The 115,343-nt window shown below is 63.8% G+C and carries 94 protein-coding genes and 2 pseudogenes (1 of these 96 only partly in view); 50 read left to right on the top strand and 46 right to left on the bottom strand.

Translation table 11 applies throughout. The features are described from left to right. The 5 genes from C566_RS23130 to C566_RS0108350 all read right to left on the bottom strand — a co-directional run. On the bottom strand, positions 1-692 hold a 692-nt coding region (locus tag C566_RS23130), incomplete at its 3' end, for a DUF222 domain-containing protein (protein ID WP_231386288.1). A 108-nt stretch (positions 693-800) separates the two neighbouring features. Continuing rightward, the gene (locus tag C566_RS0108335; protein WP_081627290.1) at positions 801-1,490 is read right to left on the bottom strand and encodes a YqjF family protein; all 690 of its coding nucleotides are present in this window, start codon (positions 1,488-1,490) and stop codon (positions 801-803) included. Positions 1,491-1,666: 176 nt separating this feature from the next. Further along, positions 1,667-2,455: an isocitrate lyase/PEP mutase family protein gene (locus C566_RS0108340; protein ID WP_018773871.1), complete on the bottom strand. Its 789-nt coding sequence runs from the start codon at positions 2,453-2,455 to the stop codon at positions 1,667-1,669. A 39-nt stretch (positions 2,456-2,494) separates the two neighbouring features. Further along, positions 2,495-2,884: a DUF1622 domain-containing protein gene (locus tag C566_RS0108345; protein WP_018773872.1), complete on the bottom strand. Its 390-nt coding sequence runs from the start codon at positions 2,882-2,884 to the stop codon at positions 2,495-2,497. Positions 2,885-2,927: 43 nt separating this feature from the next. Further along, a complete protein-coding gene (locus tag C566_RS0108350) occupies positions 2,928-3,911 on the bottom strand; it encodes an SDR family oxidoreductase (RefSeq protein WP_018773873.1) in 984 nt (327 codons plus the stop codon). 188 nt (positions 3,912-4,099) lie between these two features. Here C566_RS0108350 and C566_RS0108355 point away from each other — a divergent pair, with 188 nt between their 5' ends. Both C566_RS0108355 and C566_RS22920 read left to right on the top strand, forming a co-directional pair. Next, positions 4,100-4,711 carry a TasA family protein gene (locus C566_RS0108355; RefSeq protein WP_018773874.1) on the top strand — a complete coding sequence of 204 codons (612 nt, stop codon included), beginning with the start codon at positions 4,100-4,102 and terminating at the stop codon, positions 4,709-4,711. 274 nt (positions 4,712-4,985) lie between these two features. Then, the gene (locus tag C566_RS22920) at positions 4,986-5,465 is read left to right on the top strand and encodes a signal peptidase I (protein WP_018773875.1); all 480 of its coding nucleotides are present in this window, start codon (positions 4,986-4,988) and stop codon (positions 5,463-5,465) included. On the opposite strand, the gene C566_RS21080 is transcribed toward C566_RS22920, so the two are convergent. Beyond that, positions 5,462-6,466, bottom strand: a complete 1,005-nt coding sequence (locus tag C566_RS21080; protein WP_231386289.1) for a response regulator transcription factor — start codon at positions 6,464-6,466, stop codon at positions 5,462-5,464. The genes C566_RS22920 and C566_RS21080 overlap by 4 nt on opposite strands. A gap of 204 nt (positions 6,467-6,670) precedes the next feature. Here C566_RS21080 and C566_RS0108370 point away from each other — a divergent pair, with 204 nt between their 5' ends. Beyond that, a complete protein-coding gene (locus C566_RS0108370) occupies positions 6,671-7,141 on the top strand; it encodes a hypothetical protein (RefSeq protein ID WP_018773878.1) in 471 nt (156 codons plus the stop codon). 47 nt (positions 7,142-7,188) lie between these two features. On the opposite strand, the gene C566_RS0108375 is transcribed toward C566_RS0108370, so the two are convergent. Continuing rightward, a complete protein-coding gene (locus C566_RS0108375; protein ID WP_018773879.1) occupies positions 7,189-8,085 on the bottom strand; it encodes an MSMEG_6728 family protein in 897 nt (298 codons plus the stop codon). Between the two features lie 146 nt (positions 8,086-8,231). On the opposite strand from C566_RS0108375, the gene C566_RS0108380 reads away from it, so the two are divergent. Beyond that, positions 8,232-8,828, top strand: a complete 597-nt coding sequence (locus tag C566_RS0108380) for a hypothetical protein (RefSeq protein ID WP_051082272.1) — start codon at positions 8,232-8,234, stop codon at positions 8,826-8,828. 116 nt (positions 8,829-8,944) lie between these two features. On the opposite strand, the gene C566_RS0108385 is transcribed toward C566_RS0108380, so the two are convergent. Both C566_RS0108385 and C566_RS0108390 read right to left on the bottom strand, forming a co-directional pair. Then, on the bottom strand, positions 8,945-9,595 hold the full coding sequence (locus tag C566_RS0108385; RefSeq protein ID WP_018773881.1) for a LysM peptidoglycan-binding domain-containing protein: 651 nt from the start codon (positions 9,593-9,595) through the stop codon (positions 8,945-8,947). A gap of 270 nt (positions 9,596-9,865) precedes the next feature. Continuing rightward, a complete protein-coding gene (locus C566_RS0108390; RefSeq protein ID WP_043466398.1) occupies positions 9,866-12,475 on the bottom strand; it encodes an excinuclease ABC subunit UvrA in 2,610 nt (869 codons plus the stop codon). A gap of 48 nt (positions 12,476-12,523) precedes the next feature. On the opposite strand from C566_RS0108390, the gene C566_RS0108395 reads away from it, so the two are divergent. Beyond that, positions 12,524-13,576 carry an adenosine deaminase gene (locus tag C566_RS0108395; RefSeq protein ID WP_018773883.1) on the top strand — a complete coding sequence of 351 codons (1,053 nt, stop codon included), beginning with the start codon at positions 12,524-12,526 and terminating at the stop codon, positions 13,574-13,576. Between the two features lie 94 nt (positions 13,577-13,670). On the opposite strand, the gene C566_RS0108400 is transcribed toward C566_RS0108395, so the two are convergent. Continuing rightward, positions 13,671-14,645, bottom strand: a complete 975-nt coding sequence (locus tag C566_RS0108400) for an aldo/keto reductase (RefSeq protein ID WP_018773884.1) — start codon at positions 14,643-14,645, stop codon at positions 13,671-13,673. 306 nt (positions 14,646-14,951) lie between these two features. Between C566_RS0108400 and C566_RS0108405 the strand changes: the two genes are divergently transcribed. From C566_RS0108405 to C566_RS0108415, 3 genes are all read left to right on the top strand, one after another. After that, positions 14,952-16,685, top strand: coding sequence for a SulP family inorganic anion transporter (locus C566_RS0108405; RefSeq protein WP_018773885.1), 1,734 nt, complete (start codon positions 14,952-14,954; stop codon positions 16,683-16,685). Between the two features lie 228 nt (positions 16,686-16,913). Then, positions 16,914-17,828 (top strand): pullulanase X25 domain-containing protein, encoded by a 915-nt coding sequence (locus tag C566_RS0108410; protein ID WP_018773886.1) that lies wholly within the window; start codon positions 16,914-16,916, stop codon positions 17,826-17,828. Positions 17,829-17,985: 157 nt separating this feature from the next. Then, entirely contained in the window at positions 17,986-18,783 is a 798-nt protein-coding gene (locus tag C566_RS0108415) for an alpha/beta fold hydrolase (RefSeq protein ID WP_018773887.1), read from the top strand. 304 nt (positions 18,784-19,087) lie between these two features. Here C566_RS0108415 and C566_RS0108420 read toward each other — a convergent pair whose 3' ends face one another. Next, the gene (locus C566_RS0108420; RefSeq protein ID WP_018773888.1) at positions 19,088-20,971 is read right to left on the bottom strand and encodes an alpha-glucosidase; all 1,884 of its coding nucleotides are present in this window, start codon (positions 20,969-20,971) and stop codon (positions 19,088-19,090) included. A gap of 121 nt (positions 20,972-21,092) precedes the next feature. After that, positions 21,093-22,340, bottom strand: a complete 1,248-nt coding sequence (locus C566_RS0108425) for a mechanosensitive ion channel family protein (protein ID WP_018773889.1) — start codon at positions 22,338-22,340, stop codon at positions 21,093-21,095. Positions 22,341-22,604: 264 nt separating this feature from the next. Here C566_RS0108425 and C566_RS0108430 point away from each other — a divergent pair, with 264 nt between their 5' ends. Beyond that, positions 22,605-23,360: a hypothetical protein gene (locus C566_RS0108430; protein ID WP_026266516.1), complete on the top strand. Its 756-nt coding sequence runs from the start codon at positions 22,605-22,607 to the stop codon at positions 23,358-23,360. A gap of 15 nt (positions 23,361-23,375) precedes the next feature. After that, positions 23,376-24,299: a hypothetical protein gene (locus C566_RS21085; RefSeq protein WP_231386290.1), complete on the top strand. Its 924-nt coding sequence runs from the start codon at positions 23,376-23,378 to the stop codon at positions 24,297-24,299. A gap of 35 nt (positions 24,300-24,334) precedes the next feature. Here C566_RS21085 and C566_RS21090 read toward each other — a convergent pair whose 3' ends face one another. After that, the gene (locus C566_RS21090; protein WP_018773892.1) at positions 24,335-24,610 is read right to left on the bottom strand and encodes a YegP family protein; all 276 of its coding nucleotides are present in this window, start codon (positions 24,608-24,610) and stop codon (positions 24,335-24,337) included. Positions 24,611-24,855: 245 nt separating this feature from the next. Between C566_RS21090 and C566_RS0108445 the strand changes: the two genes are divergently transcribed. The 3 genes from C566_RS0108445 to C566_RS21095 all read left to right on the top strand — a co-directional run bounded on the left by C566_RS0108445 (position 24,856) and on the right by C566_RS21095 (position 27,100). Beyond that, positions 24,856-25,173, top strand: a complete 318-nt coding sequence (locus tag C566_RS0108445) for an acylphosphatase (protein WP_043436330.1) — start codon at positions 24,856-24,858, stop codon at positions 25,171-25,173. Between the two features lie 127 nt (positions 25,174-25,300). Further along, positions 25,301-25,636, top strand: a complete 336-nt coding sequence (locus C566_RS0108450; RefSeq protein ID WP_026266518.1) for a cupin domain-containing protein — start codon at positions 25,301-25,303, stop codon at positions 25,634-25,636. 69 nt (positions 25,637-25,705) lie between these two features. After that, complete coding sequence (locus C566_RS21095; protein WP_018773895.1) at positions 25,706-27,100, top strand: diacylglycerol/lipid kinase family protein; 1,395 nt, start codon at positions 25,706-25,708, stop codon at positions 27,098-27,100. Between the two features lie 102 nt (positions 27,101-27,202). Here C566_RS21095 and C566_RS0108460 read toward each other — a convergent pair whose 3' ends face one another. Continuing rightward, positions 27,203-28,858: a PucR family transcriptional regulator gene (locus tag C566_RS0108460; protein ID WP_018773896.1), complete on the bottom strand. Its 1,656-nt coding sequence runs from the start codon at positions 28,856-28,858 to the stop codon at positions 27,203-27,205. A gap of 107 nt (positions 28,859-28,965) precedes the next feature. Between C566_RS0108460 and C566_RS0108465 the strand changes: the two genes are divergently transcribed. From C566_RS0108465 to C566_RS0108500, 8 genes are all read left to right on the top strand, one after another. After that, positions 28,966-30,240: an alpha-hydroxy acid oxidase gene (locus C566_RS0108465; RefSeq protein WP_018773897.1), complete on the top strand. Its 1,275-nt coding sequence runs from the start codon at positions 28,966-28,968 to the stop codon at positions 30,238-30,240. Between the two features lie 78 nt (positions 30,241-30,318). Further along, complete coding sequence (locus tag C566_RS0108470; protein WP_018773898.1) at positions 30,319-31,221, top strand: ABC transporter substrate-binding protein; 903 nt, start codon at positions 30,319-30,321, stop codon at positions 31,219-31,221. Positions 31,222-31,227: 6 nt separating this feature from the next. Beyond that, positions 31,228-32,247: an amino acid ABC transporter permease gene (locus tag C566_RS21100; protein ID WP_018773899.1), complete on the top strand. Its 1,020-nt coding sequence runs from the start codon at positions 31,228-31,230 to the stop codon at positions 32,245-32,247. Continuing rightward, a complete protein-coding gene (locus tag C566_RS0108480; protein ID WP_018773900.1) occupies positions 32,244-33,011 on the top strand; it encodes an amino acid ABC transporter ATP-binding protein in 768 nt (255 codons plus the stop codon). The genes C566_RS21100 and C566_RS0108480 overlap by 4 nt, the downstream gene beginning before the upstream one ends. A gap of 84 nt (positions 33,012-33,095) precedes the next feature. Then, complete coding sequence (locus tag C566_RS0108485) at positions 33,096-33,698, top strand: class I SAM-dependent methyltransferase (RefSeq protein WP_018773901.1); 603 nt, start codon at positions 33,096-33,098, stop codon at positions 33,696-33,698. 111 nt (positions 33,699-33,809) lie between these two features. Next, positions 33,810-34,466 carry a hypothetical protein gene (locus tag C566_RS0108490; protein WP_018773902.1) on the top strand — a complete coding sequence of 219 codons (657 nt, stop codon included), beginning with the start codon at positions 33,810-33,812 and terminating at the stop codon, positions 34,464-34,466. A gap of 35 nt (positions 34,467-34,501) precedes the next feature. Then, positions 34,502-35,311 (top strand): alpha/beta fold hydrolase, encoded by an 810-nt coding sequence (locus tag C566_RS0108495; protein ID WP_018773903.1) that lies wholly within the window; start codon positions 34,502-34,504, stop codon positions 35,309-35,311. Positions 35,312-35,396: 85 nt separating this feature from the next. Further along, positions 35,397-36,758 (top strand): MFS transporter, encoded by a 1,362-nt coding sequence (locus C566_RS0108500; protein WP_018773904.1) that lies wholly within the window; start codon positions 35,397-35,399, stop codon positions 36,756-36,758. Here the strand turns inward: C566_RS0108500 and C566_RS21105 are convergent. Then, positions 36,661-37,848 carry a sigma-70 family RNA polymerase sigma factor gene (locus C566_RS21105; RefSeq protein ID WP_018773905.1) on the bottom strand — a complete coding sequence of 396 codons (1,188 nt, stop codon included), beginning with the start codon at positions 37,846-37,848 and terminating at the stop codon, positions 36,661-36,663. The genes C566_RS0108500 and C566_RS21105 overlap by 98 nt on opposite strands. Positions 37,849-38,111: 263 nt before the next feature. On the opposite strand from C566_RS21105, the gene C566_RS0108510 reads away from it, so the two are divergent. Then, on the top strand, positions 38,112-38,522 hold the full coding sequence (locus tag C566_RS0108510) for an ester cyclase (protein ID WP_018773906.1): 411 nt from the start codon (positions 38,112-38,114) through the stop codon (positions 38,520-38,522). Positions 38,523-38,756: 234 nt separating this feature from the next. Here the strand turns inward: C566_RS0108510 and C566_RS0108515 are convergent, their stop codons facing one another. The 6 genes from C566_RS0108515 to C566_RS0108535 all read right to left on the bottom strand — a co-directional run bounded on the left by C566_RS0108515 (position 38,757) and on the right by C566_RS0108535 (position 44,106). Beyond that, positions 38,757-39,485 (bottom strand): YoaK family protein, encoded by a 729-nt coding sequence (locus tag C566_RS0108515; protein ID WP_018773907.1) that lies wholly within the window; start codon positions 39,483-39,485, stop codon positions 38,757-38,759. After that, on the bottom strand, positions 39,478-39,867 hold the full coding sequence (locus C566_RS22925) for an amidase family protein (RefSeq protein WP_018773908.1): 390 nt from the start codon (positions 39,865-39,867) through the stop codon (positions 39,478-39,480). The genes C566_RS0108515 and C566_RS22925 overlap by 8 nt, the downstream gene beginning before the upstream one ends. 57 nt (positions 39,868-39,924) lie before the next feature. Continuing rightward, entirely contained in the window at positions 39,925-40,662 is a 738-nt protein-coding gene (locus C566_RS22930) for an amidase family protein (RefSeq protein ID WP_196802347.1), read from the bottom strand. A gap of 59 nt (positions 40,663-40,721) precedes the next feature. After that, positions 40,722-41,846 carry an acetamidase/formamidase family protein gene (locus C566_RS0108525; RefSeq protein ID WP_051082282.1) on the bottom strand — a complete coding sequence of 375 codons (1,125 nt, stop codon included), beginning with the start codon at positions 41,844-41,846 and terminating at the stop codon, positions 40,722-40,724. A gap of 64 nt (positions 41,847-41,910) precedes the next feature. Further along, on the bottom strand, positions 41,911-42,615 hold the full coding sequence (locus C566_RS0108530; RefSeq protein ID WP_155846807.1) for a FadR/GntR family transcriptional regulator: 705 nt from the start codon (positions 42,613-42,615) through the stop codon (positions 41,911-41,913). Positions 42,616-42,696: 81 nt separating this feature from the next. Then, positions 42,697-44,106 (bottom strand): MFS transporter, encoded by a 1,410-nt coding sequence (locus tag C566_RS0108535; RefSeq protein WP_196802348.1) that lies wholly within the window; start codon positions 44,104-44,106, stop codon positions 42,697-42,699. A gap of 459 nt (positions 44,107-44,565) precedes the next feature. On the opposite strand from C566_RS0108535, the gene C566_RS0108540 reads away from it, so the two are divergent. Further along, on the top strand, positions 44,566-44,985 hold the full coding sequence (locus tag C566_RS0108540) for an ester cyclase (protein ID WP_018773913.1): 420 nt from the start codon (positions 44,566-44,568) through the stop codon (positions 44,983-44,985). 142 nt (positions 44,986-45,127) lie between these two features. Here the strand turns inward: C566_RS0108540 and C566_RS0108545 are convergent, their stop codons facing one another. Further along, complete coding sequence (locus tag C566_RS0108545; RefSeq protein ID WP_018773914.1) at positions 45,128-46,372, bottom strand: flavin-containing monooxygenase; 1,245 nt, start codon at positions 46,370-46,372, stop codon at positions 45,128-45,130. Positions 46,373-46,685: 313 nt separating this feature from the next. Next, entirely contained in the window at positions 46,686-47,771 is a 1,086-nt protein-coding gene (locus tag C566_RS0108550) for a glycerophosphodiester phosphodiesterase family protein (protein ID WP_018773915.1), read from the bottom strand. A 256-nt stretch (positions 47,772-48,027) separates the two neighbouring features. Between C566_RS0108550 and C566_RS0108555 the strand changes: the two genes are divergently transcribed. Then, the gene (locus C566_RS0108555; protein WP_018773916.1) at positions 48,028-49,524 is read left to right on the top strand and encodes an APC family permease; all 1,497 of its coding nucleotides are present in this window, start codon (positions 48,028-48,030) and stop codon (positions 49,522-49,524) included. 155 nt (positions 49,525-49,679) lie between these two features. Continuing rightward, positions 49,680-50,198, top strand: a complete 519-nt coding sequence (locus C566_RS21115) for a cupin domain-containing protein (protein WP_051082283.1) — start codon at positions 49,680-49,682, stop codon at positions 50,196-50,198. A 92-nt stretch (positions 50,199-50,290) separates the two neighbouring features. On the opposite strand, the gene C566_RS0108565 is transcribed toward C566_RS21115, so the two are convergent. The 3 genes from C566_RS0108565 to C566_RS23135 form a co-directional block, all read right to left on the bottom strand. Further along, the gene (locus tag C566_RS0108565; RefSeq protein WP_018773918.1) at positions 50,291-51,466 is read right to left on the bottom strand and encodes a flavin-containing monooxygenase; all 1,176 of its coding nucleotides are present in this window, start codon (positions 51,464-51,466) and stop codon (positions 50,291-50,293) included. Positions 51,467-51,503: 37 nt separating this feature from the next. After that, positions 51,504-51,803, bottom strand: coding sequence for a hypothetical protein (locus C566_RS0108570; RefSeq protein WP_018773919.1), 300 nt, complete (start codon positions 51,801-51,803; stop codon positions 51,504-51,506). Positions 51,804-51,909: 106 nt separating this feature from the next. After that, the gene (locus tag C566_RS23135; protein WP_018773920.1) at positions 51,910-53,580 is read right to left on the bottom strand and encodes a helix-turn-helix transcriptional regulator; all 1,671 of its coding nucleotides are present in this window, start codon (positions 53,578-53,580) and stop codon (positions 51,910-51,912) included. A gap of 462 nt (positions 53,581-54,042) precedes the next feature. Between C566_RS23135 and C566_RS0108580 the strand changes: the two genes are divergently transcribed. Continuing rightward, the gene (locus C566_RS0108580) at positions 54,043-54,423 is read left to right on the top strand and encodes a VOC family protein (protein WP_018773921.1); all 381 of its coding nucleotides are present in this window, start codon (positions 54,043-54,045) and stop codon (positions 54,421-54,423) included. A gap of 162 nt (positions 54,424-54,585) precedes the next feature. On the opposite strand, the gene C566_RS0108585 is transcribed toward C566_RS0108580, so the two are convergent. Further along, entirely contained in the window at positions 54,586-55,479 is an 894-nt protein-coding gene (locus C566_RS0108585) for a potassium channel family protein (RefSeq protein WP_018773922.1), read from the bottom strand. Between the two features lie 428 nt (positions 55,480-55,907). Here C566_RS0108585 and C566_RS0108595 point away from each other — a divergent pair, with 428 nt between their 5' ends. Continuing rightward, positions 55,908-56,726, top strand: coding sequence for a hypothetical protein (locus C566_RS0108595; RefSeq protein WP_018773924.1), 819 nt, complete (start codon positions 55,908-55,910; stop codon positions 56,724-56,726). Positions 56,727-57,153: 427 nt separating this feature from the next. Here the strand turns inward: C566_RS0108595 and C566_RS21120 are convergent, their stop codons facing one another. Together C566_RS21120 and C566_RS0108610 are read right to left on the bottom strand one after the other, a co-directional pair. Continuing rightward, positions 57,154-57,570 (bottom strand): hypothetical protein, encoded by a 417-nt coding sequence (locus tag C566_RS21120; RefSeq protein ID WP_231386292.1) that lies wholly within the window; start codon positions 57,568-57,570, stop codon positions 57,154-57,156. Between the two features lie 64 nt (positions 57,571-57,634). After that, entirely contained in the window at positions 57,635-58,561 is a 927-nt protein-coding gene (locus C566_RS0108610) for an Ltp family lipoprotein (protein WP_018773927.1), read from the bottom strand. Positions 58,562-59,039: 478 nt separating this feature from the next. Here C566_RS0108610 and C566_RS0108615 point away from each other — a divergent pair, with 478 nt between their 5' ends. Continuing rightward, entirely contained in the window at positions 59,040-59,492 is a 453-nt protein-coding gene (locus tag C566_RS0108615; protein ID WP_018773928.1) for a hypothetical protein, read from the top strand. Positions 59,493-59,613: 121 nt separating this feature from the next. On the opposite strand, the gene C566_RS23140 is transcribed toward C566_RS0108615, so the two are convergent. Continuing rightward, positions 59,614-59,943, bottom strand: coding sequence for a hypothetical protein (locus C566_RS23140; protein WP_018773929.1), 330 nt, complete (start codon positions 59,941-59,943; stop codon positions 59,614-59,616). A 589-nt stretch (positions 59,944-60,532) separates the two neighbouring features. Between C566_RS23140 and C566_RS23150 the strand changes: the two genes are divergently transcribed. From C566_RS23150 to C566_RS0108675, 10 genes are all read left to right on the top strand, one after another. Next, entirely contained in the window at positions 60,533-60,715 is a 183-nt protein-coding gene (locus tag C566_RS23150) for a 4-hydroxythreonine-4-phosphate dehydrogenase PdxA (protein ID WP_018773930.1), read from the top strand. A 391-nt stretch (positions 60,716-61,106) separates the two neighbouring features. Beyond that, positions 61,107-63,896 (top strand): hypothetical protein, encoded by a 2,790-nt coding sequence (locus tag C566_RS22085; RefSeq protein ID WP_442852620.1) that lies wholly within the window; start codon positions 61,107-61,109, stop codon positions 63,894-63,896. Between the two features lie 914 nt (positions 63,897-64,810). Then, a complete protein-coding gene (locus C566_RS22345; protein WP_018773931.1) occupies positions 64,811-65,140 on the top strand; it encodes a DUF4234 domain-containing protein in 330 nt (109 codons plus the stop codon). Positions 65,141-65,468: 328 nt separating this feature from the next. Next, positions 65,469-67,100, top strand: coding sequence for an AAA family ATPase (locus C566_RS0108640; RefSeq protein ID WP_026266520.1), 1,632 nt, complete (start codon positions 65,469-65,471; stop codon positions 67,098-67,100). A 9-nt stretch (positions 67,101-67,109) separates the two neighbouring features. Beyond that, positions 67,110-67,535 carry a hypothetical protein gene (locus C566_RS0108645; RefSeq protein WP_018773933.1) on the top strand — a complete coding sequence of 142 codons (426 nt, stop codon included), beginning with the start codon at positions 67,110-67,112 and terminating at the stop codon, positions 67,533-67,535. A gap of 2 nt (positions 67,536-67,537) precedes the next feature. After that, positions 67,538-67,756, top strand: coding sequence for a DUF2997 domain-containing protein (locus C566_RS22350; protein ID WP_081627282.1), 219 nt, complete (start codon positions 67,538-67,540; stop codon positions 67,754-67,756). Continuing rightward, entirely contained in the window at positions 67,753-68,544 is a 792-nt protein-coding gene (locus C566_RS0108655; RefSeq protein ID WP_026266521.1) for a ComEA family DNA-binding protein, read from the top strand. The genes C566_RS22350 and C566_RS0108655 overlap by 4 nt, the downstream gene beginning before the upstream one ends. Next, positions 68,541-69,188 carry a 4Fe-4S cluster-binding domain-containing protein gene (locus C566_RS21145; protein ID WP_018773936.1) on the top strand — a complete coding sequence of 216 codons (648 nt, stop codon included), beginning with the start codon at positions 68,541-68,543 and terminating at the stop codon, positions 69,186-69,188. Before C566_RS0108655 ends, C566_RS21145 begins: the two co-directional genes overlap by 4 nt. Positions 69,189-69,418: 230 nt before the next feature. Beyond that, the gene (locus C566_RS22940) at positions 69,419-69,700 is read left to right on the top strand and encodes a DUF6308 family protein (protein WP_018773938.1); all 282 of its coding nucleotides are present in this window, start codon (positions 69,419-69,421) and stop codon (positions 69,698-69,700) included. A gap of 3 nt (positions 69,701-69,703) precedes the next feature. Next, on the top strand, positions 69,704-70,288 hold the full coding sequence (locus tag C566_RS0108675) for a hypothetical protein (protein WP_018773939.1): 585 nt from the start codon (positions 69,704-69,706) through the stop codon (positions 70,286-70,288). Positions 70,289-70,434: 146 nt separating this feature from the next. Here the strand turns inward: C566_RS0108675 and C566_RS22675 are convergent, their stop codons facing one another. The 3 genes from C566_RS22675 to C566_RS21150 form a co-directional block, all read right to left on the bottom strand. Continuing rightward, positions 70,435-70,629 (bottom strand): hypothetical protein, encoded by a 195-nt coding sequence (locus C566_RS22675; protein ID WP_155846809.1) that lies wholly within the window; start codon positions 70,627-70,629, stop codon positions 70,435-70,437. 1,519 nt (positions 70,630-72,148) lie between these two features. After that, positions 72,149-75,340, bottom strand: coding sequence for a sacsin N-terminal ATP-binding-like domain-containing protein (locus C566_RS0108685; RefSeq protein WP_018773941.1), 3,192 nt, complete (start codon positions 75,338-75,340; stop codon positions 72,149-72,151). After that, positions 75,337-78,372 carry a DEAD/DEAH box helicase gene (locus C566_RS21150; protein ID WP_081627283.1) on the bottom strand — a complete coding sequence of 1,012 codons (3,036 nt, stop codon included), beginning with the start codon at positions 78,370-78,372 and terminating at the stop codon, positions 75,337-75,339. The genes C566_RS0108685 and C566_RS21150 overlap by 4 nt, the downstream gene beginning before the upstream one ends. Before the next feature lie 220 nt (positions 78,373-78,592). Here C566_RS21150 and C566_RS22680 point away from each other — a divergent pair, with 220 nt between their 5' ends. Further along, positions 78,593-79,720, top strand: a complete 1,128-nt coding sequence (locus C566_RS22680; protein WP_231386293.1) for an HNH endonuclease — start codon at positions 78,593-78,595, stop codon at positions 79,718-79,720. 585 nt (positions 79,721-80,305) lie between these two features. Here the strand turns inward: C566_RS22680 and C566_RS22685 are convergent. Further along, positions 80,306-82,048: a hypothetical protein gene (locus tag C566_RS22685; protein WP_155846810.1), complete on the bottom strand. Its 1,743-nt coding sequence runs from the start codon at positions 82,046-82,048 to the stop codon at positions 80,306-80,308. Positions 82,049-82,544: 496 nt separating this feature from the next. Between C566_RS22685 and C566_RS22090 the strand changes: the two genes are divergently transcribed. Together C566_RS22090 and C566_RS0108710 are read left to right on the top strand one after the other, a co-directional pair. After that, a complete protein-coding gene (locus C566_RS22090; RefSeq protein WP_018773945.1) occupies positions 82,545-83,141 on the top strand; it encodes an NYN domain-containing protein in 597 nt (198 codons plus the stop codon). A 24-nt stretch (positions 83,142-83,165) separates the two neighbouring features. Next, positions 83,166-83,543: a hypothetical protein gene (locus C566_RS0108710; RefSeq protein WP_018773946.1), complete on the top strand. Its 378-nt coding sequence runs from the start codon at positions 83,166-83,168 to the stop codon at positions 83,541-83,543. 94 nt (positions 83,544-83,637) lie between these two features. Here C566_RS0108710 and C566_RS21165 read toward each other — a convergent pair whose 3' ends face one another. From C566_RS21165 to C566_RS0108755, 9 genes are all read right to left on the bottom strand, one after another. Next, entirely contained in the window at positions 83,638-86,790 is a 3,153-nt protein-coding gene (locus tag C566_RS21165; RefSeq protein WP_018773947.1) for a DEAD/DEAH box helicase, read from the bottom strand. Next, positions 86,780-88,660 (bottom strand): phospholipase D family protein, encoded by a 1,881-nt coding sequence (locus C566_RS0108720; RefSeq protein WP_018773948.1) that lies wholly within the window; start codon positions 88,658-88,660, stop codon positions 86,780-86,782. The genes C566_RS21165 and C566_RS0108720 overlap by 11 nt, the downstream gene beginning before the upstream one ends. After that, positions 88,653-89,861: a DUF6361 family protein gene (locus C566_RS0108725; protein ID WP_018773949.1), complete on the bottom strand. Its 1,209-nt coding sequence runs from the start codon at positions 89,859-89,861 to the stop codon at positions 88,653-88,655. Before C566_RS0108725 ends, C566_RS0108720 begins: the two co-directional genes overlap by 8 nt. Before the next feature lie 81 nt (positions 89,862-89,942). Further along, a complete protein-coding gene (locus tag C566_RS0108730) occupies positions 89,943-90,476 on the bottom strand; it encodes a hypothetical protein (protein ID WP_018773950.1) in 534 nt (177 codons plus the stop codon). Further along, a complete protein-coding gene (locus C566_RS0108735; RefSeq protein ID WP_018773951.1) occupies positions 90,473-93,550 on the bottom strand; it encodes a type I restriction endonuclease subunit R in 3,078 nt (1,025 codons plus the stop codon). Before C566_RS0108735 ends, C566_RS0108730 begins: the two co-directional genes overlap by 4 nt. Further along, positions 93,534-94,436: a GIY-YIG nuclease family protein gene (locus tag C566_RS0108740; RefSeq protein WP_018773952.1), complete on the bottom strand. Its 903-nt coding sequence runs from the start codon at positions 94,434-94,436 to the stop codon at positions 93,534-93,536. The genes C566_RS0108735 and C566_RS0108740 overlap by 17 nt, the downstream gene beginning before the upstream one ends. A 13-nt stretch (positions 94,437-94,449) precedes the next feature. Beyond that, positions 94,450-95,046: a hypothetical protein gene (locus tag C566_RS0108745; RefSeq protein WP_018773953.1), complete on the bottom strand. Its 597-nt coding sequence runs from the start codon at positions 95,044-95,046 to the stop codon at positions 94,450-94,452. Between the two features lie 10 nt (positions 95,047-95,056). Continuing rightward, positions 95,057-96,361: a restriction endonuclease subunit S gene (locus C566_RS22945; RefSeq protein ID WP_018773954.1), complete on the bottom strand. Its 1,305-nt coding sequence runs from the start codon at positions 96,359-96,361 to the stop codon at positions 95,057-95,059. Then, a complete protein-coding gene (locus C566_RS0108755; protein WP_018773955.1) occupies positions 96,358-98,328 on the bottom strand; it encodes a type I restriction-modification system subunit M in 1,971 nt (656 codons plus the stop codon). Before C566_RS0108755 ends, C566_RS22945 begins: the two co-directional genes overlap by 4 nt. A gap of 649 nt (positions 98,329-98,977) precedes the next feature. Here C566_RS0108755 and C566_RS0108760 point away from each other — a divergent pair. The 8 genes and pseudogenes from C566_RS0108760 (at position 98,978) to C566_RS21185 (ending at position 111,990) form a co-directional block, all read left to right on the top strand. Beyond that, entirely contained in the window at positions 98,978-100,264 is a 1,287-nt protein-coding gene (locus C566_RS0108760; protein ID WP_018773956.1) for a hypothetical protein, read from the top strand. 386 nt (positions 100,265-100,650) lie between these two features. Next, positions 100,651-101,928, top strand: a complete 1,278-nt coding sequence (locus tag C566_RS21170) for a helicase-related protein (protein ID WP_231386294.1) — start codon at positions 100,651-100,653, stop codon at positions 101,926-101,928. A gap of 33 nt (positions 101,929-101,961) precedes the next feature. Continuing rightward, positions 101,962-102,294 (top strand): annotated as a pseudogene (locus C566_RS23160) (DUF3427 domain-containing protein); the annotation flags it as partial. A gap of 549 nt (positions 102,295-102,843) precedes the next feature. Beyond that, positions 102,844-104,427 (top strand): type I restriction-modification system subunit M, encoded by a 1,584-nt coding sequence (locus C566_RS0108780; protein WP_018773960.1) that lies wholly within the window; start codon positions 102,844-102,846, stop codon positions 104,425-104,427. Between the two features lie 98 nt (positions 104,428-104,525). Then, positions 104,526-105,566 carry a restriction endonuclease subunit S gene (locus tag C566_RS0108785; protein WP_196802349.1) on the top strand — a complete coding sequence of 347 codons (1,041 nt, stop codon included), beginning with the start codon at positions 104,526-104,528 and terminating at the stop codon, positions 105,564-105,566. A 185-nt stretch (positions 105,567-105,751) separates the two neighbouring features. Beyond that, positions 105,752-107,305: a hypothetical protein gene (locus tag C566_RS22690; protein WP_155846812.1), complete on the top strand. Its 1,554-nt coding sequence runs from the start codon at positions 105,752-105,754 to the stop codon at positions 107,303-107,305. Further along, a pseudogene (locus C566_RS23450) lies at positions 107,302-110,439 on the top strand (type I restriction endonuclease subunit R). The gene C566_RS22690 and the pseudogene C566_RS23450 overlap by 4 nt, the downstream one beginning before the upstream one ends. 783 nt (positions 110,440-111,222) lie before the next feature. Further along, complete coding sequence (locus C566_RS21185; protein WP_018773968.1) at positions 111,223-111,990, top strand: hypothetical protein; 768 nt, start codon at positions 111,223-111,225, stop codon at positions 111,988-111,990. Between the two features lie 21 nt (positions 111,991-112,011). Here the strand turns inward: C566_RS21185 and C566_RS0108815 are convergent, their stop codons facing one another. The 3 genes from C566_RS0108815 to C566_RS0108825 form a co-directional block, all read right to left on the bottom strand. Continuing rightward, positions 112,012-113,298, bottom strand: coding sequence for a flavin-containing monooxygenase (locus C566_RS0108815; protein WP_018773969.1), 1,287 nt, complete (start codon positions 113,296-113,298; stop codon positions 112,012-112,014). Between the two features lie 265 nt (positions 113,299-113,563). After that, the gene (locus tag C566_RS0108820) at positions 113,564-113,938 is read right to left on the bottom strand and encodes a PH domain-containing protein (RefSeq protein ID WP_026266525.1); all 375 of its coding nucleotides are present in this window, start codon (positions 113,936-113,938) and stop codon (positions 113,564-113,566) included. A gap of 213 nt (positions 113,939-114,151) precedes the next feature. Then, complete coding sequence (locus C566_RS0108825) at positions 114,152-114,727, bottom strand: HNH endonuclease (RefSeq protein ID WP_018773971.1); 576 nt, start codon at positions 114,725-114,727, stop codon at positions 114,152-114,154. A 482-nt stretch (positions 114,728-115,209) separates the two neighbouring features. Here C566_RS0108825 and C566_RS0108830 point away from each other — a divergent pair, with 482 nt between their 5' ends. Then, a protein-coding gene (locus C566_RS0108830) for an esterase/lipase family protein (protein WP_018773972.1) crosses the window boundary here: on the top strand, positions 115,210-115,343 show its 5' end (the start). It continues 715 nt past the right edge of the window; only the first 134 of its 849 coding nucleotides appear in the window; it begins with the start codon at positions 115,210-115,212; the stop codon falls past the right edge of the window.

The raw sequence follows: 115,343 nt of genomic DNA on the forward strand, positions 1-115,343 counted from the left end.
TGCTCCATCGCCGCCGCGGCCTCGGGGAGGCAGCTGTGCCGGACCCGGTCCAGGGCGAGCGTGATGACCGTCGCGGCCCGGGACGCGACCTCGCCGGCCGCGACGGCGGCTCCGAGCTCCGGGTGCACGGGCGGGACCGGCCCGCCGGCGAGTCCCTGCCGGGGCAGCAGCGTGTCGGCGAGGCAGAGCCGGCGCTTGGCCTCCGCGGCGCCGATCCGCAGCCGCGCCCGCAGGAACTCCACCGTGTTCCGGTACCCGTCATCCAGCACCGATTCCGGCACCGCCGGCACGGGCACGCCGGCAGGCCCCGCGGCCAAGGAGGTTCCGGCCGTGCCGGTCTGCCGTCCGCCGTCGCTCTCGCGCCAGCCGGTGGTCCACGCCGTGACCGCCCCCGCCGCAACCCCGGAGGCCGCGGCGGCGGACTGCTTCCTGGTCCGGTCCACGGCGGCCGCCGCGACGAGCTGCAGATACTCCACCGTGCGGGAGAGTTCCTCCACGCTGCCGGCGAAGTCCGCCGCGGCCCGGAAGCCCCACGACCCCGCATCCTCCACCGCCGTCGAACTCACCGCCCGCAGCGCGGCCAGGGCGGTGTCCATACCGGATTGCCGGACCGGGGCTGCACCCCGGTCCGTGCCCTGCGCCTCGTCCCCGCAAGCGGTGAAATCCCTGATGAAATCCCTGACGGCTTCCATGGCACGAGTCTATTTGCGACCTCCGACAATTTTAGGAGGGCACTGTGCGTCATCACTTTGGGATCGCGGCGCCACCTACCCACGGATTGACGGGCGATCAGGCAGGTTTCACGTCGTGCTGGGTAGGACCCGTGGCCGGCCAAACTGCGTGTGAACTCCGGGCGAGAAAAGGACGGATTCGGGTTGACCGGCCACTTCGATTCCCGCGGCGCGCACGAGTTGGTCCTCAAGACCGATCAGCTGTGCGCGGTACAGCGGCCATGGACTGTGCGTGTTGGGAACATAGATGGTCCTGCCCCTGAACCGTGAATGCAGACCGAACCGGGCCGTGAGGTGGATCGCCCGCGCGTCGGTGGCTGCGACGTCGGGCTCCGGAACGACGGTGAAATCGCTCCGGGCGCCGCCCCGAAAACGGCGGACGGAATACCCAACGGGCGCCGACCCCGCAAACCCATCGGCGCCCACGTAGCTCGAGCGCGACCACACATAGGGAATCCCGGCCGCCCGCGCGGCCAGGACCACCGCCAAACGTGAAGCATCCAGGCTGCGGAAAACTACACCACGGGTGCCGTCCGGCTCGCGGGAGTAGAGGCGCACATTGATCTCGTTGAAGCTTCCGAAATAGGGGATGCCAGGGCCGCGGCCGACTCCGGCGCCCTGCATGCGGAAGCCGATTAGCCCCACCCAGGCGGAGCCATCGAACACATCGGGCGCGACGCCCGGTGGCATGAACCGCGCCGCCACTGCCTCAGGAATGCGCCAGTGCAGGAAGACGGCATCCAGCCACCGCTGGTCCATGATGATTGGTGCCGGAAGTTCGGGTGCAGCCGGCCAAGGATCAACGCCCAATCGGATCAGCTTCCTTCGGTCGGCAGGGTACGAGTCGGTCGGCAGGGTACGAGTCGGTCTTCATCATGAGAATCGGCCGCACGGTGAGAGTCAGCTGGCATCGGCTGAAGGTTCGCGGACGCAGGTCAGTTCAGTGCCCGGGTGCCTTCCGGAAGGGCTCCGCCGGCCAGCAGCGCCGCCGTCGCATCGGCCAGCGCCGTCAGCGCCACGCGCTGGGTCCACGGGCCGTAGGAAATGCGCGCCACGCCAAGGTCCTGCAATTTGGCCGGGGCCAGGGATCCGGGCACATTGATGACCGAGACCTTGTTCCACCCAATTCCTTCCACCAACGCGGTGACAGTCGGCTCGTCCAGCAGGCCCGGCACGAACACCGTGGTCGCGCCGACGTCGAGGAAGGCACGGCCGCGCTCCATGGCGTCGGCAAGCACCGCAGCAGGGTCCTGGTCCTTGCCCTTCAAGAAGGCGTCGGTGCGGGCGTTGAGGACGAAGTCGATGCCCTCGGCCTCGGCGGCGCGGATTACAGCGCTCATCTGTTCAACGGCATCGGCGAGCGGGCGCATCTGGTCTTCGATGTTTGCCCCGACGGCGCCGGCGCCAATGGCCTTGCGTACCGTTTCGCCGGGATTGCCGTAGCCCGCTTCGAGGTCAGCGCTGACGGGCAGCGACGTGGCGGCGGCAATCACGCCGACGGCGGCGATCATTTCGTCCAGCGGGATGTTCTCGCCGTCTTCGTAGCCGCGGGACGCAGCGATGGAGTGGCTGGCCGTGGCCAACGCCTTGGTCCCCGGAACGTCCGCAACCACTTTCGCGGTGATGGCGTCCCAGACGTTGATGACTTGAAGAATTTCCGGTGCGTGATGGAGACGGAGCAGTTCGGTGGCTTTGGGGGCAAGAGAACGCGCGTTGTCTGTCATGCCCCGAGCCTAACTGGAGCCGCCGACACTCGAAAGGGTTCAGCTGGCCGCCGGCGCGGCAGCGGAACCCTCGCGCTGACTCTGCCAGGGCCAGCGTCCGGAGATTTCCAATTCGAGTGAGAAACTCAGGAACGTCCGAATCAGCACGATGATGGCCAGCACGCCGACGCTCTCGAAGGTTGGTGTGATGGCGACAGACCTGATGATGTCGGCCGCAACCAGCAACTCCAGCCCGAGGAGGATGGAGCGTCCCAGCAGTTGCCGGTACGAGCGGTAGAACGACAGCGGTGCGGAACCCGCCGGCAGGCGCCTGGGCTGGAATCCGCGCAGCGCCATAGGAACGGACACTAGGGCGCCGAGCACCATGACGGCCACCCCGGCGAAGTCCATGAGGCTGCCGGCCGTCTCAATGATGTGCTGAATTTCCATGGTTCTCCTCGGAGAAATAGACGGCGACGTTCACAACAAGACTTTATGGGTGCCGGGCGCCAACCCCGGCGAGAACAGCGCGGTAGCCTTCTCGGAAGCTCGGATACTGAAACTCGAAACCGGTGCTGCGGAGCAGCCCGTTACTGGCCCGCTTATTGCCGCCCCGGGAGGGTTCGCCGCCCGCCGCTTTGCCGCCCGACGCCGAAGCGCCCGACGCCGAAGCACCGGCCGCCGCTTTGCCGCCCGACGCCGAAGCGCCGTCCGCAGCTGCACCGGCTGCACCAGCCGCAACCGCACCAGCGGACTCCGACGGAGGCCGGGGGAGACCCAGCTCCGTGGCCAGGAAATCCAGCACGTCGCCGAGTTCGGCCGGTTCATTGTCCACGCCCAAATAGACCGGCGCCGGAACCGTGTCCATGGTGCACAGGTGGACGATCGCGGCTGCGGCGTCGTCGCGGTGGATCCGGTTGGTGAAACGCGACGCGGCAGGAATGACGGCGGTTCCACTGCGCACCTGGTCGATCAGTCGCGTCCGGCCGGGGCCGTAGATTCCGCCGAGCCGCAGCACTACGGGGGTGATGCCGGTGCCGAGCAGTCGGCTGTGGAGGAGTTCCTCTGCTTCGCGGATGATGCGGCCCGAGACCCCGCCGGGTTCCGGCGTCGTGCGTTCATCAATCCAGCCGCCGCCGGCGTCGCCGTAGACGGCGGTCGAGGACACAAACAGGACCCGGCTGACGCTTGCCCCTGAGGCGAGGACCGCGTCCAGGACGTTCGACAGCCCGTCCACGTAGGCGGCACGGTAAGCCTCCTCGGTCGGGGAATCCGCGGCAATCGCGACGACGACGGCGGTGGTGTCCGCCGGGATGGGCGGCAGCTCGGCGGAGCCCAGGTCAGCGGCGACCCCTTCGATGGCGGCCGGGAGTTTCTCCGGCGAGCGGCGCCACCCCACCACGCGGTGGCCAGCCGCCGCGAAACGCAGCCCGGCCTCGGTGCCTAGATCGCCGCAACCGGCCAGCAGAACAGTCATGAAGCCAGTCTGCCAGCCTTAGGGAAGCGCCACGGACAGGCTTGAGGAAATCTTGAAGTGATCTTGTCGCCCGCTGCAGCCTTGCCTTGAAGGTGTCCGGGCATCGTTGTAAGGGTCAGCCAGGGGGCTGGCGGATGCTATATACGTCGCCCGGCCAGCCACGGCCGGCCCCACGAAACGGAACTCTGATGGGTCTCAACCTCAATTCCACCTCCAGCAAGGTTCTTGCTTCCGCAGCACTCCTCGCCGCAGCCGCCGGCGTGGCCGGGATGGGTACCTACGGTGGCTTCACCGCCAGCACGTCGGCTTCCGCAGCGGTCAATTCCGCCACCGTGAACCTGGCCGGTGGCACCAACGACCGGCTCAACGTGGCGGCCACAGGAACCATTCCGGGCGACTCCATGCAGCGCGCTGTCACCCTGGTCAACAATGGCGACCAGAACCTGACGGGGCTTACCCTCACCACCACCGCCACGACGTCGTCCATCCTGGACACCGACGCCACGAACGGCCTGCAGCTTCTGATTGAGAGCTGTCCGGTGGCGTGGACTGAAGCCGGGGCGTCCCCGTCCTTCACCTACACGTGCTCGGCTGGCGCTCCTACCACTGTCCTGTCCCTTCGCCGGGTGGTCGGGGTCTATGCGCTGCCGAATACGCTGAAGTCCCTGACTGCAGGCAGCACCGACTTCCTTCGCGTCACCATGTCTGTTCCGGCCTCGGCGGACAACACCTTCCAGGGCAAGAACAGCTCCATCAAGTTCAGTTTCGATGCCACCTTCCGCCAGGCGGGCGCCAAGTAGGCCATGCTCGGGGGCTCAGTGCGGCCTGGTCTCGGCCGTACTGAGCCCCCGGTTTTACCCTTACCAGCAACACGGCAGGAGGTACCGTCCCGTGAGCGCAGCAATCACCGCAGATTCGAGGGACTCCGCCGACCTCCCGTCAACAGATGGCACCTTGCAGGACGGTCCAATCCAGGACCAATCCGTATCCAGCCACGGACGACGTCGGGCCCAACCGGTGCCGCCCGCCCGCGGGCGCGTGTTGTCCAAAGCGGTAGGTGCCGCCGGGAGTGTTGTGCTCACAGTCCTCCTCGTCACCGCTGTCTTGGTATTCCTCTTCCTCGCCGTCGGGCCGCGTTTCCTGAACTACCAGACGTCCACCATGCTCACGGGGAGCATGTCGCCGGGGATCAACCCGGGGGACGTCGTCGTCAGCGTGAGGACGCCGGTCTCCGAGCTGAAGGTCGGCGACGTCATCACCTACAGCATCCCCATTGACGATCACCGGATTGAAACCCACCGGGTGGCCAGCATCAAACGCGACGACGCCGGCGCGACGTCCGTGACCACCAAGGGTGACGCCAACCCCGGGCCCGACCCGTGGACTGCGGTGCTGTCTGAGGACTACGTCTACACGCAGGCCGGAGTCGTGCCGTATCTGGGCCACGGCATCCGGGCGCTCCGTGAGCCGCTTGCCCAGGCGGTACTCCTCTATGGCGCCTCTGCCCTGTTCGTCGTCGTCGTACTGACGGCGATCTGGCGGAAGCCGCGCTAACCGGCGGAGGCGTGATCCTGGATTCCGCGCAGGTCGGCGGGATTGCCCGCTGCTTCCACCGGCGCCATGCGGTAGCCAACGCCGCGCACCGTGCGGATGAACCGCGGTTCGCGGCCTTTGTCGCCGAGTTTTTTGCGCAGGTTGCCGACGTGCACCTCCACTAGGTGCTCCTCCCGGGGCCATTCGTTGCCCCAGACCTGGGTCAACAGTGCCTTCCGGGTCCACACCCGACGCGGTGCCCCGGCCAAGGCCTCCAGGAGATCAAATTCGGTGCGCGTCAATTCCAGTTCGACACCATGAAGGGACGCCACCCGTCCTTCTGCCTCGACAACCAGCGGCCCGTGCCGGAGGACGCCGTGGGCATCTGAGTGCCGGAATCCGGAACCTGTGGCTGCGGACGCTGCGGGCGCTGCGGGCGCGGCGGCGCTGGCCGGCAAGGACACCGGGGGCACGGCGCCGACGTCGCTCGCACGACGGCGGGGAGGCGCCCCAGGAGCGCCGGGCGCCCCGGACGTACCGGACGCTGTGTCGCCGTGCGCCGAGTCGCCGGGCGCGGCCGGTGTGAAAGCGGCCGGCATGAAATCCGTTGCGCGGCGCCGCGGCGTGGGGCGTTGCGCGGTTGGCCGGTGGCGCCGCATCACTGCCGTCACACGGGCCTGGACTGAGCGCGGGCTGAACGGCTTGCGAATGAAATCATCCGCTCCGATCTCCAGTCCCATCACCTCGTCGATCTCGTCCGACCGGGCCGTGATCATGACGACGTAGGCCTCGGAGAATTTGCGCAGCCGGCGGCACACCTCCACGCCGTCCAAATCTGGAAGGCCCAGCTCCAGCGTGACAAGGTCCGGGCGGTGTTCCTGGATCTTCAGGAGGCCTTCGGATCCGGAACCGGCCTCAAAAACAGCGAAGCCCTGCAACTGAAGTGTCCGGCAGATGAGGAGTCGAACGTCGTCGTCGCCATCTACAACCACAGCGCGGAGCTGACCCTGTGAATCCAACATAACCCCAGCTTCTAAGACCAAGAGACCCGTGAGTAGCAACACACCCCATGCGTCACGGGGTGTGACACAAGCCACAGGCGTAACACTGGAGTTCAGGCTAACAGGTTTTCTTGAGCAAAAGTTGAAGTTTAACCCGACCCGGTGTTGAAGCTCGGCTGTCAGAGTTGAAGCAACGACCAACTGCCCGGAGAGAAAGTGCCACCAGTGAACCTCGCCAAGCGCTCTGCGGCAGCCCCGCGGGTCTCGCCCGGGTGGTTGGCTCATCGGTCCGGGCTGCTGGCGGCCCCTCTGGCGGTGGCCCTGTTGCTGGGGGCTCCCGGCCTGGCCTACGCGGCGTTCACGGCCCGAACCACCGCCGCCCTGAACGTGGGCACCTACACGGTCCCGGCCCCGGCATCCATCAACGGCACGCTGGAATGCACCACCATCCAGGGGAAGAAGGGGGCAGCCATCAGTTTCACGGGCTTCGCCGCCGTGGCCCGGGCCACGGCGTATACGGCGACGTTGACGTCTCCCACCGGGCCCCAGGCAGTGACCGAGATTGCCCCCGAGGACACCACGCATGAGGTCAAGGTTCTCAGCAAGGGCAACGGCAAGGGAACCTACACGTTCACTTTCTCCGCCCGGGTAGGCCTTTGGACCGGGCCGGAACTGCAACAATCTGTCACCTGCTGAACCGTGTGCCGGCGAACCGCGTGCCGCGCACTCCGCCGGGCTTTTGGCTACCTCGCCGGGATCGGGAAGAAGGCCCGCGGGTCCTGCATCAGTGCAGGGTAATCGAAGGCGGAGCGGTCCACGATCTCGTCGACCTGGAAGTTGCGCGCGAACTGGCCATCAACCGTGATCGGGCGGCCCAGGACCTTGCCGACGGCGAAGGCGGCGCCGTCGTTGACCGGGATGGCAACCACGGAGTTGCCGGGCAGGGTGGTGAATGCCTCTTCCTGCTGCTGGCGCTTGCGGGTGGGCTTCTTGACGAGCTGCTTCGGGGGCAGCTTGCGCACCTTGCTAGGACGGCGGGAGCCCGAGTCGGCGTAGACGAACTGGTAGTCGTCGTCCGCGGGGGCCTTGCTGCGGCCAACCGGCGGCAGGCTGACGGTCTTCAGTTGTGCGGGCTCGGTGTGGCCCAGGGGCAGGCGCAGGACCCACATGCGGTCCCCGGCAGGATCCTCGGGCACCAACTCGTGCTTCGGTTCGGGCCAGATGTACTCCAGGTCCGGGTCCGTTCCCGGAAAGACCTCTGTATAGAACCGCGGGTCCTTCGCGATCAGCCGGGACCGATGGCTGAGGTGGAAATCCTCATTGCCCAGCCATGGCGGCATCGGGATCTTGGCGGCGTAGTCGGGGTGGGCCGCCTGCGGGGCGAACTCCATGATCTTCTCGCGCGTGGTGTCCTCGCCGCCGCGGGCCGTCCATTCATCCACCATGGCCAGGCCGTACATTGTCAGCGCAGGAACGTACCCCATCCACATCCGGATCGCCGGGTGCGACTGCCAGCCGTACTCCGGGATCACCAGCGCACGCAGGATCTGCAGCGCTTCGACGCGCTGCTTGCCGAGCCGCACACGGTCCAAAACCGCGGCGCTCTGCTGGAAATCGGGGAAGGGGAGGAAGGTCTGCATCTTTCCAGTTTGAGGCCACGGGTCAAATGCGCCAATTGCTGGCGCGGGCCGGTGAGCGTGCTCACATGACGGAACAGGGCAGACAGGGGTGCGGGAGAGCCGCTAAAATAACATGAACCACTCCCGCCGCCACGGAAGACACGCCCATGCCTTATTTAGCAGAGCCACCAACAGTAACTGACGCACCGGCGCCGTTCGTGCCCAAGTACGGACAAATGCTCAGCCCCGACGCCCACGGAATAGTGGTGCTGGAGGAATTCACGCTGGATCCGGTTGCCGCCCGCGACGAGCAGCGCGGGTTCCGAGCCGCCATGGCTGCCGTGGCCCTCACCATGCGGCGTCTGGTGGCCCTCCGCCTCTTCATCGCCGCCGTGGCGATCGCTAACCTGCCCCTGTTCCTGCTCTCGAGTGGCTGGGAGATCTACGTCATCTCACTGACCCTGGTGGTAGCCGTCCACGCCGCGGTGTCCTGGCTGAACCGCCACGAGCCAAAGATCAAGCAGCGCAGGATGCTGGAATTGCACCTGCACCGCGAGCGCAGCGCCAACTACCGCAAAGTCCGCGACGCCGTGAAGTACGTCATTGACGCCCCGGCCCGGATGAACGAAAGCCTTTACCTTGAGCTCCTCGCCGCCAAGCGGGTAGCGCTGCACCTGGCCATGGGCACAGTTGCCCTGCTGGACACGAGCGACGACGCCGCCTGGAAGGTGCGGATTATCCGCGAAATCCCACAGGCCGCCTGAGCCCGCACGGCTCAACCCACGGCTCACTGAAGCACCACGACGCCGGAGCGTCCCCTTGCGGGATCGCTCCGGCGTCGTGCTGTGTGGCTTGCTGTACGCCACGTGCCGTAACCGCCTTATGCGGGCAGTTGCAGCACTTGGCCCGGGAACACCAGATGAGGGTTGCTGATGGTCGCCGTGTTGGCGTCGGCCAGCGCGAGCCAGCCCCCGGCGATGTTGAGCTTCGCGGCGATCGTGCTCAGGGTTTCGCCGCTCCGGATGGTGTAGGTCTGGCCACTTACGGATACCGGTGCTACGTGGCGGGGTGTAGGCACGGCTGCCTTGGGGGCGTATCTGGCGGGAGCCTTGGCTGCGACCGGAATCGCGGCGGGCCGCCGTGATGTGGCCGCGCTCTGCGGAGCCGCGGCGCCGCCGCGCAGGCCGAGCTTGGCGGCGCATGCTGGCCACGCGCCCCAGCCCTGGCTGGCCTGCACTCTCTCGGCCACGGCGATCTGCTGCGCACGGCTGGCGTTTGCCGGGGACCCCGTGCCGCCGTGGGCCGCCCAGGTGCTGGCGCTGAATTGCAGCCCGCCCGCGTATCCGTTTCCTGTGTTGGTGGCCCAATTCCCGCCACTTTCGCATTGGGCCAGTGAATCCCACGTGGAGGCAGGGGCTGTGGTTGGTACGGCCGCGTTAGCGGCCGAGGCGGACAGTGCGACGGCTGCAATCGAGACAGCCGCCAGGGAGATGCCGCGGCGCGCGGCAGTGCCATAGGTTGATTTCTTCATGGTTTAGATGCTCCTGAGGCCCACCAGCGCTCGGTCCGTCCCCGGACGTTTTTACGCCACTGCCCGCCCCTGACAATAGAGGTCATAGCGGTGTCTACCGGTCGGGCAGTATCTGGTGGTGGTAGCACCGGGCATGCAATACCCGGTTGCCGGGCATGGACACTAGGCTAAGTCAGCCCCGGGCCGTTATCAAGACGTTACTTTGGCTGCTTCTGCCGTTATCATCTGGTCCCGCGCTGACGCCGACTCCTGCGAACATGCCCGCGTGGATCAGCTTCCGAGCATTGCGGCCAGGTACGGAGCGGTCCGGCTCGCAGTGGAGCGCGCGACGGCGGCGGGAGTCCCGATCGCCACGATCTCGCCGCCCGCGTCCCCGCCGGCCGGGCCGAGATCGATCACCCAGTCCGCCGCGGCCACCACATCCATGTCGTGTTCCACCACAATGACGGTGTTCCCGGCGTCCACGAGCCGGTGCAGTTGGGCCATGAGCAGCTGAACATCGGCCGGGTGCAGGCCGGTGGTGGGCTCGTCCAGCAGGTAGAGGGAGTGGCCGCGCTGGGCACGCTGCAGCTCGGTGGCCAGTTTGATGCGCTGGGCCTCACCGCCGGAGAGCTCAGTGGCCGGCTGGCCGAGGCGGAGATAGCCCAGGCCCACCTCGCGCAGCGTTTGCAGGCTGCGCGCCGCGGCCGGCACCCCGTCGAGGAACTCGGCGGCGGCGTTGACCGTCAGGCCCAGCACCTCCGCCACGTTCTTGCCCTGGTACGTCACCTCAAGGGTTTCCGGGTTGTAGCGCGAGCCATCGCACTCGGGGCAAGGGCCGTAGCTGCCGGGCAGGAACAGCAGTTCGACGGCGACGAAGCCCTCGCCCTGGCAGGTCTCGCAGCGGCCGCCGGCAACGTTGAAGGAGAAGCGGCCTGCGCCGAAGCCCCGCGCCCTGGCCTCGTCCGTGGCCGCGAATTCCTTGCGCACTGCGTCGAAGAGGCCTGTGTAGGTGGCGAGGTTGGAGCGCGGTGTGCGGCCGATCGGTTTCTGGTCCACCTTGACGAGCCGGTCCAGCTGGTCGAGGCCCGAGACCGGTCCGACACTGAGCGGCTCGGTGGACTCACCGGCGTCGGCCTCCAGGTCCTCGGGGGCCTTGGCAGCGTCTGGCTCCGGGTGCAGCCAGGCGCCGACCACCTCGGCCAGAACCTGGCTGACCAGCGTGGATTTGCCGGAACCGGAGACGCCCGTGACCGCGGTCAGCACGCCGAGCGGGAAGTCGGCGTCGAGTTCGCGCAGGTTGTGGCGGCTGATGTCGCGCAGTTCCAGCCAGCCGGCAGCTTCCCGCCGGGTGCCGCTGGCGGCGGAACCGCCGCCGTCGTCCGCAGTGCCGGAACCGTCAGCCGTACCGGCCGAACCGTCCGGGAACAGGAACGGCCGGGTCACGGACGCATCCACCTCGGCGAGGCCGGCCACGGGACCGCTGTAGAGCACCTCGCCGCCGCCTTCACCGGCGCGGGGACCGACGTCCACCAGCCAGTCGGCGCGGCGGACGATGTCCATGTTGTGCTCCACCACGAACACCGAGTTGCCGGAGGACTTGAGCTGGTCCAGGACTGCGAGGAGGGGCTCGGCGTCGGCGGGGTGCAGTCCGGCGGAGGGCTCGTCCAGCACGTAGATCACGCCGAACAGCCCGGAGCGGAGCTGGGTGGCGATCCGGAGCCGTTGCATTTCGCCGGGGGAGAGCGTGGGCGTGGACCGGCCCAACGCCAGGTAGCCCAGGCCGAGGTCCAGCAGCACGGTGACGCGCTGCAGGAGGTCGCGGGTGATGGCGACGGCCACCTCGTTGCCCTCACCGGAGGACTGCTTGCGGGACGCGGTCCCGGCCTCCGTGAGTTCGGTGGTGGGGCGGATGATGTCCGCCAGTTCGGTCATGGGGACGGCGTTGAGTTCGGCGATGGTGTGCCCGGCGAAGGTGACGGCGAGCGCGGCCGGGGTCAGGCCGCTGCCGCCGCAGACCGGGCACGGGCCGGTTTCCATGAAGCGCAGCACCTTCTCGCGCATGGTGGTGCTCTTAGAATCGGCGAGCGTATGCAGCACGTAGCTCTTGGCGCTCCAGAACCGGCCCTTGTACGGCTTGGCGACGCGGTCGCGCTGGGGCGTCACTTCCACCACGGGCTGTTCCTCGGTGAACAGGATCCAGTCGCGGTCTTTTTTGGGCAGCTTCCGCCAGGGGGTGTCGACGTCGTGGCCCAGGTGGGTCAGGATGTCGCGCAGGTTCTTGCCCTGCCAGGCCCCGGGCCAGGCGGCAATGGCGCCGTCGCGGATGCTCAGCGAGGTGTCCGGGACCAGCGATGACTCGGTGACAGTGTGCGCGATCCCCAGGCCGTGGCACTCCGGGCAGGCGCCGGCGGCCGTGTTCGGCGAAAACGCGTCCGAGTCCAGCGGGCTGGCGCCGTCCGGATAGCTGCCGGCGCGGGAGAAGAGCATGCGCAGCGAGTTGGACAGTGTGGTGAGGGTGCCCACCGTGGACCGCGAACTCGGCGTCCCGCGGCGCTGCTGGAGCGCGACGGCGGGCGGAAGCCCCGTGATCATTTCCACTTTGGGGTTGTGCCCCTGCTGGATGAGCCGGCGGGCGTAGGGGGCCACGGATTCGAAGTAGCGGCGCTGCGCCTCGGCATAGATGGTGCCGAAGGCGAGGGAGGACTTGCCGGAGCCGGAGACGCCGGTGAAGGCGACAATCGCGTCGCGGGGCACGTCCACGTCCACGTTGCGCAGGTTGTTCTCCCGGGCACCGCGCACCCGGACAAAACCGTCCGTCGGGTTGCCGGGAGCGAGATCAGGAATGAGGTCCCGGCCGGCCGGGCGCGGCACATGGGAAGCATGCTGTTTACTTTGCATTGGTTCGACTCTATCCGCTCGGGGGAGCGCCGGGCATATCCTTACCGGATGGAAACACACGACGACGGGGCTCAACTTACGGAGAACGAACCGGACGAGCCGGAGACCGGCGAACCCCACGCGCTCCCGGTCGCCGAGCTGCACCTGCATATCGAGGGAACCCTGGAACCGGAGCTGATCTTCGCGCTGGCGGAACGCAACGGGATCGAACTGCCCTATGCGGACCTGGACGAGTTGCGCTCGCGCTACGAATTCACTGACCTGCAATCCTTTTTGGACCTGTACTACGCCAACATGGCCGTGCTGCAGACGGAGCAGGACTTCGCCGACATGACCCGGGCCTATCTGGCCCGGGCGGCGCTCGCCGGGGTCCGGCATGCCGAGATCATGCTGGACCCGCAGGCCCACCTGTCCCGCGGGATATCGCTGGCGACGTGCGTCAACGGCGTGGCCTCGGTGCTGGCCGGATCCCGCGAAGAGTTCGGCATCTCCACCCTCCTGATCGCGGCCTTCCTGCGCGACCTCACCGAGGACTCCGCCCTGGAAGTTCTGGAGCAGCTGCTTGCCATGGACGCCCCGATCGCCGGCATCGGGCTCGATTCCGCCGAGGTGGGCAACCCGCCGGCCAAGTTCGAGCGGCTCTTCGCCCGGGCCAAGGACGCCGGGCTGCACCGGATCGCGCACGCCGGCGAGGAGGGCCCGCCGTCGTACATCATCGACGCGCTGGACATCCTCGAAGTGGAGCGGATCGATCACGGCATCCGCTGCATGGAGGACCCGGAGCTCGTGGAACGGCTCGTGGACGAGCTCGTGCCGCTGACCGTGTGCCCGCTGTCCAACGTCCGGCTCCGCGCGGTGGACACCCTGGCCGAGCACCCGCTGCCGGCGATGCTCGCGGCGGGGCTGAACGTCTGCGTGAACTCGGACGACCCGGCGTACTTCGGCGGCTACGTGGACGACAACTTCGCGCAGCTGAAATCGGTGATCGGCCTGTCCGAGTTCGACTGCGTCCGGATGGCCGCGAACTCGATCCGGTCCTCCTTCGCGAGCGAGGAACGCAAGGCCGAGCTGCTGGCCGAGCTCGCCGCGTCCGGACACTAAAAGCACAGATGCCCTATCACTTATGGTCCCTAAAACGGCCGGTTGGGAACCATAACTGATAGGGCAACAGCAAGCTGGGTGTCGAACGGCGGGCTTAGACGTCGATCGAGTCCATGTGCGGGTACCGCGCCCCGGCGGCCGCCCCGGCCGGAGCCAGTTCGTCCAGGCGGTTCAGGTCCTCGGCGGAGAGTTCGACGTCGGCAGCGCCCAGGTTTTCCCGCAGGCGGTCGACCTTCTTGGTGCCCGGGATGGGAACGATGTGCTCGCCCTGGGCCAGCAGCCATGCCAGTGCCAGTTGCCCCGGGGTGCAGCCCAACGCAACCGCCAACTCCTTGACCCGGTCCACGAGCTGGAGGTTGCGGTCAAAGTTCTCGCCCTGGAAACGCGGGGAGTGCCGGCGGAAATCGTCTGCCGCAAAGTCCTCGGGGCTGCGGAACTGGCCGGTCAGGAAACCGCGGCCCAGCGGGCTGTAGGGCACAAAGCCGATGCCGAGCTCGGCGAGGACCGGGAAGACCTTGGTCTCCGGCTCGCGCTCCCACAGCGAGTATTCAGTCTGCAGGGCGGTGATGGGGTGCACCGCATGGGCCCGGCGCACGGTGTCGGCGCTGGCCTCGGACAGGCCAAGGTGCCGGACCTTGCCGGCCTGCACCAGCTCAGCCATGGCCCCGACGGTGTCCTCGATCGGGACGGTCTTGTCCACCCGGTGCTGGTAGTACAGGTCGATGTGGTCCACGCCAAGCCGCTGCAGGCTGGCATCGCAAGCGGCGCGCACATAGTCGGGCGAGCCGTTGATGCCCACCCAGGATCCGTCGGGCCGCCGTTCGTTGCCGAATTTGGTGGCCAGGACGACGTCGTCGCGCCGGCCTGCGATGGCCCGGCCCACCAGCTCTTCATTGGTGAAGGGGCCGTACATGTCAGCGGTGTCGAGCAGGCTTCCGCCGGCGTCGAGAAAGGCCTGGATAGTGGCGATGGACTCGTTGTCCTTGCCATGGCCGTAGAACTCGCTCATGCCCATGCAGCCCAATCCCAGGGCCGAGACGGTGAGTGAACCGAGCGTGCGGGTTTCCATAGATATCTCCTCAGTGGGAACGATGGGAACAGTGGGATGCCCAGTCCGGCACCCGATCCGGCGCATGGTCAGCGGCGGGACGGCGCGCGGTGGGCAGACCGCAACTCTAGGCCCATCGGGCCGGGGACACAACGGCCCCCTGGGCCAGGCCGGGTTCCGAATTCCAGTTGCCCTGTCACTTCTGGTTGCCAAAACCGGCGGTTGGGCACCATAAGTGATAGGGCATCGGGGACGACGGCGCGCGGCCGGCGCGGTTCACCCTTGCCGGGGGATGTGCCGTGCGGGGACGGGCGGCAGAGTGCAGATATGACGAAGACTCGCGAGCGGCACAAGGGCTGGCTGCGCCGGGCGGCGCCTGGATTCGATGCCGTCGCGACGTACCAGAAGGACTGGTTCGGTAAGGACATCATCGCCGGGGTCGTTCTGACGACGTTGCTCGTCCCGCAAGGCATGGCCTATGCCGAGCTGGCTGGGCTGCCCCCGATCACCGGGCTGTACACCAGCATCCTTTGCTTGCTCGCCTACGCGGTCTTCGGCCCGTCCCGTGTCCTGGTCCTTGGGCCCGACTCTGCACTCGGGCCCATGATCGCCGCGACGGTCCTGCCCCTTGTCGCGTCCGACGGCGACCCGCAGAAGGCGATCGCGCTCGCGTCGATGTTGGCCCTCATGGTCGGCGCCATCATGGTTTTGGCGTCCGTGGCCAAGCTAGGCTTCATCGCCGACCTCATCTCCAAGCCGACGATGATCGGCTACATGAACGGTCTCGCGATCACCATCCTGGTCGGCCAGCTGCCGAAGCTCTTCGGGTTCAAGATCGAAAGCGAAAACTTCATTGGTGACCTGGTCGGATTCGTCGAGGGCGTGGCCAACGGCGAGACCGTGGTCGCCGCGGCGGCGGTCGGCATCGGCGGGATTGTGCTGATACTGGTCCTGCAGCGGTGGCTGCCCAAGGTCCCGGCGGTACTCGTCATGGTGGTCGCCGCGATCGCGGCGACGGCGGTCTTCGACCTGGCCGCCAAGGGCGTCTCGCTGGTCGGGGAACTCCCGCGGGGCTTCCCGCCGTTCACCATCCCCCAGGTAGACTTCGCGGACCTCGGACTGATGTTCGCCGGCGCCTTGGGGATTGCGCTGGTTTCGTTGACGGACACGATCTCGACGTCGACGGCGTTCGCCGCACGCACCGGGCAGGAAATCCGCGGCAACCAGGAGATGATTGGCATCGGAGCCGCGAACCTGGCCGCGGGCCTCTTCCAGGGCTTCCCGGTCAGCACCAGCGGATCCCGGACCGCCGTCGCAGAACGTTCCGGCTCGAAGTCGCAGCTCACGGGCGTGACGGGTGCCGTGCTGATCCTCCTCATGCTGGTGTTCTTGCCCGGGCTGTTCCGGAACCTGCCACAGCCGGCCCTGGCCGCCGTGGTGATGACGGCGTCGATCTCCCTTGCCGACATTCCCGGGACGGTTCGTCTCTTGCGCCAGCGGCGCACCGAGTTCTACCTGTGCATGGCCGCCTTCCTCGGCGTCGCGTTCCTGGGCGTCCTGCCCGGCATCGGCATTGCGGTGGGGCTGTCCATCCTGAACATCTTCCGCCGGGCGTGGTGGCCGTACGAGACCGTGATCGGGCGGGTGCCCGGCTATGACGGCTTTCATGACATCAACGTCCACCCGGACGCCAAACACCTGCCCGGCCTGGTCATCTACCGGTGGGACGCCCCGCTGTTCTTCGCCAACGTCCGGCCCTTCCGCGACAACATCCGGCACCTGGCCCATACCGACCCCAAACCGCGGTGGATCGTCATCGCGGCCGAACCGATCACGGACGTGGACACCACCGCCGCGGACGTCTTGCTCGATCTGGACGTCGAGCTGAACGAGCAGGGCATCTCGCTGGTGTTCGCCGAGCTCAAGCACAGGACCCGGGAGAAGATCGAACGCTACGGACTGACCCGCGAAATCGAGCCGGAGCACTTCTATCCCACCACCGAAGCAGCCGTAGCCGCCTACATGGCCCAGACCGGCGCCAAATGGAGCGCCGAGGAGTAACCCCTGAACAACGCGGGGTCACTTACGGCCGGTCCAAGGCCCTTCCATGGGCGGTAAGTGACCCCGCGTTGGTTTTCTACTCGCGGGTAGGGCCGAGTTGGTCCCTCGCGCCCCCCACCCAGCCCTGTCATAGTGGGTCACGACACACAGAGTTAACCGGATCCGCTCGCAAAAACTAACATTTCCTTGGCAAAATGCAGGTGGATCAATTGCTTCTAAAGGAGACCCATGGGCGCGAACACCGCGGAAAACACCAACCTTCGGCTCAAGGCCGTGCTGGATGTCCTGGCAGAGGAGGTATGGACGGGCGAGAAGTTGAACGCCGGAGCCGTCCTGGGCCAGGCAATCGCACGGGTGCCCCTCAACGACCACGAACGCGAACTGCTCAGCGGCGGCATTCCCCGCGGCCACAAGACGCTGACCACCGCCACGGCCAAGCTGGTCAAGGCAGGCTGGCTGGTTAAGGGCCGCTCCGGCTGGTCCATTACCGACGACGGCCAGCGCGCCACGGTGGCTTTCGCCGAGCCTGCCGTTTTCGCTACAGCGCTCGACGCCGGCACTCCCGTTCCGGCGGGCACGCCGCTGCCGACTGCTCCCGTGGCAAAGCCCGCGAAGCCGGAGAAGGCAGCAAAGACAGCAGCAACGCCGGCCGTCACGGCCGAGGAAGCCCCGTCGAAAACATCTAAGGTTGCCGGCAAGGCCGCCAAGCTCATCGAGGAGGCCGTGGCCCCCGTGGCCAAGGCGGTGCGCAAGCGCAAGCCCGCAGCGAAGGCCGCGCAGCCTGCAGCAGCGCCGGCAGAAGCCCCGGCGGCTGCGGCCTCTGCTGTCAGCGTCGACACGATCGACCAGCCGGACGCCGTCGCGGTTGCCGGCGACTTCAGCATTCTGCTGGGCGCGCCCGCCAACTGGGCGCCGCAGTACGACGAAGTCCAGATGGAACTGGACCAGGTGGATCAGCTCTGGAAGATCGCCGCGGACATTCCTGCCGGCTTCTACTCCTTCAAGATCGCGTTGAACCGCTCCTGGGACGAAAACTACGGCGCGTTTGGCGTCTTCGACGGACCTAACCACGAAGTCCACCACGGCGGCGGACTCCTGGTTATCCAGTACGATCACCGCACCCGGGACATCGTCCTGCCGTAGCACCGACGCGCAACCGACCTGCCGACGCGCAAATGACCCTGCGACACCCGAATTCGGGGGTCGCAGGGTCATTTGCGCGTCGCGGGCGGTTTTTCGCATCCTGAACCTGCCCCGTCTGAACCTGCCCAGCGACGGCGGCCCGACCTAGCATTGCCTCATGGAGACCGTCGAGGTTGCGGGCCTGCGCATCCGGTACCGGCGTGCGGGCCAGGGTCCGCCGCTGGTCCTGCTGCACGGCGCCTACGAGGACAGCCGCATCTGGCGGCGGCAGCTCGAGGACCTGTCGGCTGACTTCACGGTTTTCGCCTGGGATGCACCGGGGTGCGGCGGCTCGGACGATCCGCCGCCGGACTTCACCGGAAAGGACCTGGGCGACGCCCTGGCAGGATTTCTGCGGGAGGCGGTGCCCGGCAGGCCGCACCTCCTCGGGCTGTCCATGGGCTCCGGCATTGCACTCGAGCTCTACCGGGCACACCCGTCAGTGCCCGCCTCGCTGCTGCTGGTCTCCGCGTACGCCGGTTGGGCCGGATCCCTGCCGCCCAAGGAAGTCGAGCGACGCTACGCCCAGGTCCTCGCCGAACTGGAGCAGCCGGCAGAGCAATTCATCCCCGCGTGGCTGCCCACCTTGTTCACGGAGCATGCCGATCCGGCGGCGGTGCAGGAAACCAGCGCCATCATGGCCGACTTCCATCCGGGCGGCATGCGGGCCCTGCTGAACGCGAACGCCCACGCCGACTACCGCGACGTCTTGCCCACCATCGCGGTGCCCACCCTGCTGCTGTACGGCACGGACGACGTCCGCTCGACGCCGAGCGTGGCCCGCGAGATGAACCGGCGGATCCCGGGCTCGACGCTGGTGATGATTCCCGACGTCGGGCACATGGCGGCCGTCGAAACGCCGGCTGCCTTCAACGCCGAAGTTCGCCGGTTCCTGCACGGTCTTGCCGCGCGGTGACGTCTGCTAGAACCGGGTCGGGTCCGGCCGCGGCGGCACCGGGCCGGGATCCGGAATCGGGAGGGGACCGGGCGGCGTCGGGAACGGCCCCGGTTCCGGTGACGGCGTGGGCGCGGGGCCGGGTACCGGCTCGGGTCCCGGAACCGGCGGCGGCGTGACCGGACCGGGTTCCGGCGGGAACGGGTCTCCGGGCTCGGGCGGCGGCGTCGTGGGGCCCGGTTCCGGCGGAAACGGATCGGGTCCGGGGAGTGGGGGAATAGTCATGCGTGGCTTCCTTTCTTGGGCTGGCGTTCAGGATCCTCGATCAGGCGCCGCGGCGCCGGCGCAACATCCGCAGTTCCCAGGGCCGCAGGCGCACCGCGCCCGCGGCAAGGCCGTCGCGCGCCGCACCCACGGCGGAACCCGCGGCAGAGCCGCCGTCGGAGGGGTCGGACGGATAGTTGCCCAAGACCAGCTCCACCAGCTCCGCGTCAGCCCAGGCCTGGTCCCCGAGGTCCGCGTCGCGCTCCTCGCCGGAGAAGTTGCCCAGCACCAGCAGCTCCGGAATCCCGGCGCCGGCTGGCTGACTGTCTGAGGGACTGCCGGAAGGAACGGCCGAACCGGACCCGGCCAGCGCCCGGGTGAACGCGTAGACGTTCGGGTCATCCGGCAGCAGCATGGTGAAATTCCCATGCGAGACCACCGGCTCCGCATGCCGCAGCGCTATCACCTGGCGGTAGAAGCTGTAGACCGAATCCGGATCATCCACCTGGGCGGCGGCGTTGATGTGGTTGGCATTCGGGTTCACCGCGATCCACGGCGCCCCGGTGGTGAAGCCGGCATGCCGGGAGGCGTCCCACTGGACCGGGGTCCGGGCGTTGTCCCGGTTCAGCGGCGCGAGGGCGGCGAGGACCTCGGCGTCGGTGTGGCCCAGGTGTGTGGTGGCTTCGCGGTGGTGGTTGAGGACCTCGATGTCGCGGTAATCGCTGATTGCGCCGAACGTCATGTTGGTCATGCCCAGTTCTTCGCCCTGGTAGACGTAGGGCGTGCCGCGGTGCAGGTGCAGGATGCCGGCCAGCATTTTGGCCGAGAGCTCGCGGTATCGGGGGCTGTCGTCGCCGAAGCGGGACACGGCGCGGGCCTGGTCGTGGTTGCCCCAGTACAGGCTGTTCCAGCCGGTCTCGGCCAGGCCGTCCTGCCAGCGGCCCAGGGTCTGCTTCAGCTCGGTGAGCAGGAGCTTCCTGGGCCGCCACTTGTCGCCCTCCTCCTGGTCCAGTGCCACGTGCTCGAACTGGAACACCATGTCCACCTCGGCCCGGGCGGGGTCGGTGTACAGGATGGCGTCCGCCACGGTCACGCCGGGCATTTCCCCGACGGTGAGCAGCTCGCCGGTGCGGTTCGCGAAGACTTCCCGGTGCATCTCCTGCAGGAACTCGTGCATGCGGGGGCCGTCGATGTAGAACGGGGAGCCGTCGCCGAAGAGCTTGCCGTCGGCCACCGGCCCGTCCGGGAGCGAGGTGTCCTTGGAGATGAAGTTGATGACGTCCATCCGGAACCCGTCCACGCCCCGGTCCAGCCACCAGTTCATCATCTCGTAGACCGCCGCCCGGACCTCGGGATTCTCCCAGTTCAGGTCCGGCTGCTTCTTCGAAAAGATGTGGAGGTAGTACTCCCCGGTGGCCTGGTCGAACTCCCACGCGGGCCCGGAGAACGCCGATCCCCAGTTGGTCGGCTCCGCCGCCGTGCGCCGTGGGGAGGCTCCGGCGTCGACGTCCCGCGGCGGCCGCCACCAGTACCAGTCGCGCTTCGGGTTCTCCTTCGAGGACCGGGATTCCACGAACCAGGGGTGTTCGTCCGAGGTGTGGTTGACCACCAGGTCCATCACCAGCTTCATGCCGCGCGCGTGCAGCCCGTCGGTCAGTTCCCGGAGCTCCTCGAGGGTGCCGAAGAGCGGGTCCACGTTCCGGTAGTCGCTGATGTCATAGCCGTTGTCGTCCTGCGGGGAGGTGTAGATCGGGGAGAGCCAGACGACGTCGACCCCCAGCCGCTGGAGGTAGTCCAGCCTGCCGATGATGCCGCGGAGGTCGCCGATGCCATCGCCGTTGGAGTCGGCAAAGCTGCGCGGATAAATCTGATAGACGACGGCGCGCTGGAACCAGCCGCCCGCAGTCGCCTTGGGTGTTTCCGCGGGGGCTTCTTCGACCGTCATGGGGACTCCTCAGCTGGTCCGGCAGACAATGGGGCAGCGCGTTGCTGACCGCCAACGTCTGATTATTGACCAGTTGCCGGGGGCTGGGAAGACCTGTCCGGCCGCAGCCGCCCGGCCCCGTCTAGTTCTGCGAGGCGATGGCGTTGTCCCGGTCCTCGAAGACATCCTCGCCGGGACCTGAGAAGGCCTTGGAACGCTGGATCGCCTCGATGGACCCGGTGAACAGCTGGGAGTCGTGCGGGTCCGGGTGCCGGGGGTGCTCGGCAGCAGCCTTGCCGGGGCGCTTGGACCCCGTGACGGCGTCGGACGCGTTCCCGGAAGAGGACGCCGCCAGCGCCGATGGCAGTGACTCGAGGCGGACGTGGGGGAGCGCCGTCGGGTGGTCCTGCTGCAGGAACAGCACCAGTTCCTCGCGGATCAGGCAGCGGAGGTCGAACAGGGAAGCGCTGTCCGCCGCGCTGACCAGGATGCGCACGCGGACAAATCCGGCGGTGGCGTCCGTGATCTGCAGGATCCCCACGCGCTGGTCCCACAACGGCGTCTCGGCCAGGACCTTCTTCAGCTCGCCGCGCATCGCCTCGACGGGAGCGCGCCAGTCGAGGTCGAACTCCACGGTGCCCATGACCTCGGACTGCCGCCGGGTCCAGTTCTCGAACGGGGTGGTGGTGAAGTACGTCGAGGGCAGGATCAGCCGGCGGTCATCCCAGATGTGGACCACCACGTACGTCAGGGTGATCTCCTCGATCCGGCCCCATTCCTTCTGGACCACCACCACGTCGTCCACCCGGATCGCGTCCGTGAAGGCGAGTTGGATGCCGGCGAAGACGTTGACCAGCGAGGTCTGCGCGGCGAGGCCCGCGACAATAGAGATCACGCCCGCGGACGCAAGAAGCCCGGCGCCGAGCGCCTGGATCGCGGGGAAAGTCAGCATCATGCTGCCCAGGGCCACCACCACGATCAGTGCGACGCCGATCCGCCGGGCCAGGATCACCTGCGTGCGCAGCCTCCGGGCGCGGCGGTTGTCCGCCACATCCACCCGGTACCGGGTCAGCACCATTGCCTCGATGATGAGCAGCATGGCGACGGCCAGCCAGGCCAGCGATCCGATGAGCGCAATCAGCAGCAAATGGTCCAGGCCGTGGCGCCATTCGAGACCCCCGCCGCTGGTGGCCAGCGCGATCCGGACGGCGATCAGGCACAGCGACAAGCGCAACGGCAACCGGGCCACGCGGGAGGTCTCGCGCAGTTCGGGCTTGCTGCGGTTGAGCCGGAGCACAATCTTGCGCACCAGCCAGGACAGGACGAGGCCGGCAACCACGGCGAGGGCCATGGCCAGGAACGGCATTGCTTGGGTGAGGAACTCTTGCATTACTTAAGCTCTAGCAAGCTTCCACGGGCAACTGAAATCGCCCGGATGTCAACGTGGGTCTCCTCACGCCGCTGCCGGAGCCGGCGGGGCCCGGCAGGTTCCGGCAGGTCTCCGGTGCGGTCCGCGCGGTCCGGCCGCGGCCCAGCGCAGTCCGGCCGCGGGCCTAGACAGGGTTCGCCCGCCACTCCGGGACTTTTGCCTCTTGATTTTGCTGACGAACGCTCCACAATGGTCGAACCACTTGAATCCCAGGGGGAGGGTGACATGCGTCGACTCGCGGCGTTTGGCACGGCAGCATCGGCCGGCTTCTTGGTTGCGGTGCTGCTCGGCGCCTGCGGTGCGCCCGCGGGCCCGGGACCGACGTCGCCGTCGATGCCCACCGTGCCGCCGCTGACGTCCGCGCCAGCCAGCAGCGGCGCCGTCGATGCCCCGCCGACCGAGCCGCCGTCGGCGCCGGGCACGCCGGTGCCGACGGCGGCGGACTGGAAGATCTTCAAGACCCCGGACGGGAAGCTCGAGTTCGATTACCCCGCCGAATGGACCGTCAAGGACCGCGGTGCCGAGGCCGCGGCCGGCGGCGTGTTCCTGGAGGTCCTCAATGCGGGCGGCAAGTCGCTGGCGACCTTGAAGACCAATGTGGCCCCGGGCGCGGAATGCACGCAACGGATCCCCTACTCGGTGCTCGATCTGGTGGAAGTTCCGGCGTTGGCCCAGCAGGGCGTCACACCGCACTTCATCTTTGAGTTGCGGCTGTATCCGGCCGAGAAGGACCCCACGAAAGCCAACGTCATGGCCTACGGCATCAGTTCCGCGCCCAAGCCGTCCGGGCCCGATGCCTGCCCGATTTTCCAGTTCTTCACCTGGCCGCCCAGCGGAGCGTCGTTCGGCGGCGTCTACAACCCCTTCGACACCACCCCGGGCAACGAGCCATTTGTCGACACCCCGGAGGCCTACCTGGAGACCTCCGAATACCAGGACATCAGGAAGATGATCACCTCCCTGCGCCCGGCGGGGCAGTAGGGCCGGCCCGGGCTCATGGCGAGGCGACGGCTCACACTGGTTACGGTTCCGGCTCCGGTTGTTTCAGCGCTGGTGCTCGCGGCCCTGCTGCTGGCCGGCTGCGGGTCACCCACGGCGCCCCCTGCCACCTCCGGCGCCGCGGGTGAGGCAACGTCCGCAGGCCCGCCCGCCGGAGGCACCCAGTCGGGAAACACCCAGTCGGGAGACTCTTCGCAGGGAACACAGGGGACCACGCCGTCGGGGTCAGCCACGGACACAGCATCGGGAACGGCTTCGGGGACCACCGCGGCGGCAACCCCGACGACGTCGGCGGCCCCGCCGTCGTCGTCCGGCTGGAAGACATTCACGACGTCGGACGGGACGCTGAGTTTCGACTACCCGGCCGCCTGGGCGATCAGGGACCCGGCGGGGGAGGCGCCGCTTGGCGGTGAGTTTGTGGACGTTGTGAACGCCGCCGGGAAGCAGATGGCCGCGCTCCGCACGAACATTGTCACGGGCGCCGAATGCGGCGATCAACAGCCCTACCTGCTCATCGACTCCCAGCCGATGCAGGCGCTCGCCGAACCCGGTGCGGCGGACCAGAGCCCGCCGCGCTACGTCTTCGAGGCCCGGGGTGACTTCAGTGCGGCGGAGGCCTCGCCGCCCACTTACGCGTCGTACGGCATCACCATGATGCCGGAGGAGACCGGACCCACGTCGTGTCCGATGTTCCAGCTCTTCCTCTGGCCGCCCAGCGGCGCGCTGTTCGGCCAGGCGTACGACCCCACGAAAAACACGACGCCGGGGGACCCCGGGCTGCCGTACCTGGAGAAGGCGAAGCTCTACGCCAGCACGGCGGAGTACCAGGATGTCCGGAAGATGATCACGTCGCTGCGTCCGGCGGGCAACGGCGCGGCCACAGGCACGGGGACTGGCGCCGTGACGGAACCGGCGAAGTAGCTGGGTTAGACGTCGCTGGGTTAGACGTCGCTGGGTTAGACAGCAGGCAGGTGCCGGTGGCGGTGGCGGTGTTCACGGACTGCAGGTGTCGGAGAGGCATTCCTGCTGCCTCGCTGCCCGGTCCACGGGTTGCTGCTGGCCTCACGGATCAGCCCGGTGCCGGCGCACTCGCGCACGGCCATGATGCCGTTTGCCGCCTGGCGTTTGTCGTCGAAGGCTGTGGAAATCGCCAACACGGTCCCGTCGGCGGCGAGAAGCCGGAACCGTACATTGGATTCCGCGTCGGTGAAGATTTCGAACTGTCCAGCCATTGTCTTGTCCTTGTCTGGCGGTGGTGACCGCCGGTGGAGGGTAAGAGCACTTCTTTGTGCTGTTGCCGGGTCTTCGACAAATCGCTCCAGTGCCGGAAGCCAGCCTTTCGCGGACGGCGGCCCCGGGAAAGAGGCAAAGGTCCCTTAGTGTCTGGCGGATGAGACTGGGCCGCCAGTGCCACAGCCTGTACGACGAAACCGGGCGTGACGAAACCGGGCGCCCGGATGGGCGCTACATTGGGAGCATGGCTGGCAAACATCCTGTGCAGTTTCCAGCGGATTCCGGCGAGCCCGTGCGGCTGAACGCGCGGGTGTCCGGTGTGGTCCAGGCGGTCGGCTTCCGGTACTGGACGGTCCGGAAGGCTGAGGAGCTGGGGCTCAGCGGCACGGTCCGGAACAACACCGACGGCTCCGTGGGCATTGTGGCCGAGGGGCCGCAGTCCGTGGTGCTGGAGTTGCGGCGCTGGCTGCGCTCGCCGGAGGCGCCCGGCCGGGTGGAAGACGTCGAAGAGTCGGTCTCGGCCGCGACGGGGGAGTTCGGCGGATTCGACGTGGCGTACTAGGGCTGAAGCTTTCCGGCGGCCCGACGGCCTGGCCCGGCCGGGCAAAGGGCCCGGGTCCTGGCCCGTCCGCGCTCGCCCGGGGCGAAGGACCCTCGGCAGCGCGGCCTGAGGCGAGTACCGTGTGGCCATGCAGAAAATATCGATCGATGCCCTGGCCAGGCAGCAGATCGCGGCTGCCCTCGCGGCAGGGAGCGGACGGGCAGCGGACACGGTGTTCGGCGGTCACGAGAAGGTTCTGCGCCAGACCGTGATGGCGTTCAGGGCCGGGACGCAGCTGAGTGAGCACCAGAACCCCGGCGAGGCGACCGTGTTTGTGCTCCGCGGCTGTGTGCGCCTGCGGGCCGGCAACGAATCCTGGCAGGGCAAGACCGGCGACCTGCTGATCGTGCCCGAGGGGCTGCACAGCCTTGAGGCCGAGGAAGACTCTGCGATCCTCATGACCGTGGCGAAAATCAAGACCTGACGGCCCAGCCGCAGGCGGGGAGACCGGTCGAAGCGACTGTAGGGGCCGGATTACCGCAAGGAGCAGGACATGACTGTCATCCCTTTCGACGAGGTCCCGCAAACCCGGCGTTGGTGGGCCAGGGCGGCCTACGCCGCGGTCGTCTGTGCGGCGCTCGTCCCGCTGGTGGCTGCGGGTTTGGCGGGCACCATTGCGCTGCTCCTGACCGGTGCCGGCGGCCTCGTGGTGACCGTGGCCGGGATCTACTGGTTCCTCATCAGCCGCGGTGTGATGCGCTGGTGTGCGCTGGGGCTGGCGGTGCTCGCCCCGCTGGTGGTCCTGGTCCTGTTCATTCAGGCCGGCCTGTTGTGGGAGGTCATCCTCACCCTGGCGCTGGGGTTTGTTGCGTTGGTGTGTGCCCGCGCCGCCCTCCGGGAAAGGGGCGAGGGCAAGGCCATGGCCGAGCATCCCGCGCCCACCTGGCGCCATGCCTTCCTGGTGATGAACCCCCGTTCCGGCGGGGGCAAAGTAGTGAAGTTCGATCTCCAGCGGAAAGCAGAGGAACTCGGCGCCGAGGTGGCACTTCTTGAGGGCCCCGGCCAGGTGGACGTCGACGCGCTCGCCCGGCAGGCCGTGGAGCGCGGGGCCGACCTGCTCGGCGTCGCCGGTGGCGACGGTACCCAGGCGCTGGTGGCCGGCATCGCGGCAGAGCACAACCTTCCGTTCCTGGTGATCAGCGCCGGTACCCGCAACCACTTCGCCCTGGATCTCGGACTGGACCGGGAGGACCCCACGGGCTGCCTGGATGCCCTCCGCGACGGGACGGAGCTCCATGTTGACCTCGGCAAGATCAACGGCCGTACCTTTGTGAACAACGCATCCTTCGGCGTCTACGCCGAGGTGGTGCAAAGCCCGGAGTACCGCGACGACAAGACCGGGACCGTGCTGGAGATGCTCCCGGACCTGATCAGGGGCGACAAGGGAGCGCGCCTGCGCGCCCAGATGGACGGCATCACGGTGGAAGGCCCGCAGGCGGTGCTGGTGAGCAACGGGCCCTACGGAAGCAACGACGTCGTGGGTTTGGGCCGCCGGACCAGGCTGGACCGCGGCGTGCTAGGTGCGGTGACGATCTCTGCCGCCAGCACGCGGGAAGCTGTGGGCCTGCTGCGCCGGGCGACGAAACACGGCCTGATCCAGCGCACCGCGGCGGAAGTGGTTGTCGGCGCCGACGTGCCCGAGATCCCCGTCGGAGTGGACGGCGAGGCCCTGATCATGACCACCCCAGTACGGTGCACCATCGAACCCCGCGCGCTGCGGGTCCTGGTTCCGCGGAAGCGGCCGGGCGTCCCGCCGGCCCAGCCGGCGCTGGACCTGGTCCGGCTCCGCGAGCTGGCGTGGGGCCGGCACGTGTCCGCGCCGCCGGCGCCGCCTGAACCCTCGACGCCGTCGTCCGCCGTTCCTCCGCCCGCGGGCGGGGGATCGTAGCCGTTCCTCCGCCCGCGGGCGGGGGATCGTCGCCGTTCCTCCGCCCGCGAGCGGGAGGATCGTAGTCGCGGCAGATCTGGCCTGAACCGTGAACGACGGCGACTAGTTGTGCCGTGCCCATAACTGCAGCCACACGAGCAGGCGCGTTTCGGCGTCGTCGAGGTCAATGCCGAAGAGCGGCTCCACTCGGGACAAACGGTACCGGACCGTGTTGACGTGCACATCCAAGGACTTGGCGGCGTCGATCGCGTTTCCGCCGCAGCTGAGGTAGGCGTAGATGGTCTCCTCGAAGGATTTCTTCTGCTGTTCGTCGTACGCCGCGATACTGAGCGCGTGCACCCCGGGCAGTTGGCCGGCGGCCGTCAGCGCCGAGACGAACTGGCGCAGCAGCAGACGCGAGCCGAGGGAGTCGTCGTCGGCCACGATGTCATCGGAATCGGCGGCGATGCGCCCTTCCGCGACGTTGCGCACAAGTTCGGACAGGACTAGTTCCGCGTTGACCCTCGAGTCCTCGAGCCGGTCGATCGTCGCCGCGGCGCCGAGCGCGGCCAGGACCGGGCGTGCGAGCAGCTGGCGCGCATTCTGCACAATTTTCAGAATCGCAGTGCGCTGGAATTGGCGTGAAGTTTCGGTGGTTTGCGGCAGGACGATGTACACGATGTTGTCCGAGAACCCGCAGACGGCCGAGGGCAGTCGGATGGCGCAGGCGGTCCGGATGGTGTCGAAGAGCCGTAGGCGGGACTGCAGCGTTTCGGCCGCGATGGCCTCGGACGGCCAGACGCCCAGGGCCGCAACCCGGATCGACGGCGCCGAGATCCCGAGCCTGATGGCCGCCAGTTCGGCGCGTTTGGGATCGAACAGCAGCGGCTGGACCAGATCGATCTGGCGGGTCAGGTTCGAGACGTATGTGGTGCGTTTGTGCAGGATGTGGAGCGCGGCCACGTTGGCGGCTTCGCGCAGGATCCGGTTGGCGTCCTCGTTGTGGTGGTCCGCCAGTTCAAGGAGCCAGAGCGAGCCCAGAACGGAGTCGCCGGCCCGGATTGCGATGGCGGTGCGCCGGAGCGAGGGATCCTGTGTGGCCACATCCAGCGCATCGGTGGCGGCGTGGACCCGGCGGTAATCGTTGTCCGTTTCCACGGAATGCGGCACCTGCAGGCTCAGGATGGAACTCCTGCGCGTCTCGTCTATGGGCTGGTCCGGGAGGGTCGAATACGCCAGGATCGTCTGCTCGGGATCGGCGATCGCGATGGCACCGCCGGCCTGGGCCGCCACCGTGTTGGCGAGGTCGAACAGGTCCCCGGGCCGGATGTCCACCAGGGTCCGCCCCGACTGCCGGTGCGGGACCACTGCGGCGTCCATGATCTCCGCGAGCTGGTTCCAGGGCACCGAGTCGGAGGCCCGGAAAAGCGCCATCCCGTTGTCCCGGGCGGCTGCCCGCAGGACTTCGTCCGAGGTGCCGTTGGATTTGTACACGATCGCCACGTACCCGGCGTCGCTGAGCTCCCGCACTTTGGCGCCCAGACGCTTCCCGGAAAGGGACAAACCAATGGCCAGGGCCACGGCACCCGGGAACTTGGCCGGCCGCGCCGTCGAGTCGTAGAGAACAGAGCCGGCGACAATCTGCCGGTCATCGGACGGCATTTCCACGAGGCTGAGGATTTCCGAGCCTGCCGAGCGGGCGACGTCGGCCAGCGTCGGCAGCGCGTGCGTCTCCACCTCCGGTGTCGTCACCGGGACACCGACGATGCGGTTTGGCATTCGCTACTAATGATTGGCCCCTCAATTTGTCGATAACTCCATGGTGATGCAGAGCTTCATTTCCTACGCTGAACCATAACGCAGGACAGTTCAACGGAAGGCCGTCATTGAAAATCAGCGAAGCCAGGCAACTCGTCCAGGTGAAGGCCCCCGTCCTGTCCCGCCAACGGCGTGTGCTGGCGGGCGCCTACAACGTCGAGGAATTCCGGAAAGCGGCACGCAAGGTCCTGCCGGCCGGGATTTTCGACTATCTCGACGGCGGTTCCGAAGACGAGGTGACGCTCCGCCGCAACCGGGCCGTCTTCGATGCCTGGGCCCTCATGCCCAGCTGGGGCCCAGTGTCCGGACCCGATACGACCACGACCCTGCTCGGAAAAGAAAGCGCCCTGCCGCTGACCTTGACCCCCACCGGGGCGACCCGGCTGTTCCATCCCGAGGGCGAGCTGGCCGTCGCGGCCGCCGCCGACCGGGCCCGCATCCCCTATGGGCTGGCCGGGCTGAGTACCGTGCCCATGGAAACCATCGCAGCGCACCACCCGTCCCTTGACCGCTGGTTCAACTTTGGCCTCACCGCCGACGCCCAGGCGATGAAGAACAAACTGGCCCGCTGCAGGGCGGCCGGATTCAACACTTTGATTGTCGGCGTCGACACGCGGGCACTGGGTTCCAGGGAACGGGACCTCCACAACGGATTCACCGCCCCGCCCGCGCTCACGCTGTCAACCATCGCGGACATCGCCCGGCGCCCTTCCTGGTGGATCAACTTCCTTCGCGCGGACGGCATCAGCTTCCCGAACCTGGATCCGCAGAGCCCCGCCGCCTCCTCCGTGGTGACCCCGACCATGTGGCAGCACATCCTGGGTCACTCGGATGCCAGCAGCGGCTGGAAGGAACTTGAGGCCCTGCGGCAGGCCTGGCAGGGCAAAATCGTGCTCAAGGGTTGCGTCAACCCGGCCGACGTCGCGAAGGCCTCACGAATTGGCCTGGACGCCGTCCAGTTGAGTAACCATGGCGGCCGCCAGCTCGACCACATGCTGAGCCCCATGGACGTCCTCCAGGAATCGCGGCAACGGGTGGGCGGTTCGATCGAGATCTACGTGGACTCCGGCATCCGCCGGGGGAGCGACATCCTCAAGGCGCTGGCGCTGGGAGCGGATGCCTGTTCGATCGGCCGGGCCTACCTGTACGGATTGGTGGCGGCCGGCTCACCGGGCGTCGGACGCATTATTGACATCTTCGGGGATGAACTGCGGCGTACGATGACGTTAGTGGGCGTCTCCAGCATTTCCGAGTTGAAAGCCCGGGGCGGGGAAATTCTTCGGGACATTCGTCATTCCGGAGACCTTCTTGAGACGAGAGCGTCGGAAAGCACGAATTCATGAGTTCTGAATAAGCAGTCACGCAGTGCCCTCCCGCAGCGTTGCGGGAGCCTAGAGAATCCCTGAACAGCTAAGGAAACCATGCGCACCCGATACCTTCTTCCCGTTCTGACCATAGCCACGGCGCTCTCGCTCTCGGGCTGTGTCAACAACAGCGAACCCGCCGCCACCGGCTCGGCATCCGGTACCGCTGACGCCATCGACGTGCAAAAGAATGACTCCATTGCCGCCGCGCTCCCGGAGAAAATGAAGAGCGCCGGCGTGCTCAACGTCGGCATGGCCAACAACTACCCGCCCAACGAGTTCAAGGACGATAATGGCGAACCGGCAGGCTGGTCTGTGGACCTCACCAATGCCCTGGGCAAGGTTATGGGGTTGAAGGTCAACTTCGACATCGGCACCTTCGATAACATTCTGCCGGCCGTGAAAGCAGGGAAGGATGACATGGGAATGTCGTCGTTCTCCGACACGCTGGAACGCGAAAAGCAGGTGGATTTCGTGAATTACTACTCGGCCGGCATCCAGTGGGCTTCCCCCAAGGGAAAGAATGTGGACCCGAACAACGCGTGCGGGCTTAAGGTCGCGGTCCAGGCCACCACGTATGAGGACACGCATGAGGTGCCGGCAAAGTCGAAGGCGTGCACGGATGCAGGCAAGCCGGCCATCACCATTTTCAAGTACGACGCGCAGGACCAGGCAACCAACGCCCTCGTGGTGGGACAGGTCGATGCGATGAGCGCCGATTCGCCCGTGACTCTGTATGCGATCTCCAAGACCAAGGACAAGCTGCAGACCGCCGGCGACGCCTTTGAGGTGGCGCCGTATGGGATGCCCGTGGCCAAGGGGAGCGAATTTACCCCGGTCCTGCAGAAGGCGTTGCAGGCTCTGATCGACGACGGCACGTACAACAAGATCCTGTCCAAGTGGGGCGTCGAATCCGGTGGCGTCAAGACAGCAACTCTCAACGTGGCAGCCAAAGGGTGATAGCAAATGAGCGAGCCGGAATCCGACAGGATGATTGAGTCGGAACCTGACAGGAAGCTTCGGGACCGGAGCGGACAGGGCACGGACAACTCGCCGGCGGAGGCGATCGTGGCGATCCCGCTGCGGCACCCGTGGCGGATCGTGATTGCTGTGGTTCTCCTGCTCGGGTTGGCGGTCTTTGTCCTGGACGCCGCCCAGCGCCCGGACTATGGCTGGCCGGATGTGGGCAAGTACATTTTTGATCGCCGGATCAGCCAGGCCGCGTGGGTAACGTTGTGGCTGACCATCTACTCGATGATTGGCGCGATCGTCATCGGCCTGCTGCTGGCCATCATGCGGCTCTCACCAAATCCGGTGCTCAAGAGCGTTGCCTGGCTGTACATCTGGATCTTCCGCGGAACCCCTGTCTATGTGCAGTTGGTGTTCTGGGGCATCGTGGCCCTGATCTACCCGGTGTTCACGCTGGGGATTCCGTTCACGACCCCGTGGGTCACCGTCCCGAATGAGATCTTCACAAACCTGTTCATCACCGCCGTGATCGGGCTGGCCTTGAACGAGGCCGCCTACATGTCGGAAATCGTGCGTGCCGGCCTGTTGTCCGTGGACGAGGGCCAGGCGGAGGCTTCCACCGCGCTGGCCATGTCCTGGGGCCAGACCATGCGGTATGTCGTGGTTCCGCAGGCCATGAAGATCATCATTCCGCCGACCGGCAACGAAGTGATTTCAATGCTCAAGACCACCTCGCTGGTGGCCGCGATCCCGTTGAGCATTGACCTGTACGGGGTGTCCCGGGGCATTTCGGCCGTGACGTTCACCCCGGTTCCGCTGCTGATTGTGGCTTCGCTCTGGTACCTGCTCTTCACCTCCGTCCTGATGGTCGGGCAGCACTTCATAGAAAAGCGGTTCTCCCGCGGAACCGGGCGAGCCAAGACAGACAAGGCGCCCATCGCGCCCGAACCGGCGCCGACGGCCGGACCTGGGGCGCCGGGTACACCGCTCGGCACAGATTTTGGAGGTAAGGGATGACGGGCGTGCCAATGGTTCTTGCGGAGAAGGTTTCCAAGAATTTCGGATCCAACAGGGTCCTGCGTGGGATCAGCCTGGAGGTAGACCCCGGGGAGGTCCTCTGCATCGTGGGGCCCAGTGGTTCGGGCAAGTCGACGTTCCTGCGCTGTATCAACCACTTGGAAGTGGTTGACGGCGGCCGGCTTTCGGTCGACGGACAGTTGGTGGGCTACCGTCAAAAAGGCGAGAAGCTCTACGAACTCAAGCTCAAGGAAGCCGCTTTCCAGCGCCAGGAAATCGGAATGGTCTTCCAGCGGTTCAACCTGTTCCCGCACTTGACCGCGGTGGAGAACATCATTCTTGCGCCCATGCGGGTGAAGAAGATTTCCAAGGCAGCTGCCACGGCAAGGGCCATGGAACTGCTGGAGCGCGTGGGGCTGGGGGACAAGGGCGACGCCTACCCGGCGCACCTTTCGGGCGGCCAACAGCAGCGCGTGGCCATCGCCCGTGCTTTGGCCATGGACCCCAAGCTGATGCTCTTCGACGAACCGACCAGTGCCCTGGACCCGGAGCTGGTGGGCGAGGTCCTCGATGTCATGAAGGGACTGGCCAAGAGCGGCATGACCATGATTGTGGTGACCCACGAGATGGGGTTCGCCCGCGAGGTGGCCGACACCCTGGTCTTCATGGACGACGGCGTGGTGGTGGAGGCCGGGGCTCCCCGCCAGATCCTGAACGATCCGCAGCACGACCGGACCAAGGCGTTCCTTTCCAAGGTGCTGTGACATCGCGGGCTGACCGCGCGGCGGTGGGCCGTGGCCTCTCCGGCGGCGGTGGCTTCACCGCCGCGCCGGTGCAACACTGAATCCGTGGAGGGACTCGAGGACAGCAAGATCTGGGCGGACTACAACGCCGCCCAGGCAACCCGAGGGGTGCGCACGCTGTGCCTCGACGCCATGGCCTTCGCCGGCCCGGGGAACGGCCGCCGCGCCATCGATCTGGGCTGCGGCGCGGGCAAGGAAACACTGGCACTGCTCGACGGCGGCTGGCGGGTCCTCGCCGTCGATTCACAGCCGGACACCCGGGACCAGCTGCTCGCAACAGTGCCCGCGGCGCTCGCCGAGCAGCTGGACGTCGAGCTGCGCCCGTTCGAGGACCTTCCGCCGCTCCCGGAGGCGGGGCTCATCCTGGCCAGCTATTCGCTGCCCTTCGTTCACCCGGAAAACTTCGTCCGCGTTTGGCGGGTGCTGCTGGGGGCGCTGGGCCCTTCCGGTGTGATTGCCGTGAATCTGTTCGGCGAGCGGGACTCCTGGGCCACCATTCCCGAATGGAATTTCCACACCGACGCGGAGGCCAGGGCCTTGTTCGAGGGACTGGATATCCTCACGTTCGAGGTCTACGACGCCGATGGCCAATCCTTCCGCGGTCCCAAGCACTGGCACATTTTCGACGTCATCGCCCGGAAACCCTGACGCCTGAGCCCGGCCAGTGTGGAAGGCTTGGGGCATGAAAAGCATCCATCACATCGAGCTCGGGGGAGTGAGCTGGCCGATGCGTCGGCCGCGCCGGTCTGGTCCGGAACAGTGACCGCGTCCGATGGGCGCCAGGGCACGCCCGCGCATCCGTGGCGTGGGATCGACCTCGATGTGTACGAGCAGCACATGAGCGATGCGCGGGTCGGGCAGCTTCAACGGCTCTACGACATCACCGGGGCGCAGCTCGCGGCGTTTCCGTCCCGTGCCATCGGGGTGCTGGGAGTTGCTGGAGGCAACGGACTTGACCTCATCAATCCGGCCACCACGGACGCCGTGTACGGGTACGACATCAACGCCGACTATCTCGCAGCCTGCGAGGCCCGGTATCGTGACGGCCTCGGGGAACGTCTCCATCTGATTGAGTCGAGCATCGACCGCACTCTGGCGATCGAGCGCGTCGACCTCCTCATCGCCAACCTCATCATCGAGTACGTTGGCGCCGAAGAGTTCGCTGCCTTCGCGGCCGCGAATGCCGGTGCCATCGGCGTTCTGTCGTGCGTGATCCAGCGCAACGACACGGCAGGATTCGTCAGCTCGACGGAATATGCGGCGTCGTTCGATGCTCTCGCCACAGTGTCATCGGACGTCGACCCCGAGACGCTGGACTCAGCGCTGGCAGCCGGCGGATTCGCAGCCTTGGGCCGCTACGAGTATCCCTTGCCGAACGGCAAGACCCTCATCCGGCAGGACTTCCGCCCGAGCTAATCGACCGAAGAGGTCTCCGAGAGGAGCAGTACGTTATGGGTGATGCCTTCAACGCCGTGGATGGCGTCCGAATTTCCTTTCAGGAACAGGGCGCCGGCCCCACTATCGTTCTGGTGCACGGCTCAGGGCTGTCCCGTGCCATTTGGCGGGGACTGGGCTACACGAAGGCCCTGCAGGAGCGCTTTCACGTGGTGACTCTGGATCTGCGAGGGCACGGCCGCAGCGACAAACCGCAGCACGAAGACTCCTACAGCATGGACCTGCTCGTCGGGGACGTGGTGGCAGTCCTGGACGCGGCCGGCACGCAGGCAGCCCACTACGTGGGGTATTCTGCCGGCGCGAGAGTCGGGTTCTCGCTGCTGGCCAGCAGTCCCGAACGTGTCAAGACATTTACGGCGGCGGGCGGCACGTACCGCTCCCCGGCCGGGCAAATCGAATCGATCTTCTTCCCCGGATATGACCGGGCCCTGGCCCGGGGCGGCATGCCGGAATTTCTGCGCCAATGGAGTATCGCCACGGGCCGTGACCTGGACCCGCAGACGTCCGCCGCGCTGCTGGCCAACGACCCCGCGGCCCTGGGCGCCTACTTCCGGCAGAGTGAGGACGAACCCGGGATCCCGGAGGCAGTCCTCCGGACAATGGACACGCCAACCCTGCTGCTCGCCGGCACCGAAGACCCGCTCCGGCATGCCGACTCGGAACGGGCGGCCCAACTCATGCCTCGGGCCCAATTCCAGGCACTGCCCGGCCGCAACCACGGCCAGACATTGGTTCCCGCCGGCCCAGTCCTCAGCCTGGTCACTTCCTTCATCACATCGGCGGCCAGCGCAGCGAACAACGTCTAGGCAGGGAGGGCTGACGCCAGAACGACGACGGCGGCACGTGACGTCGGGTTCGATTTCGGCTGGCGTCGTAGGACAGACTGTTGCCGTGAGCAACTCTCCCCGTGCAGGCCTGGCCGTGGCCGGACTCAGCCTCGGCACGTCGCTGAACCCGTTGAACTCCTCGATGATCGCCGTCGCCCTGGTGGTGCTGCGCGAGGACTTCGGGCTCGACGTCGCCACGGTCACCTGGGTGATCACGGCGTTCTACCTCACCTCCGCGGCCGGCCAGCCGCTGATGGGCCGGCTCGCGGACCGCTTCGGCCCGCGGCGGCTCTTCCTGCTGGGCATGGCGCTGGTGGCAGTGACCTGTGCGCTCGCGCCCTTCGCGCCGAACTTCGCGCTGCTCTGCGTGGCGCGCGCCTTCATGGCCCTCGGCACCGCGACGGCGTACCCGAGCGCCGTCGTCATGGTCGCCGCGCTGGCACGGGAGGCGAACGTGAAGTCGACCCGGCCGCTGGGCCGGATCCAGATGGCGAACACCTCGGCGGCCGCCGTCGGGCCTGTGGTGGGCGGCCTGCTGGTGAGCCTGGTGGGATGGCAGGCGCTGTTCCTGATCAACGTCCCGCTCTCGCTGCTGGCGATCCTCGTGGTCCGGCGCTTTGCCCCGGCCGACGGTGCCCGGGAACGCGGCAGCGTGTCGGAGCTGGTGCGGGACTCGGACCTGCCCGGGATTGGGGCCTTCATCGGTGCCTTGGTGCTGGTGATGATGGCGATGCTGAATGTGCTGCCCGAATACCGGTGGTGGCTGCTGGGCGGCGGGCTGGTCCTCGCGGCGCTGTTCGCGTGGCGGGAGCTGCGGTTCAGCCCGCCGTTCCTGGACCTGCGGCTGCTGGGCCGCAACCGGCCGCTGCTGCTGGTCTACCTGGGCTTCGCGCTGTTCAACGGCGTCTACTACTTCGCGTTCTTCGGGCTGCCGCAGCTGCTGCAAACCGCCGGCGGCTACAATCCCGGCGTCGTGGGCCTGTTGATGCTGCCGCTCGCCGCGATCTCCGTGGTCGGGACGCCGTTCGCGGTCCGCGCGATCGACCGCTTCGGCGTGCGGCGGGTGCTGATCGCCGGCGTCGTGCTGCTCCTCGTCGCGTCGGCGGCGATGTGGCTGCTGACGGTGTCCCTGGCCGTCCCGCTGGTGCTCGCGCTGACCGCCCTGCTGGGTGTGCCGTACTGCGTGGTCGCCATTGCCTCGAGCCAGGGCATGTACGTGTCCACCCGGCCGGAGGAGCGCGGGGTGGCCGCCGGGATCTTCCAGACCTGCCGCTATCTGGGCGCGATCACGGCGACCGTGCTGATCGGCATCTTCTACGGCAGTGGGGTCACCCAAGCGAACTGGGGGCTGATGGTCTTCGTGATGCTGGGGCTGGGTGCGGTGGTGTTTGCGGTGTCGCTGCGATGGCGGGAGCGGCCGGCCTGAGGTCCGGCGCTGCGGGCGCCAACGAAGGCTCCCCGCCGGATATGCCCTGACAGTCGAACTGATACTGCCGCAGGGCGTCGGACCGGGACCGGTGTTTGAGCTTCTCCATCGCAACGACCTCGATCTGGCGGATGCGTTCTCGGGTCATGCCGTAGGTTTCCGCTACCGCGGCTAAGGTCTTCGCTCCGCCGCCCGTGATACCGAAGCGCATCGCGATGATCTGGGCTTCCCGGACCTCGAGCGTGCCGAGTACGGCATGTACCTGCGCCTTCATCTGTTGATGGAAGAGCGCATCGGTTGCGTCGAGGTCGGAGGAATCCAACAGCTGTTCGGCCAGGGCTTCAGTCCCGCCCTTGCCGTCGGGCACCCACGAGTCCAAGGAACAGACCGGCTGGTCCACGGAAAGCAGACACTCAACCTTCCCGATCGGAATTCCGGTCAGTTGGCTGAGATCTTCTTTGCTGCAGACGGTCCCTGTGATGGCGGCCGTCCGTTGCGCTAACCGCATCTTCTGCAGCTGGTTGACGACGTTCCCCGGCAGCCGGATGAGGCGTGCCTGTTCAGCCAGCGCCCTGAGGATGCCGCCGCGGATGAACAAGGTGGCGTGGGTGGAGAATCTGAAACCCATGGTGAAGTCGAACCTGCAGACTGCTTTGAGCAGTCCCAGGTTTCCTTCCTGGATGAGGTCCTGAAAGTCGAGGCCCCGGTGGGTGTAGTGCTTGGCGATCGACACTACGAGCCGGAGGTTGGCGTGGAGCAGCGCGTCGGCGGCACGCTTGCCCAACGCGACGATGGTCCGAAGCTCCTGTATGTCCTGGCCGGGCCGCGATGTGCCATCCGCCAAAAGCCGTTCCGCGAAAAGCCCCGCCTCGATTTCTTGCGCCAGTTCTATTTCCTGCTCGGCGGTGAGCAAATCGTATTGGCCCAGCCGGCGCAGGTAGTCAGCGACGGCGTCGTCGGTGACACCGCCGCGGGCTGGCAGTTGTTCCGGCGCGCCAGGGTCCTTTGGATCGGACGCTTCGGGGACCCAAGCACCTGCCGCGGGCAGGGAAGGTGCCCTGCCGATTGCCTCGTGGATTGGGTCAGCCATGTCATCCCCTGCCGGACGGTTCATGCTCGTGAAGGCAGACTACGTGGCCGGTGTGACAATATTCGGGGCTGGGGCGGGCGCCGCAAACGGGGGTAATCAGCGCATCTTGACACCCTCGAAGTGCCGGAATATCTTCTGCCTTAACGAGGCGTTTCGCTCCGTTTCCCATCAATTTCAGCGCTCAGCCCGGGCGCATCTGCCGGGGCCCATGGACAGTGCCGGCGGACAGCCACAACGGTCTCTTGCACCTGAAGGAGCCCACCATGTCCAGCACGTTGATCAATCGCTTTTACTCGGAAGTTCTCGCCGGCGGCAACCTCGCCCTCGTCGATGAAATGGTCACGGACGACTTCATCGACCATGAACTGGCGCTTCCCGGACAGCCGCCCGGCAAAGAGGGCGCACGGTTCTTCGCGAGTACCATCCGAACCGCATTCCCCGACATCTCGGTCAAGGAAGCCGAACCGACTCTCTCCGATGGAAACCTCGAGGCTGCCCATGTTGTGATGACCGGTACCCACACGGGCGACCTGCTGGGTTTTGCGGCGACCGGCAAAACGGTCGAATTCGGCGGGACCGACATCGTCCGTGTCCAGGACGGTAAGATCGCCGAGCATTGGGGTAGCACGGACACCATGAGCCTCATGCAGCAGATCGGAGCCCTTCCGGAATAACAGTTGGCGCCATGTTTTTGCTGGCCCGGGACGATTAGGCGTCGAGTATTTCCCGGGCGTGCGCGTACTTGGCGGCGAGCTTGTCCCGTTTTTCTGGAGTCATTAAGGCGGTGCGCTCCACGAGAAATCATCGTGTAACCGTCAATGGGGACCTACAACATGGGCCTGCAAAGATGACGGTTAGCCTGAGGCCAACCCGCAGTAGCATTGGTCTCCGGGACCGGCGCTATGCGGTCAGCGGTTTGAAGCAGCTGGTTCGGTTGCGGCCGGATCCCCAACCTCGGTCCAGGCCGGAGCGAACCCGCCCGCTGCTGCTACCACCAGGGTGAGCGCGGCTGTCAGCAGGACGCCAAGACCGGCATGCACGTGGAGCAGCGTGGCGCCGGCAGTGGCACCGGCCAAGATGAGGACGACAGCGCCCAGCCTCCTGCCCCACTGGGCCCCCGTGCCTCCGCCCAGGCGTGAATCCGCGGCCAGGCCCGTGAGCGTGGATGTCACCACCACGGTGGTCACGTCCTTGACGCTGAGGTGACGTGCCGTGGCCGCCTGCATGCCCATCGCGATGGCCAGGGCTCCGGTAATGATCAAGGTGACTGGGTCGCCGGCGTGCGGGGCATGGGCAAACAGTACGACGGCGACGGCAGCCATCGTGACGCCGACGGCGGTGAGCAGGGCCGTGGTCCGCTTACTCCAGCCAGCGGCCTCGGGCTTGAGGACCCGCCCTGCGATGATGGCGCCGAGCACGAACCCGGCCAGGGCTATGGACGGGCCGATGACGGGCAGATTGTCCGCGCCGATCAGCGCCATGCCAAGAATCACGACGTTGCCGGTCATGTTACCGGTGAAGACCCGGTCGAGGCCCAGGTAGCCGACGGCGTCGATGACGCCGGTGGAGAACGTCAACACGAGCATGAGGACCAAGTGGAGCCGGGCAGGCTCGGCGGACTTGAGGCGGTTAAGCATTCGACGTCTTTCGGTGAGGGAGGAGCGACTCGCTGAGGCGGATCGCCACGGTGATGAGCTCGGCGTCGCTGTGGGCAGGACCAACGATACTCACGCCGCAGGGCAGGCCGGCATCGGTGGATAGCGGTACATTCACCGCAGGAAGCCCGGCGATCCCTGCGATGCACGTCAACTGCATGGTGGACCGGCGCACCCGCTCGATGGCCTCGCCGCCTAGCGACGCCTCGGCCAGCAGCGGCGCCACGGACGACGCCGACGGCAGTACTAACAGCGCGCCGCCCATCACGGACCGGATATGTTGCCGGGCCGCCTGAAGAACGTCCCGCGCGGCCTCGGCCTGGTGCCGCTCGACCTGGGAGGCGGTCCTGAACCGGGCGGCCACGTCGGCGCCGAGCGCACGCCAGTGCCTCCTGATCCACGGACCGTGCTGCTGCCAGGCCTAGTACCCCTGCACGGTCTGGAACGCTGCGAGCCAGGCCGGGAGTTCGTCCGTCCGCAGGCCGGCCCAGTCCAAGGCAGGGAGGACCGCTGATCTGGCCCAGGCATCGATGGAATCCTCCACGGCGTGGACGACGTCAGGCTCCGCCAGGGCAAGGAGCTCCGGCGCAAACAGCGCCCCGGCAAACAGTCCATCGATAAGCGGTGCGGCGGGCTCGTGCGGTGGCAGCAGGACGCTTCCGACGGCAGCCAGCGTGGCGGCGTCGCGGGTCATCCAGCCGACGGCATCGAAGGACGGCGCTAGTGGAAGCAGACCCTCTGTGGACACCGCGCCGTGGGTGGTGCGGACGCCGAAGAGCCCCTGATACGCGGACGGCACCCGGATGGACCCGCCGGTATCCGTGCCCAGGCCGATGGTGGCCTGGCCCAAAGCCACGGCGCTCGCGGACCCGGACGAGGAGCCGCCGCTGATCCGACCCGGCGCCTTCGGATTCGGCGGGGTGCCATGGTGCGCGTTCGTGCCGGCCAGGCTGTACGCGAACTCATCCGTGCGGGCGATGCCGGCAACTACGGCGCCGGCCGCCACCAACGCAGCGGCCGCGGGCGCCGTCGTGGTTTCCGCCATGCTCTCGGCGAGCCATTCCTCGTTGCCGGCGCCGATGGGATGTCCTTCCAGCGCGAACAGGTCCTTGACCGCGACGGACATGCCCGTCAGCGGCCCGGTTCCGGTCGCTGGCATGAGGGGATCGCCAACTTCACGCCAGACGGAAGGGTCGGCCGGCGTCGGGCACTGCGCCGTCACGGGCGGAAGTCCTCAACCCGGATGCGCGCGTGCACGCCTTTGACGACGTCGACCACCTGGGAGATGTTGAAGTCCGTGGCGGCGCTGAGGTAGGCGTAGGCGAGGCTGGCGTCCATGCCGTAACGGGCTTGGAGCAGGGCGACGGCGGCGCGGACGCAGTTCTGCACCGCCGTATCGAGGTCCTCGTCCATGCCGGTGGGAACCAAGAACTCCGGGGTCTGCGCCATCGGCCCGGCCAGGACGCCGAAGTTCCGGACAGCCTCGTCTTGTGGGACGACGTCGAACCGCAGCTTGACCCGGAGCGAGGCCTCCATTGCGGTCAGGGAGACCTCCCCGTCGCCCTGGGCGAAGTGGGGATCGCCCACATAGGCCAGGGCGTCGGCCACCTGGACCGGCACGTAGAGGGAGCTGCCGACGGTGAGGAGGTTGATGTCGATGTTGCCGCCGTGGGCGCCGGGCGGGACGGAGTGCGGCCGACGCGCGCCGTCCACCGCGACCCCCATGATGCCCAGGAAGGGCTTGAGCGGGAAATGTACGGTCGGTTCGGCACCGGGACGCAGGGGCAGCCAGCCGGACGGCGTTCCATCGTCGGTGTCCCGGACGGTGGCGAAGGCGCTGTAGGTATCGGGGCCGAGCGGGAATTCGCCGTTGAGCGACCCCCTGCCGTGGCGGCTGGAGATCACGCCGTACGGCACCCGCGGCGTGGTTTCCAGCACCGTAATCTTCAGGAGATCTCCGGGGCGGGCGCCCTTGACGGCGATGGGTCCGGTTACGACATGCGGGCCCAAACCGCCGGGCAACCGCTGAATGTCCGAGGCGGCGAGCTCGACGGCATCCGCCAGAACCTGGTGCCCGCTGACTCCGTGCGATCCGAAGAAGGCGAGGGGGTCCCGGCCCTGGTCTTCGAGGATTCCTTCGTGGCTGATGGTGTCGATGGTGACGTCGGCGCCGGGGTCGATGCTGAGGACCGGGCGGTCGCCGGCGCAGGGGAGGGCTCCCCAGAGGACGTTCTCCTTGGCGGAGGAAAGGTAGTGGGTTCCGTCGTCGATGCCGTCCCACGGCTGCAGGACCGCGGCGCCAGTTGACTGTATAGAAGTGGACGGCGTGCCAGTGGATGGCATGGCTGCGAGGATGGGTGGGATGAGGGATGTGGTCACGGTTGGTCTCCGGTCGGGTTATTCGGTGTCAGTGTTGGTGGCCGCGGATGAGGATGGCGACGTCCGCCAAGTGGTCGCGCATGGCGATGCCCGCGCCGGTGGCGTCCCTGGTCTGGATGGCCTCGAGGATGTGGCGGTGGCCCTCGATGGAACTCCGACGGCCCTCGGGGGTGGAGTGCGAGCGGAGCCGGACCTCGGTGGTCCACGAGCTGGTCAGCGTGAGGACCGTGGCCATGAGCTGGTTGCGGGCGGCCTGCGCCAGGAGAGTGTGGAACTGAATGTCCAAGCGCAGGGCCTCTTCGGGGGAGAGGTGTTCATTGGAGGCGTTGAGGACGTCCTGGAGCTGGATCAGGTCCGCGGCGCTGGAGCGCAGGGCGGCAAGCTCGGCCACCAGCGGTTCCATCGAACCGCGCAGTTCCTCCACGTCCTGCTGGGCCTGGTCGACGCCGGCGAGGCGGGCATAGAGCTCGCTGACAGGAGCCGGAGGAGCGGCCACGCGGGTTCCCCGGCCGGGGGCCCGTTCCAGCAAATGCTTGCTTTCCAGATCCTGCAAGGCAGAACGCACCGTGCCCCGGGATACCGAAAGCTTGGCTGCCAGTTCACGCTCAGTGGGCAGCTTGTCGCCCGGGAGCAGGCCCCGGGAGGCAATTTCACGTTCGAGGTAGGCGGCCACCTCCGCGCCCATCGGGACGCTGCGCCGAAGGGTGGGGCGGGGCTCGGTACTCGGGGTCACGGTGCGGCCTTTCAGTGGGAAACGCTGTGATTCGAAAAGCGGTGGTGCGGAGAACGCTCAGGCGGGGGCCGACGTCGGGCGCTACCTGCCGCCCTGAAGGGAGGGCTCAGACCCGAGGGCGGAGGCGACGGCGGGCTCAAGCACTGCCGCCGGCTTGGTGAAGCAGAAGGCGACCGCACCGACCAGGAGCAGGACGGCGGAGAGGTAGAAGCCGGCCTCCAGGGCCCCGGTCGCGTCGGCGAGGGCGCCAGTGATGTAGGGGGCGAAGATGGAGGACAGCATCCCGGCGAAGTTGAAGTAGCCGTAGGCACGGGAGTACATGGAGCGTGGGGTGTTGTCGGCCAAGAAGGCGATCAGGATCGGGTCCAGGGCGAGTTTGCCGACCAGGCCGTACACCACCAAGCCCACGATCATGAGGGAGTATTCGCCGGTCAACGGGACCAGGATCTGGCACGCGCCGCCGAGGACGGCCAGCAGGACAATCAGCGGGCGGGTGTTGCTCAGGCGCCGGGCCAGCATGCTCAGCAGGATTGCGCCGGGGATGGAAGCCCAGGGAACCAGCGAGGCGATGATGCCGGTCTGGGACGGGGCGACGTCGCGGGCCTGCTGTAGGTAGGTAGGCAACCAGGTCAGCATCGAGAAGAAGCCGTAGAGGGAGCAGAAGATCAGCACGTAGGTGAGGATGTGGTTGCGGGTGAAGAGCGCCTTGTTCGATTCCTTGGCGGCCGGGGCCGCGCCGTTCCGTTCTGACTCGGCGGTCTTGGCAGCCTGGGCCTTGTGCTCCGCGTCGATCGGGGCGAGGAAGTAGTTGATCAGGAAGGCGACAGCCAAGGTGGCGGCACCGAAGATGAGGAATGATGCGTGCCACGGCAGGCCGAGCGTGAAGGTGAAGTAGCTGGAACCGATGAAGCCGAGCGAGATGCCCACGGCCATGCCGCTGTTGATGAGGGCGGCGGAGACCCCGCGCCATTTGTCGGAGATGTAGCTGGAGGAGATGCCGTAGACCGGGCTGTAGAACGTTCCTTCGCCGATCCCGGTGAAGGCGCGCATCAGTAGGAAGATCATGAAGCCGGGGGCGAAACCGCTGAGGATGGTGCCGATGCCGAAGATCACGTAGCCGGCGACCACCACTTTGACGCGGCCGATCCTGTCCGCGAGGTAGCCGGTGGGAATCTGCATCAGGGCATAGGTCAGGAAGAACACGGTGGACATCAGGCCGAGCTGGCCCTTGTTCAGACCCCACTGTTCCTGGATGACGCTCATCACGGGGGAGAGGATGTTGCGGTCCGCGTACATGAAGACCCAGCCCAGTGAAAACAGGACGGTGACGGCGACCGGGCCGGGGCGTTTGCCGCTGACAGGCAGCAGCCGGCGGCGGGCGGCGGGCGGGGTGGCACCAGACCCCGCCGGCATGACGCCGGCCGTGGCCGGCTTTTCTGCGGTGGAAACGTTCAAGGGATGCTCCTGGAGGCTCTCGGCTGATTGGTTCATTGGTCGAACCAAGTACCAAGCTAGGGGGTCGCCAGGAGCAAAAACCCTTGATTTTCCGGGGGTTAGGAGCATTTTACGGGTGCGAAACGGGGTTTAACATGGCGGTTACACGGACGATTTTTGGCCGACTCACTGGACCATTTATGAGTCGGTTCCGTTGCGTCCGGGAGGGATGTGACGCCCGACGGCGGCGGAAGGGCCCTCTGCCATCGTGGTGTTTGTCGTGTCGCCGCCTGGCCGGGAACGGCGGTAATCGGCGCATCTTGACACCCTCGAAACCCCGGAATATCTTCTGCCTTAACGGGTTGTTTTGCCCGTTTCACACTGCTTTTTCACACTGCTTCCCAAAGCCGGCGCTGCCCGAAACGGGCAGTCTGGCGGGCGTCTGCGCGTCCGGCAGGCGCACTACTTACGCTGGGGGGATCTAAATTCCGGTCTCTCGCCTACAAGGAGTCGGAAATGTCTGAAGGTGTTGGATTGATTGAGCGGTTTTACAAGGAAGTCATTGAGAGCGGAAACCTCGCCCTCGTTGATGAGCTGGCCGCGGACAGCTATGTGGATCACGAAGAGGCCCTGCCTGGGCAACCGCCGGGCAAGGATGGCGTCAAGTTCTTCGTGAACACGATGCGGACGGCGTTCCCGGACATCAAGGTCAAAGAGATCGAGCCCAAGGTGGTCGCCGGAAACCTGGAGGCGTGCCATGTGATTCTCACGGGTACGCATCGCGGGGAACTGGCCGGCATCCCGGCAACGGGCAAGAGCGTCGAGTTCGATTGCACTGACATCATCCGTGTCGAGGACGGAAAAGTGGCCGAGCACTGGGGCACCACGGACAACCTGAGCCTCATGCAGCAGATCGGCGCCGTGGCCGTTGCCTGAACCAGGCGACAAACAACAGGGCCGGCGCGCTCGCGGCCGGACCGCGCAACAAAAACCGCGCAGCAAAAAATGGCTGTCCACGTTCCCCCAGGGAAACGCGGACAGCCGTTCGACGTCGACGCCGGTTCGATCAGAGGGGCTGTCAGCGCCCGGCGATGTGCTCCGCAATGTACTCGGCGTCGCGCCCCACACCGGCCACGATCGCCGAGCTGTGCCCGGTGAGCCAGGGCAGGCCCACGGCGTAGAGGCCCGGGTATTCGGTGACGCCGCGACTGTGGCGGGGGTAGTTCCATTCGTCCAGTACGGGGATGTCGAGGATGCCGAAGTCGAGCCGGTATCCGGTGGCCCACAGGACGGACGTAACGCCCTCCGCTGCCAGGTTCAGCCGCGCCGGCTCGGAGGGAAGCCAGTCGTCGGCCGGCAGGAGTTCAGCCTCCGGCGCTTCGATCCCGGCAGCGGCAATGTACGCATCGAGCATCGGTTGGAGGCGCTGGCTGAAGCCGGCCTCAATGGTGGCGAGGCGTTCGGCGAGGTCATCGCTGAAGACAAGGTCGCCGTCGTCAGCTGCTTCCAAGTGGCCGTGCAGCCTGATACCGCGGCGGCCCAAATCCCGCAGGTGGATGTCATGGCCGCCGTCGGCGCCGGACAACAGCGGGTTGCAGGCAAACCGAGCCGCGGGTGAGGGCAGCCGCTCCACGGTAAGTCCGTTCAGCCCGTGCTCGGGGCCGTGCAGCCCGAGCTGCATCATCCAGAAGAAGGTGTCCTTGCCGCGGTACCGCCGCGGCGCCTCCGGGCAGGTGGACACCGCCAGGTGGACAACGCGGCCGGCCGCCAGCAGCTCCTCGGCGATCTGGCCGCCCGACTGGCCGGTGCCCACAATCAGCACAGCGCCGTCCGGCAGTTGGCCCGGGTTGCGGTACTCATCGGTGTGAAGTCGCACGATGTGCCCCGGCAGCCGTGCGGACAACGCGGGGATTTTCGCTCTCTGGAACCCACCGGTGGCCAGCACCACGTTGCGCGCACGCCAGCTGCCCCGGGTTGTTTCCACGTCGAAGGCACCGCCGTCCGCGGCGGCGATGCGCGTGACGTCCGTGCCGGTGCGGACCGGAGCGCCGATGGCCTTCGCGTAATGCCGGAAATACTCCACCACGGCATCGCGGGGCATAAAGGCGTCCGGGTCCGGACCGGAATAGGGCATGCCCGGCAGCGACAGCGAGAAATTCGGGGTGTTCAGGTAGAACCCATCCCACCGGTCCTGCCAGGCACCGCCCAAGGAGTCACGCCGTTCCAGTACCTGATGTGCGACGCCGGCCCGGTCGAGGCAGTAGCTCATGGCCAGACCCGCTTGGCCCCCGCCCACAACGAGCGTGTCCACTTCAGTGTCCATCTCCGCCCACCACCTCGATCAGTGCACCACGCGCGAGGAACGCGATCCCGGGAGAATGCTGCCCGCGGAGGTCTCCATGCGAGGAGCTTACGCCGGGTCCGGGTCTAATTACATGGGATCTAGGAGACACAGAAGTGGCTGACCTCCGCGTGACTGTACGGTTAGTCTCCGCCACCTGTGGAAGCAGCGTTGCGGCCGCGGGGCGGAATGTTGCCTCCGCATTCCGGGGGCTCCTGTAACCGGTCCCACTCATGGCAAGGGTTAAAGTCAAACGGGGCGGCCACAAAGAGTGGCCGCCCCGTTTATCGAGGTGCTAGCTCGCAGCCGAGTACGCCTTGGGGAGCTTCAGTCCACGCTCGTCCATGACGGTGCGCAGGCGGGTGGGGTAGTCGCTGATGATGCCGTCCACGCCGAGGTCCATCAGCCGCTTCATGTCCGCCGTGGTGTTGACGGTCCAGGGGATGACGGGCAGGCCGAGCTCGTGGGCTTCCTTGATCATGCTCGGGGTCACGGAACTAAAGGCGGGCGAGATGACGTCGTAGCCCTGGGCAGCCGCGGCTTTGGCGAGCGAGCCGCCGTAGGTGTCGATGTCGATGCCGCCGAGGTTGGGGCTGGCGCCGGGCTTGCCGACCTCGAGCCAGGCGTCGCCGCTGGACAAGGCGACGAGCGGCAGCTGCGGGGCGATTTTCTTGGTCAGGTTCAGCGAGGACCAGTCGAACGACTGCACGGTGCTGCGCCCGGCCATCCCGGCGGTGGAGATCTCCGTGACCACGGCCTTGGTCAGGGCCAGCATGCCCTCGCCGCCGGACTTCCCGTCCTCCACCTTCGTCTCGATGTTGAAGCGGACCTTCTTGGCGTCGGCGTCGCGGACCAGCTGGAAGACGTCCTTGAGCTCGGCGATCCGGTTGCCCTCGATGACGTCCTGCTCCGGGTATCCCTTGAGCTGGGTGAACCCGCATTCCAGGGTCTTGATCTGCGCGAGTGACAGGTCGGCGACCCGGTCACCGACATACGGGAAAGCGGCGTCGCCGGGAGTCACCGGCGCGGTGTCGCGGCACTTGTCCGCCTGGATGGTGTCGTCATGCCAGACGATCACCTTGCCGTCGGAGGTCAGGTGGGTGTCCAGTTCCAGCGTGGTCACGCCGAGCTTCAGCGAGTTGGCGAAGGCGGCCAGGGATTCCTCAGTCCACTCGCCGCGGCCTCCGCGGTGCGCCTGCAGGTCAAAGGAGCCGTTGCTCTCGTTGGTCTTGATTGCCGTTGTTGAGTCAGCCGTTCCGGCAGTCGTTACGGCAGCCTTCGATGACGGAGTGCCGGCTTCGGGGTTTGAAGCGGCGACGGCGGGGCTCGCCAGTGAGGCGATGAGCGCGGCAGCGGCCACGGCAGTCAGGGGTGTGCGCATGGTGATGGTTCCTCCCGGGTGACGTTACCGGCGTCGTGCCGGCGACCCGACCACCGTAGGGAGGTGAGGTGGACTGTTGTGTGCGGGGAGCTGGACTGGGGGTGAATACCCAATGATGCGGGAGATGCATGGGCGGGCCCAGCCGTGTTCCTTGTTGCCAAACTGACCCGGGAAGATCACAGTGAAGTACGTCACATCAGGGCCGGAATGCCGGCCGCGGCTCTCAGGATCCTTGTACCCGCTGTGGAGGTCAACCATGAGCACCACGTCCGACAAAGTCTTCGATGTAACTCCCGAAGGGGACGAACCCACGCTCAAGCGGGTTCTCGGGCCCAAACTCCTGCTCCTGTTCATCGTCGGTGACATCCTCGGCGCCGGCGTCTACGCCGTCACCGGAACCATGGCCGGCACGGTGGGAGGCATCGTCTGGCTGCCGTTCCTGCTCGCTTTCATCGTCGCGACCCTGACCGCATTCTCCTACCTGGAACTGGTCACCCAATACCCCCAGGCAGCCGGCGCGGCGCTCTACACCAACAAGGCGTTCGGGATCCACTTCGTCACCTTCCTGGTCGCGTTCGCCGTCGTCTGCTCCGGCATCACCAGCGCCTCCACCTCCGCAAACGTCCTGGCCCAGAACTTCTTTGGAGGCCTCGCGATCAACGGCTGGATGGACATGCCCGGACGGGAAGTGATCACCGCCGTTGCGCTTGGCTTCATGCTGCTGCTGGCGGCCATCAACCTGCGCGGCGTGGGGGAGAGCGTGAAGTTCAACGTCGTGCTCACCCTGGTCGAGATGACCGCCCTGTGCATCGTGATCGGCGTCGGCTTCTACGTGATGGCACAAGGGACAGGGAATCCCGCGGAGATCACGGTCTTCACCGACAACCAGGACAAGGGCCTGTTCCTGGCGGTCACGGCGGCCACGTCCATCGCGTTCTTTGCGATGGTCGGCTTTGAGGACTCCGTAAACATGGTGGAGGAAACGCAGAACCCCGAGCGGATCTTCCCGCGGACCATGCTGACCGGTCTCGGCGTCGCCGTGGTCCTCTACATGCTGGTGGCCGTTTCCGTGGTCAGCGTGCTCACGCCCACCGAGCTCGAGGGGATCAGGGAGGCCGAAGGTGCCGCGCTCCTCGAGGTGGTGCACAAGGGCTCTCCGGACTTCCCGATCGACAAGGTCTTTCCGTTCCTCGCGGTCTTCGCCGTTGCCAACACCGCGTTGATCAACATGTTGATGGCCAGCCGCCTGATCTACGGCATGGCCCGCCAAGACGTCCTGCCGCGGCCGCTCGGCAGGATCCTGCCGGGACGACGGACACCGTGGGCCGGCATCGCATTCTCCACCGTCCTTGCGCTGGGGCTGATCTGGTACGTCACCAGCGACCCGGAGAGTAACGTCGTCGCGAACCTTTCCGGCACGACGGCGTTCCTGCTGCTGTGCGTGTTCACCGTGGTGAACGTGGCCTGCCTTGTCCTTCGCGGCAAGAGGGACCCGAACCGCGAGGTGTTCTTCACCTCGCCGGGGCCGCTGCCCATTATCGCGGCCGTGCTGTGCGCATTCCTCGCCGGACCGTGGGTGGGCCGGCCCGTTGTCCAGTACCAGATCGCCGGGGGACTGATGGCGATCGGCGTGGTGCTGTGGTTCATCACGTGGTTGATCAATAAGAGGACCAACACCAGGCAGGGCGAACCGGTTGGCATGCAGAACATCGGCAAGGATGACCCGGTTCCGCCGTCACCGGCCGGCCACTGACCCTGCTGGAAAACCGGGGCCCATCGTGAGTATGGGTCCGGGCGGTGCCACGTCGGTTCCGCACTGTGGCGGGTGCGGACGCCACTAAGCTGCAGGGCATTGATCGGATCGGGATCCTGAGTAGCATTGCAGGCACTTCCGAGCTGAGGAGCGTCATGGACAGGATCGATGAGACGACCGCGCCGGCCACCGGCTTACAGGGCAGGGCGTACAAACTTGCGGCCGACGAGGGGACTGCGCTGTGGTTCACGAATGCACTGGTTATGGTCAAGGCAGGCGGTCCGGAGACGAAGCAGCGGCTGACGATTGTGGAGATTCTGCATCCGGCTGGCTACGCGCCACCGATGCACCGGCATCTGGTTGAGGATGAATCCTTCTACGTTATTTCGGGCACGGCTTTGTTCGAGAGCGACGGGCAGCGCTTTACCGTGCAAAAGGGTGATTTCGTCTTTCTTCCCCAGGGTTCCACCCACACATTTCTTGCCGGGCCGGAAGAGTCCTTCCGCAGTCTCGTGATCACCGTGCCGGCCGGGTTTGAAACTTTCGCTGCCGAGGCAGGAGCGCCGGCAGCGCGCAGGGAACTGCCGGAACCTGAACCCGTCGACGGCCAGGCACTTGCTGCGATCGCTGCACGCCACAACATCGAGATCCTCGGGCCGCCACTGTCTACCTGACAATGACGAGATTGTCCCGGCCTTGAATTCGACAAAGACATTCCGACAAAAGGGCCATGTCGCCGTGCGCTGCGAATAGGGCCGTTCGTGCGTTATCCCGCCAGTTCGCTCTGGACCTCCGCTGCGTGCTGCGGGGTCCGGGTGGCGGCGAGCCGCTTCGCCAGGTATTTGGCGTCCCGGCACACGCCGGGGAGGGTTTCCGATGCTGCAGCGAAGATGAGATCTTTGCCCAGCAGATACAGGCCCGGCAGGGCATCCACGATCCCGCGGTGCTGCTGCTCCCGCCAGTTCGTGGGCAGCGCCGGGATGTCCAGCCAGGGGTAGGCCTCGGTGAATCCCGTGCACCATATGACGTTGGCCACCGGAAGGCTCTGACCGTCGTCGAGCATCACACCGCCGTCCTGGACTCCGGTGGCCCGCGGTACCAGTCGGACGCCGGCGGCGCGAAGGTCCGCGAGCTTGGTGCGGATCAGCGGCGTCGCCATGGCAGCCATCTTGGGCAGCACCTTGCGCCCGACCGGTGTGTTGGTGTTTAGCACGTGCATCCCGGCGAAGCGGACCACCGGAAGGAAGAAGCGGGCCGCGGTCCGGCCGTGCCGGAACGGGATCTCGGCACTCGGCGTGCCGGCCAGCCAGGTTTCATGCGTGCGGCTGGTCTCCAGGGCGATCTCCGCCCCGGAGTTGCCCACCCCCACCACCAGGACGGGACCGGGCTTGAGCTGGGCCGGGTTCTTGTAGTTGTGGGAGTGGAACTGCACGACGTCGGACGGCAGTTCCGCGGCAAAGCCCGGCGTCTTGGGCAGTTGGCAGGCACCGGTGGCGAGGACGACGTTTGCCGCCGTCCAACGCTGCGTCCCGGCGGTGACATGGAAGCGCCGCCCGTCGTGGCTCAGCCGGGTGACGGCGGTGTTGAGCCGAACCGGCAGGTGGAACCGGGAGGCGTAGTCCTCCAGGTAGTCGGCCTGCTCGTTCTTGGTGGGGAAGGCGAGGCGGTCGCCGGGGAAGGGCCGGCCGGGCAGGCCGTTGTACTTGGCGGGGGTAAACAGGCGCAGGGAGTCCCAGCGGCTCCGCCACGCGTCGCCGACCCGGGTGCCGGCGTCGAGAATGACAAAGTTCCGGTGCTGCTGCGCCAGGTAGTAGCCCAGCGCCAGGCCGGATTGTCCGGCGCCGATGATGACGGTGTCGACGGCAGCACTGCCCACAATGCCAGGGCCGACTTTGCCAGGGCCGACGGTGCCGCCGGTGTCAGTTGCTGGGGTGGTGTTCATGGTGGTGCCTCCTTGGTGTTGCATGTGCAGTGGGGTGTTATGAACGTTGTGCCTGCTGTGGCGCCGGGTGGCCGGCGGGTCCGGACCGGAAGCGCAGGTACCAGATGAGCAGCAGCGCGGAGGCGACGACGTAGAAGAAGTGCAGCAGCCAGATCGGCCCCAGCGGGAGGCTGAAGACGTAAACGGAGTGCACTGCGTTGGCGACGTTGCTCAGCGCGAGGTAGCCGAGGCTGTAGGAGTCAAGATCCCTCGTGTGGAGGGCCTTGAGCAGCATGGGCAGGTAGCTCACCGCGAAGAGGCAGGTGGAAACCATTCCTGCGAGCACTGAAACGTTCATGCCATTAACGCTATTTTTCGTCGGGTCGCGGCGAATCGGGCGAATCACCCATTTCCCATGGGCCGGGGAGAAATCGGGAATGGGTAATTTTATGCAGGGCGGGAGGTCAGGCGAGTCCGTGCTGGTAGGCGTAGGCCGTGACCGCGGCTCGGGAGGTCAGGCCCAACTTGGTGAAGATGTTGCTCAGGTGCCGGGCCACCGTTTTTTCGCTGATGAACAGCTCAGCGGCGATTCTTCGGTTGCTTAGTCCGGCGGAGACGAGCTGGACCACCTCGGTTTCGCGTGCGGTGAGCGGCCCGGCGGCGGCGGCGTGATGAGCGTCGTGCCCGTTGGTTGGCGCCGGGGCTGTCCGGGCGCCCGGCGCCCTGGGCGCCAATTGTTCAAGCTCCGATAGCGTCGGCGCGGCGCCTAGTTCAGAAAATACTGCCCGGGCCGCCTCATGTTCCTGCCGGGCGGATTCCTCATCGCCGAGCGCGGCGCACAGCCTGGCCAGGAGGGCGCGGCAGCGGGCCGCTTCGAACGGTGCGTCGAGGCTGAGCCAGCGGGACCACGCGCGGCGAAGTGGGACCAGGGCAGCCTTTGGGTCGCCTTCGTGGAACAGGACAGCGGCCTCGGACTGCTCGGCGAGGGCGTGCAGCAGGGGCATGTCGATGGAGGCGCAGAGCGAAGCCAGCTCCTCCATGGCAGCCCGTGCTGCCCGTGCGTCGCCCGCGGCCAGTTCGATTTCCACCCGGGCGGCGAGCATCTGGCGCCGGTGGGTGGGGTCGGCGCCGTCCATGGCCTGCCGGAGCATGGACTGGGCCTGGTCCGGTTTGCCTTGGGCCAGACGCAGGAGCGCCAGCCCGGGCTGCGGCGGGAACCCGGTCTCCTGAGCGTGCCGGTAGGAGGCCTCGGCGGCGTCGAAGTCGCCCCGGAGCCGGTGGATTTCGGCCTGTTCGTAGAAGCCGCCGTAGGTGGCCAGCAGGTCGCCGCGGAAGGCGAGGTTCTGCGCCGTCTTGGCCGCGTCGATCGCCTCGGCCCAGGCGCCGTGCAGCCGGTACAGCTGGGCCCGGTGCATCTGGCACTGGCCGCTGTAGGCCACCAGGCTCTGTTGCGCGTCGCACCACCGGTCCAGAGCCCGGGTCCATTCGTGGGCGCGCTGCAGGTCGAAGGCCAGATGGCAGGTTCCGATCACAGCGCAGTAGATGATCCCGGCCGGGACCGGCGAAATCTCCCCCACGGTGACGGCGACCATGGCTTCGTCGAGCAGGGTCAGGCCGTCCTCGAGCCGGCCCAGCATGATCTTTGCCTGCCCGAGTCCCAGCAAACCGAGGGCCGCCGCGTCAGCGTCGCCGCGTTCCCGTCCGAGGTCAGCGGCCCGGGTGAAGGCCTCCGTGGCGGCGGCGCCGTCGCCTCGGTAGAGGGCGCCCAGCCCGGCAGGGACGGACAGCATGCCCTCGAAGGGGCAGGGCACGGGCAGGTCCTCGACGATCCGGTGGGCGCGGGCGAGCCAGCCGGCGCTGCGGGCCGCCTCGCCCAGCAGCATGAGGTTCAAACCGGACCAGGCGGCGCAGCGGACGGCGGCGGAATAGTCGCCGTCGGCCAGGTACTTCAGGTGCGCCCGGGCCAGGATGTCCACTCCCTCGGAGCCCCGGCCGGTGAGGATGACGGAGGTGGCCAGCTGTTCCAGATCGCTGGCGGGAAGTTCGGCGTCGTGGTCGGCAGCGGTGTACTGCCCGACGGCGTCCGGCCAGCGCCGTGCGGCGTAAGCTTCCCGGCCGTGTGCGAGTGTAGACATCGCGCCTCCCCGTTCCCGGTGGCGGGTCTGAGCCGGTGGGCGCTGCCCGGCCCTGCCCTCCCGGAACCGGTGGTGTGCGGCGCGGCCCGTCATCTGCTTTTCAGGCTACTGCCGCCGGTTATGGGGCGGCAAGGTGCGGGGTCGAGGCGCCAACAGGTCCGGGCGTTTCACCACGACGGCGGCGCCTGAGGTGCGCATGGAACTCGTCCAGGGTCGGCCCGGGATCCGCCAGCCCGATGCCAAGACCCCTATTTCCGCAGGACCAAATCGGTCCATAATGACCACATAAACTTCGGGGGCCCTTCGCACTGGTGATGGGTGGCGCGGCGTTGAAGAGTCCCAGGTGGCTGCCCCGGCTCGGCGCAAGGGGCGGTCACGGGCTCCGGACAAGGATTCCGGGGACCGAAACCGGGGGGAGCCACGCCATCGTTGCGGTCATCTACCCACTGAAGGGGAATCATCATGCTCACGGATTCAAACATCATCGCTGTCCTCCCCGCGAAGGACATCAACAGGGCGAAGGAGTTCTACCGGGACAAGCTGGGAATCGAACCCTCCGAGTCCATGGAGGAAGGCAGCGTGATGTACAGCTGCGGCCAAGGAACCCGCTTCCTCGTCTACCAGACAGAGAATGCCGGGACCGCCAAGAACACCCAGATGGGCTGGGAAACGGACAATCTCGAACGCGAGATGGAGGAACTGCGGGGCCGCGGCGTCGTCTTTGAAGATTACGATTTTCCCGGCCTGAAGACGGAGAACGGCGTTGCCACCGCTGACTGGGGGAAGGCGGCCTGGTTCCTGGACAGCGAGGACAACATCATCAACATTTCCCAACGCACATAGGCAGGATTCTGGAACCGATCAACGACTCATAGCATCGCTAGGGGCATCGAAGCCGGGGGAATCGGCTTCCGCCTTCCAAGCCGGAGCGGGTGGCTATCAGCGCTGGACGGGGCAACGAGCGTGGGCAGAACGGCAGGGTAAGCAGTATCGACTGCCCGCGGGCTAGTTCGTGTTGCGTTCTCCCGGACGCCGGTGCCGGTGGTGCAGCTCGTAGCTGTCGAACACATCGGAAGATGTGGCTCCGGAATGGCCGAATTTGCCTCGGAGGACCTCCGCGAGTCCGTCCAGCGCGGCGTGGAGCATCCGTCCGGCGAACTGCAGTTCAGTGCTCTCGCTGCGCTGGGCCTGGGATGCCAGCTCCTGGGCGTAGGCCACCGTGGCGGGTAAGGAGCCGCGCTGCTCAATTTCACGGAAGTAGTAGGTTTCGTGGAACGCCAGCAGGTCTATGCTCACCGTAGCCACGTTTCCGGCAATGGCCTCCAAAAGGCCGGCAGCGTGACTGGGATCCATGGCCGATACACCTGCCGGACCTGCAGCCTCCCTGAACAGGGTCAGCTGGTGGGCAAGGGCCCGGCGGCGGTTCAGGGCCGGGAAAGTCTGCAGGATCCAGGTGACCGTTGCTGTCAGCAAGCCGAAACCGGTGACGGCCTCGAGGGCCACAACCAGCCGCAGCAGTGATTGCGTGGCCACGATATCGCCAAACCCCACGGTGGAAAGAGTGACCAGGGAGATGTAGAGGGCTTCGGCAAAGTCGGCCCGCAGCGGAACCCCGGCTCCGTAAACAAAACCGTCCGTCAGATGCGGCAGGTATAGCAGAGCCCAGCCGATGGCCGCCAAGCTTGCCCAGGCGCCAATGACAGCGGCCATCGCCAAGGGTGCCGCGATGAAAGAGCCCCGGCCCCGCAGTTTTCTCGATACAAGCCAGAATCCGCGCATGATCGCCCGCCCCAGAGGACCGGAACCGTGCGGATAAAGGAGTGTACGAAAGACGTCAACGAGCATCAGCAGAACCAGCCCGGCTCCCAAAACCGTCCAGAGCGTGTCCTCGAAGTCCATGCCTCATCTTAGAGGCGACGCCCCTTGGGGAGCCGCCACACGGTCCGCGCAACGGGCCCGCAGGTTGGCCCCCGCCGGGTGGGTTACCCAGTTGTGCTGCTTGGCCGACGTCGACGCCGGCGCCCAGGTCCTGCTGGTCTGCTCGTTCTGGGTGCCGCGAACACTAGACCGAGCGCAAGATGGTGCTGAACGCCGCACGCGGCATCGAGAGCAGCGTGTACGCAGCTGGCGTGTGTCAGGCCGCGCCGGTCTCGGTGGGCCGGAGCGTTCTGGTTGATCCCACGGGGGTCATTGAAGCCGACGTCGGCCTGGCCCCCGGGGTCAGGGCCGCGGATTGGCAGGGCAGGCCAGCGCAGGGGACGAGCCGAGGCTGCTAACGTTTGGGTGGCCCTGTCGGCTATATTCAGCGCGTTCGGAAGGTATGCCATATGGCCCTTGATCTCGATTGTTCCAACTGCCAGACCGACGAACACGTCGAGCTCCTCGAGCGGTTGACGGGGACACAGAAGAAGGTCAAGTGCACAAACTGTGGACACGAGTGGCTCCGGGGTGAACCGGCCCGGCAGAAGATTCCGCTACCAACGCTCGAGGACATCAAGAAGCGGTTCCCGAAGCCTGGCGACGTCGATCCGGGAAAGCTTGCACGGGCTAACGAACTCAAGGCTGAGTTTCTAGAGCGGGAGCCAGAGCCTGAGCCGAATGTCGCTCCGTACTGGGCCAAGTACCAGCAAGTGTTCAGCGCCCAGGGCCTGACCCAAGCTGACCCCCGGGATCTCAAGGACTTCGCCAACTCCAACATCGGCGCCAACCCAGGGAACATGTCCGTCTTCAACGACGCGTGGAATGAAATGGGCGCCCAGGCCGGCGCGGTGCACGTCCGCAAGGCAGTCGACTATCTGCTTCGTGGCACATCGCCGGTCGACTTGGAGGACCGCCTCACCGCCCTCATCAACGACACCACGTCCTTTGGGATGAAGGGCTTCAAGGAGTCGCTCCTCACGAAGGTTCTGTGCATCGTATACCCCGACAGGTACTTGACGATCCTCAAGTACACCGGAGTGGCCGGAAAGCGGGAGATTGCACGCTCGCTCTGGGGTCTCGAACTGCCCGACCCCGAGAGGGTCGACTGGACTATCGGACGCCTCATCCTGTGGAGCAACGACTTGCTGCTTGCACTTCTCGGCGAGGGATTCCGGCACCAGCAGCACGCTGCCGAATTCCTGTGGTGGGCCAAGGACAAGGCCTAAACGGAGCGGCTCCGCAGCCAGGCGCGGGGCAAACGGCCGGTTCATCGAAGCCGCATGAGAGGTCACGCAGGCCAACGGGTGATTTTGGCACGCCATGGTCTCAGGCTTTTGGCGCGCGCCCCACGAAGGCACCCCCAAGGCTAATGTTGGTGCGGGCGCGGCAGTTCTACGGCTCGGTTCCCATTGCGCCGGCGATGAGGAAGTGCTCGTTCCGTTCGCAGATGAGCAGGTTTCCGGCCTCGACCCGCCAGTTGCCGCCGTCGTTCGCGGTGAAGACCTCTTCCACAACTGCCGGGGCACCGACGTCGAACTGGCAAAGGGGAAGCAGCCCAATAGGAATGTGCGTTACGGCAGCGGGATGTCAGGATCTGTGCACTGAACGGCAGGCGCAGACGGCTGATCATGGCCGTCTGCGCCCGCCGCCGGGCTACTTGGTTACGTGAACGACAACGGCTTTGCTAAGGGGCTGCTTAGCGCCCGGGTTATCGATTCCGGTGACTGTCCAGTTCCTTAGCAAGAGGACTGTTTTGCCTGTATCGGCATTGTAGATGATGTTCTCGAATCCCAAGGCTTCCAAGTCGTCGTCGAGGGCCTGAGCATTCATGCCTTCAACTGCGGCCGGAATTAAGGCTGTCTCGGCCGGAGCGGCCGGAGCGGCAGGTACGGCAGCTGCGGCGGCTGGAGCCGCCGCAGCTGCCGTCACAGTCGCCGTCACAGTCGCCGTGGCAGTTTCCGTTACAGTCACGGTCTCGGTGACGGTCGGAGCAGCTTTAGGCGCATTTGCTCCCGCGCATCCTGATAGTGCAAGACACAGCAAGCCCGTCAGGGCCAGTTCCTTCTTCATTTTTCCCATTTTCATTTGTTCTGGATTTAGCAGCCCATCGGCTGGGCTTGATCGATTCGGACTTCTACAGGCCCGTCTTGCTCACTCCGTACTCGGCCTGCGCCGAGCTGAAGCCTTCGAAGATCAGTTGGTCTATCAGCCCGGCACGGGAGAAAGACTGGTATTCGAGGTAGCTCTGGGCAGACTTGGCTGCCTGCTCGTTCCAGTCCACGGTCACGCGGTCCACGGCCCAGGTCGCATCCGTTGCCGAATACTTTTCGAACTGCAGTTGCTTGATCAGGCCTGTACGCGAGAAGGCTTGGTAATCGAGGTAGTCACCAGCGGTCCGCAAAGCGTTTTGCTGACTCGTCGTCCCAGCTTCAGCGGCAGCCTTAGCAGCAGCGTCAGCCTCTGCCTTCGCCGCCTTTGCAGCAGCGTCAGCGTCAGCCTTGGCTTTGGCAGCAGCGTCGGCGTCAGCTTTGGCTTTAGCGTCAGCCTCTGCCTTCGCCGCCTTAGCAGCAGCGTCAGCGTCAGCCTTGGCCTTAGCGTCAGCCTCAGCCTTGGCGACGGCGGGATCCTCTGTTGCGGTCGCTGTCGGGGTGGCAGCAGCGGCAGTAGTGGCGGCATTTACGGCGGAAGCTGGTGAGGCGGACGACGTGGCAGCTCCTGCGCGGCTGGCATTGATGATGATGCTCAGGAGGATGAAGGCAGCGGTGACGATCAGGGCAATTTTCCTGTGCTTGTCGTAACCCTCCAGCGGAAGACCTTGCTTATCGCGGGTTTTGTTCGCCAGTACAAGGATGAGATCGACCAGGGCCCAGATGCCCAGGCCGCCGAAGGTGACCAGCTTGAGGATGCCGGTTCCGACTTTGCCCAGATAGAACCGGTCTGCGCCGAGAACGCCGAGGAGGAGGGAGAGCAGCCATGTCACGAGGAACGACTTACTGCCCTGCTGTGCCTGTCCATGGCCATAGATGGGGGGATAAGGGGCGAGGTTCGGGGGTTGGCTCATGAGAGTCCTTTCATAGGACACCTGACCGACGTGCGATGCGAAGCGTGCGGAGTGGGTGCGGTGATGGACGCGCATGGAGGGAGCCCGGCGTGGAGCGCGGGCCGCAGGAGCCCTACATCGCGCCAGCCAGCAGCTACAAACGTGTTCGCTTCCCCCAATAGCGTCACGGGCGTATACCCGCATACCGGATGTTACATTGCATCCGCGCAATCCAATGCAAACACATTGGAAAATGTCATCTCGCTCGGTTTTCGGAAAAGTGCCGGCGATTAATATAGGCCTGCTAGATGGCATTCCGAGGCGGAGTGTTGTCCTGAATCAGGCTTGTCGACGCGTCATCAAGGAGCGAAGGACGTCTCCGCAACGGATGACGATTGAAAGGCCACCAAGCCCGTCCGAGCAGGACTCGACGAGGGGGTCGTGTCATCAATCTTGCGTTTAGGCTTTGCCCGCGAGAGATAGTTGTTAGAGTCCCTGCATGAATACACTCGGACTACTCGATCCCCACCTCCAAGCTGTCGTGCAGGCGGCGGAGAACGGCGCAACCTTGCAGCGCATCGTTGTTGTATGCGGGTCCACAGTGTATGTGGGCATCCCTACATCCACGTCCACTTTTATCGGCACGAACGTGAGCGCGTTTGCTACAGAGATTGTGAAGGACGTCGGCGGTTGGAAAATGCCCCGACACGAAAAGGAGGCCATAGCCACCCAACAGGCGAGTGATTTGATGGAGATGCTGTCCCCCGGGGACAGCCTCCCCACATTGGAAGTCCTCACGCTATGTCCGGCCCAGGTAATCCCCTCAGGAATGACCAGCTACGAAGTCCCGGCTGTTCGTGTGAACCTTTACCAAGTTGACGCCTGGTGGGTTGCGCCGTTTTTGGAACACCCAGCCAAGTTCCGAGGTGGTGGCGTCGGAGTTAGCTTCTAGCTCCCTTGTGGAGCCCACGCGATTGGGCCACGTCTCCGTCCTTCTCTAGCGACAAGGGACCGTCCGGGTTCCTTTGATCGGACGTGGACAGCCCCAGTGTTTGCTGAGCCTTTCCCGGAGGTCAGTCGCGCAGGACCCAGACGGCGTTGTTCGGCTGCAGCCAGCCGTCCTCGGAGAGCGGTGCGGCGCTGAGCAGCACTGTGCCTGCGGGCAGCTTCACCGGCTCGGTGCCCATGGCGACGGCGACCAAGAAGTGCTCGTTGCGTTCGCAGATGAGGAGGTTTCCGGCCTCATCATGCCAGGGGCCGCCGTCGTCCGCGGTGAACACCTTGTTCTTCCACAACTGCCGGCGCAGCTCCAGGGCAGCCTTGGTCAGGTTCAGCGCGGAATGTTGGTCCTGCTGCTGCCATTCGACGGCGTGGGTGCCCCAGCCCGCGGGACCTGCAGCCACGGGTCCGCAACAGTCTCGCCGAGCGAAAAGCCGTGGTTCAGCGCAAGGTCCTCGGTCCAGGGCAAGGGGACGCGTGCGCCGTCGCGGCAGACGCCGCCGCGGGCCCACATCGGATCCACGCGGGCCCCTGCCGGGACGCCGACCCTCGGGCAGCCCTAGCCCCTGGCCCTGGTAGATGTACGCGGCGCCGGGCAGTCTCAGCAGCGCCACCAGCGCGCCCCCCCGGGCCCGGACGCTGCCGAACTCGCCGCCGCAGATCCGGATGACGGAGCGGACGATGTCGTGGTTTTCCAGCGCCCACGCGGCGGCGGCGCCGTGAAGCTGACGGGCAGCTTCGAGCTCGTTGCCGACGGCGGCCTGCGGCATTCTGTTCCCAGCCGAGCTTCACGAATGCGAAGGCATCAATCCCGCACGCGGTGGAGGACGGCTTGTTCGGCTACGGCGAGGAAGCGGCGGATCACCTCGGCTATCGAGAAGCTGCAGGCCGTCGGCATCACCGCAGCCCGCTCCCGGCGGTCACCGCCGTATTCCCGGCCCGCCGCGGAAACTACGACCTGTCGCGACGTACCACGACCAGTTTCACGGCTCTGTGAAGGTCCTGGGCATCGATGCCGGCGTACACATGACGGTGGGTCTGCCGGTGATCCGCACCTCCGTGGACCACGGCACGGCCTTCGATATCGCAGGCAAGGCCATCGTTGAGGTGGGCAGTATGACCGAGGCGCTGCGCCAGGCCGCGGAGATGTGGCCAAGCCCGGTGCCGCAGAAGTAAGCCTGCTAACAGCGCGCCTACCCTGGGGAGCCCACTATGCTTTTGCTATCTCATGCCTATGTTGCCGCCATTTTTCGCCACGGAACGGGGTCTATTCGGCGGGTCGTCGACCGGCGTTCATTACCGGTGCTCTGGCCATGGCATAGTTCTCTCGTTGAACGTAGAAGTTTCATGAATAATTGGGGGACCAGTGTCCAAATATTGGCGTGCTACAGCAGTCTCAACTTGGACACGACGTCTGGCGGGAGCACTTGCGGCCACCGTAGTAGTCACGGGGGCCGGTGTATTGCCAGCGCAGGCCACTCCTGAGGACCCGGACGCGCCAGTCGTCCTCAACGGGTGGGTGTCACATGAGCGCATTGACGTTGTTGACGGCCCCGTTCAAGTCACTGTGCGTATCGAAGTCCAGGACCATGGAACGGGCGTCGATACCGAATCCGCCCGCATGTACAGCACGCCCATGTACGGTGGGTACGTTATACCCGGCCAATCGATGACTCTTGTCTCCGGTGATCGATTCAGGGGAACTTACGAAACCATCTTCACCTTCCCCGAGTTCATCACCAGTGGCAAGTGGATTTTCGTGCCGCACATCGTCGATCTCGCCGGCAACGAACAGCAATTCGCCGTGGACGACGCTATGTACAGCATTGGCATATATCCGACGGTGGTGTCTGCGCAGGACCGGGACGCGCCGACGGTCACGACCTCCTTGAGTAAGAAAATAGTCGATATAACTGACGGACCGGGCAAGACGACAATTACTGTCAACGCGCAGGACCCGGGCGTTGGTATTCCAGCCGATGCCACTATGAGGTTTGGGGAGCTTTTCAATGAAAAGGCTTTCACCAACTCGTCCATCCACCCCAACTTGGGAATCTTTGTTGGGAACTTCGAGTACCCCCAGTACAGTCCTGACAACGATTCGCGTGGCACCAAGGATTACTACATCCGTGGCCTCGCCGATGCGAATGGCAACAGCACAGGTACCTCATACGGCGGGAACTTCGTGGTGGCAACGCGACCGCTGAGAGGGAAGCGGCCCGAACTGCGGTCAAGCGAAGGAACCCTCACGGCTGCCTGGACGGCGCACTACGACATGCTCGGGGTCTTGGAATATGAAGCCGAGATCTCCGGATCTGCTGGCGTGCGCACTATCCGTACGTCCGCTACGGAAGCATCACTGAACGACCTTCCCGCCGGCACCTACACGGCTCGGGTGCGGGCACGGAATCAGCTTGGCTGGGGCGAATGGACTACTCCCTCGGACCCGTTGGTCCACACCCTAGTTACGCTCACCGGCAGCACACCGGTGATTTCCGGCGCGCCCACGGTCGGCCGCACGCTAAGCGCTACAACCGGCACATGGACCGCCGGAAGCACGTTTGCATACCTGTGGCTGGCCGACGGCATTGCGGTGTCTGGTGCTACAGGATCCACATTAGTCTTGGCTCCCGACCATGTGGGCAAAACGATGACGGTCCAGATCACCGGATCCAAGCCTGGCTACACGATCTTGTCTAAGAAATCCGCCGCAACGGCAGCTGTGACGGCAGGCCCATTCAGCGCCGCTCCAACTCCAAAGATCACGGGCACAGCCATGGTCGGTTCCATTCTCACAGCGAGTCCCGGCACTTGGTCCCCGACTCCGGCGACGCTTCAATACCAGTGGTATCGTGACGGCGTACCCATCGCCGGAGCCACCACGGCGACGCGTACGCTCACGGCCACCGACGCCGGCGCCCCCCTCACCGTAAAGGTCACCGGTACCAAGCCCGGCTACACCACGACCGCCATGACCTCCACCCCAACAGCGGCAGTGGCCAAGGCCTCTCTGGGCACGGCCACCCCGACGATCACCGGCACGGCCAGGGTAGGATCCACACTCACCGCCAACGCCGGCTCGTGGACACCAGCCCCGGGTGCCCTCACATACCAGTGGTACCGCTCCGGGATGCCCGTCACCGGTGCGACGGCAGCGACGCGCATGCTCACCGCTGACGATGCAGGGTCCCCCCTCACCGTTCAGGTCACCGGGTCAAGACCCGGCTACACCACCGCCGTCGTGAGCTCTGCCCCAACAATGGCAGTGGCCAAGGCGTCCCTGGTTACGGCCATTCCTGCAATCACCGGGACCGCCAAGGTCGGGTCCTCACTCACTGCCAACCCCGGAACCTGGACTCCAGCCCCGGTGACTCTCACGTACCAGTGGTACCGATCGGGCGTGGCCATCGTCGGAGCTACGACAGCGACCCGCATGCTTGCCTTGAATGACGCCGGGGCTACTCTCACCGTAAAAGTCACCGGTGCCAAGCCCGGCTACGCCACAGCTTCCGTGACTTCCGCTCCAACGGCGGGAGTGCCGGCAGATTCACTCGCGACGGCCGTTCCGAAAATCACGGGCACTGCGAAAGTCGACTCGACCCTTACAGTGCTCACCGAACCCTGGGGTCCAGCACCCGTGGCCTTGACTTACCAGTGGTACGCCGGCGGCGTCGTTATCCCCGGAGCAAAACTCTCCACTTACAAAGCCACCCCCGCGTACGTCGGCAAGGTCATCACCGTCAGTGTTACCGGCACGAAGGCGGGGTACTTCACAGCGACCAAGACTTCCGCCCCGACCGCTGCAGTGGCGAAGGGCTCGCTCGTTGCGGCACCCCCGGCGATCACCGGCTACGCCAGGGTTGGATCCACGCTAACGGCGAACCCAGGCACTTGGGAACCCGCACAAGTCACCCTTAATTACCAGTGGTACCGGTCCGGGGTGGCCATCGTAGGGGCGAATGCAGCTACCTACAAGCCCACCACCGCGGACCTCACGAAGGTCCTTACGGTCAGAGTCACTGGATCACAGACCGGATACGCGAGTCGCTCCAAAACCTCAACCGCTACGGCAACGGTGACGATGGGTCTAGTGGGACCCGATCCGATGATTTTCGGTGGCTCGGCTTTCTTTTCTACCCTCACCGTGTACCCCGGTGCCTGGTCGCCGGTTCCGGTGACGCTCCGTTACCAGTGGTACCGCGACGGCGTGCCCGTCATTGGCGCCACTGCCGCAACTTTCACACCTGACTGGGACGATCTCTGGTTCAAGCGACTCATCACCGTCCGGGTCTCCGCGTCCAAAACCGGTTACACCACGGTCAAAAAGACGTCGCTCCCTTATCGGACCTGGATTTGATAAATGCCGGGACTGTATCCAGGGAACAGTCCAACTTGCCCGCTCGGCATGCGCATCGATGATGACTGGGCACTAAGTCTCGGCCGGTTGCCCTTTCGGGGACTTGCCGGCGGCTCGGCTCTGACGCTTTGGAGACATGGTGCATGGTCAAGAGTGAGCGGCCCTCACGGCTACAAAAGTCGTAGGCCTTGCTCACGCCGCAGCCGAGCCAACGGCAAGGAACGCCCGCGAGTCGCAATGACGCGCGGGGGTTATTCGTCATCTGGGGTCAGCCGAGCGATATGCCTTTTGCCGACATTGGAAGTCGTCTTGCCGGCCTTGGGCCCGTGACGCCGGCGGTGAGCTTTTCGCCCTGGTCGGGAAGGCCCCGACTTTCAACGCCTGAGAAGGTGACGAAGCGTAGGCCGCACGGCAACCAGACCGCGTTGTTCGGCTGCAGCCAGCCGTCCTCGGCCAGAGGTGCGGCGCTGAGCAGCACAGTGCTGGCTGGCAGTCGCACGGGCTCGGTGCCCATCGCGACGGTGACGAGGAAGTCCGCGTTGCGATCGCAAATGAGCAGGTACCCAGTCGGAGTTCCCAGGCAAAGGAGTGTGCCCGGCGACGGATGTCAGCGGGGCCTACTGGATTGTTCCTTGAACTCTGGTGTTTGCGAACCGCTTTTCGTCTCCGAGGGGCTAACCCAATCCCTACGGAATCACGGCCTCTTTTCTTGGGCGGACGCCACCAATTACTAGCCGAACTTCTCGGCAGTCCATGGCTAACGAGGCGCAGCGCGCGTCCGATAGTCGTCATAGATGCTTGAGTTCGTCATACGTGCAAGAGTAAGCGCGAGCTCTGGCCCGATTTCGCGAGCGGCAGCACAGCAATCTTCCCGTTTGGCTTCTCCAGATGGGAACTCACTAACAGGAGAAACAATGAAACCCCGAAGTATTGCAGCCCCGCTGCTTTTGCCTCTCGTCACTTTCGGCATTTATTCCCTCGTCTGGAGTGTCAAGACTAAGAATGAAATGAATAACTCTGGCACGGCGATCCCTACGGCTTGGCTACTCATCGTGCCGATCGCCAACATTGTCTGGCTATGGAAATACTCAGTAGGCGTTGAGCAGTTCACCCGAGGGGGACTCGGACGACACGCAGCCTTCTGGGTGCAGTTCCTCCTGGGTACCATCGGCCCCGCCATTGTGCAGAGCAAGTTCAACAAGGCGATAGATGCAGCATCGGCAGAGAGACTGATCGCGGTCTAAATGCCGCTGCCTCGCGTGACTATGTCGCGTTCGGCGCGGAATTCACTGCGCTGAAGGGTGCTAGAGACAACATCGGCTCTTGGATTGACTACCGGGGATCGGCGGGAAGCCCATCGTGACTGTCAGCCAAAGCACCGTTCCACCAGAACATTCGCCGGCCCCGTCGGAAATACGCCGTCGGGGCCGGCGGCTCGGCTTCGTCGCCGGCTACGCATTACCGAACAAGCCCGTTCCTGATGTCCCTCTCCGTGACAGTCCTTCGCAATGCGGGATTCGCGAAGTCATGCTGAGATACACTTCGACGAGACCGGACAGGTGAGGGGAAAAATTGAATTCCAAGAAGCCGTTAACCTTCAGTGAAACGTTGATCGATCTAATACGGGCGCGACACCCGGTGCTCATGGTCGAAACGCACGAAGGGGATCGTGTAATCACGGCGGCTGAAGCTGTTGCTTCAGGGCCGCAGCTAAGGCGTCCCCGGCGAGTCATTCTTTACACAGTTTCAAAGGGTCTCCACATTCCGGGCCAGGCAGGAAAACCGACGTCTCCGGATGTGGCACTTTCTGAAGCAGTTAAGGCCTCGGAGCCGACTCTCTTTGTGTTCTTCGACCTTCACCATTTCTTGGGATCGCAGGGGCGCCCTGCAGAGCCGGCCATGGTTCGAGCAGTCCTGGATGCGGCCACTGCGTTTAGAACCGGCGAAATCCCGCACACCTTGATCATGGTTTCACCCGGGATGACCCTGCCGGTCGATCTCGAAAAGGAGGTCACCGTTGTTGATCTCCCTCTTCCTGGCGCTGACGAGATAGAAACCGTTTTGAATGGAATCGTTAACGCCAATGCAGCATCGATAGTTGTAGATCTAAGCCCAGACGAAAGGCAACGGCTCATGCAGGCGGCTCAGGGACTAACGCTCGGTGAAGCTGAAAACGCCTTTGCACGGGCCATCGCCACGGACCGTCGCTTGGACGCGTCCGACATCGCCATGGTTCTCGACGAAAAACGCCAGACAATCAGGAAATCCGGATTGCTTGAGTTCATTTCTCCAACTGGAACGATGGCGGATGTTGGCGGACTTGAAAACTTGAAGAAGTGGCTCGCCAAGAGAAACGGTTCGTGGCTTCCCGAGGCACAGAGGTGGTCGATACCTGCTCCGAAGGGTGTCCTGATCACCGGAATCCCAGGATGCGGGAAGAGCCTGACGGCGACCTGCATGGCTACACTTTGGGGCCTACCGTTGTTGCGGCTCGACGTCGGCCGGGTGTTTTCGGGTCTAGTAGGCTCCAGCGAGCAAAACATGAGAGGCGCGCTGAAACTGGCAGAGGCCGTGTCGCCGTCCATCCTGTGGATAGACGAGATCGAGAAAGGGTTCGGGTCCTCCGGCGGGGGAGACTCTGGTACCAGCCAACGGGTCTTTGGTACCTTCCTGACGTGGATGCAGGAAAAGAAGAACCCAGTCTTCGTCATCGCCACAGCCAACAAGATAGATGCGCTGCCCCCTGAATTCCTTCGCAAGGGGCGCTTCGACGAAATATTCTTCGTGGATCTCCCGACCAAAGAAGAGCGAACGCACATCTGGAAGATTCAACTGGATAAACGTCTGGGAGGGACCTCTGAAGCCTCTGGAGATTTTGACGTTGATTCGGGTTCGTTGAACGCACTTGCTGAAAGAAGCGAAGGATTCTCTGGAGCGGAGATCGCAGAGGCCGTGATCAGCGCGTGCTTCGAGGCATTCTCGGAACGACGCAGGCTGAATGAGAAAGATCTGCATCGGGCCATCGCCAATACTGTGCCCTTGTCCGTCACCCAGGCGGAGCAGATCAACGCCGTCCGGGGATGGGCGTCGAAACGCGCCGTGGCCGCCACCTCCATCAGCGCTCGTGAGGAATATTCAACAAGCGGATCTGCATCTGCCGACGACGTCACTTCCTGGCGCGGCGGTCGACAGATCGATTTCTAGGAGTAACTGATGAGCCTCGAGGTTCTCCTCATACCCATTGGAATCGCAGCGATAGCGGCGATTCGGGAAGCGCGAAGCACCGACCTCTGCGAAAAATGCAAGTCCACACGAATAAAGGACCAGGATCTCCTTCGTGACGCTCTGATCGCCATGGGAGCCACGCGTCTCAGCTTGGGCCAGGGAAGAATCACTGGCGATAGTCCTTACGGACGAATAACGTTTCAGCTCGTGGGCGGCGTATTCCTCGGTCGCGTCGACGGCTCCGATCAAGATGCGACAACTAGCATGTTGGCGGCACTAGACATGTCCGTTGGGGTTTTACTCCAGCAGAGAACAGTCGAGTCATTGCATGCGCGGGCGGCGGAGATGGGATTGACTCTCATTTCGCAAACCAGTGACAACGGCGATGTGCAACTCGTATTCGAACAGGCCTAAGAATGAAAAAAATTACGATAACTGTTTCCTATTCGGGTGCTATTACCGCAGAATCCAGCGGCCAACCGGGCCCGAGTTGTATGGATGAGTTGGCGATGATCCAGGCCTTGTTGCCGGGCGCTGAAATTGCGGATTCTCGCCTGACGCCTGAGTATTTTCAAGTAGCTCACACCCCGCAGGCCGTCTTCCAGCAGACCATGACGAATGAGAGTGAACAATGACACCTGAAGAAAAACTGTGTTCGCGGACTTGGCGGCTGCGGAATAGTGCCGGGGTGCTATGGAGTATTCTCTCGTTCGGTTTGCTGACGGGTGTTGGCTTCCTCATTCGCGGTCTGAAAGCAAAGAACAAACTGTGGATTGGGCTCGGCGTTGGTTTCAGCGTCCTCGGGGTTGCGTTGCTCGTTGCGAGCACGACCTTCGACTCCGGAACAAAGGCGGCGCCGATTCACTCGGTTGCCAGCGATATCTGGGGGTGGTGCTGGTTCCTGACTTTCGCCGGCGGTGTCGCGCTGACGTTTGTCTTCAACAGGAAGTGGCTTATTTGGAAGGCCCACTCGACTGACTCAAAGTGGTATGCGCAGGCTGGCTCTGCGGCTGCTGCTACGTCTCCTTCGAACTCCCCAGTCGTAGGATTCGATCCGAACGCAGGTGCCGCCGCCCTCTCGGCGGCAACATTGCGCACTAGCCACGCGACCACGGCCACACAAACGTCCGGACAGCAGGAGCCGAATTTCGGCACGACACAACCCCTGAACGTCAACTCAGCCTCGGTCCAGGACCTGACCCGACTGGTAGGTATCGGGCAAGACGCTGCACAACGCATCGTGCAGGCCAGACAGGGTTCTGGTCCGTTCAGCTCATTCGAGCAACTCATGTCGAAGTCCGGGGTGCAGCCGCATCTGCTGATCCCGCTTCGAGACCACCTTGTGTTCGGTCCTGGTGAATCTGACGGAACGGGACGCCAAGAAGCCCCCGGCCACGCATCGTCTCGCCGTCTCGACCTGTGACCATCGCTACCCTTCGCATCGGACGGGTGTTGCACGGCACAACGGCCGAAGGTCCGGGGTTCCGGTCGGCTATCTGGTTTCAGGGCTGCCGCATCCAGTGCAGAGGTTGCATCAACCCGCATCTATTTTCGGAACGGGGCGGGACGACGGTAGCTGTCGACACGGTGATAAGCGAGGCCGTTGACGCTGGAGTGGAGGGGTTCACGCTCATCGGGGGAGAGCCATTCGATCAAGCCCTCGCAGGCGGAGCCTTGGCTCGAGCAGCCCAGGCTCGAGGACTTGGAGTCATTGTCTTCACAGGGTACGAGTATGAGTCCTTGAAGAACCGAGACGCTGATGCGCGTGCCCTACTCGCTGCGACCGACCTGCTGGTGGACGGGCCATATCTGGCGGAGAGCCCAGAGACTGTCCGTTCGCTGGTGGGCTCAAGTAACCAGCGATTCATCCACCTGACCGAGCGCTACGCAACGTACAGGCCAGAGCTTGTGGCCAACCGAATCGACGTGCGGATCTTGGCCGACGGATCCATCGATGTTGCCGGTTTCCTCGGAAATCAGCAATTGCAGGCGTTGGCCACGGCGACAAACGCCCGACGTTCCTCGAGAGCAGGACATGCCGCCGCAATTGCTGACGCAACGTCGTAGCCGTCAGCGCTGTGAGGCGCGAAAGGGCCATCCACGTTCAGCTGTGAAGCGGAACGTGGACGGGGCCTTTTCGTGTGACCGGAGCGCGATCGCTCGCCCTAGCCCCTCAGCACCCAGGCGGCGTTGTTCGGCTGCAGCCAGCAGTCCTCGGCCAGGGGAGCGGCGCTGAGCAGCACTGTGCCTGCGGGCAGCTTCACCGGCTCGGTTCCCATCGCGACGGCGACTAGGAAGTGCGCGTTGCGTTCATGGCGCGCAAGCGCCCTGCGCTAATCCCCATCTACGATTCCGTTGTTGGGAAGGCCACCGGCTTTGCAAATGCCGACGGGACGTGGCGTGCGTGGCGTCACGCATTCACGACAGACACAGCATTCACCAGCAGATTGCACTTCTTGCGCTCGGCCGCCGGGCTTGAGCGCGTCTCGCTATTGCGCATTCTCGATGTAACTCTTTGGATGCACGGCACGCATGGCGTCGGCGAGCAGGAGCGTGTAGGCGACACCGAGGAAGCGTAAGCAATGCCAGTTGGAGCCGCCCAGGCCGCATTTTGTACGGCTGCCGCCGGAGACGGGATCCACCTCGAGATGGCCAAGGTTTCCTGGATCAATCAGCGAGGTCATTTTGGACTCCCGCAGGAGGCAGCAGACTCGGCGGGAGCTGCCTTATCCGCGATTTTTCTGGCGCTCAAAGGTGAGAGGGATGCGCAGGCGGCCAAACGGTTCACTCCGTTGCCGGGCGACTTTTATCATGCGCCAACGGGCACCTTTATCGAAACCGATGAGTTGCAGCACTTTACAACCTTCCGGTTCCAAACCCTGGAGCTGTATCCGCCGGGCGTTCCTCTCGGATTCGAGAAGGATGAGTACGCGAGTCTTTGCCGACAGTTGGCGCTGCGTGCCGACAAATACCGAGCCGCAAAGGCCGCGACAGGTTTTGGGCCAGGCGGCAGGCAGCGGCAGCGCGCGCACAACGACGCATTGCGCGACTTGGTTATTCCCGCAATGGGCCACCCACCCGTCATCCGTATCCCGATTCTCGACGACAACGGGGAGGGAGCCTACTTTCGCCATCGCGAAATGCTGATGTCCAGGCTCTCAGGCTGACTAGGGACCCGCTACGAATTAAGATTAATGGCGTGCGCGAGGACTGCCTCGCCCACCCACTCGCCCCCACCGAGACAAATATATGGCGCCTGCCGTAGCTTTGAATCGAGACTATGTCGGGCTGGTTTATGCACTCATTGCAGCCGTCAGTAGGCGTTGAGGGCGGCTTCTAGCACCGGTCTAAGCTGGCCGCGCCGTGATCGGGCGGCGCCACTCATCACCAGGGTTTTCTTACGGACAGGTGCGTCTTTCAGCGGTGACGTTCGGGTTTGAGCGATTTCGGTGTCCCCATCGAGCACGTCATTGATAGGCGCAAAGCCGTGGAGGCTCTCGTCGGGCATGATGACTCTCCCTATGCCATGAATTGGGATGGCGACGATGACTACCCTGCCGACGTCGAAGCCCGTAAATGAGGACGGACAGCTGATAGAAGTCCGAGCAGAACTCAGTTCCGTCGCAGGCTACTGCCTTGGGGGTCCGAACTCGGGTCCCGAATCCCTTAGTTAACTGGTCGTCGTTGCACTGCACTTGACGTAAACCACTGAACCAGCGTTACTGCCGTTACAACGGCTACTTCCGCGGCTTCCTGAGTAATAGCCAGATCCGGGTCGTGGTGTCCTCCGTGACGATCCGCCTGGCCCGCCCAGAGTATCTTCATCATGGACAACAGCGTGGATCTGGTCGGAGCACGCGCATCTTCGCGTTGCAGAGGCAGAGACCAGTCCCCGGTGTTCCTGATCTGCGAGTTGATCTTGCGTAGATGGCTTCCCACGCCGAGCGTGACGGGCACCTGCATGCCCGCTTGTTAGTATGGCGTGATCCACAGCCGCCCGAATGGAGTCTGGCACCCTACGGATTAAACCCTTTCATCCGTACCTTTCCCCGACTCCCCACATGGAGCCCGACTCTTGAAGGACCACATTCAATTGGCGGGCGGCGTGATCATTGGATTGGAGCGCTAACAAGAAGTCGGCAATGCGCACCTGCGCAGTTGTCGCTTCTGCTGAATCACGTATTTTTCTGACATTCCGTCTTCTGCACTGTGGCCACGATATGGAATCGCTACCCCGTATCGTCGCTCCACCTGCCGCACAAGGTCTTGATCAAGGTAATAGTCATACGCGCCGGGGTATTCCTCCGAGCGCTGACGGAGCAGGAACTGTGTCCTCATCCAGTCCCAAAAGGACTCGGTCATCCAATCGGGGACGCCATCATGCTGAGCATCGTATGTGGTGGTGGCGGAGTCTTCGAACCCGAGCGGGCGCGCCAGTTGTCATTCACGGCTCAAGTTTGCCAGACAGATTGTCGTCTTGGTTGTCAGATCCTCGTCGAAGCGCGTTCCCAAAACGGCTGGATCGCGCAGGGCCGCCTCCCGGATGGGAACGCACCAGAGACCGCAGGCCTCCTACGCGTCCGGGGCGGCATGCGTCAGAGCGCTGAGCGCCCCCCGCCTAGGTCATCAGCTCGGCTCGTTCCTGGTCAAGGTACGCCAGGGGCCAACGCTGCCATGCGCATCAGCTAGGAATTGCCGGCGCTGCGGGTGGTGCGGGCATGGAAGTCTGCGGCCGCGGCGCTGAAGTCGGCGGCCCGGACCTTGGTCCGCCCTGCGGCTGCGGCAAGCCGGCAAGCCGCCGGGCGGCGGCGATGACGGAGCTGGTCTGGGCGCCCACATCCCTCGCCTTGACCACCCAGGCAGTCCAGGCCCGGACGAAGCTGGCGGGAATCGGGCAGATGTCCGACGGGACGCGGGGGAGGCCGTCAAGGCTCTGGGTGCGGGCTGGACTCTCCAAATAAGTATTGGCAGCGCCGGATCGGTCACCTCGAAGCGTGCCGCGTTCGAGACTCCGGCCTGGTAGAGCCCTACTCCTCCAACTTGTCGAATTCATCGTCTTCAATCGGCTGGCCCTCGGTCGCACTTAATGCGGCTTGTAAGTCAATCGCGTGCTTGCCTACGAACCGAACCTGAGTAGCCTCATCGGCAAGCACAACGTCGACTGTGATACTTCCCTGATGTCCTACGCCCTGCGCGAGCAAATCATCACGCAGGTCCTCCAGCGACGTGCCTCTCGCATGGCGATACTTTGCTGCGCAGGTGGGGCACAAAGCAAGCCGATTCTCCGCAAGGTCGTGCCTCGCGTTTCTTACGAACTGGACTGCCTCGAAGTAGTAATTGCCCGCAATCTTGAACGGCATCGAGGATGAGCAGACTTGGCAGACCATCAAATGGTCGTCGTTGGTGTAAAGCTGCCGGAGGTAGTTGCGGGCTGAGCTGAGATGGCCCGGAACCTGCACATACACCGATCGTACGCGCTTGTCGTATGAACGAAACGGGGCGTTAGCGGCATGCTCAGCGCTACGTTTTGCCCGCTGCTCCGGCGCAGATGAAGCTGCAGTGGGAAGCGATGTCGACTTTCTGTTCTGAAGCCACTCGCGAAAACCTTCCGGATCCTCCTTGTACACTTCAGCAATTTCGTGAAGTACGTCGACTGATTCGAACCCTAGCGCCTTCGCTCTGGCTTCGTCGCCTCTTTGACGCATGGCCTCTACGGCGGCATTCCGTCCAAACCCTGCGCGGTCCAAAAGAGGTGAGTGCGTCGGCACTGTCAAGCATTCCGCCAGTTCGGCAGAGGTGATGTCCTGCGGGCGGGACAGGTTCCCGTCACGGTCCAGAATCCAGGGTTCAGAAGTTAGCTTCTGCAGCAATTGCGACTGCATATCGTGTCTGCCGCTAGAGCCGTTGGAGCGGTACACAGCGTCGGCGTGCATCGACTGCGCGGACGTCACAAGGGTCCATAGTCCGCGCAGTAGCGTCTCATTACCGCATGAAACGATCACGTCGAAGTGATGGATGCACCAGTCAGAGGAGACCTTATTATGGTTCTCCCTGTCTACCCATGCCCACTTGAATTCGGGGTTGTTCTTCGCGTGGACCGGCACGATCGATAGTCCACGAATGACACCTAGGCTGTTCGCTAGCTCGGCTACTTCGGGCGCGGCGTCAAGATACTTCTCGTATAGCCGCCCGGGTGGTGTGCCGGAGTATTCGTCTGATTCGTAGAGGGAAGCTAGACCCGTCGGTGCGAAGGGCTCGTCCAGATAGACACCGCTTGGCCTCGCCCAGTATGGGGTTCCGTCCCGCCGAGCGGCCACGAGAATTGGGCGAGCTGAGTATGTGGACGGTGATACGGCTTTGTCCTCGATGAGCCGTGCCAGAGTCTTGAGGTCATCGAGATGCTGCTCAGTGATTGCGGCTCTTTCACCGCTGTATGTGCTGAACCGGGCATCCAGCTGAGCTGCCGCGTCCCAAGGCTTGACTCCTGCGTGCCTGAAGAAAGCGTGTACTAGTTCCAGACGCTCAGAATCGTCGGCCCCATCGAACAGGGCTAGGGTGTCGAGCACGAGTCCGTCGACCCGGAGACCTGTTGAGGTTGGCAGGTGAGCCTCGGGGCCGGGAACGTGGCGAGCCCCTTCGCCGTCCTGAACGCGTACTAGAGGCGCCGTGGTCAGCGTGGAGAGAAACTCGTCACCAGCTCGATTTGTGAAATAGTTGGACGTTCGGGCCTTGGGGGCCAAAGCTTCCAGCATGGCGTAGAAGTCACGCAGCGAGGCGTCGTCCTTCGCAGCGATCCACAAGTGCCAGGACTCAAGGCCTGCGCGGTCCACTTCATCGATGTCGTCCTCGTACATGGCTGCCTCGTCATACAGTGTCGCCACCCGCTCAAGTGCCTCGGAGAGTTCATCACGAGCGAAATCCAGCACTTCGAGGGAGTTGAGGAACGCCCCCGCCCTGCCTTCTCGATCCGCCAGCCACCCTGTGGCCAGTTTGCCGCTGATGCTCATGTAGAGTCCGCGGAGGAAGTTCGCATCATCGACCGAGAGCGTCGACCGTATGTTCCGGTTCGATCTCAGAAGTGAGCGAGCTGGTGCGTGTCCACGGCCGACCATTGGGGTCAGCGACTTGATGCCAAAGGCGGACGTGATCTGATCCCGCAGCACGGAGTACCTTGGCGGCAGATCATCATTGTTGTTCGGCAGGGCACTAAGTAGACCGTCGGTGATCAGACCAGCCTTGCGCATGCGCGGAAGCGCGTCGGCGACTAACTTAGCGATTCCCTTCACTAGCGCATCGTTCCCGGGGTCGTCGCGAACGCTATCCCTGGCCACAGTGGAGCCGAATGGTGCGTGGATATGGAATTTGAGCCCCGAGGTCTCCCTGACAGCCGGAAAGTAAATAAACACCTGACCGTGAACGGGCTTTACTGTATAGTTTTTCGGCTCCTTAGGCTTCTTTGCTTCCGACTGGATCGAGGCATGAGGTTCCAGCGCGAAGGCTGCCGCTACAGGATAACTATTGCCCCCTGCCGCCACATCGCCGATAACTCGATACCAGTATGACGGACCGACTTCCTCGTGAATGCTATCGATCTCAACTACGTTGTCGTCGAGGGCGCGGCGTTCGAGTAACCGTTCATCTCCGTCCGGAAGAAAACATGCGATTGAGTGGATGTTTTTGAGAAACAGAAGTGTCGTCCCTGAGATTTCACGAAGTGCACTCGCTACCTCCTTGACCGCACGCCCGGCTTGTTTGTCGGCACGGTCGAAAGGAAACCAGAAAGTCGTCCATCCTGCGTCGGCATGCCCTGGAACTGGTACGGGAATGAATAGGTCATGTATCGCAAAAGAGTACTCGCCCGAGCTGATCACAGGTGTCTGCGTATAGGCGAAAACGGCCTTAAACCCAATACCGAATTTGCCAATGCTCGTTGCGTCGTCCGCCTTAGTTGACTGTCCTATCCCAGTGATCGAGTCGATGTCGTCTAAATCAAAAAGAAGCGGACCATCGTGCTTGACCTGCAGACCATCGGTGCGGAGGTCGAACCTCACCTCACGTGCGCCGGCGTCCTCAGCGTTCTGCATCAGCTCATATATGAAGTGCGCGTTGTCCGGGTAGAGATCGGACAAGAGCTTGCGGAGACCCTCCTCGAACCCGTTGTCGCGTGCCGCCTCGATGTAATTGCGTCTCTTTGTAGAAAGTTCTTCGAACGTCATCATGGTGCCTCCACCTCAAGAAGCGCAGTCGCGAGCTGCTTAGTTATCAGGTCCGATCCAGTAACCGCCCGCTCGTGCTGGGCGATGAGCCTGTCGAACTTGTCCTGAATCGCGGTTAATTCGCTCTGGCGCATCTTCACGATCTTGGTGTCGCTCACCTTGCTGGCGCTTTCCTCGACAACACGAAGTTGTCGATCTCTCTGGGCTCGGAGAGACGCCACCCGGTGTGCACCTGCGGCCTTGGCGCGCACCACATGCTTGTCGCGAGCCGCCGCCCACTCGACAAGGTGGCGCTGCTCGAGCATTTCCGCCTGTTTGGGCTCCAGAATTGCCTGCGGGTCACCATCGACAGCCATCGCGAGGAGGGCGTCCGCGGCAGCTTCCACTGACGCGTCCGTGCTGACATAGCGGAGGGTCAAGGTGTCACGCGAATCGAGTCGGGTCCAGCTATGGACGGCGACGGGATAACGCCCGGGCGGGACCAGGTCCGATCGGACCCGCAGCGATGCCCTTGGGACACCCGCCAAGGCTGCATGTTGCGCGGCGGCGAGGACAAGGGGATGGGTAGCACCGAGCAGCTCGACGTCATCGTCGTCCGATGCGAGTTCGGCGTCCGTCGTGAGCCGGAGGACCAGGGGCGTTCGCCGGATCAACCTTTCCAGACGCGCATCGCCGCCGATGGCGCGCAGGCAGTCGCCGATTTTGGCAGCAGCGTCCTCGTCTAGCCGCACGACGGCAATCCTGCCCGGCTGCAAGCTAATACTGCGCCTCGACAGACTCTCTAAATATGAACGGACAAGCCCACGGATCTTGTCGTCCTCAAGCCATTCGCTGCTCGCTTCGGCGACGCGAGACTCAAATGATTCAGTCGTCAGCCCGAGAAGTTCCCCTTGCTGGTCCTCCAGTCGCTCGAGTTCCTGGATGCGCGCGACCTCGTTGTCAGCGAGCTGGCGGAGCCGCTCCTCGCGGTCGGCCTCGGAGAGCGTCAGATCGTCGGCGATCCTGCGCAGCTCTGTGGTTACGTCGCCAAGGATCTTCTCGCTGCCTCCGAGGGCACGGTGAAAGACGCCGATACGCAGCAGGCACCGCTCGTAAATTTCGGCTTCGATCGTTCCGTGCGTGAGTATGTTTATGATCGCGACCGACTCGCTCTGCTGACCACGTCTGTCGATGCGCCCGATTCGCTGTTCGATTCGCATTGGGTTCCACGGGATGTCGTAGTTCACTAGGGTGTCACAGAACTGATAGTCGAGCCCCTCAGTGCCCACCTCGGAGCAGAGCATCAGGTCGATCGCATCGGGGTTGTCCTTCGGAAGCTTGAAACGCCGGCGCAATGCGTGCCGATCCTCGTCAGGAACTGCGCCGTGGACGACGGCGACGCGAACATCCCAATCGCGCGACTGAGCTTCGATGTATCTCAAGGTGTGGCGGAACGTGCTGAAAACCAGGATCTTGTTGTTGTCTTCGGCCTGTTTGTCCTCTACTACCCGTTGGAGGACGTCGACCTTCGGGTCGGGGAGCCCCTCCAGGTCTGCTGCCAACTGGCCAATCTTCCCTATTTCTTTGCGCAGGTCGGCCATAAGCGGGGGAACTAATTCCGAGTCGGGGGCGTCCTCACCCATTTCTGAGAACTCGATTTTGTCGAGACGGTTTTCCAGCAATTGCTCAGCAAGGGGGGCGAGCGCACTAATCGAGCTGGCTGCTTGGCGTCGGAGCATGGACAGGAGAAATTCGACGGGCATCCCCGGCGCTTGAAGCTCAACGATCCTACGGCCAAGCGCGAGCACAGTGTTGTAGACAACTTGTTGGGCAGGCGTAAATTGAACAAGGGGTGCGCGCGGCTTCCTCGTGGTGAACGTGCCTATATCCCGACGCCTCGTGCGGCTCACGATTGTTGAGAAGGTATTGAGGTCCTCCAATGTGCGCACGACCCGAATGCGCGCGCGTGCATCCTCTGCTTCGCTGCCTAGCAGATCCCGCACCTGCCCCACCCGAGGGTCGACCGCCATTACCTGGCCTCCCCACGCCGTGGCAAGCGCACCATCGAGAGCCCGACGCACATCACGCTGCCACTCGTCATGTCCAGCTCGGGCTGCTTCGATGGCCTCGTATAAGTAGTGGTTTGGTTCAAGCATTTGTGCGAAGTCGCGCTCCGTCGGCACGATGTCGTCACGCAGCAGGTTCACTAGCGTGAAAAGGTCTTGGCTGTCCGTTTGCAGCGGAGTGGCGGACAGCATCACGACTGCATCGGCTGACTCGGTGAGGCGCCGGACATTCTGATAGGCGAACGTCGACCGGTTGCGGATGTGGTGCGCCTCATCGACGATAACGACATCGAAATGCGGGCCTGGGGCGAGGTCAACCAGTCCGATGCGACGGATACCGCCGTTGCCGTCGCTCCCCACGAGCAGACGTTCATCGAGCAGGGAATACGGGAGGATCGCTTTCGCGAACCGGGATGGCCATTCGCCTTCGCGGAGCGACTCCTCAAGGCAGAATCGAAGGTCGGAACTGTTCAGATGGACGAAGTCCTCGTCGAAGCGCTTGAGTTCGTTGCGCCACTTTTCGTCGACGACAAGGGGTTTTGGGCAGATTACTAGGACGGAGCGCGCGCGCTGGCGCGCCTGAAGCTCCTTCAGAATGAGGCAGGCCTCGATCGTTTTGCCGACACCCACGTCATCGGCGACCAGAATCCGTGGACGGTCCGCCTGAACGATCTTTAGGACTGGGCGGTACTGATACGGCTCATAGTCAATTCGCCCGACATTACGTGCGTGCAGATAGCCCGTGTTCTTATCGCGCAGCAGCTCAGACGTTAGCCCTGTGCGCAAGCCAGCAGCGGAAATGGCCTCAGGGTTTGAAGCTTGTGTGACCGGCTCGATCTGCGACGCGAAGTATCCGTGGACCCCGCTGTCATGAAAAACGTCATACCTGAGGATGCCACCAATATCGCGTGAGCCGGAGACTACACCGACGATTTCCGGACGGGCCACAAGCCGCACCGTCGTGCCCGGCGCCAAGCCAGCCATTTTCATGTCGAAATGTCCCCTTTTGTAGATTGAACGTCAGTGTATAGGGGCCTCGGCCGTTCACGGCGACGTCACCCTCAACCTGCGGCGTTGCGTCGAAATCGAGCCTTCTTACGAGGCCTGTGCGGTGGGGCAAATGGTAAACGCTCATCACGCACGTCTGGAAGCTGACAGTCGACAGATGTGGCAGGGAACCCTCCGTGTCCTTTCCCGCTATCCTGGCGACATGAGACGTGTATTTCCTCAAGCTCCCGTAGTCGCAGGGCCTCATCTGGGTACAAGGGAAGTGGCCGCGATGATTGGTCGCCATCAGAGCACTGTGACTGACTATGTGCAACGGGGCATATTTCCAAACGCATATTTGGCCGACGATATTGGGAACCATCAAACCTTTAAGGTCCCCAAATCCGATGTTCTCCGATATTTGAACGACCCATTGCATTCGCTGGATTCCCGTATTCGACAGGCAGCGCAGGCTTGGTTAGCAGTCCGCACCAACGACGGTCAGGACTCAATCGGCTATCTCGATCTCGAAGATTTCGAATTTGAAGGGACGAGATTGCCGTTAAAGAGTAGACAGCGTGGCATCTGGAAACCTCGCCAATTGAAGGCAGCATTGTCCATTAGTACAACTTTTCGGCGCCCGGGTGAGGACAGGCCTTACGAGGACGAAGTCGGTCCAGACGGGATGCTGCGCTACAAATGGCAAGGGGATGACGCCGAGGCTTCCGATAACAGGGCGTTGCGCACCGCCATGCACGAGGGTCTTCCCTTAATTTGGTTCTTCGGGGTCGCCCCAGGGTTATTTCAGCCGGTATTCCCAGTTTTCTTGATAGACGAGGAGGTGGAAAGCCAGCAGTTCATCGTGGATATTGATCCACAGCGAGTACTTCTCGACAGTGACGCTGGTCCTGAATCACCGATGGAAATTGCTGTCATAAAGCGCTATGGAACGAGAATCGCCCGTACGCGGCTCCATCAACGGCTATTTCGGTCCACGGTCCTTCACGCATATGGAACGAGCTGCGCCATCTGTAACCTGAAGCACAAGGTGTTGCTGGACGCCGCTCACATCATTCCGGACACGGAGGAGGACGGGGTGCCGACCGTGGTCAATGGCATGGCAATGTGCAAAATTCACCATGCAGCGTTTGATTCGAAAATCCTCGGAGTCCGACCGGACCTAATAGTCGAAATCAGGACCGACATTCTGGCCGAGGTTGACGGCCCGATGCTGAGGTATGGTCTCCAAGAGCGGCATAGGCAGCCACTCATGAGCGTCCCATCTAAACGTGCGGAGCGTCCCAGCAGATCGCTTTTAGAAGTTGCCTATGCTCGTTTCAGGGAAGCTTAGAGTGCCTGCTAGTGCGGACTGGCTTCAATCGAATAAGCCAGAGTTGCTGCTCTGGGACTCGGTCTCGCCGGCTGCTCTGGCACGCGACATACCAGAGCGAAGAGATCCTGGCCGCGCTGCAGTAAGTTCGCTGGAGCTCGGCAAGGACGTGCAGCACCGCGGGTCGCCGCGTAGTGCTCGGCGACGTCCACGGCCGCCGTCTTCGTCATGGTCAACGAAGACGACAAGAAGCATTCAGCCACGACCATGTACAAGAACGATGCCTCAGTCTGGAGCTGTTCCGCTGGGAGTCGCAGAACGCGAACGCGACCTCGCCGGGTAGCCCGACACGCAGGCGGTACCTGGACCGGGCTGCGCATGGCTCGAAGATCCTGATCTTCACCAGGGGCACCTCAGGGCACGAGACCGGGCTGACCGTTCCCTACACCTGCCTCGGGCAGGTGGATTATGGCAGTATGCGGGGCATGAAACCGATAGCGATCACGTGGGAGCTGCACAGGTCGATGTCGGGGAATGTGTTCGCAACAGCGGCCGCAGTGGCGCAATAGGTAAGTAGTTGTCCGGCGGAAATTTTGATCCTGCGGCTCATTTCTCCCGCATGATCGTCACTGTCGGCATGAAGCTAATGTCACCGACGTCGTAACCCCCGCGGGTGTGGGCGCTTACCAGGACCGTCTTCGGGTCGTTCCGTGAACTGCCAGGGGCCCGGCGGTAGAACTCCCGCACTTCGTGCGCGCTTCTGCCGCCGTAATTCGAAAAGAAGTCTTCGCGGAGACCCGCAGTCGCGAAACCGTTCTCGATGACGACCGGAATCAGCCAGTCGCTATGCGGCTTGTAGGTGAGAGTCCGTTGGGGTGCGGTAGTGGGAACGTCGAGGTAATTCCGTCCGCGCGGTTCTGGTGATGCTGGCGCCGACCGGCGGATGTGGATGCCCTTTCGAAGCTTGACGGCCGCCTCCGCCATGAACTGGGAGTCCTCTTGGTCCATCTCGCTCAGCTTCGCGTGGCGTGCCACGGTGATCAGCCGACCACGTAGGGGGACGTACTGTCCCAAGCTCATTCCCTGAACCCAATCGGACATGGCCCCGAAAGTGACGACCGCCAGCTGGGATGCATCCTGCTCTACATGCCAGAAAATGAAGCGGCTCTTGCCCGTGTCGGTCAGGACACCGGTGTGCATGGGACGAAGATTAGTGAGGGCTGTCTGCGTGCCTCGTGGTGTCGCGTTTCGGCTACTTCTTCGGGCGCCGGACCGGAGAGTGTTACTGACATCGTGGTAGGCGAATAGACCGAACTTCCCGTGGCAGACCAGGCTAATAAGGCTTCGGACGGCTCTGTCTGTGAGTTTCCGAGGATCTGTGTCGGACGAAAGCGCCCTGACATTGCGTTCGTCCAACTTCAGCACCGAAGCCAGGCTGCGGAAGAAAGCGGGATGATGCTTGGGTGCAAAATCGCCGAGCGTCATTTGTAGGTCTGCCAAGGCCGCGTTGCCGGGACCTATGGTCGTGGGGATGGGATCCGTGCGGGGTGTGGCGAGCGTGATGCCTGCCGGCTCAGGAGCGGACTCAGGATCGATTTCCCGGCGGTGCCGGCGCGCGTCGAGTTCGCGCTTGATCTTGGCAGCCATCGGGCTAGAAACAGCGGTCGCGCCGACTGCCGAGGCCTTTGGCGCAGTTGAGGTGACGGTTTTTGGCTGAGCCGCTGCAAGAGTTGCAGTGGATGGTGCACCGTTCCGCTGCATTTCGGAGGCGTAGGCACGATTCCGTTGCATCGTCTGCGCCCCAATTCGCCAGTGGTGCCTTATGATTCCCGGCCATGCTCGGCTCGGGAATCGCTTTAGGTCTTGGCGCGTCGGAAGGTAGCCGAAGGCAAGCAGACTGGCCTTGAAATCTGGCTCTATTCGGTTGTAGTCAGCAAGGCTGATGTGGCCTTTTGGGTCCGGTCTGTAGGTGGCACGGGTGAGCAGCTGCGGTTTCGGTGCCCCGGCAGCAAAGCGCCGAAGATGCTCCACCTCTTCCGGAAAGAGACGGGTCTGACTAGGCCTGGCACTAAGCCGGACCCCGGCGCGACGTGACTCGCGTTCAAGCACGTGCAACGGTAGGCGGGTCTCCTTCACGATGTCGCCGAGCAAAACGGTTGCCGTGCTAGCCCCAGACCGGGATTTGCCCGAACCACGCTTGCCCCCAGCTCCATGCGTTTTTCCGACCCGGGTATTGCGTGCCGGTGACGAGGTCCGCGCCCGTCCTGCTGAATCGTCCGGCGCAGTATCCCAAGTCTCTTGTTTGAACTTCCGCAGTGCGGCCTGTTGCTCTTCATCGAGCGCGCTCATGTGTCCCCCAAATTGCGATTCTTTCCACTGCCGACAAGGTTATCGGTCAGCAGCGACATTTCTGCTGCCGAGTAGATGCACCGAGTCGGAGCGTCTCTTTAATGCGTGGCTGTTTCGTCGGCCGCTGGTTGCCCGGGGCGGATGCTTGGCGTCGTCCCTGCGGGCGCCGGCTTCGAGAGCCGGGGTCCTGTGGGTTATGGCCCCAGTGGCCCCGAAGCCGAGCATTCCTTCGGGGCCACTAAGGGTGAGACTTGCTTCGAATTTGACATTCTGCGCCCTGTGCCTCACACTCAAGTCAACGGAACTCCCCGCACCTCAAGGTGCGGGGCTTCTTTTGTATCTGGCCGATTTATCTATTCGGAATATCCTCCGAATGGCACCGAAAGACATGCTGTAGTTCGAAGAACGATTTGAATCTTGTTCCACCAGGAAATCATAGATCTAAATGCCGTCACGTAAACCGTGGCGGCTTCACCTGTTAAAGGAGATAAATACTATGGATAGAATCGCAGTCTTTCTCGATTATTCGAACGTCCACCTTGTGGGGCATGACCTCTTCGCCAGAGATTTTGAGAAGTGGACCACGCATGTTTCGCCGCGCCGCGTTGCTGAATCAATCATGTCAAAGCGCAGGAAAGAGGGCATGCTGGCGGGGGTCTTTCTTTTTCGAGGCAGCCCAGAACGATTCTCGGATCCCGAAGCCACGAAGATCTTTCGGGACGAGCAACGCCGATGGGCTGCGGATCCGTTGATTCATGCCACGTACTTGCCCCTCCACTATGCGAAGTATCGCGTTCAGCCCAAGGAATCGGGCGTTGATGTTCGTCTAAGCCTGGATCTGGTCAAGACGGCCGAGTCTCATCGGTTCGACACGCTCATCCTCTTCTCGGGGGACAGCGATTGTTTCCCGGCTGTGCAGGACGTAGTTAAGACCACGACTCATCTGGAACTGGCAGCTTGGTCCGACGGCAGGGGATACCCCGGAAATCGCATCGCGCAGCAGGCCGCAAAGCATTTTCGTCTGTGGACGCATCGCCTCTCAGAGGATGACTTCTGGGACTGCCAGGACAACCAAGACTTCATGGCGGCCTAGTCCAAATCGAGCAGGAGTAACGGAATGTACCAGTATTCAGGATCATGCAACGGCTTCGTGAACACCCTTCGCGGACAGACGGTGACAATGACAGGCAAGGTTGTTGTCTCCGGAGAGCACGTCAAACGGGAGAACTTAGCAAAGATCATCAAGACCAAGGGCGGGAGGTTCAAGAATGACCTGACGGGTCAGATATCTCTCCTCGTTCATGGTGACCTGAGCGGCCAGGTCGTTACGAATATGAAAATTCAGTTCAGCGACAAACTACTCGATGTCATCAACCAAGATCGTCGCCAGCACCACGTGTGCGTGGTCTCCTCTGCAGGGTTCTCCGAGTTATTGAACGGCGGAACCGCAAAGTGCCTCCATGACGTTGTCGCCGACCGTGCGTCGGCGGTTTGAGCTCAGAGTGTCAAACGCCTGCGGTGTCTCCACGCGTCGCAGTCTGCCTGCGGGCATGGAGACATCGCGCCGTGGGCCTTGGCATACCACCGAGCTAAGGCCGCAAATTCAGAGGCCGTATCTCAATCCCGTCCTTGATCAGACCCAGCAGATCATCCTGCCGTGCCTGGCCCAGCGTGAGCCGGTACTTCGCCAGGCCGGCAAGCATGTGCTTCGTCCTCGGTACGTCCCGGCTCAGCGGGTGATCCAGAAGCCGCCGCTCGATCTTGTGCTGGCCCCGGTAGATCCAGTGTGGAGCGAACTCAGTGGTCTCATTCGTTGTCAGTGCGGCGACCGCGTCTGCGGCCACTGTGAAGATGGACTGCCAAGGATCAGTGACGCCCGGCTTCAGAACGTCACGGCCATGCCGGCAAGCGACATTCTTCCGCACTGCATGCCCCAAATACCGGTGCACCCGGCCTTCGCGCTGTTCGAAATCGACAGGGTTGCCGGGCACGTTCCAGTGGATGACCGAGTGGGCCCACCAGTGGAAGTCGATTCCCTCCTGGCCTACCGACGTAGACGCAAGCAGGAAGGGCCAGAACGGGCTGTTGAAGGCCCGACGGACGTCGGGCATGCGGTTGCTGTCGCCGTCGTCCGTCTTGGCGTTGCTGTAGCGCACGGCGAATCGGCTGCCCATGCGGAGATCCTCGTGGGAACCGTCCGGATATTTCGCGAGCATCTGCGCTGGCTTGAGGGACAATGAGCGCCGGATGTCATCAGCAAGCGACCACAGCTGCTCGGCAGTTACCAACCCGGGGGCCTGCTGGCTGCGGAGCTGGAAGACGTACTCGTCCAACACGGCCTGGAGGTTTCCCGCCTCGCAGTAGCGCAGGACCTTTTGCCAGTAGTCACCTTCAGGGTAGAGCTTGTCCAGCAGCTCGGTTGCGTCGAGCCGGTTGAACAGCGTGCGCAGGCCGGTCGCTGCGAACACAGCGGCCTTCCACAGCTCGGTGCCGTCAAAATCGTCCGGTACTACGCGCCTCAAGGCTCGGTAGAGGCAGTTGGCGGGGGAATTTACGGCCAGATCTTCAATCCCGTCCTCCCAGCCCGCTGCTTCTCCCACAGACGCCTCAAGCATCCGGTCAACGTGGGCCAGGTAGAGCCCCGCCTCGGAGCCACCATCCTGCTCGGCGTCCGCGTCCTCCGAGGCTTTGCCCTGCTGCTGGGTGTACTCGTCCAGCTGACGCAGCTCCCGCGTGGCCAGTTTGGCATTGTTCTTCCACTCTGCCGGCAGGGCACCCGGCACCGAGAAGTAGGACGCCCAGGCACCGAGCCGACTGGCCGGATCAACGACGGCGCCGCCAACGATGTCCTTGCCTGCCGCTGCCGCGGCCTCCCGCACCGCGTCCCCGGGCACCAGGGAACCAGTCATGGAGGCACTCTCCAGTGGGTCACCCGCCAGTGCCAGAGCAGCGTGGGGGATGAACAACGCCAGGGTGGACATGGCCTGGGGCTCACCGTCGCGGACGCGGAACCTGAGCCGGCCACGGAAGCGCTTGCGGGCCTCGGCCGTGTTTTCACCGTGCAGCGGTGACCCTTCCAGAATCTGCCGCTCTGCCTCGTAGGAGAGCATCGTGGTGATCGCCGTCGGGGCGGCGTTCCAGGCGGAGAAGACCAGCTGCTTGGTGACGTCCGGGCCCACCTCGGCGAACGCGCCGGAAGGTTCCACATAGGGGAGCGACGGCGGCATCCACAGCAGCTTCCACCAGCCCTGTCCGACGGTGTGCTCGCGCACAGCCCGGAATTTGGCATTGTCGGTCTCCACAGCGCCGTAGCTGCGATAAGCGTCCGGGTCGATGGTCGCGAGGGCCGGCAGCACCGGGTTAACGGCTTCCCGGTCGCAGTGGATCCTGCCGTCCAGCATCCTGCCGACCTTGTAGTCAGTGAGGAAGTGCGCGAACATCGGAACGGATTTCCAATATTCCATCGGATTGCCGGTGCGCGTTGCCCGGAACACAGCGGACAGGGACTTGTAGCTGGTGAGGTCTCCGGCCCGGACATCCGTCGGTGCCATCTCGATCACGGACAACATGTCGTCTTTGCCCAGCTGGGGCCGCTCCGTGCGGCTCATGAAGAGCTTCAGGCCGTCCTCGATGCGGTGGGTCAGCGCGTCGTCCGGGACCTGCTTCAGCAGCTGGGTCCGGCGCCCGTCCAGATCTGCCTCGAGGCCCTCCATGTACCCCGGCCGTTCGCTGCTCAGGAAACGCAGCAGCTGCCGGAAGTCCGCGGCGTGGTCGTCCCCGTCTTCCTCGTTCGCTCCGGTGTGCGCCTTGTACGGCGTGGCCGAGAGCAGGATGAGTTTGGCGCCCTTGTAGTTCAGGAACTGCCGCGCCAGCTCCGCCGCGGAATCCTCGTCGTCGGGCGCGGTGCCGGGGGAGTAGAGCAGATCGCGGAACCGCTGGAACTCGTCCAGGATGATCAGGTCAGGTTCCAGACAATCCAGCCCGGCTTGGGCCAGATCTCCCCGGAGCCCGCCGATGATGGCGCTCATGCGCGGCCGGACCGTCTCCGCCCCATCGCGCGCCGCCTCGCGCAGGGCCTTGCGGAACGCCGGAAGGTTGCCGCTCTGGTGCGCCAGCGTGCGGAAGCGGTTCCGCACGGGGACCGCGAAACCGTCGGGGAACTGCTCGTGCATGTACTGGACGCGGCGTGCAAAATTCTGTGGGGAGGCGCCGGCGCGGAGCAGCTCGACGGCGTCGTCGTGCTGTTCCTCGCCGATGACGCCAAGCTGCGTGATGATGCGGAAGAGCACCGCCCGTTCTTTGGCCTGGCCGGTTGCCCCTCCGACGTTGAACGACGTGCCCGGAGTCAGCGAGATGAAGTTGACGCGCTTCCGGGTTCCCGGCGCGGCCGGAGCGTTGAGCTTGGCCAGCTCGGTGGGCAGCAGTGTCAGCCGGCCGGACTCGATGATGTCCTTCTGCCCGGTGACGTTCAGCCGGCCGAGGTTCTGCTTGGCCAGGTCAGCGTTCGAGCAGACATAGACGACGTCGATGCGGTTCACCCCGGAGTCGGGCCGGTCGAGCAGTTCAATGGCCTTGGCGATGACGCCGCGGGCCACCATGCTCTTGCCCAGCCCGGTCTCGTCCGCGACGAGGAAACGGTCCGCCGGCTGGTCATCCAGATAGAGGCGCTTGAAGACGTGTTCCACGGTCCGGCGCTGAAAGCCCCGGAGGCCGTCCAGCGCGGGCGTTGCGTCAAACCCCATGAAGTTCCCCCATGTCTAGTGCCTCGGTGGCTGCCGTCCACAGTGCGTGCAGCTGCTGAATCTCCGGATCTTCGCCGCGAAGGGCGAGCAGCCGGTCCATCACTACTTTCAAATCCGGGAAGACCGAGCCGGCGTCCGGACCCGCCATCGCGCCCACCATCGCTTCGAAGAGTCCCGCGGTGGAGCCATCTCCGAACCCGGAACCGGCGAACCATCCCGTGCCGGTTCCGGACCCGGGAAGGGCGTCCTCCGGTGTGAGGAACAGCAGCAGGAACTGCCGGAGCTTTTGCGGATCGTCCAGCTGGCGGGCGATGATCTCATCCAGTCGTCCCACCGGATCGGTGCGGAGGCTGCCTTGGATCACCGTGCTCTTGGACAGTCCGGCGACCGGGTCCTCAAGCGTCAACACCAAGTACGGGGTCACGTCCGCGAGCGGTATGGCGTGGAAAACGTGTTTGTGCTGACCGCCAGAGGGCGCGACGACGGCGCTTGGCTGGGGGAGAGAGAGGAGCCGCAGCTTCGCGGTGAACTCGGGCTTGGGCGACCAGTCATGGGAGGCGGCAACCGTGAAAGTGTTTTTGGCATCGCCGTCGGGGACGGCGTCGAGGAGGAACCGGTGCGCTGCAGCCTCCCGCAGCGCGTTCTCCAGCCGGAAGGCTGCCACGTCTTCTTCTGTGCGGGCCGCGCCGCCGGTGCCCAGGAAATCGGCGAAGGGCACGTCCTTGAGACTTTCCCGGATGCTCTGGACACCCAGGCGTTTCTTGGCTCCCCGCATTTCCAGCAGGAACTCCACGTTCTTGGTGAAGCCTGCCTCGGTGGCGTTGGCCGACCCCAGGAGGGCGTAGGTGTAGTGGTCGTAGTCGCAGAAGTAGGCCTTGGCGTGCAGTCCGGTCAGATCGTCCGCCACGCGCTGGAGTCCGGATTCATCCGTATCACTCAAACCTGAGTGCGACGACTCGGGGATGCCGCGCTCGTCGAAGGCTTGGAACGAAGTGCGGGTATCGGCAACCGTCTGCTCTTGGAGGAGGTCCAGTTGATCACCCCGCGAGTAGACGTAGAGGTTGTCTGTCCATCTGTCCTGTAGCCGGCCGAGCAGCTTGTCATCGAGGAAGGGAGAAATGACCAGCTTGTCCCGGCCGAGGTGAGCTCTCTCACCGGACTTATTGTTGAGCGCGATGAAGTTCTCCGGATCGCGAAGGTGCGCCACGATTGAGCCCTGTTCGAAGGCTTCGCCCATGCCCATCGGACGGAAGGCCAAGCGGTGGATGTCCTCGGGCAGCTCCCAGCGGACGTTCGCCAGGCGGGCGGCGAGGCCGCGCACCCTGGCCAGCCGCCCGGCGTCGGGCGTCACTGTGCAGAGGTCAGGGAGCCGGGCGATGAAGCGGGCCAGGGGCCCGCTGTCTGGCCCGCTATCCTCGGCGACGTGCGCGAGTTCGCCGTCCAGCCGGACGAGGAGGTCCCAGCTGGCGTCGGTGGTGAGGTTGCGGCTGCTGCACAGGAAGCGGTAACGGCGTTCGGTGTCGTTCTCGAATTCGAGGAGCCAGACCTTCGGGTGGAACAGCCCGCGCCGGACGCTGACCTGGTGGACCATCGGTTCCAGCAGCGCGAGCAGGTCCGAGGCGTCCGAGGGTGCTTTGATGTGGCCGGCCTGGCAGAAGATGTCTACGCGGTCGGAGACTTTGCGCAGGGCGCTGAGCACCGCCACCGGATTGGTGAATTCTTCCCCGGAGCCTGCGACGAAGCTCAGCGGTACCGACAGGGCGCTGGTCATGTCCAGGGTGAAGGTGGTGCCCACGGCGTGAGAGAGCCGGAACCCTGCCGGCGGGCGCAGCTGCTGGGTGAGTGCCTGCCTGTTTGCTGCCTCAAGCATTCGGCTGCCCTTCCAGTGCGAGTCCTGCGTGGATGTCTAGGACGTTCCGGCGCACCTGCGTCCAGCGGAAAGTCAGGGCTCCCACCCGGGCCGGCGGCTGCCAGGCGCGGAGCCGGCGTTCGTTGCGGAACCGCGAGTTGGACTTCTTCATGAGCTTCTCCCGGGTTTCGACGGCGGCACGGAATTCGTGGTTGTCGATCAGTTCTCCGGGGCTTGTGGCTGCCTCGGCCATGGCCCGGGCGAAGCCGGCGGTGTTGCTGTTGATGCCGCGGTTCAGGGCCGTGGCCCGGTCGATGAAGCCGTCGACATCCCAGCCGGCGAGGAGCTCGCGTTTACTGTGCCGCTGCTCCTCCCACGCTGCGAGGAGCTCGTGTGTGGGCTCCAGGTTGTCCGCTCCAGCGGAGAAGACCTTTGCCGAGAGTTCCGCGAGCAAGTGCTGGTAGAGGCTGGTGGCGCCGTTGTGGATGAAGGAGAACGCCTCTGCGTCCTTGAGCCACTGCGCGGGGTCACCCTGAGCGCTTCGGCACGCCGGGTCCAGCCAGGGTGCCCAGAGTCCCGGCGTGGGGCTGACCTCGGATCCGACTAGGTGAGCCAGCATGGTGCCCGAGCAGGTGGTCAGGATGCGTTCCTGCAGCCAGCGGGCTTCGTCGTGGGTCAGCGTGAGACCGCGCTCCTCGGCCTGGGGAAAGCCGGCCGGAGGCTTGGGGAGAGTCTGGTTCCAGACCGAGTAGATGTTTTCGCCGTCTTCAGGAGTGGAGGCGTCTGCGCACATGAGCTGGGCGACGGCGGAGCGGTCGGTGTCCGGGCTGACGATGCCGTACGTGCGCAGGGCGGTCCAATAGGCTGCCGAGGGGAGCTGCTTAACGTTCCGGCCGGCGTCGCTTCCGATGTAGCTTTCTTCGCCGATCTCTTTGAGCCTGCCGATCAGCTGCCGCTCTGATTCCTCGGACCGCTTGCGCAGGTCTTCCGGGTTTCGCGTGCTGCGGTGGGCAGTTTGATAGGCCCACGGGACGAGGAGCATGTAGCGCGCGCCGAGGTGCAGCACGGACGTCCCCGGGAACAAGCTGTTGCTGATTGCATCGCGCAGCTGGCCCATGCCGAGGTCATCGGTGGTTTCCGGCGTGCCGAAGAGCTTCACGAGCTCGCGCATTTTCGAGTTTTCCTCGGTTGACGCGTCGAGCCAGGAGATGAGGGACGTCATGGGGGTCGGTACTCGCTTCTATCGGCCGGTCAACGGTGGCAGTCCCGGTTGATTTCTTAGGTCAGTGCTGCGTCGATAAACCTATGACTCTGCAGCTTCGTATTCTTGAACGTCAGCCACCGACCGCCTCGTGGCTTGTTTTCGACCCTCATTTCCAATACCAGTCCACCATTTCCGGAACCAGTTCATCGACAACGGATCCTCGTTTCCGTTGTCGATAAAGTCCCGCAGCGCAGGCAGCTCGCCCGGTTCCATGGAATTTAGGGCTTCCTTGTAGGCCGGGCGGGCGCATTGACTCTTCATGCCGTCTACCCATATTCCCCACGTCTTTGTGGAGATGAAGCCGTTTCTTCGCAGATCTAGTTCATCCTCGCAGAGCTGAAGGTAGGCCGAGACACGAGACCTGTCGCTGTCCACTAGGTCGTCAATGGAAGAGGCCGTCCAAGGATTACCGTCGAAACGATCCATCAGGTTCCAATAGCGCTGAACGTAGAGGTTTTCGAAGTCTCTGTGTTTTGCAGCCCTGGCACCGATGAGCTGCAGAAAGGCCGCACCCACTGCGATAACAGTTGCAAACTGGCCGATAACGTCGGCCCATTCCCACCCTGTACTCATGACTGCATATCCTCATAAACCAGCTCGCTCAGCATCTTGAGCAAAGCCTGCATCTTCGTCTTGTCGCCCAATGCTTGGATGCTGAGGTTGCGGTGGCTTTCCATCGAGTTGATGACAGCTGTGCTCACGGCGCCATGGAGTTCTGGACTCGAGTTGAAATGGCTACGTGTGTTGTTCTTTGCCTGCTTCTGGAGCGTCTCGTTCTTCACCAGCTCGCGCCGCACGCCCTCGACGAAGTGCGCCACCGCGTCCAGTTCCTCGCCCTCGAACGGCAGGTTGGCCTGCTGGATAATCTCCTCCCACGTCGCCAGGACAGGGTCCTTCGCCTGCCCGGTCCCGACTTCGGTGGGAGGTTGCAGCAACGCGTCCTCGCCGGAGAGCTGCAGCTGGGCCTGGCCCTTGTCCTTGAGCGCGTACTTCGCCAGCACCACTCCGGAGAGGTCCAGCGCCACCTTCGCGTCGTTCACACGGAGGACCGGCAGGAGGTGCTTGTAGTAGATCGAGCGCTTCTCCAGGTCCGTGTCGGCAAAGTCGACGATCTGAGAGAGGAAGTCGTAGGCACGGACAAAGGAACCAAGGTCCTTGCGGAACAAGTCCAGCTCGTCCTGGGCGGCCTTGTCTCCCTCCGCCACTGCGGCGTTGTAGCGGGTGTTGAAGCGGGACTTGGCCGGGGCAACCCAGCCGGACAGTGCGTTGTTGCCTGCCTCCAGGACGTAGGACTTGACCAACCCATCCACCTCGGACTCGAGGTAGATCTGGGCGGCGTCGAGCTTGTTTTGCAGGTCGTGGACCACGTTCGGGTCGGACACGCCCTCCAGCGCGGCCTCACGGAAGTAGGGCTGGAAGGAAGCAAGGATTTCTTCAGGATCGTTGACGAAGTCCAGCACAAACGTCTGGTCCTTGCCCACGGCAGTTCTGTTCAGCCGGGACAGCGTTTGCACGGCGGAGACTCCGGAAAGTCTCTTATCCACGTACATCGCAACGAGCAGCGGCTGGTCAAAGCCGGTCTGGAACTTGTTGGCCACCAGCATGATTTTGTACTCGTCGGTTGAGAAGGCTTCGGGCAGCGTGCGCCCCTTGAGCCCGGGGTTCATGTTGAGTTCGGTGTACGCATCCGGTCCGGACTCGTCGTCGTTCACTTCCCCGGAGAAGGCGACCATGGTGCCCAAGCCGGAGTAGCCGGCGTCGTGGATGTACTTGTCGAGCGCGAGCTTGTACCGGACCGCTTCCTTGCGGGAGCCAGTTACCACCATGGCCTTGGCCTTGCCGTCGAGGCGCCAGGCGACATTCGCGCGGAAGTGCTCGACGATCACCTGGACCTTCTGGCTGATGTTGTACGGGTGCAGCTTCACCCAGTTCATCAGCGACTTCAGCGCCTCGGACTTCTCCACCTGCGTCTCGTGCGAGTCGTAGTCCCGGCCCTCGTGGGTGAGCCGGTAGGCCACCTTGTAGCTGGTGTAGTTCTGCAGCACGTCCAGGATGAAGCGCTCCTCGATGGCCTGCTGCATGGAGTACAGATGAAACGGCTGCGGCAGCCCGTCCGGTCCCTTGCGGCCGAACAGCTCCAGGGTCTTGGCCTTGGGCGTGGCGGTGAAGGCGAAGTAGCTGATGTTCTTGGCATCGGCACGCTCGGCCATCTCGGCCGCCAGATAGCTTTCGACGTCAAACTCACCGCCGTCGTTGACGTCCGCCAGTTCCTCCGCGGAGAGAACCTTCTTCAGCTTGTTCGCGGTGGAACCGGTCTGCGAGGAATGCGCCTCATCCGCGATGATGGCGAAGTTCCGTCCCTTCAGTGCCTGGGACTCGGCGATCGCCTTCAACGCGAACGGGAACGTCTGGATGGTGACGATGATGATCGGCGTCCGTGCCACCAGCGCCGCGGTGAGTTCGGCGGACTTGGAGCCGGCGTTGCCGCGGATGGGGACCACGACCCCGGACTTGTGTTCGATCTGGTAGATCGCATCCTGCAGCTGGGCATCCAGCACGGTCCGGTCCGTCACGACGATGACGGAGTCAAAGATCTTCTGGTTGCCGGCTCCGTGCAGGGAGCTGAGCTGGTGCGCGGTCCAAGCGATCGAGTTGGTCTTGCCGGACCCGGCGGAATGCTGCACCAGGTAGCGGTGGCCCGGGCCCTCGGTACGGGCGGTCTCGATGAGCTGGTTGACCACGTCCCACTGGTGGTAGCGGGGGAACAGCAGGGACTTGCGGACTTCCCGCTCGCCGGTGACGGGGTTGGTCTTGTCGCTGATCTGAAGGTGCAGGAATTTGCCGATGATGTTCAGCCAGGAGTCACGCTGCAAGACCCGTTCCCAGAGGTAGCTGGTGGCCGAACCCTTCGGGTTGACCGGGTTGCCGGCGTGACCGTCGTCGCCGAGGTTGAAGGGCAGGAAATAGGTGTCCTTGCCCTTGAGCTCGGTGGTCATCTGGATCTCGTCGTTGCTGACTGCGAAGTGCACCAGGGCGCGGCGGCCGAAGGACAGCAGCGGCTCGTCCTTGTTCTTGCCGTTTCGGGGGAACCGGTCCTTGCGGTACTGCTCGACGGCGTCATTGATGTTCTGCGTGAAGTCCGTCTTCAGCTCTATGGTGGCCACCGGCAGGCCGTTGACGAACAGGACCAGGTCGATGCTCTTCATGGTGTCCACCGTGGAGTAGTGGACCTGGCGGATCACCCGGAGGCGGACCTTGCCGTAGCGCTCCAGCGTCGCCGGGTTCAGGCCCATGGCCGGCCTGAACTGGCACATCTCAAACTTCGCGGCGACGTCCTTGAACCCGGTGCGCAGAACGGAGAGCATGCCCGACTCTTTGGCTGCAGGCGTATCCAAGACCTTGCAGAGTCGATCTAGTAGCAGCCGCTTCGCAACCTCGTGCTCAGCCGGGGAGTCCGTTGGCTTCAGGACCTTAGCCAGCTGCTCCGTCTGCGTATCGGCCAGCCACGCGAAGACATCCTCGGGGACAAGGGCCCGCGTGGCGTCGTAGAGCTCACCGGCTTTGCGGTCAGGTTCATAGATCCAGCCCTGTGCCGCGAGGGCCCGGCAGATCTCGTCTTCGAATGTCACTTCATTGTGCTGCGCCATATTGTTCCCCCTGAATTGCGACTGATGCGAGGCGCTCCCGTTCGAGGGCGTCGAAGGTCCGACCATCGCTTGTCTTCCAAGCTGTTCTGCCGTTGATACTGCCGCCTACAACAGCAGCGGCCGCGCCACTCGGGCTGTTGAATTGGTGGTCCTGCTGGAAGACCACGTTATTACCGTCGATCTTGATAATCCCCTGGGAAAGGAGGGACTGCCGGCGCTTGATGAGGCCAGGATCGGCGCTAGGCGACTCTGCGGCGTTGCCACGGGAGCCTTGCTTCACCACGAGGCCGGACGCGTTCGCGTAAGCCGTCGCATTGCAGCCGCGTTCGCGGAGGATGAGTTCCTTTTGCTGCTTGCCGACCATTGCGCGCGGGACCGATTGAAGCTCCTGATGGACAGGATATCCGAGCGTCGCGAGGAGCATGGAGACGGTCTCCATGTACTCTTGGCATTCCCATTCAAGGGGGACCGGTGTGTGGGGATTGACGGCTGTGTTGCCGTTTTCCAGCTGGTAGCGGGCGGCGCTGCTTGCCCTCTGGATCGACAGCCATTCCAGGTATGCAACGTGCGTGCTGGTCCAGCTGTTGGTCAGCGAAACGGCGACTAGCGCCCGCTCCCAAAAGTCCTTGCCCGTCGCATGTTGTGTGAGCCGTGTCCCCACATTTTGCGTTTGGCCGATGTAGCAGCGTGGGACATCCTCATCTGCGGGTCCGAACAAGAAGTACAGGCCGACCTGCGAGGCCTCCTGCATTTTCGTGAATTCAGAGAGCAGTGGGCGGGGAACCTCAAAGACCCGCACAGTCCGGGTCGTAATCTCCGCCTGACGTATGCCGGAGGGATCTCCCTGCGGGAGGAAAATCTGGATGGTTTGGGGGCGTGAATTCATCTCAAACTCCGACTCAGCTTGGGGACGTGGCACGGTCGGAACGAACGGCGGTGACGTATTCGTTGACACTCATTCCGGATTCGATGGAATCGAAACCCTGCCGCGTCAGCGCTCTGAGCGACGGCTCCGCGCCCTCCGTTACAAATCCCTCGACCATGAGCCAGCTCAAGGCTTCATGGACCTCGGGTGCGGAGTACTTGAGTCCGAGATGCCCAACCGATGCCGCCAAGAACCTATCGATTTCGATGCCGCGTGATTTGGCGGCTGACTCCACGTAGAGCCAGTCCAGCAGATCGTTGCAGGCGGCCTGGAACCTTTTTGGCTCGCGGCGCTGATCGATCTGGAATTCCTGGGCTGCCTCGATGCCGCGCTGCGTAATGAAGAAGTCAGGACCGCCGACAGTGAATCCCGAGAGGCGGACTCGACGCTGCCGCGCCAGGGCCAATAAGTCCTGTCTTTGAACTCGGACGGTGACTCCGAACCTGTCCCAAGCCTGATTCGTGAATCGCTCAGGATCGACGACAGATTCCGGTTCTCCGTCGACCAGGTCGTAGGCCAACAGCAACAGGCACTTTTGCCGGACGGCGGGATTCATCATGGCATCAAGCATCAGGGGGCTCCTATAGGTCTACTTTGATTTTGCCGGTTACGGCAGCGGAGATGAGGGCTGAGCGACGCTCCTTCAGCGTTGCAACAACCGCATGAGCTTTGTCCGTGAGGACGTTGATCTGGAGAGTCTTCATCCTGAGATGATCCACAATGCGGCGTTGCTCATCCATCGGCGGTATGGCGACGGGGAGATCCCCTAGAACTCCCATGCCAATATTCTGTTGGGTTCCGAAACTCCAGTGCAGTGCGACTGAGTCGAGGAACGCCCTAGATCGCAGAAACGCAAGCAAAAATTCAGGCAGTACGGTGTCGTCGCAGCGTATCGCTGCAAGCGGGGACCATATGTTAAATTGCTGGTCGGTTTCGACGAGCGCCGTCACTCCGGTTGTAGCACCGGATTTAATCATGTATATGTCGCCGCGACGGGGGGAGTACTTTCGCGAATATCTCTTGTTGTCGGCGTCTGAGATGAACCCGCGAATCTTGGAAAAGTTCACGACACCGCTAGAGACGGCTTCGGCTGAAACAAATGGGACGCCTTCATCCAAAAATTCCGGTGTCTCATGGGGACCGTCCGAGATCGGTATTCGAAGAACGTGTTTGAGGGCAGCAACGCGCCAGTGAGCCGGAACGTCGTCGAGCCAAGGGAAACCGGTGGGCTTGAGGCGCGCCGTCGGGTCGAGGCCCCTAGTGACGGCGTTGGTGATGATGGACTGACGCTTCTCGGCGAACAGATCGACAAGTCGCTCCTGCTTCGCGATCAGGTCATCGATCTGGGCAGTCTCGCGGTCAAGATAAGCCGCTATTGATTCCTGAAGCTGTTCCGGGGGAACGACCAGCGGAAGCCACTTCATGTCGGAAAACTTCATGGATTGGCGAAGACCGCCGCCCATTGCGTAGAACACCTTCTGCAAGTCATAGGCCCTTAGAAGATAGCTCAGGAAATTGGGTAAAATGCGCGTCGGCGTCACGGCTAGATAGGCCGAGGTGATGATGCCGCGTTCCGGCGAGATGGCGGAGCGAAGGCTTCGCTTATCGTTCTGGAGATCCGTTAGTCGCAGGACGATGTCGTTTCGGCTGATCACTTGGTACGTATCGAAGGAAGCCGGCAGGAGCCCATCATTAGCCGCGATGTCTTTGCGGACGATTCGCCCATAGCTGAGTGATAAAAGGTTGAGTTCGACGCCGGCTTTGTTCGACGCAGTGTTCTCCCGGGCTACCGCGAACAGTGGGCACGTTTCCCAATCCACCGGAATGGACCCGACCCACTCGATGCCTGAATCCTTGTATATGTCGTATTGCTTGATTCCCGTCACTGTTCAACCTCGGAAAGAAGCAAAGTGATCTCCGAAATGAGCTCGTTGAGGTCCGCGTCGATCTCATCCAGGGGCCTCGGGGCAACGTACTTGTAGAAGTGCCGCGTGAACGGAATCTCGAATCCGACCTTTGTCTTGGACCCGTCGATCCAGGCATCAGGGACGTGGGGGATTACTTCCCGAGAGAAATACTCCTGAATGTCCTCATTGAGCGGCACGTTTTCGTTATCACGCAGGTCGGCGTCTGCTTCGGGCGAACCCTTCGGTCCCTTGCAAACGTCGGCGGTCTCGTCGCGTTCGGAGAGCCCTGCGAGGACGGCTTTCAGAACCGGGGCGCCGAGCTTGAGTCCGGCGCTGGAGAGAGCAGGTTTGAGGGCCTTGAGGAAGGCTTCACGGTTTTTCCAGAGCTTCGTTTCGTCTTCGCCGAGCCGGTTGAGCGTCTTCTCAAGAAGCTGCCGGTCGTCGTCGGACAGCTTTTCGACCGGCTTCTGCACCAGGACAGCATCGATGCGCTCCGGAGTGAACGCGAAGTTGAGCTTCAGCGGGCGCTCGACCGTGATGGTGGAGTAGCCGAAGTCCTGGTTGTTGAAGACCTTGGAGGTCTCGCCGTCGTCCTCGAACGCTCCGTAGAGCTGGACGATGCTCTGAATATCCTTGGCGCCGAGTTCCTTGCGCTTGGAACCGAGGCTCTTGCGCATCTTCTGGAAGAAGTCCGCGCCGTTGATCAATTGAATCTTCCCGACGCGCTCCGGGTGTTTCTGCTTCTTGCTGTTGGAGAGGATCCAGATGTAGGTGGCTATGCCGGTGTTGTAGAACATGTCCGTGGGGAGTGCGATGATGGCTTCCACGAAGTCGTTCTCGATCAGGTATTTGCGGATCTCGGACTCGCCCGAGCCGGCGCCGCCGGTGAACAGCGGCGAGCCGTTAAGGACGATGCCGATGCGGGAGCCGCCGTCGTGCGCCGGGCGCATCTTGCGGACCAGGTGCAGCAGGAACAGCAGGGAGCCGTCGCTTACGCGGGGCAGGCCCGGGCCGAAGCGGCCGTCGAAGCCGTGGAGTTCGTGCTCCTTCTGGATCTGCGGCTGGATCTTCTTCCACTCCACACCGAAGGGCGGGTTGGAGAGCATGAAGTCGAACTGTTGGCCGATGTTCTGGTCGTTGGCGAGGGTGTCGCCGACGGAGATCTTGGAGATGTCTTGGCCCTTGATCAGCAGGTCCGACTTGCAGATGGCGTAAGACTCGTCGTTGATTTCCTGGCCGTACGCGACCAGGGAGGCGCTCGGGTTCAGGGCGTGAAGGTGTTCTTGGGCGACGGTGAGCATGCCGCCCGTGCCGGAAGTGGGGTCGTAGATGCTGCGGACGATGCCCTCTTTGGTGAGGACGTCGTCGTCGTAGTTCAGCAGGAGCTGGACCATGAGCTGGATGACCTCGCGCGGGGTGAAGTGCTCACCGGCGGTCTCGTTGGAGGCTTCGGCGAAGCGGCGGATGAGCTCCTCGAACATGAGTCCCATCTCGATGTTGCTGATGGTCTCCGGGTGGAGGTCGATCGCCGCGAAGTCCTTGGCGACGTGGTAGAGCAGGTCCGAGCTGTCCAGCTTCTCTAACGTCTTGTAAAATTCGAAGCGCTCGAAGATGTCCCGGGTGTTCTCCGAGAACCCCTGGACGTAGTTGAGGATGTTCGCCTTAATGTTCGTGGGGTCGTCCAGGAGCTTGGCGAAGTTGAACTTGGAGGTATTGAAGAAGCTGTGGCCGGAAGCCTTCTGCAAAAAGGTGTCCAGCGGGATGTTCAGGTCCTTCTTCGCCTCCGCTTCCTGCAGGACTGCATCCTTGGTGGAGTTCAGGACGCAATCGAGGCGGCGGAGGATGGTGAACGGGAGGATCACCGAGCCGTACTGCGCAGGCTTGTAGGTGCCCCGCAGAATATTCGCGATGCTCCACACCAGGTTGGCATTGTTGTTTCCGGCCACTGCTCCCACTTTCCTTGCTGCGGGCAGTGGGGGAGCTGGCTTCTTGACTCGCCGCTGGCATCGTCCCCATTGCCGTGCAGCGTTCATCGATCACGCACGTACTTGCTATGCATTGTATGGGGGAGGTGGGACGTTGGTTGGTCACGCAGATCCGGGGACCCCGGAGCGTCGGCCGGATAGCCCTACTTCTTGCGTGTCTTACTAAAGAAGTCTGCGGCCTGCCGGTAGGCCCTCCTCGCCTCAGGGCTGTTTGCCGCTCGGTAGAATTTAGCGCCATTTTCGGCGAGCTTCCGGGCCTTCGCTTGAATAAGAGGATCACTAGACAGGTCATAGGCTTTGGCAGCAGCCTGCTTCGCCGTCGCCCCACCAACCCTAATCACTGCTGCGACTTTGTCCGCTTTTCCTGCCACCGTTATCTCCACACTTCGTTTGGTTTGTCCCCGAGATTAGCACCGTGTGAGAGTGTGCTCGAGCAACTGAACTAACTGGTGGAATGGCACACTCATGCCTGCAACTCCTCACAGACCCTCTCGCTGCATTTTCTTTGGCCTTGTATGGGGGCGGGGGTGACATTGCTCGGCCGCACCGATCCTGAGGACTCCGAAGTGGCGCCCGCCCTGCCAGGACCAGCGTGTGTGAAGATGTTGGGATGACCGACAGTGACCGTGAACTCTCCCTATACGTCGACGGCAGAAATGCCTTGGTGGCAGGCGACCCGACAGCAATTGCCGAGCTGTTCCGAAAGCTTGACGTCAAAGAAGAGGCCAGAGCGAGCCTGGGGTCAGGGTTGGCCGATCTGCTTGCCGGCCTGGCTGGGGCGGCTGCGACTGCTATGGCGGCAAATGCCGAAGGAAACTCCTTCCACATGACTCCGGAGTCATACGCTCGGTACCTGGAACTCATCGGGTCCACCAAGGAAAAAGTGGGGATCGTTGCCGGTGTGCTACGCCAGTCAGATGGTCGAATCGACACCATCATCGAACTGGTGGGCTCCTCACCTGTCAACCCTGCCGCGGCCGCGAACGTACAGATCATGGCCGCAACTTTGGCGATCCGCGTGGCCCTCAAAGAGCTCGATACCCTTGTTCAGGCTGTGGATGCGAAACTGGACACGATCGTCCGAGACAACCGTGACGAGGCACTCGGCAACGTGCAGGGGACAACCCACGTCCTGGATAAAGCATTTGGGTACTTCGAGGAGACGGGCCGGCTCAACGACGCCCTTTGGGACCAAGTGTCGGGACAGGCTGCGGCCCTCGCCCAGGCGCACGCCGTCGCCCTCAACCACCTCAACTCCATTGCAGACGGTCTCGCCGTCAAGAACCTGGGCAAGCGGGTGAGCAGCGCCGAGGCGGCGGCCAAAGGCGAATTGAAGCACTGGCTGGTCATTGCGGCTGTGGCTCTCACAAACATGGTTCGAATGGACTCCTTGGAGGCTGTCCGTAGCGCGAATGACGGTTCGGATTCTACGGCTCACGGCCGACACATCGCGAAGTCGCGGGAGCGGCGAATGGCAAGCACCACCACAGCACTTCAAAATCTGTCCGACGCCGTATCGACGGCAGTAGACGTCGATACGTTTACGCGCGTTACGAATCCCATGGAGATGGCCAGGCTCTACACCGCCGCCGAAGAACTGCAGCGGCTCCTGCGAATCTTTAGTTCGAACTTCGGCATGCCGGAGGCCTCGACCATCAAGCGCACCCAGTGGCACGAATCGGTAATGCGCCTGGGCCAGAAGGCTACCGGGGCGGTGACGGGTGCCGCCGCTGCTGTTGCCGATGGAGTGGCTTCAGTTCCAAAAGCGATCGGCGGAGCTGTCGAAGACACCATCCTGCATGTAGCTCAAGGGATCGAGGAGCGTAGGGCGATACCCGCAGAGACTACAGATACGGAAATTGAATCTGAGACCGGAAATGCGGCAATCACTCGGTAGCCACGTCGTTCGTCTTGCGGTGTCCTGGCCGCGGTACCGGCGGGGCGCCGCCGGGCATGCGGACGCAGACAAATGGGCCGCGCGGCCGGAAGCCAGCAGGTTCTCGGTGATCTGGGGGCCGGACTGACTGGCGCCAACTACCAGCGCGGCACCGTCGGGTAGCTGTTGCGGGTTCAGTAGTCGGGGTCGTGGAGCAGGTACCTTCGGGGCGGGGTCCCGACGTGGCCAAACGCGGCGTCGATCGTTTCTGAGGGCTCCATGAGTCTCTCCTAAGGCCAACGCAGCGCTGGCAATATGTTGGCACGATATGCCTGCGTCGTCGCCACGTACAGGTCCGCACTGTCAGCAGCGCGCGCTGCCACCGTCCCTTGCAACGCCTTGCCCTCTTGAGGCTCAGACGGCATTTACGAGCTCAGCGGATATGCGGCAACTACGACACCGCGCAGCTGAACACCCTCTACACAGGCAACGACGCCCGCGCCGCCAAGGTGATCCGCGAACTCCGCGACCAGGTCACCAACACCGACCAGATGCGGGCCATCGGCTTCTGCGTCGCGGTCCAGCACGCCCACTACATGGCCGGGGTGTTCAACCACGCCGGCATCGCCTCCGTGGCCATCGACGGGAACACCGACGACGCCGACCGCGCCGCGGCGCTGGATCGGCTCCGGACACGGGAGATCAACTGCATCTTCACCGTCGACCTCTTCAACGAAGGCTTGGACCTGCCGCAGGTCGACACCGTCTTGCTGCTCCGGCCCACGCAGAGCGCCACGATCTTCCTCCACCAGCTGGGACGCGGGCTGCGCCGTGCCGAGGGCAAGGCCGTGCTGACCGTCATGGACTTCATCGGCCAGCAACGCCGCGAGTTCCGCTTCGACCTGCGCTACCGGGCACTGACGGGTTACGGGCGGAAGGAACTGGAGAAAGCCGTTGAGGACGAGTTTCCGTACCTGCCGTCGGGCTCGCAAATTGTGTTGGACCGGGTGGCTCAGAAGGTGGTGCTGGACAACATCAAGGCTCAGCTGCGGTTCAACCGGGCGCAGCTGGTCCGGGATGTCACCTCATACGCGGAGACCGAGCTGGAGGCCTATCTCGAGCAGTCCGGGAACGACGTGAAGTCGATCTACCGGTCGACCAAGGATTCCTGGACCGGCTACCTGCGCCAAGCCGGCCTGATCGACGGGTTCTCGCCGCTGGAGGCCATCCTCAGCGGCAGGCTTCCGGACCTGTTTGACGCCGACGAGAAGAAGCTCCTCGGCCGCATGGCAGCGCTGATCCACGTGGACGATCCGGAACGCGCCGAGGCCTACTCAATGCTCGTCGACGCCGTCGCGCCCCGCTACGCGGACCTCGGCATGCGTGAACAGACGTCCGCCCGCATGCTGTTCTACACGCTCTGGGACGACGGCGGCGGTTTCCCCACCTACGACGCCGGCCTCGACTATCTGCGCGGCTACCAGTTTGTCTGCAGCGAGATCCGCCAGCTCGTGAAGCTCGGCGCGGCCGCTTCCAAACGTGCCGCCAAGGGTCTCGGCGCGGGCCTGCAACACATCCCCTTGCTCTCGCGCGCCACCTACCGGCGCGAGGAAATCCTGGCGGCCCTGCAATACGGTTCTTTGGAACTCGGCAAGAATCTGCAGCACCGCGAGGGCGTGGCCTGATGCCCGGCGACGTCCACAGACGCCTTCTTCGTCACGCTGAACAAGGACGACAAGAAGCACTCGGCAACCACGATGTACAAGGACTACGCCATCAGCCCGGAGCTGTTCCACAGGGAATCGCAGAACGCGACGTCGCCCGGAAGCCCGACGGGCAAGCGGTATCTGGCGCGGGCCGCGCACGGGTCGAAAATCCTGATCTTCACTCGGGGTATCTCAGAGGACGTGACCGTGCTGACAGTTCCCTACACGTGCCTCGGACAGGTGGACTATGTGCAGCATGCAGGGGAGAAGCCGATTTCGATTACATGGAGGATGCACCGGCCGATGCCGGCTGACGTGTTCGCGGCGGCTGCTGTGGCTCAGTGATGCATCATTTCGGCCTCACGCGTTATATTCGCGAGGTCGGAGATCGGGCCTCCCAGTACAGGCTAGACCCCGGAATCCCCGCGATTCCGAAGTCTAGCCTGGACTGTGAGAGGACTTACGTACGCGAGGCATCTTCTTAGATTCGCGCGAAAAGCACCAGCTCTCTGAGGCGTGGCCGTTATCTGGCTGCTCGTGGGACGCGGGGGACTGCCTCTGGAGGCAGTCACCCGCGTCCTCGGCGTGCCTAGCTTGGACGGGTTTGCGGCGAGACATCCTGAGGTGCCACCCGTGGCGCAGCATGATCAAGGGCCGCCATGGCCGGTTCAGTGTCGCGAAAAGCTCTCGTTTTCCCCGACGATATCCGCTGTCCGCCTCGCATAGGTCACTTCACACCAAATGGATGTGACATCCTGTAGATCGCGGCCGCGACTAGTCTTGCGGATCGCAGTCATAAACACGTGTTTGATCGCACTTTTTCAACGGAGGGGTTTTGGGAAGCGTACATCAGCGATCTGCTAAGTACAGTAGGTCAGGCAGGGGGGATTTCTGATGGCGCGTCTTGCGAAGAACGCTCAGCTGAAAGTCAAGTCGCTCGAACAGCGGCTGTGGGATGTGGCAGACGCCCTCCGAGGAAACCAAGAACCTTCTGAGTACAAGCATGTTGTCCTCGGTCTGGTCTTCCTTAAGTACATCTCCGACCGCTTCGAGGAACGCCGCCGGGCCATCGAGACCAGCCTGAGCGATCCGGACTCAGAGGACTACATCCCCAACGAGGCCCGCCGCGCAGAATTCCTAGACGACCGCGACGAGTACGCGAGCCACAACGTGTTTTGGGTGCCCGAACTGGCACGTTGGGAACACCTGCAAGGCATAGCCAAGCTGCCGGAAATCGGGCAGCAGATCGACCAGGCGATGGACCTGATCGAGAAGGAGAACCCAGCCATTCGGGGCGTGCTTCCGCGCAATTACGGGCGCGATGGCCTCGACAAGAGTCGTCTCGGCCAGCTCGTCGACCTGATCGGCTCGATCGGATTCACCGAGAGCGACGACCACGGCTCTGACGACGTTTTGGGCCGCGTCTATGAATACTTCCTGGGCCAGTTTGCGGGCAAGGAGACTGGTAAGGACGCCGGCGCCTTCTACACGCCCCGTAGTGTGGTAAAGACGCTCGTGGAGATGCTTGAACCGTTCCACGGCCGCGTCTACGACCCTGCCTGCGGCTCCGGAGGCATGTTCGTCCAGTCCGCGGAGTTCGTACAAGCGCACGGAGGCAAACGGACCGACATCTCGGTCTACGGCCAGGAGTACACCGACACAACGTGGAAGCTCGCCAAGATGAACCTCGCGCTGCGGGGCATCGAGGCTGACCTTGGCGATCGATCAGCCGACTCCTTCACTCGTGATCTTCACACTGACCTCCGGGCCGACTTCATTCTCGCGAACCCACCGTTCAACGTGTCGAACTGGTGGAATGCGAAACTTGCTCAGGATCCCCGATGGACGTACGGCACCCCGCCGGAAGGCAATGCTAACTTCGCTTGGGTGCAGCACTTTATACACCACCTCAGTCCCAAGGGCGCGGCCGGGTTTGTGCTAGCTAACGGATCCCTGTCCTCCAAGAGCGGTGGAGAGGGCGAGATCCGGCGCAAGCTAGTTGAGGCCGATCTGGTCGACTGCATCGTCGGGATGCCAGACAAGCTCTTTTTTAACACGGGCATCCCTGTTAGCTTGTGGTTTATCTCGAAGGAGCGCCACGGCAATGGCCACCGCGCGCGGCATGGCGAGGTGCTCTTCATTGACGCCCGCAAGCTGGGTCGCATGGAGACCCGCCGCTTGCGGGTCCTCGACGACGACCACGACATCGCCAAGATTGCCGGGGCTTATCACGCCTGGCGTAATAAAGACGGCGCCTACCAGGACATACCGGGATTCGTGAAAGCCGCGTCCCTGGAAGAGATCGCGCGGCACGACTTCGTGTTAACCCCCGGGCGGTACGTTGGGGCCGCGGATGCCGAAGTCGACGACGAACCGATCGACGAGAAGATCGAAAGACTCACGAGAGAGCTATACGCCGAGTTCAATCGCGGAGATGACCTTCAGAACTTAATCCGTCAGCATTTGGAAGAGCTCTGATGACGACTCCTTCCGGCTGGCGCAATTTGACGCTAGGCGATCTTGAGGCCGAGTCGAATGGTGTGATTCAGACTGGACCATTCGGTAGTCAGCTACATATGAGCGACTACTCCAAAATCGGGACGCCGGTGGTGATGCCTACCAACATCCGAGATCTAAGGGTGTCGACCGAGGGGATTGCCCGAGTTGCGGACGAGCATGTTGAACGCCTGGCGAGGCACAAGCTGCGCGTTGGCGACATCGTGTACAGCCGGCGAGGCGACGTAGAGAAGTGCGCTTTGATCACCGATCAGCAAGCGGGCTGGCTGTGTGGTACTGGATGCCTCCTCGTGCGCGTGTCGGGGCCGACGGTCGACGCACGTTGCCTTACGTATTTGCTATCGCTGCCCATTACCAAGGCCTGGATCAGTCAACACGCAGTGGGCGCCACCATGCCGAACCTCAACACTGAAGTGCTACGCGAGGTGCCGGTGACGCTCCCGCCGATCCATATCCAGCAATCAATCGCTGGGACGCTCGGCGCACTCGACGACAAGGTCGAGTCGAACCGCCGGGCACATGCCTTGGCATGGGCGCTACTCGAATCGGAGTACTGCAAGATCGCAGAGCAAGGTAGGCGTGTACGTCTGGGGGAACTACTTAGCCTTGAGTACGGAAAGGCGCTTCCAGCCTCAGTTCGCAGCACTGGAGACGTTCCCGTGTACGGAAGTGGCGGAGTCACTGGTTCGCATGACCGGGCGCTCGTCGAGGGCCCTGCCGTCGTTGTTGGAAGGAAGGGCTCAGTCGGTGAAGTCTATTGGTCTCACGCGAAATGCTTTCCCATCGACACAACGTTCTATGTGCGCCCTGCTAAAGGTGTACCGCTGCTAGCAACCTTCTTCGCCTTGAGGTCCGCTGGCTTAGACGCGATGAATTCCGACTCTGCTGTGCCCGGGCTCAACCGTGAGGCAGCTCTGGGGGTTGAAGTCCTGGTGCCTCTGGACAACGATGCCCGTGCTTGGGCTACAAGGCGGTCGCTCTTGGTTGACTGGCTCCAGCAAGTTGAATCGGAGTCCGCTCGTTTGGTGGCCATGCGTGACGCGCTGCTTCCGGAGCTGCTCACGGCTCCTATCCGTGAGAAAACTGTGGGGGCTGCGTGAATTTCCCGTTGCCGGTCACCGCATGGACTGCCATCATCAGCAGTGGCCTTGCCACTGTCGTTTTAATTGCAGTAGCCGTCGCTGTTGTACGTAGACGCCGGCGTGACTCACCGAATTATGGTCCATGGTTACTAAGGGCTCCCTTGATCCCACTGGTACTGGCGGTGGTCCTTGGGCTCATCGCGATGTACGCATTGGTATTGCTTGTAGCCTTTGACGCTCAGGACTTCAAGTTGCCAGGTGCTGCAAACGTCACAAGCCCAGTGATTGTTGCTGCGACTCTGATCGCGGGTACCCTTACAGCCGCCTTTGCTGTGCTGCGCCTTCGTGCGCATCTTCTTGCGGAGGCTCGCGGGCGCCTCGATGAAATCGGTGATATTCGGGCGGACGAAAAGCACAGAAGTGACCAGGAACTCTCTCTGGCCGAACGCTTTTCCAAGGCCGTTGAGCTGATCGCGTCCGAGCAAGCAATCTCCCGAATCGCGGGAGCACACCTTATCCTCGCGCTGGGTGACGAGTGGCCCCGTGGGGCACAACGCTGCCTCGACGTCCTGATCTCCCATCTGCGTGGCCTTCGCCAGAACGATTCGTTTGACAATGATGCTGTCGACTCCCGTGGAATGCGTGAGGAGGTGTACCTCATTACGCGCGAAGTATTTCGTCGCCTTCGGAGCAGCGATTCCAAGTGGGACGTCAATGCCGGGGACTTTAGTGGCACCCTTCTTGCCGGCGTCGACTTGACTGGAGTTGGACCATTCAACGAGCTTGATCTGCGCGGTGCACGGGTACTGGATGATCTCGTCATCCCTCGCCTAGTAAGTAAGAGGGCGCCATTGATGTCTGAACTTGCTTGTGGCGGAGACCTTGATCTTGACTTTGCAGCCGGGTGGGATGCTCTGGACATAACAGATGCAAGCGTGAAAGGAGAGATTAGGATCTCAGGCCTTGTGCCTTTTGTGGGCGTCGACGGAACAGGGCTTCGAGGAGGGCAGGGCTTCAGGCTCGATTTCCAAGAGTTCCGCGGAAACGTCATTCTCGATGCATCTCAGATCCAGGGAGAGGTGTCAATCGGATCAGCAGAGTTTGGTGCGGGATTCGCTCATGGATCGGCCACGCTTTCAGTCTCCTTGGTCGATGCTACTTTTGGTGCAGTCGCACTGCGGCGACTGGCGCCTGGACCACGGCTCGCCCTCTCAAGAGCCGTTGGTTCTGTCGACCTGAGCAACTCAGTCTTCCGGTTCGAGGTCGATGCAAGCGGACTCGATGCGACGAGCGGCTTCAACCTCCAAGGCGCGCGGTTTGACGAAGCACTCATTTTGGATGAAGCACTATTGCCCAGCAGTATCGACATTGACGGGCTTGTCCTCTCTGCGACTGCCCGTAGCGCAGTTCAGTCTTCCGAATTTGACTTACGCGAGATGCTGCTTGGGCCAATGCCAGTTGCTGGTTTCCAGGCAAAGCACGAGCTCGACCCTAGCTTTGTTTGGAAAGAAGCACTGCAGTCAGTCGACTACGTCGTTGAACCGGGTTTTAGATTGGAGCTTGAACGACGCCTATCATTGCTCGAGGATGAACTTCCAGTTGACTGGTCAAAGAAGGCATCCTTCGGCGCCCGTGTCATGAGTGAGGTATCCCGTGCTGCCGCCAAGACCGAAGCAACCGCTAGTTCAGAGCACGCAGTTCACACGGCATTGCGTACGTCGCTTCAATTAACCGTTCAGGGCGCGGCCACACCGTGAAATCTATCAACGAAAACACGGTGGAGGCGGCTGCACTCGAATATCTCCGTCAACTCGGCTATGCGACGGCTTTCGGTCCAGACATTGCGCCGGAGGCGCCCGCGGCTGAGCGTTCGTCGTACGAGCAGGTGTACCTTTTCAGCCGGCTGCGCGCTGCAGCGATTCAGATCAATTTTGGCCTCAATACGGCAATGGTTGATGAGGCGATCAAGCGCCTTGGCCGAGCGGAGTCGCAGAACCCGATCGCCGAGAATCTTCGCGTCCACAAACTCCTGACCGAGGGCGTTCCGGTCGAACACCGGGACCCCGATGGTGCCATCCGCACGACACGTGTCCGCCTTATCGACTTCGAGGCCCCGGCGAGCAACGACTGGCTCGCCGTCAACCAGTTCACCATCACCGAGAACGGGAAGAACCGCCGGCCGGACGTCGTGATCTTCGTCAATGGCATCCCGCTCGGTCTCTTGGAGCTGAAGAACCTTGCCGACGAGCACGCCACGCTAAAGGGGGCCTGGAACCAGATCCAGACCTACCGTCATGACATTCCATCCCTGTTCACACCGAACGTTGTGACAGTTGTCAGCGACGGCATCAGCGCCGCGATGTCGTCATTCACTGCTGGCTTCGAGCACTACGCGCCCTGGAAAACAATCGATGGCCGTGAGGTCGTCATAAGCCTGCCCGCGATCGAGGTGCTGATCAAGGGCGTCTTCGACCAGATGCGCTTCCTCGACATCCTGCAGAACTTCATCGTCTTCAGCGACGAGGCCAACGGTCTCGTGAAGCGCGTCACTAAGTACCACCAGTACTGGGCCGTCAATGCCGCAGTTGAATCGACCATCTAGGCGGCGGCCCCGGACGGTAACCGCCGCGGCGGTGTCGTGTGGCACACGCAAGGAAGCGGCAAATCGATCGAGATGCTGCTCTACGCGGCGAAGATCATGCGCGACGCCCGAATGGGCAACCCGACCCTGGTGTTCATCACCGACCGCAACGACCTCGACGACCAGCTCTTCGGCGAGGTTTTCGCGCCGGCCGAAATCCTGCCCGAGAAGCCTATTCAGGCCGACTCCAGAGCAGTCCTTCGCAGCCTGCTCCGCCGCGCGTCAGGCGGCATCATCTTTACCACGCTGCAGAAGTTCGCCCCCGAAGATGGCGTCGACACCAATCCGGTTCTGACCGACCGCCGTAACGTCGTTGTTGTCGCCGACGAGGCTCACCGCTCTCAGTACGGCTTCAGCGAGTCCCTCGATGAGCGCACAGGACAATTGAAGTCTGGGCTCGCGAAGCACATGCGGGACGCCCTCCCGAACGCCACCTATCTCGGTTTCACAGGCACGCCTATCGAGTCGACCAACAAGTCAACACGTTCCGTCTTCGGTGACTACATCGACATTTATGACCTCACCCGCGCCGTCGAGGACGGAGCCACCGTCCGGATTTTCTACGAGTCCCGGCTCGCGAAGGTGTCCCTTGATGCTGATGTGCACGCCGCGATCGACGAACTCGCCGACGAAATCACCGAGACCGCCGAGGAGGACGAGGCCCTCCGCGCCAAGTCCAAGTGGGCGCGGGTGGAAGCCGTCGTTGGCGCGAACGACCGTCTCGACGTGATCGCGGGCGACATCGTCGACCACTGGGAGAAACGCCGCATCGAGATGCTCGGCAAGGCCATGATTGTCACGATGTCGCGGCGCATCGCCGTCGACCTCTACGACAAGATCGTTAAGCTCAAGCCGGAGTGGCACACCGACGACCCGACGACGGGCATGATCAAGGTCGTCATGACCGGGTCGGCGGCCGACCCGCAGTCATTCCAGCCACACATCTACGACAAGAAGACCCGCAAAGACCTGAAGCTGCGGGCAAAGGATCCAAACGACCCTCTCGAGGTCGTCATCGTCCGCGATATGTGGCTCACGGGCTTCGACGCCCCGGCACTGCACACCATGTACGTTGACAAGCCAATGCAGGGCGCAGGCCTCATGCAAGCCATCGCACGCGTGAATCGTACTTTCCGCGACAAGCCCGGCGGCCTCATCGTTGACTACATCGGGGTCGCCAATAATCTGCGCAAGGCCCTCGCCGAGTACGCCCCAAGCGATCGAGATCAGGCCGGCGTGCCGATCGAAGAGATGGTCTCCGCGATGCTGGAAAAGCACGACATCGTGCGCGGGCTCCTTCACGGCTGTACATACGATTCCTCGCCACTGTTGGTACCCGCCGCACGTCTTGCCCAGCACGCGCTTGTCCTCGACTTCGTTATGGCCGACCTGGACCGCTCAGCCCGCTACCTCGACCAGGTACTCGCGCTGGCCAAGGCCTTTGCGCTCTGCGGGGCGCGGGATGAAGCAGCTGCAATCCGTAATAACGTACGAATGTTCACCGACGTCCGAGCGGGGATCCTGAAGATCCAGAACCCGGACTCAGGGCGTGCTGGCAGCGGTGCCGTCGAAATAGACACCGCGATCGGGCAGCTCGTCAACGAAGCCGTCACCGCCGACGAAGTGGTCGACATCTACAAACTCGCCGGCATTGAAATGCCGGAGCTGTCGATCCTGTCCGACGATTTTCTCGACAGCCTAGCCGGCAAGGAGAAGCCCAGTCTCCAGATGGGGCTCCTCCGTCGGCTGATTAACGACCAAATCCGCACTGTCCAGCGCACCAACATCGTCCAAGCACGGAAATTCTCCGAGCAGCTCGACGAGGCAATTAACCGTTATACGAACCGCACGCTGACGACGGCCGAGATCATCGCTGAGCTTGTTAAGCTCGCCAAGGGCATGCGAGACCAGAACAATCGTAACAACAGACTCGGTCTCTCTATCGCCGAGGCCGCATTTTACGATGCAATCGTGCAAAACGACGCCGCTGTCGTCCAAATGGGCGACGACACGCTAAAGAAGATTGCCGTCCATCTCGTCTTTGCCGTCCAACAAAGCGCCACGATTGACTGGTCCCTCAAACATTCGGTCCGCGCTGCCCTGCGATCCAAGATCCGTCGACTACTTGCGAGGTACGACTACCCGCCCGATTACGAGGAGAAGGCGATTGCGTTGATATTCCGACAGGCTGAGCTAGTCGTGGAGACCGAAGCACATCCAAGAGTCAGCCATAATGCACTCGGCTCCTAGCCCCTATTGGCTGCAATTGGTGCTGCAAGACATCACGACCCATATGACGCCTTCCGTGGCGCGCAGAGTTTGATGGTTTTAACGGGTCTTGGGGAAGGGATATCCCGAATGAGTGTCATGCCGCCGTCCGGGCGGCACTCGTCATCAGAGTAACTCGTGCAGGTAGTCGCCCAGGTGCAGCCCCAGGTCCGAGTGATTCTCTGCCGGGTGCCGGTAAGCCGTGCTGGTCGGCTTGGATCAGCGTGTCCATCTTGCGTCAACTTCAGTATTCATCCAAAAGCCGAAGCAGCCTGCAGGGCGAGGGTTCGTCAATACCCGGAACTACGGGACTCGCATTATTCTCAGAAACGCAGCCGGAACAGCGGCCCGATCGTTAACTGCCCAGCGGAGATCACCACGAACCGCGGAGAGCCCTTCACAGTGTTGATGCCCGGGCTAGTGACGGAGAACGGGTCAAAGTTGCGCAGCTCGTGCGCCAGGGCACCACAGTAGTGCCGGCGACGGGCACGAAGCTTCGTCACCATACGGTGATGTGCCTCGCGACATCCTCCGCGTCTGCCCCGACCAGTGCCACTGTTGACGACGCGTGCTGGGTGAGCCACGGCAGCCCGACGGCGTACCGGCCGGCAACCTCGGTGACGCAGCGGGAGCGCCGGGGGTAGTTCCAGGGCCCATCCCCCCAAAAGTGCGGGACAATGGAAGTCCCGACCACGGAAGCGGGCAACGTTGATTAGTCTCCATCAACATGCCGATGGCTTCGCCAGGATTCACCCGGCTGAGTCCATGGGACTGAGCGGGGCCAGCGGGGCCGGCCATTTCGATCCGCTGCTGTATCCATGGGACCCGCCCGTGGCCTCGGGCGTCATGGACGGCAAGGAATTCCGGCCCCTAGAGCCTTCAGTCGGATTGGATGACGCCCTTGCGCAGGCCGGCGCGGCACCGCTGGAAGCCCGTTCCCTGCTGGTCTCCATCGGCTCGAATGCAAGCGCCGCCGTGATGCGGCGGAAATTCGCCAGCTACCGCCAGCCTGTCACCGCGGTCCTGCCGCTGGTCCGGGGGCAGCTGCACAACATCGCCGTTGGCCACTCCGCCCACGTGAGCAAGGCCGGCTACATCGCCGCCGCCCCGTATCCGCTGATGGGACAGTGCACAGCGGTCTGGCTTTCGTGGCTGGACGATGTCCAGCTGATGGCCCTCGACGAAACGAAGCCCAACTACCGGCGGACCCAGCTCGACGGCGAAGCGTGCCCGCTCGTGCTGGACCACGGGGAACGTCCGGAGGAGTTTTCGCTGTTCACCTCGCGCTGGGGCGTGCTGACCAACGGCGACGGCGGGAAACTTCCCTTCCTCGACCAGCCTGCCCTCTTCGGGCTCCTCGCCGGCAGCGGCACCGGGGACCTTCTGAAGGAGGGGAAGTCCGTGTTCGGCGGGCCGCCGGAGCTTGTTGCCGAGCACCTCGCGATGCCCTCGGTCCAGGCATGGGCCAGGGAATGGTTCAGCTCGGCCCGCCTCGCCGCACCAGTTGACTTCGACGGGCCTTGCACGGGGTAGCCACCCTCTTGAACGTCGCCTTCACCGGACGGCGGTGTGCTCGGCGATGTGTCGCGCAATGTACTCGGCATCGCGGCCCACCCCCGCCACGATGGACGAGCCGTGCCCGGTAAGCCACGGCAACCCGACGGCGTACAAGCCCGGGTGTTCGGTGACGCCGCGGTGGTGCCTGGGGTAGTTCCATTCGTCCAGCACCGGGATGTCCAGGATGCTGAAGTCCAGCCGGTAGCCCGTGGCCCAGAGGACCGACGTGACGTTGGCGGCTTCGAGGTTCAGCCGCGCCGGCTCCGAAGGAAGCCAGTCGTCCTTGCGCGGCGGCTCCGGCTCCGGTGCCGACATGCCGGTGGCGGCAATATAGCTGTCGAACATCGGCTTCATCCGCTGGTAGAACGCCGCCTCCACCAGGGCCAGGCGTTCCGGAAGGTCATCACTGAAGACGAGATCGCCGTCGTCGGCTGCTTCCAAATGGCCATGCAGCCGGACGCCTCGCCGGCCGAAGTCGCGCAGGTGGATGTCGTGGCCGCCGTCGGCGCCGGACACCAGCGGGTTGCAGGCGAACCTCGCCGCGGGGGAGGGCAACTGACCCACGGTGAGGCCGTTCAGTCCGTAGTCGGGGCCGAATTGTGCAAGCTGCATCATCCAATAGAGGAGGTCCTGGCCGCGGTACCGGCGCGGTGCCTCCGGGCACGTGGACACCGCCAGGTGGATTTCGCGGCCGACGGCGAGCAGTTCCTCGGCGATCTGGCCACCGGACTGCCCGGTGCCCACGATGAGCACGGCACCGCCGGGCAGCTGGCCCGGGTTGCGGTAGCTGTCGGTGTGAAGTTGAAGGATGTGGCCAGGAAGTTGCGCCGACAGTGCCGGGATTTTCGGCTCCTGGTAACCGCCGGTAGCGAGCACCACGTTCCGGGCCCGCCAGCTGCCCTGGGGTGTGACCACGTTGAAGCCGCCGCCCTCCGCGGGCGCGATGCGCGTGACATCCGCACCTGTTCGGACGGGAGCGTCGACGGTCTCCGCATAGTGCCGGAAATGGGCGATGAGGTCATCGCGCAGCATGAATGCCTCCGGGGCCGGGCCGTCATACGGCATGCCGGGCAGCGCGAGCGAGAAGTTCGGCGTGTTCAGGCAAAACGCGTCCCACCGGTCCTGCCACACCCCGCCAAGCGTTTCCCGCCGTTCCAGCAACTGATGCTCGACGCCGGCCCGGCTGAGCCAGTAGCTTGTGGCCAGGCCAGCCTGCCCGGCCCCGACGACTAGGGTGTTGATGCTTTGCGGAGCCGCAGGTCGGGCGGCCGTCGGGGTCTCCATGGTTCTTCTCCCGTAGCCAAGGTGCAGGGCTGGCTTTGTTGGCAGGATATGCCCGCAGCGTAGCTACGTACAGGTGCCCGACGGCGGCGTGGCGCCTCACTACCGGCGGTCCTTCCCTGCACCTCCAGCCGGAATCCCCAGAGAAGTACGGTCTGAACGCGGAAACGGCAAGAGGACACGAATTTGCGTGTCCTCTTACCGTTTCCGGGTCGCAGGGGTTGGGCTGCGTCGGGGTTGGCGAATTCTTAGATGAAGAAGATTCGCGTTAGTGCTGGGCGCCGAGGACCGAATGCGCGATCAGCATGTCTAGGCGGCGCACATCCACCTTCTTGCCGGTCTTAATTTTGATATGTCCCGCGCGGGTCCAAAGCTCCAGCTCTGCATCGAGATCAAATCTTCCGGCATTCTCTGATGACCACATGTTGATGTGAGAATACGGCAGCGAGTACACCTCCACCTTCTTGCCAGTCAGGCCCTGGGCGTCGCGGACGATCATGCGCTTGGTGGTAAAGATGGCGCTATCCCGGAACGTCTTGTACGCGGCCACAGGCTGCTCGCCCGGCACCAGTAGTTCCGCGACGTCATTGGGTATCGGACATTCGTCGACGAACATCCACGTGGTTACTGCTGCTGCTTCCAAGGGGGTGGCTCCTTTTCGTGTGGTCAAGCCTCGGAGTTCAGTGTTACAAAGGCATCCCGGGCCGTCGTGACCTGCAATCGGCGTGTCGCGATGGCGCCCTTCGTATTCATAAAGGGTTCGCGATTTTTCGGTGAGGTCCCCGATTCCATCGGATCCGGACCTGCGACAGGCAGGGCCACTGCACATACAGATGCTCGACGTATCGCCTACAACTTAGGGGAGCGGCTGCCGTTCGCCGACGGCAGCCGCATCCTCGAGCGTGACGTACGTTCGCCGTCGTCGATCCAGTCTTTCCTGCTGGCCTGGCGACGGGATCTGAGCGCCTTTCGCACGGTTGCACCTGCTGCACGCGGCCACGAAGTTCTGTAGGCTGGTGGATCCGCCCTTGGACCACGGGTAGAAATGGTCACCGTGTTCAGCGGGCCGTGGGCACCGCCGCCGGAGTCCTGACTCCATCTCGCACTGGCCGCCGGCGCGTGCCAGGCCTTCCCGGCGCCGCTGGCGGCTGAAACGCCGGACCGGGTCCCTGCGTTTCAGGTCTCTGGCGCGAACGACGGCCGCAACAACAGTCAGAACCACCAGGAAAAGCGTGGGGACGGTGACCGCGGCCAGAACGCCGTCGACCATGCCGCGGAGAATTTCAGCGACAGTGGCTGCGCTGCGGCTGCCCGCCGCGTTGGCCTTCGGCATGAGCGCCAGGACAACGGAGGCGCCCAACCACATAACCACCGCCGAATAGGCCTCACGCAGAGCCTGGCGGCTCCAGTAAATGCGTTTCAGTTCCAGCATTCAGTCGTCCCCCATCGATCTTCAGCCCGGTCGAATCCGCGCAGCGCTGCAGCTAGGGAGATCGTACCGTCGGGCTCACAATTCTGCGGCTCGCCATTTCCTCGTGAGCTACGGCTGGTGTCCCGATCCATGGGGCCACTGCAGTAGCAGTGCTCGTACTGCGCCCAGCTGGCGACCGCCACGGCCGGCGACGCCGGCGTCCGCTGGAATGAACGTTTGTGCAAGCAAGGTTGGCGGTTTTCCCAAGCCGATCTCCGGCGGAAAGAACGTACTGACCAGTAGCTTTTGGGGCGCGCGGAGCGACATTTCAGGACGGACCGGGTCTGCACGCGGACCCTGTTTTCGTGCACATCCGTGCAAATTCATGGCCGCATCGGGTTCCGGTCTGCCTACCGTTGAGTATCCGGGCAACCTTGGCTGACTCGCAGCGCGGGGGTTACTGCTGGCCCGCGGCCCGCTGACACACGAACAAAGAGGTCTCTATGTCACTGCTCACCAAAGTTCTGTCCACCGCTGCCGCTGCCGTCCTGGCCGGTTCCCTAGCCGTGGCTCCCGCCCAAGCGGGAATTGTTGAGCTTTCCCCTCCGGGTGCCAATGACTGGTCCTGCAAACCAAG

Source organism: Arthrobacter sp. 131MFCol6.1, from assembly GCF_000374925.1.
In the GTDB taxonomy this organism is placed as follows: domain Bacteria; phylum Actinomycetota; class Actinomycetes; order Actinomycetales; family Micrococcaceae; genus Arthrobacter.

What these genes read in the sequence shown, in the direction of transcription:
- C566_RS0108335 (WP_081627290.1), bottom strand. Translation starts at nt 1,490, where the DNA reads ATGGACCAGCGGTGGCTGGATGCCGTCTTCCTGCACTGGCGCATTCCT.
- C566_RS0108340 (WP_018773871.1), bottom strand. Translation starts at nt 2,455, where the DNA reads ATGACAGACAACGCGCGTTCTCTTGCCCCCAAAGCCACCGAACTGCTC.
- C566_RS0108345 (WP_018773872.1), bottom strand. Translation starts at nt 2,884, where the DNA reads ATGGAAATTCAGCACATCATTGAGACGGCCGGCAGCCTCATGGACTTC.
- C566_RS0108350 (WP_018773873.1), bottom strand. Translation starts at nt 3,911, where the DNA reads ATGACTGTTCTGCTGGCCGGTTGCGGCGATCTAGGCACCGAGGCCGGG.
- C566_RS0108355 (WP_018773874.1), top strand. Translation starts at nt 4,100, where the DNA reads ATGGGTCTCAACCTCAATTCCACCTCCAGCAAGGTTCTTGCTTCCGCA.
- C566_RS21080 (WP_231386289.1), bottom strand. Translation starts at nt 6,466, where the DNA reads ATGTTGGATTCACAGGGTCAGCTCCGCGCTGTGGTTGTAGATGGCGAC.
- C566_RS0108375 (WP_018773879.1), bottom strand. Translation starts at nt 8,085, where the DNA reads ATGCAGACCTTCCTCCCCTTCCCCGATTTCCAGCAGAGCGCCGCGGTT.
- C566_RS0108380 (WP_051082272.1), top strand. Translation starts at nt 8,232, where the DNA reads ATGCCTTATTTAGCAGAGCCACCAACAGTAACTGACGCACCGGCGCCG.
- C566_RS0108385 (WP_018773881.1), bottom strand. Translation starts at nt 9,595, where the DNA reads ATGAAGAAATCAACCTATGGCACTGCCGCGCGCCGCGGCATCTCCCTG.
- C566_RS0108390 (WP_043466398.1), bottom strand. Translation starts at nt 12,475, where the DNA reads ATGCAAAGTAAACAGCATGCTTCCCATGTGCCGCGCCCGGCCGGCCGG.
- C566_RS0108395 (WP_018773883.1), top strand. Translation starts at nt 12,524, where the DNA reads ATGGAAACACACGACGACGGGGCTCAACTTACGGAGAACGAACCGGAC.
- C566_RS0108400 (WP_018773884.1), bottom strand. Translation starts at nt 14,645, where the DNA reads ATGGAAACCCGCACGCTCGGTTCACTCACCGTCTCGGCCCTGGGATTG.
- C566_RS0108405 (WP_018773885.1), top strand. Translation starts at nt 14,952, where the DNA reads ATGACGAAGACTCGCGAGCGGCACAAGGGCTGGCTGCGCCGGGCGGCG.
- C566_RS0108410 (WP_018773886.1), top strand. Translation starts at nt 16,914, where the DNA reads ATGGGCGCGAACACCGCGGAAAACACCAACCTTCGGCTCAAGGCCGTG.
- C566_RS0108415 (WP_018773887.1), top strand. Translation starts at nt 17,986, where the DNA reads ATGGAGACCGTCGAGGTTGCGGGCCTGCGCATCCGGTACCGGCGTGCG.
- C566_RS0108420 (WP_018773888.1), bottom strand. Translation starts at nt 20,971, where the DNA reads ATGACGGTCGAAGAAGCCCCCGCGGAAACACCCAAGGCGACTGCGGGC.
- C566_RS0108425 (WP_018773889.1), bottom strand. Translation starts at nt 22,340, where the DNA reads ATGCAAGAGTTCCTCACCCAAGCAATGCCGTTCCTGGCCATGGCCCTC.
- C566_RS0108430 (WP_026266516.1), top strand. Translation starts at nt 22,605, where the DNA reads ATGCGTCGACTCGCGGCGTTTGGCACGGCAGCATCGGCCGGCTTCTTG.
- C566_RS21085 (WP_231386290.1), top strand. Translation starts at nt 23,376, where the DNA reads ATGGCGAGGCGACGGCTCACACTGGTTACGGTTCCGGCTCCGGTTGTT.
- C566_RS21090 (WP_018773892.1), bottom strand. Translation starts at nt 24,610, where the DNA reads ATGGCTGGACAGTTCGAAATCTTCACCGACGCGGAATCCAATGTACGG.
- C566_RS0108445 (WP_043436330.1), top strand. Translation starts at nt 24,856, where the DNA reads ATGGCTGGCAAACATCCTGTGCAGTTTCCAGCGGATTCCGGCGAGCCC.
- C566_RS0108450 (WP_026266518.1), top strand. Translation starts at nt 25,301, where the DNA reads ATGCAGAAAATATCGATCGATGCCCTGGCCAGGCAGCAGATCGCGGCT.
- C566_RS21095 (WP_018773895.1), top strand. Translation starts at nt 25,706, where the DNA reads ATGACTGTCATCCCTTTCGACGAGGTCCCGCAAACCCGGCGTTGGTGG.
- C566_RS0108460 (WP_018773896.1), bottom strand. Translation starts at nt 28,858, where the DNA reads ATGCCAAACCGCATCGTCGGTGTCCCGGTGACGACACCGGAGGTGGAG.
- C566_RS0108470 (WP_018773898.1), top strand. Translation starts at nt 30,319, where the DNA reads ATGCGCACCCGATACCTTCTTCCCGTTCTGACCATAGCCACGGCGCTC.
- C566_RS21100 (WP_018773899.1), top strand. Translation starts at nt 31,228, where the DNA reads ATGAGCGAGCCGGAATCCGACAGGATGATTGAGTCGGAACCTGACAGG.
- C566_RS0108480 (WP_018773900.1), top strand. Translation starts at nt 32,244, where the DNA reads ATGACGGGCGTGCCAATGGTTCTTGCGGAGAAGGTTTCCAAGAATTTC.
- C566_RS0108495 (WP_018773903.1), top strand. Translation starts at nt 34,502, where the DNA reads ATGGGTGATGCCTTCAACGCCGTGGATGGCGTCCGAATTTCCTTTCAG.
- C566_RS21105 (WP_018773905.1), bottom strand. Translation starts at nt 37,848, where the DNA reads ATGGCTGACCCAATCCACGAGGCAATCGGCAGGGCACCTTCCCTGCCC.
- C566_RS0108510 (WP_018773906.1), top strand. Translation starts at nt 38,112, where the DNA reads ATGTCCAGCACGTTGATCAATCGCTTTTACTCGGAAGTTCTCGCCGGC.
- C566_RS0108515 (WP_018773907.1), bottom strand. Translation starts at nt 39,485, where the DNA reads ATGCTTAACCGCCTCAAGTCCGCCGAGCCTGCCCGGCTCCACTTGGTC.
- C566_RS22930 (WP_196802347.1), bottom strand. Translation starts at nt 40,662, where the DNA reads ATGCCAGCGACCGGAACCGGGCCGCTGACGGGCATGTCCGTCGCGGTC.
- C566_RS0108525 (WP_051082282.1), bottom strand. Translation starts at nt 41,846, where the DNA reads ATGCCATCCACTGGCACGCCGTCCACTTCTATACAGTCAACTGGCGCC.
- C566_RS0108535 (WP_196802348.1), bottom strand. Translation starts at nt 44,106, where the DNA reads ATGAACCAATCAGCCGAGAGCCTCCAGGAGCATCCCTTGAACGTTTCC.
- C566_RS0108540 (WP_018773913.1), top strand. Translation starts at nt 44,566, where the DNA reads ATGTCTGAAGGTGTTGGATTGATTGAGCGGTTTTACAAGGAAGTCATT.
- C566_RS0108545 (WP_018773914.1), bottom strand. Translation starts at nt 46,372, where the DNA reads ATGGACACTGAAGTGGACACGCTCGTTGTGGGCGGGGGCCAAGCGGGT.
- C566_RS0108550 (WP_018773915.1), bottom strand. Translation starts at nt 47,771, where the DNA reads ATGCGCACACCCCTGACTGCCGTGGCCGCTGCCGCGCTCATCGCCTCA.
- C566_RS0108555 (WP_018773916.1), top strand. Translation starts at nt 48,028, where the DNA reads ATGAGCACCACGTCCGACAAAGTCTTCGATGTAACTCCCGAAGGGGAC.
- C566_RS21115 (WP_051082283.1), top strand. Translation starts at nt 49,680, where the DNA reads ATGGACAGGATCGATGAGACGACCGCGCCGGCCACCGGCTTACAGGGC.
- C566_RS0108565 (WP_018773918.1), bottom strand. Translation starts at nt 51,466, where the DNA reads ATGAACACCACCCCAGCAACTGACACCGGCGGCACCGTCGGCCCTGGC.
- C566_RS0108570 (WP_018773919.1), bottom strand. Translation starts at nt 51,803, where the DNA reads ATGAACGTTTCAGTGCTCGCAGGAATGGTTTCCACCTGCCTCTTCGCG.
- C566_RS23135 (WP_018773920.1), bottom strand. Translation starts at nt 53,580, where the DNA reads ATGTCTACACTCGCACACGGCCGGGAAGCTTACGCCGCACGGCGCTGG.
- C566_RS0108580 (WP_018773921.1), top strand. Translation starts at nt 54,043, where the DNA reads ATGCTCACGGATTCAAACATCATCGCTGTCCTCCCCGCGAAGGACATC.
- C566_RS0108585 (WP_018773922.1), bottom strand. Translation starts at nt 55,479, where the DNA reads ATGGACTTCGAGGACACGCTCTGGACGGTTTTGGGAGCCGGGCTGGTT.
- C566_RS0108595 (WP_018773924.1), top strand. Translation starts at nt 55,908, where the DNA reads ATGGCCCTTGATCTCGATTGTTCCAACTGCCAGACCGACGAACACGTC.
- C566_RS21120 (WP_231386292.1), bottom strand. Translation starts at nt 57,570, where the DNA reads ATGAAGAAGGAACTGGCCCTGACGGGCTTGCTGTGTCTTGCACTATCA.
- C566_RS0108610 (WP_018773927.1), bottom strand. Translation starts at nt 58,561, where the DNA reads ATGAGCCAACCCCCGAACCTCGCCCCTTATCCCCCCATCTATGGCCAT.
- C566_RS0108615 (WP_018773928.1), top strand. Translation starts at nt 59,040, where the DNA reads ATGAATACACTCGGACTACTCGATCCCCACCTCCAAGCTGTCGTGCAG.
- C566_RS22345 (WP_018773931.1), top strand. Translation starts at nt 64,811, where the DNA reads ATGAAACCCCGAAGTATTGCAGCCCCGCTGCTTTTGCCTCTCGTCACT.
- C566_RS0108645 (WP_018773933.1), top strand. Translation starts at nt 67,110, where the DNA reads ATGAGCCTCGAGGTTCTCCTCATACCCATTGGAATCGCAGCGATAGCG.
- C566_RS22350 (WP_081627282.1), top strand. Translation starts at nt 67,538, where the DNA reads ATGAAAAAAATTACGATAACTGTTTCCTATTCGGGTGCTATTACCGCA.
- C566_RS0108655 (WP_026266521.1), top strand. Translation starts at nt 67,753, where the DNA reads ATGACACCTGAAGAAAAACTGTGTTCGCGGACTTGGCGGCTGCGGAAT.
- C566_RS0108675 (WP_018773939.1), top strand. Translation starts at nt 69,704, where the DNA reads ATGCCAGTTGGAGCCGCCCAGGCCGCATTTTGTACGGCTGCCGCCGGA.
- C566_RS22675 (WP_155846809.1), bottom strand. Translation starts at nt 70,629, where the DNA reads ATGCCCGACGAGAGCCTCCACGGCTTTGCGCCTATCAATGACGTGCTC.
- C566_RS0108685 (WP_018773941.1), bottom strand. Translation starts at nt 75,340, where the DNA reads ATGATGACGTTCGAAGAACTTTCTACAAAGAGACGCAATTACATCGAG.
- C566_RS21150 (WP_081627283.1), bottom strand. Translation starts at nt 78,372, where the DNA reads ATGAAAATGGCTGGCTTGGCGCCGGGCACGACGGTGCGGCTTGTGGCC.
- C566_RS22680 (WP_231386293.1), top strand. Translation starts at nt 78,593, where the DNA reads ATGAGACGTGTATTTCCTCAAGCTCCCGTAGTCGCAGGGCCTCATCTG.
- C566_RS22685 (WP_155846810.1), bottom strand. Translation starts at nt 82,048, where the DNA reads ATGAGCGCGCTCGATGAAGAGCAACAGGCCGCACTGCGGAAGTTCAAA.
- C566_RS22090 (WP_018773945.1), top strand. Translation starts at nt 82,545, where the DNA reads ATGGATAGAATCGCAGTCTTTCTCGATTATTCGAACGTCCACCTTGTG.
- C566_RS0108710 (WP_018773946.1), top strand. Translation starts at nt 83,166, where the DNA reads ATGTACCAGTATTCAGGATCATGCAACGGCTTCGTGAACACCCTTCGC.
- C566_RS21165 (WP_018773947.1), bottom strand. Translation starts at nt 86,790, where the DNA reads ATGGGGTTTGACGCAACGCCCGCGCTGGACGGCCTCCGGGGCTTTCAG.
- C566_RS0108720 (WP_018773948.1), bottom strand. Translation starts at nt 88,660, where the DNA reads ATGCTTGAGGCAGCAAACAGGCAGGCACTCACCCAGCAGCTGCGCCCG.
- C566_RS0108725 (WP_018773949.1), bottom strand. Translation starts at nt 89,861, where the DNA reads ATGACGTCCCTCATCTCCTGGCTCGACGCGTCAACCGAGGAAAACTCG.
- C566_RS0108730 (WP_018773950.1), bottom strand. Translation starts at nt 90,476, where the DNA reads ATGAGTACAGGGTGGGAATGGGCCGACGTTATCGGCCAGTTTGCAACT.
- C566_RS0108735 (WP_018773951.1), bottom strand. Translation starts at nt 93,550, where the DNA reads ATGGCGCAGCACAATGAAGTGACATTCGAAGACGAGATCTGCCGGGCC.
- C566_RS0108740 (WP_018773952.1), bottom strand. Translation starts at nt 94,436, where the DNA reads ATGAATTCACGCCCCCAAACCATCCAGATTTTCCTCCCGCAGGGAGAT.
- C566_RS0108745 (WP_018773953.1), bottom strand. Translation starts at nt 95,046, where the DNA reads ATGCTTGATGCCATGATGAATCCCGCCGTCCGGCAAAAGTGCCTGTTG.
- C566_RS0108760 (WP_018773956.1), top strand. Translation starts at nt 98,978, where the DNA reads ATGACCGACAGTGACCGTGAACTCTCCCTATACGTCGACGGCAGAAAT.
- C566_RS0108780 (WP_018773960.1), top strand. Translation starts at nt 102,844, where the DNA reads ATGGCGCGTCTTGCGAAGAACGCTCAGCTGAAAGTCAAGTCGCTCGAA.
- C566_RS0108785 (WP_196802349.1), top strand. Translation starts at nt 104,526, where the DNA reads ATGAGCGACTACTCCAAAATCGGGACGCCGGTGGTGATGCCTACCAAC.
- C566_RS22690 (WP_155846812.1), top strand. Translation starts at nt 105,752, where the DNA reads ATGTACGCATTGGTATTGCTTGTAGCCTTTGACGCTCAGGACTTCAAG.
- C566_RS21185 (WP_018773968.1), top strand. Translation starts at nt 111,223, where the DNA reads ATGGGACTGAGCGGGGCCAGCGGGGCCGGCCATTTCGATCCGCTGCTG.
- C566_RS0108815 (WP_018773969.1), bottom strand. Translation starts at nt 113,298, where the DNA reads ATGGAGACCCCGACGGCCGCCCGACCTGCGGCTCCGCAAAGCATCAAC.
- C566_RS0108825 (WP_018773971.1), bottom strand. Translation starts at nt 114,727, where the DNA reads ATGCTGGAACTGAAACGCATTTACTGGAGCCGCCAGGCTCTGCGTGAG.